This window comes from Brevundimonas sp. SS2672 (assembly GCF_059579685.1).
This window is the reverse complement of sequence record NZ_CM184201.1, coordinates 1,684,973-1,797,519: the sequence shown is the minus strand read 5'-3', so window position 1 is coordinate 1,797,519 and position 112,547 is coordinate 1,684,973. Positions and strand designations below refer to the sequence as shown.

Below are 112,547 nucleotides of genomic sequence, written 5' to 3'. Positions count from 1 at the left end.
CCTGTCGGACACCGCCCGCCTGCTGAAGCTGCGCGGTCAGGCCATGCAGCGCGCCGTGCCGGTGGGCAAGGGCGCGATGGCCTCGCTGATCGGCCCCAAGACCGATCTTGCGCTGGCTGAGGAAGCCGCCAAGGCCGGTTCGGCGGCTGGCGTCTGCGTCGTCGCCAACGACAACAACAAGGGCAACGTCGTCATCTCGGGCGACAAGGCCGCTGTGGACCTGGCCATCGAAAAGGCCAAGGAGCTGGGCGCGCGGGCCATTCCGCTGAACGTCTCGGCGCCGTTCCACTGCCCGCTGATGCAACCGGCCGCCGATGAGATGGCCGCTGCTCTGGCGGACGCCAAGATCGTCGCGCCCGTCGTGCCGGTGGTCGCCAACGTCACCGCCCGGCCGGAAACCGACGCCGAGGTCATCCGCCGCCTGCTGGTCGAGCAGGTGACGGGCCGCGTGCGCTGGCGCGAGAGCATGGAGTGGATGGCCTCTGAAGGCGGCGTGACCGGCTTCGTCGAGGTCGGCTCGGGCAAGGTGCTGACCGGCATGGCCAAGCGCATCGCCCCCGACGCCGAGGCCCTGGCGCTGAACACGGCTGAAGAGCTGGAAGCGTTCGCGAAAACCCTTTGATCCTTCTCCCCTTGCGGGAGAAGGTGGCTGGCGCAGCCAGACGGATGAGGGGTCTCACGGACGAGTCCGACAGAGCCTCTCAAAGTTGAAAACACGGCAGGGGTCGGCAAGACCCCTCATCCGGCCCTGACGGGCCACCTTCTCCCGCAAGGGGAGAAGGAAGAGGAGATTTCAATGTTCAATCTTTCGGGAAAGACCGCCCTCGTGACCGGCGCGACCGGCGGCATCGGCGGAGCCATCGCCCGCGCCCTGCACGCGCAAGGCGCGACTGTCGTCCTGTCCGGCACGCGCGAAGCCGTGCTGGCCGATCTGGCCAAGGAGTTGGGCGAGCGCGCCCACTTCGCCACGGCGAACCTTTCGGACCCGGAATCGGTCGATAATCTGGTGAACGCAGCCGAGACGGCGGCGGGCGCGCCGCTGGACATCCTGGTCGCCAACGCCGGCATCACCAAGGACGGCCTGCTGATGCGGATGAAGGACGAGGACTTCCAGTCCGTCATCCAGATCAACCTGGAGTCCTATTTCCGCCTGACCCGCGCGGTGGTGAAGGGGATGATGAAGCGCCGTTCGGGCCGCATCATCGGCATCACCTCGGTGGTCGGCGTCACCGGCAACCCCGGTCAGACCAACTATTCCGCCTCCAAGGCCGGGATGATCGGCTTCTCCAAGTCGCTGGCCCAGGAAGTCGGCTCGCGGGGGATCACGGTCAACTGCATCGCGCCGGGCTTCATCGCCTCGCCGATGACCGACGTGCTGAACGACCAGCAGCGCGAGGCCATCCTGTCGAAGATTCCGGCCGGACGTCTGGGCGCGGGCGACGAAATCGCCTCGGCCGCCGTCTATCTGTCGTCGGATGAAGCGGCCTACGTCACCGGCCAGACGCTGCACGTCAACGGCGGCATGGCGATGATTTGATCGCAGCGTGAAGTGTCATCACGACGCGCAACAGACTATTTCCACTTCCGCACCCTGTGCTAAAGGGCACGGACGTCTTTCGGGGGTGAGTCTCATTGAGGCTTGATCCCGGCAGGCAGCCGTGACACGGCGAAGCAACCCAAGACCCGCCATCACGGCGATTTCAAACAGGCAAGAGAGACACTCATGTCCGACACCCTCGAACGCGTCCGCAAGATCGTGATCGACCACCTGGACGCCGATCCGGACAAGGTCACCGAGAAGGCTTCCTTCATCGACGACCTGGGCGCCGACTCGCTCGACAACGTCGAACTGGTCATGGCCTTCGAAGAAGAATTCGACGTCGAAATCCCGGATGACGCCGCCGAGCACATCCAGACCGTCGGCGACGCGGTGAAGTTCATCGACGAGAAGCTGGCCGCCTGATCCGGCTGCGATCCGTCGCACTTAACCAAGCTGATGGCCGCCGTGACGGGACCCTAGCGGGACCGTCCGGCGGCCATTAGTGTTTCTGGCTACGATTCTGACCAAGAAGGAGCGCGAACCATGCGCCGCGTCGTCATCACGGGCCTGGGCCTGGTCACTCCGCTGGGCACGGGCGTCGAGCATGTCTGGAAGGGCATTCTGGACGGTCGCTCGGGCATCCGTCCGATCACCGCCTTCGACACCGAAGGCTATGGCTGCACCATCGCGGGCGAGGTGCCCAGCGTTGACGGACGCGGCGGCGGCGAAGCCGGTCAGCCCGGCGTCTTCGATCCCGATCAGGTGATGTCGGCCAAGGACCGCAAGCGCGTCGATGACTTCATCCTGTACGCCATCGCGGCGGCGGACGAGGCGCTGGCCGACGCTGACTGGAAGCCGGAATCGGAAGACGACAAATGCGCCACCGGCGTCATGGTCGGTTCGGGCATCGGCGGCCTCGGCCCCATCGCCGACACCGCCATCGTGCTGAAGGAACAGGGCGTCCGCCGGGTCAGCCCCTTCTTCATCCCCTCGGCCCTGATCAACCTGGCGTCGGGCCAGATTTCGATCCGCCACGGCCTGAAGGGTCCGAACCACTCGGTCGTCACGGCCTGCGCCACCGGCGCCCACGCCATCGGCGACGCGGCCCGGATGATCGCCCTGGGCGACGCCGAGGTCATGGTGGCGGGCGGCGCCGAAAGCTCGGTCGTGCCGATCGGCATCGCGGGCTTCCTGGCCTGCAAGGCCCTGTGCACCGCCTATAACGACACGCCGGAGAAGGCCTCGCGTCCCTATGACCGCGGCCATGCGGGCTTCGTCATGGGCGAGGGCGCGGGCGTCATGGTTCTGGAAGAGTACGAACACGCCAAGGCGCGTGGGGCCAAGATCTACGCCGAGGTCGTCGGTTACGGCATGAGCGGCGACGCCTATCACATCACCGCTCCCTCGGAAGACGGCGACGGCGGCCTGCGGGCGATGAAGGCGGCGCTGAAGCGCGCCGGGATGCAGCCGTCGGACCTCGACTACGTCAACACCCACGGCACCTCGACCATGGCCGACTGGATCGAACTGAAAGCGGTCGAACGTCTGGTCGGCGATCACGCCAAGGATCTGGCCGTGTCGTCCACCAAGTCGATGACGGGTCACCTGCTGGGCGCCGCCGGGGCGATCGAGAGCATCTTCTCGGTCCTGGCCATCCGCGATCAGATGGCGCCGCCGACCATCAACCTGGACGACCCGGAGATGGAGACGCCGATCGACCTGATCCCGCACAAGGGCAAGGCCAAGAAGATCGACGTGGCGATGTCCAACAGCTTCGGCTTCGGCGGCACCAATGCGGCCGTGATCTTCAAGAAGGTCGACTGACTTGGCCAAGGCTCCGTCCCGCCGCACTCCCAAGGTTCGCATTCCCAAGTCGCGCGTTCCGAAAAAGGGCGGCGGGGGCGGGGCGGGGCGTTCCGGCCTCGGCGTCGGCCTGATCACCGCCGCCGGGACGCTGGGACTGTTCCTCGTCGCGGCGCTGGTGGCGCTGTGGGCCATCTACTGGGGACCGGGACCGAGAGCGGCGGAAGGCGAGGCGACCATCGTCACCCTGCCGTCCGGGGCGGGCGTTCCGGCCATCGCGGCCAATCTGAAATCGGCGGGGGTGATCCGCTCCACCGACCTGTTCCGCGCGGCGATCAGCCTGACCGGCGCCGACCGCAAGATCCGCGCGGGCGAGTATGAGGTGCCGTCGGGCGCCTCTCTGGCGACCGTGGTGGGCCTGCTGGTCGACGGCAAGGCGGTGCGCCATTACGTGACCCTGCCCGAGGGCTGGTCCAGCGCCCAGGCGGTCGACATCCTGATGAAGCAGCCGGTCCTGACCGGCGAGGTCGAGGTTCCGCCCGAGGGCAGCCTGTGGCCGGAGACCTATGAGGTTACGCGCGGCGAGACCCGCGCCGCCGTCGTCGCCCGGATGCAGCGCGCCGCAAAGACCAAGCTGGAGACGCTGTGGGCCGCCCGCTCGCCCGCCACGGTGGTCACGACGCCGGAAGAGGCGGTCGTCCTGGCCTCCATCGTCGAGAAGGAGACGGGCATCGCCTCCGAACGGCCCGAGGTGGCGGCCGTCTTCACCAACCGCCTGCGTCTGGGGATGCGGCTGGAGAGCGACCCGACCATCGTCTACGGCGTGACCAAGGGGCGGCCGCTGGGGCGGGGCATCCTGCTGTCGGAGCTGCGTCGACCGACGCCGTGGAACACCTATCTGATCGACGGCCTGCCGCCGACGCCCATCGCCAATCCGGGCGAGGAGGCGCTGAAGGCCGTGCTGAACCCGCCGCGTTCGGAATATGTCTTCTTCGTCGCCGACGGCACGGGCGGCCACGTCTTCGCCCGCACCTATCAGGAGCATCTGCTGAACGTGGCGCGCTGGCGCGAGATCGAGCGCCGCAAGGCCGGTCTGGCGGCGGGGGAGAGCGCGCCGGAAACCTCGCCTGCGCCGATGACGGACGAGGCCGCGCCGCCCCTCGCCATCCCGCCGGGCGCCAAGGTCATTCGCGTGCCGACGGAGGCCGGACGATGAGCAACTTGATTTCAGGCATGACCGGCTTCGGCCGCGCCGACGGGACGCTGGACGGCTGGACCTGGACGGTCGAGGCGCGCTCGGTCAACGGGCGCTCGCTGGAGACGCGCTTTCGCGGCCCGCACGGCTTCGACAATCTGGAGCGGCTGGCCAAGGCGGCGGCTCAGGCGCGGCTGAACCGGGGGCAGGTGACGCTGGGCCTGCAAGCCAAGCGCGCCGAGGGAGCCGAGCCCGCGCCGCGCGTCAATGAGACGGTGCTGGCGACCTATCTGCGGCTGGCCAACCAGTTGGCGGAGGAGGGGGCGACCCCGCCCTCGGCCGACGGCCTGCTGGCCCTGCGCGGCGTCATCGAGGTCGCCGAGGAAGATGAGGACGCCGAGGCTCGCGCTGCGCTTGAGGCCGCCATGGCCGCCACGGTCGAACGGGCGCTGGATGCGCTGAAGGCCTCGCGCCTGCGCGAAGGCGAGCAACTGACGCCGGTCATCCACGACTTTGTCGGGACCATCGAGGCCCTGGTCGCGCGCGCCGAACTGGAGGCGTCGGCCCAGGTTGAGGCCATCCGCGAGCGCTTCACCCGCCGCATCAGCGAACTGGCCCCCGACGCGCCGGGTCTGGAAGAGCGCGTCTTCCTCGAGGCCGCCGCGCTGGCGACCAAGGCCGATGTGCGCGAGGAACTGGATCGGCTGACGGCCCACGTCGCCTCGGCCCGCGCACTGTTGCAGCAACCCCCCGCCGGTCGAAAACTCGACTTCCTGATGCAGGAATTCATGCGTGAGGCGAACACCCTCTGTTCGAAATCCGCTACGACCGCGCTCACCGGAATCGGCCTGGAGTTGAAGGCCGTCATCGAGCAGCTTCGAGAACAAGTTCAGAATGTCGAATAACCGCACCCCCCGCCGTGGCGTCCTGCTGATCGTGGCCAGTCCGTCGGGGGCCGGAAAGACCTCGCTGTGCCGCCGCCTGATGGCCGACCACAAGGGGCTGGAGCTGTCGGTCTCCATGACCACCCGCGACATCCGTCCGGGCGAGGTGGACGGGCGCGACTACAACTTCGTCAGCCAAGAAGAATTCCAGCGCCTGATCGACGCCGACGCCTTTCTGGAATGGGCCGATGTGCACGGCAACCGCTACGGCAGCCCGGCCGCCCCGGTCGAGCGGGCGCTGGCGGAAGGGCGCGACGTCCTGTTCGACATTGACTGGCAAGGCGCCCGCGACGTGGCCGCCAAATGCCCCGGCGACGCCGTACGGGTCTTCATCCTGCCGCCCAGCCTTGAGGAACTGCGCCGTCGCCTGGTGACGCGCTCTCAGGACGCAGAGGACGTGATCGAGCGCCGCGTCGCCAACGCCAAGGGCGAGATCGAGCACTGCGACGACTTCGACTATGTGCTGGTCAATGAGGACTTCGACCGGTCGTACGCCGAGCTGGCCCACATCTATCACGCCGAGCGCAGCTGCCGTCGTCGCAATCTGTGGGTCGAAGGTTACAAGCAGGCCCTGCTGAAGGAAGTGGTCTGACGCCGATGAACGAGGACGAACACCGCCGCTGGCTGGCCCAGGCCGTCGATCTGGCGCTGGAGAACGTCAAGGCGGGCGGTCGGCCGTTCGGCGCGGTGCTGGTCAAGGACGGGGCGCTGGTCGCCAGCGGCGTCAACCGGATGCTGGCGACGAACGATCCCAGCTCCCACGCGGAAATGGAGGCCCTGCGTCAGGCTGGGCCGGCGCTGGGCGGTGTCGACCTGTCGGGCGCGGTCCTCTACGCCAGCGGTCACCCGTGCCCCATGTGCCTGGCGGCGGCGGTGATGACGCGGGTCAGCGCCGTCTACTACGCCTTCAGCAATGCGGACGCCGAGCCCTACGGCTTCTCCAGCGCGGCGACGTATCAGGCGCTAGGCGTGACGCTGGACCCGCCGCCGCTGCCGCTGACGCAACTGGACGCGCCCGGTCGGACGGCGGCGGAGCTTTACGCCGCCTAGCGGAAGGTCACGCGCACGCCGGGCTTGACCTTGGAGGCCAGTTGTTCGGCGTCCCAGTTGGTCAGGCGCACGCAGCCGCTGGAAAAGGTCTTGCCGACCTTGGACGGGTCCGGCGTGCCGTGGATGCCGTAGGTGTCGCGCGACAGGTCGATCCATACCGAGCCGACCGGATTGTTCGGCCCCGGCGGCACGATGACCTTGCGGTCGCCCCGGTCATAGCTGACCCGATCCGGGTCGTAGGTGTAGTTGGGCTCGGGCGCGACGCCGACGACGCTCAGCTCGCCCGACGGCGCCGGGCGCGCCGAACTGCCGATGGTGGCGGGATAGAAGGCCAGCAGCCTGTCCGCCGCATCATAGACCCGCACCGAACGCTCGGCCTTGTCCACGACGATATGGGCCACGTCGCCCGCCAGATCGGTCTGGGCCACGGCGGCCACCACGAGGGGCTGGCCCGCCTTGCCGAAGTCGGCGCCGGGGTTGAGCGCCTGCAGCAGGCCCTCGGTCATGTGGAACTTCTCGGCCAGCATCTCCAGCGGCGTGGCGTAGCCGACGGTCTGGAGCCTGGCCATGTCGGTCAGATTGGCCGGAAGCTGGCCGATGAAGGGACCCGCCAGATCGGCGGCGGTGATCGTGTAGTCGGTCAGGACCCGGCCGTCGTCGCCGGCGGTCAGGCGGCGGAAGACCTCGGCGTCCAGCACCCCGTCCTGGGGCAAGCCGGCGGCCTTTTCGAAGGCGGCGATCGCCTGGCGCGTGTTGTCGCCGCCCAGACCATCGATCACGCCGGGCGAAAAATTGGCGCGGTCCAGCAGGATCTGAGCGCGCGCCGTCGCCGCGTCGGGCCGTGCGGGTTGACCCTCGACGGGGGCCGGGACGGATTCGAACACGGCGGCCTCGACCGCCTCGCGGGTCAGGGGCGAGGCGGTGGTTTCGGCGACCGGAGGCTGTTCGGGCCTCGGCGTCTCGGTCGGTGATCCGCAGGCCGTGAGGGCGGCCAGGACGAAGGGCAGGGTGGAGACGGCGAGGCGCGGTTTCGACATGAAAGCTCCGAAGGTTTCGGGGCTTGTCGAACGCTTCTAGGCGTTCCGCTGTTCCTGCGCGGCCTCGGTGCGGGCGGCGAAGAAGGGCTTCAGGCGGGCCAGGGCGTCCTCGATCTCGGGCGTCGAGACGGCGAAGCTGAAGCGGATGAAGCGGTTGCCGTTGACCGGGTCGAAGTCCAGGCCCGGCGCCGTCGCCACGCCCGTCTCGCGCACCAGGGTCTCGCAGAAGGCCATGCTGTCGTTGGTCAGGTGGCCGATGTCGGCATAGATGTAGAAGGCGCCGTCCGGCGGCGCGATCGAGCGCAGGCCCATGGCGGGCAGGGCCTTCAGCATCAGCTCGCGGTTGGCGCGATAGACGTCGATGTTGGCTTCCAGCTCTTCCTCGCAGTCCATGGCGGCCAGCCCGGCGAACTGGCTGAGCGTCGGCGGCGTCAGGAACATGTTGCCCATGCGCGCGCGGGCCTGCTGGACCTCTTCTTCCGGCAGGATCAGCCAGCCCAGCCGCCAGCCCGCCATGCTCCAGTATTTGGAGAAGCTGTTGACGATCATGGCCTTGTCGTCGAACTGCAGCATGCAGGGCGTGTCGTGGCCGTAGGTGATGCCGTGATAGATCTCGTCCGAGATGATGCTGATGTTCCGCTCGCGGCAGACCTCGACGATGGCCTTCAGCTCGTCCTCGGCGATGACGGTGCCGGTCGGGTTGGCCGGGCTGGCGACGATGACGCCCTGGGGCGCCGGGTCGAGGTCACGCAGGGCCTGAGCCGTCAGCTGGAAGCGCACGTCGGCGCCGCAGTCGATCTCTTGCGGCACGATGTGCAGGGCCTTCATCGTGTTGCGATAGGCGACATAGCCGGGCCGGGCGATGGCCACGCGGTCGCCGGGGGCGAAGCGCATGTTCAGCGCCACCACCAGGGCGGGCGAGGCGCCGGCGGTCATGATGACGCGCTCGGGGTCGATGACGACGCCGTAGCGGTCCTTGTACAGCTTGGCCACGCGGGCGCGCAACAGGGGGCTTTCCCAATAGCCGCCGGCCTCGGCGTCGATCACGCGGTGCGCCTCGGCGAGGGCGCGGCTGGGGGCGCCGGTCGAGGGCTGGCCGAACTCCATATGGATGACCGACTGGCCTTCGGCCTTCATCGCGTGAGCGATGCGGCTGATGGCGATGGCGCGGAAGGGTTCGATTTCTACTGTCATGTCAAAGCGTCGGCCAATCTGAGGAAGCCCGCCACGTCGATGGTCTCGGCGCGGGCGTCGGGTTCGATTCCAGCGGCCTCGCACAGGGCGGCGCCGCCAAGTTGTTTCAGGCTGGAGCGCAGCATCTTGCGACGCTGGCCGAATGCGGCCGCCGTGACCCGTTCCAGCCGCTTCAGGCGGTCGGGGGCGGGGCGCTCGCTCAACGGTATCAGATGAACCACGGCCGACGCCACCTTGGGTGGCGGGGTGAAGGCGGCGGCGGGCAGGTGCATGACGATGCGCGCCTCGGCCACGGCCTGGCTGATGACGGCCAGGCGGCCGTAGGCGTCCTCGCCCGGCTGGGCCACCACGCGCTCGGCGACCTCCTTCTGGAACATCAGGGTCAGGGCGCACGGCGTCCACGGCCCGGTTAGCCACTTGATCAACAGCGGCGTGCCGACGTTGTAGGGCAGGTTGGAGACCAGATGCGCGGGTCCCTCGACCAGTTCGGCTTCCCTCACCTTCAGGGCGTCGGCCTCGACAATGGTCAGGTGGCCCGAGCCGTCGTCCAGTTCGGACAGCAGGGGGATGAAGCGCGGGTCCTTCTCGACCAGCACCACCTTGCCCGCATCGCTTTCCAGCAGGGCGCGGGTCAGGCCGCCTGGGCCGGGACCGACCTCGATGACGGCGCGGCCGTCGAACGGCCCGGCATAGCGGACAATCTTCCGCGTGACGTTGAGGTCCAGCAGGAAGTGCTGGCCGAAGCTCTTCTTGGCCGACAGGCCGTGGGCGTCGAGCGTTTCACGCAGGGAGGGCAAGGTCACTTCTCCTTCTCCCCTCGGGGGAGAAGGTGGGCGGCGGAGCCGCTCGGATGAGGGGGCTGGGTCCGCCTCTGCGCCGCACGAAGGCGGATCGCGCCCAACAGGACGTTAGGGTCGGACAGGAAGGCCTCATTGCCCGATCTCAGCACCATAAATCCCGCCTGCTCCAGTCTGGCGTCACGTTCGGCATCCTGCGCCTCATGAAGCTTATGGACGCCGCCGTCCAGTTCTACGACGAGTCGAATTTCCGTGCAGGCGAAGTCGCAGATCACGCCGCAGACAGGCGTCTGTCGACGAAACTTGAGGTTATCGAAGCGGCGGTCGCGGACAATCCGCCAAAATATTTCCTCGGCGCGGGTGAGGGCTCGCCGTTGTCGGCGGGCGCGCTTCGTTCGGTCCGGCGTTTGCCACATGGCCGGCCGCCCCCTCATCCGAGCGGTTCCGTCGCCCACCTTCTCCCCCGAGGGGAGAAGGCTATCGGTTGGCGCGGGCGGACGCCATCTCGGAAGCCAGGCGGACGGCGGCGATGAAGCTGTCGGCGCGGGCGACGCCCTTGCCGGCGATGTCGAAGCCGGTGCCGTGGTCGGGCGAGGTGCGGACGATGGGCAGGCCAAGGGTGGCGTTCACCCCGCCCCAGAAGTCCAGCGTCTTCACCGGGATCAGCGCCTGATCGTGATAGAGGCAGACCACGGCGTCGTAGCGCGCCCGTGCTTCCTCGTGGAACAGGGTGTCGGCGGGCAGGGGATCGGTGATGTTCAGTCCCTCGGCGCGCAGGGCCTCGGCGGCGGGGCGCAGCACCGTCACCTCCTGCAGGCCGATGGCGCCGCCTTCGCCCGCGTGGGGGTTGAGGGCGGCCATGGCCAGGCGCGGCGCGGCGATGCCGAAGTCGCGCTTCATCGATTCGTGGACGACGCGAGCGACGCGGGCGACGCGCTCGCCCGTCACCAGTTCGGGCAACTGATCGATCGGCACATGGATGGTGACGAGGCAGGCGCGCAGGTCTTTCGCCGTCAGCATCATCACCGGGCCGCGCGTGCCGCTGAAGGGGACGTCGGCGGTCAGTTCGGCGATGAACTCGGTATGGCCCGGAAAGCGGAAGCCGGAGGCGTACATCGGCGCCTTGGCGATCGGCGCCGTCACCAAGCCGCAGCCTTCGCCCGACAGCACCAGATCGACGCCGCGCTCAATCCAGTCGGCCACGGCGACGGCGTTGGCGGGTTCAGGCTGGCCCGCCGTCACCGGCGCGGGCGCCGGATGGTGCAGGACGGGGACGGCGCGGCCGAAGACGCCGGCGGCGTCGGCAGGGCTGAGGACGGCTTCCACCGGCTGGCCCTGCGCCTTCAGCACCTCAGCGTCGCCGACGACGACGAAGGGCACGACCGGCGCCAGCGGGCCGGGCGCGGAGCCCAGCACCGACCAGGCGCGCCCGATGATTTCCGGCCCTACCCCGGCAGGGTCGCCCATCGTGACGATGAGCGGCCGGTTCATCGTCATTGCTTGATTTCGATGAGGGCGTCGGCCCGCAGGTCGCGCAGATAGCGGCGGCCCAGCATGGCGTAGTTCTGGTTCTGCAGACGGGCCTCGACCTGTTGCGCCGAGGGGGCGTCAGGGCCGCCCAGGCGACGGTCGCAGACGGCCAGCAGGTGGACGCCCAGCGGGGTGCGGACCGCCGTGCTGATCGAACCGACTTCGGCCGAGCGGGCGACCTGCTGGAACTGCGGCAACAAATCCGCGACGTCGCTCTCGCCCAGGTCGGCGCCCAGCAGGCCCGGCTCGGACCGCGCGCGGGTCAGGATGTTGTCGCACGTCAGCTGGCCGCGCAGGGCTTCGAGGCGCTGGGTTGCGGCGGCGACCTGAGCCTCGTCGGCGTTTTCCGGCAGTTCGACCATGACCTGCTTCATCTTGACCATGCTGGTCGAGGCGCCCGAGCGCTTGTCGCGCATGTAGAGGATGTAGACGCCGCCATCGACCGGGATCGGGTTCGACAACTGGCCCGGCTCCAGCGTTTCCATGACCGACTGCAGGGCGGGCTGGACCGTGCCCTGGACCACCCAGCCGGCGTCGCCGCCGCGGGCGGCCGAGGGGGCGGCCGAGAACTGACGCGCCACGGCCATGAAGGGGGCGCCTTGGATCATCTGCTGGACCAGTTGCTGGGCGCCGCTCATGGCTTCCTGCATCCCGCCGACGCGAGCGGCCTCCAGGTAGATTTCACCGATCAGATACTGAGGCTTGGTCGCCGACTCGGTCATCTGGCGCATAGTCTGATCGACCTGGCTCTTGCCGACGCGGGCGCGGTCGCGGAAGCGGCCGCCGACCAGTTCGCGCCAGCCGATCTCGGTGCGCATCTGCTCGCGGAAGGCGGGAATGCTGATGCCGCCCTGTTCCAGGAAGTTGACGTAGTTGGCCGGCGTCGTGCCCGCCTGACGCGCCATGTCGGCGATTTCCTGATCGACTTCGTCGTCGCCGATCTTCAACTGCTCGAACTTGGCGAGTTCGGCGGCCTGCAGGTGCTGGTCGATCAGATCGTTCAGCGCCTGCTGCTGGATGGCGCCGATGTTCTCTTCGGTCGGCTGGACCTGGGTCATGGCCATCAGCACCAGCATCCGCTGGCGCAGGTCGAAGCCGGTGATGATGCGGTCGTTGACCGTCGCGATGATGCCGTCGGACAGGCGGAACTGCGGCGCGGGGGCCGTGCGCTGAGGGGCTTCCTCGGCGGCGGGGTTCAGGGCGCCGGCGGCCGGCGTCTGGGGCGCGGCCTGCGCAGGAGCGGGAGACGCCGGAGTTTGAGCCGAGGAAGGCTCCACGGCCGCCACGACCATAAGGGCGGCCAGGGCGGCTCCCGTAGAGTAACGCATCAAACCCATCGTCAGTCCTGATTCCCTAAAGCGGTCCCGAGCCTGTCGGCGGCGCTGGCCGCGCCACAGCGCCAGGGCGCATGTTCCCCTACGCCGCAATGCGCGTCATGCCTACCGCATATCATTGCGATCATAGCCTGAAGCCCCAAAAGTGGCGAGGTTAAGACGGATGTAAACACCTTCGGCCGGGCCCGTCGGCCGCACGCGGGTATTGTCGCGGCGCCAACCCAGCTCGATGCGGAAGCAGTCGTCGTCGAACAGCAGGCCGACCTCCGACCGGGTGATGATGTCCCGCTCCAGGTCGGCGATCCCGGTCACCGCCACGCCCCAGTTGCCGTAGACGAACTGATGACCGGACAGCTGGACGAACTCGTAGTTGCGGTTCTCGGGTCCGCCCAGCGGGTTGGAGCGATCGACGATGTAGCTGACGCTGGCCAGGTTGCGACGCCCCCAGCGGCCGTCGACCGTGGCCTCGGCGCGGCGGATTTCGCCGTTGCCGTCGACCGTGGCGTGGAACCAGCCGCGCATTCGGTCCGAGGGATTGAACGTGCCTTGCACCACCCAGTCGGACGTCCGGCTGGCCAGGCCCGAGGGGTCGTAGAGGCGGGTCGGATCATCCGGGATCGGCGTCAGATATTCGTCCTGATCGTCGGCGCGCATGCTGCGGCCGATGAAGAGGCTGGCCGAGCGCACATCGTCCCAGCGCAGGGTGGCGCGGGCGCCCGCCGTGAAGCGCAGGCCGCCTTCCAGCAGGTCGTAGCCGGGGAAGCGGTCCATGCGGAACAGCGACAGGTGGTCCAGTTCGGTGATCTGGCTGTCCTCGTTCGGAATGAGCGGGTCGAGGTCGGCCTTGTTGGAGATCGACAGCTGGGCCATCGGCTCCAGGATCAGGTCGGACGAGGCGCTGAGGCGGCGATACAGGGGATAGCTGACGTCGACCCCGGCGCTGGTCCGCGCGCGGGCGTGGGTTTGGTCCTCGACGCCCAGGGAGGGCGGCAGGTCGTCCACCGAATAGAAGTCGGCGCGCAGGTCCACGAACGGCTCCCATCGCAGGCCGATCGGCGAGATCATCACCCGGCGCCATTCCGCCTGGCCGGTGACGCGACGGCTGTCGACGCCGGGCAGGCCGTCGGTCGGGCCGCCCGGAATCAGCTCCGGCGCCAGGGTCGGGAAGCCGACATAGGCGTCACGGGTCAGCGCCACGGCCGAGCCGCGCAGACGCAGGCGGCCGCCGAAGACGGGGCCTTCCGGCTCCCAGCGCGCCTCGATCAGGGGCGCCACCAGCGGCAGGGTGTTGTCGTCCTCGAACACCAGATAGCCGCTGGAATCGCGGAAGTCGGTGTCCGAATAGGACGGATCGAGCCGCAGGCTCTGCATGGCGAAGGCCGCGACCGACAGATAGGAGCGCTCGGTCTGGCGCTCGGCGTAGATCTGGCTGATCAGGCGGCGGCTGTCGCCGTAGTAGAGGCCGTTGTCCTGATAGGCGTCGCGCACGTCATAGCGGTCGAACAGGGTCTTGTCCGAGACGCGCTCGGCCGTGAAGCCCCAGCGCCACGGGCCGTCCGGATCGAATGCGCCGTGAGCCAGCAGATAGCTGCGCGTGGTCTTGTCGCCGAAGCGGACGTTGCTTTCCGCGCGGCCGTCGCCGTCCAGGTCGAAGTCGCCGAAGCTGCGGCCGTAGGTGGCCCCGCCGCGGGCCACGATGACGCCGTCGGTGAATCGCTTGCGCCATTGCAGGTTCAGCATGGGGGCGACCCGGGTGTTGAACTGCGGGCTGACCAGCACGTCTTCGGACGGCGAGATGACGTGCAGATAGGGAATCTCGAGCGAGACGCCCCGGCCGGACTGATAGTCGCCCCACGGCACCAGGAAGCCCGACGCCCGGTCCACCGTCGGGTCAGGATGCGAGAAGGCGGGCAGGTAGAAGATCGGCACCCCGCCCAGGCGGAACACCACGTCGCGATAGAGGATCGCGCGCAGCTCCTCGTTCTGCACCGCCTTGGAGGCCTGGATGGAGACGCTGGGCGTCTTGGCCGCGCCGTCCACGGTGCAGATGGGGCAGGGGGTGAAGATGACGTTGTTCAGCTCGCTGACCGTCTCGGAGCGCCGCACGGCGGTGGCGGCCATCAGGCTGGAGCCGTTCGACAGGCGCGTGGCCAGATCGACGGCCACGCCCGCCTTGAGATCGGAATCGAGCTCGATCCGCTCGGCGTGGACGACCGAGCCGTCCGGCGCGGTCAGCTCCGCGTCGCCCGAGGCCGTGGCGATGCGGTTCTGCAGGTCATAGGTGACGTCCTGGGCGCGCAGGCTGTGGTCCTGGAAGCGGGCCATGACCCGATCCTCGGGCGAGCCCTGGGCTGAGACGACGTCGCCCTGGCGCTGGGCGGAATCCGCATCGACGAAGACGGCGTCGGGCGTCAGGCCGTCTGCGCCCGGCGTCTGCGGCGTCGCGGCCGCCGGCTGCGCCGAGGCGGAGGCGGGGGCTTCCTGGGCCTGGGCGAACGCAGGCTGAGACAGGGGCGCGCCTATGACCAACGCCGCGCCGGTCAAAAGCCGAAGACGCAAGGCTCCCATAGGGGGAGACGGCGATTGGTCATGCGTTGTCCACTCATTGCCGGCCGGGCGGAAACGGCCCGATTAGCCGTCTTCGGTATAGATCAGCAAGGTAAAGGCGGCGAGAGCCGTCAATATCGGGGGCAACCAGGCGGCGATCACGGGCGGAACGACCTCGGCCGAACCCATGGCGGACGAGAACTGGTTCAGGAAGAAGAAGGCGAAGCCCAGCACCACGGCGGCCACGGTCATCCGCGCCAGATCGCCCAGCCGCATCAGCCGCAGCGAGAAGGCCGCCGCGAGGATGGACATGGCGCCGAAGATCAGGGGCGTGGCCAGAAGCTGCTGCAGCCGCAGCTGATAGGCGGTCGAGGCGAAGCCCGCGTCCTCGATGCGGCGAGATCTGGTTGGGCAGGGACCAGAAGGGCGTCGACTGCGGTCGGGCGAAGCGCTGGAAGGCTTCCTCGTCGGCCAGGTTGGACGGCAGGTCCAGGGTGGCGTAGCGCACCGCTCGCTGGCCCGTTTGAGCGCCCGCCGCATCGGTCAGCCGCCAGCGCCCGGCGTTGAGCGAGGCCGTCGCCGCGTCGATGCGCTCGGTGAAGACGCGCCGCCCCGAGGAGGTGGTGGTGTAGATGAAGAAGGTCGCGTCCAGCAGCCGCCCGCTGGCCTGTTCCTGCCGGGCGCCGCGAATGATCATCTGGCGGTTGGCGTCGCCCTCGCGCAGCCAGACCGCCTCGTTGGACGCGCCGCCGGGGACGGAGCCGGAGATGCGGGCGCGTTCGCGCTGCCACACCGCGTCGCCCGCCGCCGCCATCGGCCCCAGAACCGTGACCGTCAGGACGCCCAGGGCCACCGCCGCGCCCGCCGCCGGCAGGACGAAGCGCCAGGCCGAGACGCCCGCCGCCCGCATGGCGATCAGCTCGCTGCGCCGGTTCAGGCTGACGAAGGCCCCCAGGGTGCCGAACAGGAAGACGAAGGGCAGAAGCTGCACGATGACCGAGGGCGACTTGACCATCACCAGGCCCAGGATGCGCCCGCCTGACAGTTCGCCCGACGAGTTCAGCCCGCGCGAGACCTCGACGAAGTCGATCAGCATGACCAGGGCGGCGATGACGGCCAGGGCCACGCCCAGCGACTTCATCTGCTGGATCAGCACATAGCGTTCGATGCGGCCGAGACGGAGCTTCATGCGAACCTCGCCTTCAGGCGTTCCAGCGGCGCCCAGGCGCGGCGACGGCGCGGCTTGAGCGCGCGGAACAGGATGCGCAGGGCCAGGGCGGTCGCCGCCAGCGGCACGACGTATTGCAGGATGTTCAGCGCGCCGTTCCAGGCGCTCCCCGCCACCAGGCCGTAGCCGATGACGCGCAGGATCAGAAAGGCCCCGGCGGCCCTAGCGATGCGTCCGGCGTAGCCGCTGCGGCTGAAGGCCCCGCCCAGGATCGCCGCCAGCGCAAAGGCCATGGCCGCGAGAGCATAGAGGGGCGAGGCCAGTCGCGAATGGCCCTCGGCCGCCAGTTCGCCGCGTGTTCCGGCGCTCTCCAGCAGGGCGGGAGTCGGATCAAACAGGTCGGTCAGCCACAGGTCCGACGGCTTGAAGCGGATGCGCTCAGTGGTCTTGGCGTAGGGCGACAGGTCGAACACCTGCTGGTCGAACGACAGTTGGTTCAGCACCTCGCGCGAGGAATAGCGCTGCATCGACCCGTTCTGCATGGTCAGCACCGGCAGACCGTCGACGCGGCCGAAACGGGCGGTGTCGGCGTCCCAGGTCGTGACCGTCTTGCCGTTGTCCAGGTAGACGAAGAGGTTCTTCATCAGACCGTTCTGCTCGATCTGCTGGACGTAGACGGTCAGGCCGTCAGGGCCCTGGACGAAGCGGCCTTCCTCGACCAGCAGGGCGGCCAGGTCGGTGCGGATGGCGAAGGCCTGGCGGCGGCCCTCGCGTTGGGCCCAGGGCTGGACGAAGACGTTCACCAGCAGGGCGACGACCGTGATGATCAGGGCGATCTGCAGGGCGGGCCGGATCAGGGCCCACCGGCTGACCCCGGCGGCGTAGGCGGCGGTCAGCTCCTGTTCCCGCTGCAGCCGCGTCAGGGCGATCAGGGCGCCGACGAACAGGCCGATGGGCAGGATGACGGCGATCAGCTGCGGCAGGGCCAGCAGGGTCAGCTTGACCATGACCCAGACGCTCTGGCCGCGCTCGACGATGACCTCCAGCTGATCCAGGCTCTGGCTCAGCAGGCCGATGCCGGCCAGCGCCGCGACCGCCGCCACGATGGGCAGACCGATCTGGCGGAAAAGATACCTCTGAATCAGGGTCATGCGGCGGGTAAGGTCGTATAATCGGCTGCCAGCGTGTTGCAGCCCAGGGCGATGCGAGCCATGTAATACACATCCGGCCGCCCCGACGAAACCGTCGCCGCGACCATGGCAAATTCAAGCGTGGCCGGGGCAGATTTCCGGCCTGGAGTCAGTTTAATGAAAATCGAATTCGTCGCTTCGCCCGGCGCCGCCGAGATTCTTGCCGTGCTGGCGCATGAAGGACGAGCCCTCGCCGGCGCCGGTTCGGCGCTGGATCAGGTCGCCTCGGGCGCCCTGGCCAAGGCGATGAAGAACAGCCGCTTCACCGGCGCCGCCAACAGCAGCCTGAACGTCGCGGCCCCGGCCGGGATCGACGCGAACGCCGTCCTGCTGGTCGGCGCGGGCGCGGCGGACAAGCTGGACGATCTGGCGGTCGAAACCGCCGCCGCCGCCGCCTATCAGGCGACCAAGCTGTCGGGCGCCGAAGTCCTGACGATCGATGTCTCGCACCTGTCGCCGGAACTGGCCGCCCGCGCCGGTTTCGCCGTGCGCCTGGCCGCCTATCGCTTCGCCAAATACCTGACCAAGCAGAAGGCCGAGAAGATCCCGTCGGTGACGACCGTGCGCGTCGTGACCTCGGACGTGAAGGCCGCCGAGGCCGCCTTCGCCCCGCTGTCGGCCGTGGCTGACGCGGTGCTGTTCTCGCGCGATCTGGTGTCTGAGCCCGCCAACATCCTGTACCCGGCCGAGTTCGCGCGCCGCGTGAAGGAGCTGGAGGCCCTGGGCGCCAAGGTCGAGATCCTGGGCGAGGCCGAGATGGAGAAGCTGGGCATGGGCTCGCTGCTCGGCGTCGGCATGGGCTCGGTGCGTGAAAGCCAGCTGGCCGTCATCCAGTGGAACGGCGGCAAGGCGGGCGAGGCCCCCATCGCCTTCGTCGGCAAGGGCGTCTGCTTCGACACCGGCGGCATCAGCCTGAAGCCCGCCGACGGCATGGAAGAGATGAAGTGGGACATGGGCGGCGCCGCCGCCGTGGCGGGCCTGATGCACGCCCTGGCCGGTCGGAAGGCCAAGGTCAACGTGGTCGGCGTCCTGGGCCTGGTCGAGAACATGCCGGACGGCGCCGCCCAGCGCCCGGGCGACGTGGTCACCTCCATGTCGGGCCAGACCATCGAGGTGCTGAACACCGACGCCGAGGGCCGCCTCGTTCTGGCGGACGCGCTCTGGTACACGCAGGACCGCTTCAAGCCGAAGTTCATGATCGACCTGGCCACCCTGACGGGCGCCATCATCATCTCGCTGGGCCTGGAATATGCGGGCGTCTTCTCCAACAGCGACGAACTGGCCGCCAACATCGCCGACGCCGGTCCCAAGGTGGGCGAGAAGTCGTGGCGGATGCCGATCCCGGCCGAATACGACCGCCACATCGACAGCCCAATCGCCGATGTGAAGAACATGGGCAACGGCCGCGCCGGCGGCTCGATCACCGCCGCCCTGTTCCTGCAACGCTTCACCAACGGCGTGCCGTGGGCGCACATCGACATCGCCTCGACGGCCTGGGTCAAGGATTCCAAGAACCCGACCGTGCCGGACGGCGCCGTGGGTTATGGCGTGCGTCTGCTCGACCGCATGGTCGCCGACCACTACGAAGGCTGATCTCAGTTCAGGAAGGTAGGGCCGGGTGTCTGACGCCAAGCCGGAAATCTGGTTCTACCACTTGGAGCGGTCCACGCTGGAACAGGTGCTGCCGACCTTGCTGGAGCGCACGCTTCAGCGGGGCTGGCGCGCCCTGATCCGGGGTGCGACCTCGCACCGGCTCGACGATATCGACGAGCTGTTGTGGACCTATCGCGACGACAGTTTCCTGCCTCACGGACGGGCCGACGGCGACCACGCCGCGCGCCAGCCTGTGCTCCTGTCCGAATCGGGCGAGAATCTGAATGGCGCTCAGGCGCTGTTCATCGTCGATGATTCAGAGCTTGGGGCCATGCAGGAGTTCGCACGTTGCTTCATCATCTTCGACGGTCGGGACGAGCAGGCGCTGAACCATGCGCGCGGGCGCTGGCGGACGCTGAAGGCGGACGGCGCCGACCTGGCCTACTGGAAACAATCGGACGAGGGGCGCTGGGAAAAGGCGGCCTGATCCTGACGCTCGGCGCTCTGACCGTGGCGGCCTGCGCCTCGCCCCCGCCGCGCTATCCCACGCAGCCGACCGCGCCCGCTGCGACGGCGCCGCCGCCTGTGTCGCCGACCGAGCGGCCCTATCTCTCTGAACCGGGCGTGGCGACTTCAGCCCGTTCAGGTTCGGATCGTTCTGCTGCGGCTGGGGCGAAGATGTGCAACGCTGATGAGTTTCAGTGGCTGGTTGGGAAACCCCGCAGCGAAATCCCCGTTCCGGTGGATGTGGTGAACCGGCGCGTTGCCTGCACGACCTGCCCCATCACTGAAGATTATTCGCCTTACCGTTTGAATATTTTCTATAATAGGCAGACGGGCCTGATCGAACAGGTCCGCTGCGGCTGATCGAAAGGACGCCGCCATGAAATCCATTCTGACCCTGAGCGCCGCTGCGGGCTTCCTCGCTCTGGCCGCCTGCGCCCCGACCCAGGGCGGCGGCGCGACGCCGACGCCGGGCGGCGAGGCCACGCCCGTCGCCTGCAAGGCCAGCGATTATCAGGACTATGTCGGTCGCAACCGCTCGACCATTCCGACCGCGCCGGAAGGCCGCATCTTCCGCGTCCTGTGCAGCAGCTGCGCGGCGACCATGGATTATCGGGATAACCGCGTGACCTTCACCTACGACGACAAGACGGAAGTCGTGACGCGCGTCAGCTGCGGGTAAGGTCCCTGGAATATCCGCTCGTCCCGGCGGAACCTATCGCTCCAGGCCGTAGAGGGCGTCGGCGACGTCCTCTACCTTCTGGCGCACCACGGTTTCGGCATCGCGCAGGCCGCGGTTATAGAACAGGCGGCCGATGTCCCGGCCGATGAACTCGACCAGCATCTCCGCGGGGAGGCGGCCGACCTCGACCTCCATCTCGTCGCGCAGATAGGCCTGCAGGCGGGCGGCCGCCTCCTGCATCTCGTCCTTGGACAGCAGGGGTGGCGGGGCCTTGACCATCACGCCACCTCCGCCAGGGCTTCTTCGGCGGCGATCCAGTCGGCCTCGGCCTGATCCAGGTCGGTCTGGGCCTTGGCGCGGGCACGGGTCAGGCCTTCCAGCTTCTTGGGATCATTGACGGCGGCGTTGGCCAGGTCGTCGTCTAGGCGCGCCAGATCGGCGGTCAGCTGAGCCATTCGGTCCTCGGCCTTCTTCACCGCATGGCGCAGGGTCGAGGGCGAGGGGCCTTTCTTCTTCTCGGCCTTGGGCGCGGCGGCGGGCGCGGGGGCCTCGGCGGCGACCTCCTCATGCCTGACCTGGCTGGGCTTCATGCCCGCCTGTTTGGCGCGGTCGAGGACGAACTTCTGATAGTCGTCCATGTCGCCCTCGAACGGCTTCACCGACCCATCGGCGGCCAGCCACAGGCGGTCGGCCACCAGCTCCATCAGCGAGCGGTCGTGGGTGATCAGGATGACCGCGCCCGTATATTCATTCAGCGCGTCCAGCAGGGCGCGGCGGCTGTCGATATCCAGGTGGTTGGTCGGTTCGTCCAGGATCAGGATGTGCGGCGCGTCCATCGCCACCAGGTTCAGCAGCAGGCGCGCCCGCTCGCCGCCTGACAGGGCGCCGACGGTGGTTTCCTGCTTCTCGAACGGCAGGCCGAACTGGGCCAGGCGGCTGCGGCGGCTGGATTCCGAGGCGTCCGGCATGGCGCGGCGGATGATCTCCAGCGGCGTGTCGGTCGGGTCCATCGCCTCGATCTGGTGCTGGTGAAACCAGCCCACGCGCATCTTGCCGTCGCGATGGAACTCGCCCGTCTCGATGGTCAGCGCCTTGGCGATCAGCTTGGCGAAGGTCGACTTGCCCGCCCCGTTGACGCCCAGCAGGCCGATGCGGTCGTCCAGGTCCATCCGCAGATTCAGGTTCTTCAGGATCGGCTTGCCCGGTTCATAGCCGACGTTGGCCTTCTCCAGCCGGATCAGCGGCGGGGGCAGGGGGCGTTCGGGCGAGGGCAGGGTGAAGGGGGCGACGCGCTCTTCCGGCGGCAGTTCGATGCGCTGCATCTTCTCCAGCCGCTTGACGCGCGACTGGGCCTGCGTGGCCTTCGACGCCTTGGCCTTGAAGCGGTCGATGAACTTCTGCAGGTGGGCGCGCTCGGCGTCCTGCTTGGCCTGGGTCGACGCCATCAGGCGCAGTTTTTCGGCCCGCGTCTTTTCGAAGGTGTCGTAGTTGCCGGTGTAGAGGTCCAGCTTGCGGTTCGACAGCTGCAGGATGTGGGTGCAGACGCCGTTCAGCAGTTCGCGGTCGTGGCTGATGATCAGAGCCGTGTGCGGATAGCGCTTCAGCCGCTGCTCCAGCCACAGGGCGCCTTCCAGGTCGAGGTAGTTGGTCGGTTCGTCCAGCAGCAGCATGTCCGGCTCGGCGAACAGGGCGGCGGCCAGGGCGACGCGCATCCGCCAGCCGCCCGAGAACTCGGCCATCGGGCGCAGGATGTCGTCATGACTGAAGCCTAGACCCGCCAGGATTTCAGACGCGCGGGCGGGGGCGCTGTCGGCGTCGATCTCGATCAGACGACCCCAGATCTCGCCCATCTCTTCCGGTTCGGCGGTTTCCAGCCGGGTCAGCAGGTCGTGGCGCTCGACGTCGGCTTCGAGAATGGTGTCCAGAACGCTGACCGGCGTGGCGGGGTGTTCCTGATCGACCGAGCCGATGCGGGCGGTCTTGGGCAGGGAGATTTCGTCGCCATTGGCGGCTAGTTCGCCCAGGATCAGCTTGAACAGGGTCGACTTGCCGATGCCGTTGCGGCCGACCAGGCCGACCTTGGACCCCGGCGGCAGGCTGACGGAGGCGTCGTCCAGGAACTCGCGGCCCCAGGCGTTGTAGGTCAGGTTTTTGATCTGCAGCATGGGAACCGGAAAGAAAAAGGCTTACGCGCGGGGATATTGGAAAGATGTGCGGCGCTCGCTATAAGCCGCCGACCCTCAAACTCCCAAACAAGAAGTCACTCCCATGACCGAACGCACGTTCTCGATCATCAAGCCGGACGCCACCCGCCGCAACCTGACGGGCGCCATCAACGCCGTCATCGAAGGCGCCGGCCTGCGCATCGTCGGCCAACGCCGCGTCAAGCTGACCGAAGCCCAGGCCAAGAAGTTCTACGAAGTGCACGCCGAGCGTCCCTTCTACGGCGAACTGGTCTCGCAGATGATCGCCGAGCCGGTCGTCGTCCAGGTGCTGGAAGGCGACAACGCTGTCGCCAAGTACCGCGAAGTCATGGGCGCCACCAACCCGAACGACGCCGCCGAAGGCACCATCCGCAAGCTGTTCGCCCTGTCGATCGGCGAGAACTCGGTCCACGGTTCGGACTCACTGGACAACGCCAAGATCGAGATCGAGCAGTTCTTCACCGACGCTGACATCGTCGGCTGATCTTGAAGGGCCGCGCTCGTCGGCCCTTCGGGACCTCCCGACCCGACGCGGCCTGTTTTTCTGAGCCGCGGTCAAAAGGCTTCGCCTTTTCGACCCGACGCGGCTTGATCGTCTGTGGTCAAGCTGTGTGACAATTCGGCCCGCCCTCGGAACCGGGGGCGGGCCGTTTCGTTTTCATGGTCACGCTGTCTCTCGAAGAAGAACAAGGATGACCGCCATGAAGATGATGCTGAAGCTTGCCCCGGTGCTCGGTCTGACGGCCCTGCTGGCCGCCTGCGGCACGACCACGGAACAACGCGCCGCCACGGGCGCCCTGGGCGGCGCGGTCGCCGGTCAGGCGATCGGCGGCAACACTGGGGCGACCGTCGCCGGCGCGGCCATCGGCGCCGTCGCGGGCGCGGCCACTACGCCGAAGAAGCCGCACGAGTAAGGCTTTCGCCGCACGGTATAAAAAAGGGCGTCGGCCGCGAAGCCGACGCCCTTTCCTTTTGTCAGTCGCCGGACGCGCCGCTTACCAGATGCGGGCGCGCTTCTCAGGGGCGATATATTCCGCCTGATCCGGGGTGACGCCGAAGGCGGCGTACCAGGCGTCGATGTTGCGCGGCGGGGTGGCGGCGCGCGCCATGCCGGGCGAGTGCGGGTCAGTGGTCAGCTGCTCTTTCAGAGCTTCGTCACGCGACTTTTCGCGCCACACCTGGGCCCAGCCCAGGAAGACGCGTTGCTCGCCCGTCAGGCCGTCGATGACCGGGGCCGGCTGGCCGTTCAAGCTGCGCTTATAGGCGTCCAGCGCCATTAGCAGACCGCCCAGATCGGCGATGTTCTCGCCCATGGTCAGGTCGCCGTTGATGTGCATCCCCGGCACCGGCTCCTCGGCGGCGTAGATGGCGCCCAGGGTCTTGGCGCGCTCCTCGAAGCGGGCGGCGTCTTCGGGCGTCCACCAGTCGCGCAGTACGCCGTTGGCGTCGGTCTTGCGGCCCTGGTCGTCGAAGCCGTGGGTGATCTCGTGGCCGATCACGGCGCCGATGCCGCCGTAGTTGACCGCCGGATCGGCGTTCGGGTCGAAGAAGGGCGCCTGCAGGATGGCGGCCGGGAAGACGATCTCGTTGCGCGGCGGGTTGTAGTAGGCGTTCACCGTCTGAGGCGTCATCCCCCACTCCAGCGGATCGACCGGCTGGCCGATCTTGCCGCGGTTCCAGGCCCAGTCGAAGGCCGCAGCGCGCTCGACGTTGCCGTAGAGGTCGTCGGCCTTCAGCTCCAGCCCGTCATAGTCGCGCCACTTCTCGGGATAGCCGATCTTCACCCCGAACTTGGACATCTTCAGCAGGGCCTGCTCGCGCGTGGCCTCGCTCATCCAGTCCAGAGCCTTCAGGCGCTCGGTCATGGCGGCGCTGAGGTTGGCGACCAACTGCTCCATCTGCGTCTTGGACGAGGCGGGGAAGTGCAGGCGGACGTACTCCTGACCCAGCACCTCGCCCAGCTGGCCGTCGACCAGGACCACGCCGCGGTTCCAGCGCGGACGGTTCTCGGGCTGGCCGCGCAGGGTCTTGCCGCGGAACTCGAAGCGCGAGTCGACGAAGGCGTCGGACAGATAGGGGCTGGCCTGATCGACGGTCTGGAAGGCCTGCCAGGCTTTCAGGGTCTCGATCGGGGTGTCGGCGAACACCTGGGCGATGCCGGGGATGGCGGTGTTCTCCATCAGCACCAGCGTCGGCACGCTCTCGACCTTGGAGGCTTGCAGGAAGGCGGCCCAGTCGAAGCCCGGCGCAAAGGTCGACAGCTGCGCCGCCGGGGTCGGGTTGTAGATCTTGTCGATCTGGCGACGCTCGACCGTGGTCCAGTGCTTCTCAGCCACCTTGGTCTCGAAGGCTAGGATGTCGGCGGCGGCCTGGGTCGGGTTGCTCCACCCGGCGGCGGTCAGGGCGCGCGCGACATAGGCGACATAGGCTTCGCGCTGCGTGGCGAAGTCGGGCTTCAGATAATAGTCGCGGTCCGGCAGGCCCAGACCGCCCTGGCCCAGATAGGCCGAGTTGACGTTGGGATCCTGCAGGTCCTCGAACACCGCCAGGCCGAACAGGGAGCCGCCGAAGCCTTCATGGCTGGCGCCCATCAGGCGGGCCATGTCGCTGTGGTTCGCCACGGCGCGGATGGCGGCCAGGTCGGCGGCCAGGGGCTGGGCGCCCAACTGGTTGACGCGGGCCTCGTCCATGAAGCTGGCGTACAGGGCGCCGACCTTCTGGGCGTTGGCGTTGGTCGGGTTGGCGGCGCTGGCCTCGATGATGGCGCGCAACTGGGCCTGCGAATTCTCATACAGGACGTCGAACGGGCCGAAGCGGGCCTTGTCGGCCGGAATCTCGGTTTTCTTCAGATAGATGCCGTTGGCGTAGGCGTTGAAGTCGTCGCCCGGATTCACCGTCAGGTCGCGGCCGTCCAGATCAAAACCCCAGGGCTTGATCTCGGGCGTGGTCGAGGCGGCCGCCGAAGCGTGGGCGTGTTGCGCGAGGGTCGGTTGGGCCGAGAAGGCGAGGGCGACGGCCATGGCGGCGGCGCCCATCAGGCGAGTTTTCATCATCGGGTCTTTCCCAGTGGTGCAGACGTGCGCGATTGCGTCAGTGAGACGGCGCATTCGTGCTTGCCGGCAAACTGCGCCCGCCTGCGACGGCCTGTCGCATTAAAAATCGTTAAGGATTACGCGCGGCGGACGAAATCGGCCAGCGCCTGGGGATAAAGGCCGTGCTCCGCCGTCTTGACCCGTTCGGCCAGGATGTCCGGCGTGTCGCCGGGCTGGATCGGCACGCGCGCCTGGCCCAGGACAGGGCCTTCGTCGACGCCCTCGGTGACGATGTGGACGGTGCAGCCCGCCTCAAGGTCGCCGGCCTCGATGGCGCGGGCGTGGGTGTTCAGCCCCGGATAGAGCGGCAGCAGCGACGGGTGGATGTTCAGCATCCGGCCGGCCCATTTCCCAACCAGCCACGGGGTCAGCAGACGCATGTATCCGGCCAGGGCCACGACCTGGACGCCGCGTTCGGCCAGCAGGTCGTCGATGGCGCGCTCGTGCGCCTCGCGGTCCTTGCCGAAGGGCTTGTGTTCGACGGTCAGCGCCTCGACGCCCGCCGCCACGGCCTTCGCCAGACCGCCCGCGCCTGCGATATTGGAGATGACGGCCACGACCTCATACGGCGCGTCCGCGGTCTGGCCGGCCGCGATCAGGCTGGCCATGTTCGATCCGGTTCCCGAGATCAGGACGGCGACGCGGGTTTTGGCGACGGACATGGGCGGCTCACGCGTGAAAGAAGGCGCGACTGCCATGCGGCCCCGAAAGCGACTTAGCAAGGGGGAGGGCGTGGCGAAGGGGAGGGGCGCGTCGCCGCCGAACGATTGTCGCTGAACTGTCGCAAACTCCGTTGCTTCTTCGGAAACGGCGGCGTTAGCGTCGATGCGCCGGAGAGTCCGGCATCCAAGGGGAGTACCTGAATGCGTCGTCTGTTGACCGCCGCCTGCGCCGCGGCTGTGTTGGCCGCGCCGGCCGTTTCCATGGCTCAGGAGGCCGCGTCCAGCGGTTCGGGGCCGGTCCGCTCGGCCGCCGATCGCCTGCGTAACGCCAACGCCGAGCAGATCGAGAAGAACTGGGCCCGCGCTGTCGCCGATGAATCGGAAGTCACCACCAGCCACTCGATCAACGCCCATGGCCGCACCCTGCGCTACAAGGCGACGGCGGGCACCCTGACGGTCCGCAACGACGCGGGGATGCCGACGGCCAGCCTCTTCTATGTGGCCTATACGCTGGACGGCCAGCCGGTCGGTCGTCGCCCGATCACCTATATGTTCAACGGCGGGCCTGGTTCGCCGACGGTGTGGCTGCACATGGGCGCCTTCGGCCCGATGCGGGTCCAGACCGACGCCCCGGTGGTCGAGCGTCCGGGGCCGTTCAACCTGGCGCCCAACGACATGACCCTGCTGGACAAGACCGATCTGGTCTTCATCGACATGGTCGGCGCCGGCTATTCGCGCCCGCTGGGCGAGACGCCGGGCTCGGCCTTCTGGGGCGTGGACCAGGATGCGGACACCTTCGCCCGCGCCATCATGCGCTACACGACCAAGTTCGACCGCTGGTCCAGCCCGAAATACGTGCTGGGCGAAAGCTACGGCACCCTGCGCGCCGGCGCCCTGGTGCATCAGCTGGAAGATCGCGGCATGTCGCTGAACGGCGTGGTCCTGCTGTCCTCGATCATGAACTACGGCGTGCGCCAGCCGGGCTATCCGCAGAACTTCGTCACCCTGCTGCCGACCTATGCGGCGACGGCCTGGTATCACAACAAGATCCCGAACAAGCCCAGCCTGGAAGAGCACGTCCAGCGCGCCCGTGAATTCGCCATCGGCCCCTATGCGGCGGCCCTGTCGAAGGGGCACCTGATCTCGGACGCCGAGCGCGCCCAGATCGCCCAGCAGATGAGCGCCCTGATCGGCATCTCGCCTGAGGTTCTGGATCAGGCCAATCTGCGCCTTGAGCTCAGCCCGTTCCGCAAGGAGCTGCTGCGCGACCGTCGTCAGACGATCGGACGCCTGGACACCCGTTATCTGGGCATTGACGCCAACGCCGTGGGCGGTTCGCCCGAGGAAGATCCCTCGAGCAGCGCCATCACCGGCGCCTATTTCAGCATCTTCCGCGACTACATCGCCACGACGCTGAACTATCGGACGGAGATGGACTATCGCCAGTCGGCGCGGGGCCTGCCGGGCTTCAACTGGGACTGGAACCACCGCCCGCCGGTCGGCGGCCCGCAGACGACGCCGAACACGGCGGTCGACCTGGCCACCGCCATTCGTCGCAATCCGCACCTGAAGGTGCTGGCGCTGAACGGTTATTACGACGCCGCCACGCCCTTCTTCAGCACTGAATACGACCTGGCCCAGATGATGCTGGAGCCCCACCTGCGCGGGAATCTGGAGTTCACCTACTATGAAGGCGGACACATGATGTACACGGCCCGCCCGGCGCTGGAGCAATTGCACGTCGATCTGTCGAAGTTCTACAATGAGACGGAGAACGGCGGCCTGCGCTGATCCCGGCGACCGTCTGAACTGAAGAAGGCCCCGGTCACGCGACCGGGGCCTTTTTTCGTCGAAGCTATGTTTTTCGCCGTCATCCTCGGGCTTGACCCGAGGATCGGGTTGTCTGCCTGCGCGAGGTTGGCAGGGAGAGCGCGCCGCCGCCCTCGATCCTCGGGTCAAGCCCGAGGATGACGGAGGAGGGGAGGCGTGGAAGCTACGCCGCTTGCAGTTGTCCGCAGACGAAGGCCGTCTCGCCCGCGTTCAGCAGGGCGGCCAGCACCGGCTCGACGTTCTCGGGCGCGACGATCAGGATGAAGCCCACGCCGCAGTTGAAGGTGCGGCGCATCTCGTGGTCGGAAATCCCGCCCGTCTCGGCCAGCCACTGGAAGACGTCGGGCATGGGCCAGGCGTCCCAGTCGAAGCTGGCCTCAAGGCCCTCGGCGATGCAGCGCGGCGGGTTCTCGATCAGGCCGCCGCCCGTGATGTGGGCCGCGCCCTTGATCAGGTCGGCCTTCATCAGCGGCAGGACCGGCTTCACATAGATGCGGGTCGGCTCCATCAGAGCCTGGGCCAGGGTCTGGTCCTTGGCGAAGGGGGCGTCGTCGCCCCAGGCCAGGCCGGACTTCTCGACCACCTTGCGGATTAGGGAATAGCCGTTCGAGTGCGGACCCGACGAAGCCAGGCCGATGATGACGTCGCCCGGCTTCTGCTGGTCCAGATAAGGCAGGACCTTGCCGCGCTCGACCGCGCCGACCGAGAAGCCGGCCAGATCATAGTCGCCGCCCGAATACATGCCCGGCATTTCGGCCGTCTCGCCGCCGACCAGGGCGCTGCCCGACTGGCGGCAGCCCTCGGCGATGCCCGCGACGACGCGGCGCGCGGCGTCCACGTCCAGCTTGCCCGTGGCGTAGTAGTCCAGGAACATCAGCGGCTCGGCGCCCTGGGCCAGCAGGTCGTTGACGCACATGGCGACCAGATCGACGCCAACGCCGTCGTGACGGCCGGTCTCGATGGCGATCTTCAGCTTGGTGCCGACGCCGTCGGTGGTGGTGACGACCAGCGGATCTTCAAAACCGGCGGCCTTCAGGTCGAACAGGGCTCCGAAACCGCCCAGCGAAGCCTCGGCGCCGGGGCGGCGCGTGGACTTGGCCAGGGGCTTGATCGCGTCGACCAGCTGTTCTCCGGCGTCGATATCCACGCCTGCGTCGGCGTAGGTCAGGCCATTCTTCAGTCCGTCTTTTTGGGCCTCAGGGGTGTCGCTCATCGGTCACGGCTCGAAATCGGGGGCGAAAATTTGTCGCGGCGCTCTTGCCACGACGGCGTCGCGCGGGGCTATAGCATCGGAATGACGCCAATCACCACCAATGACGCGCTGATCGCCTTCTGCGAGCGTTTGGCCAAGGCCCCGTTCATCACCGTCGATACGGAATTCATGCGGGAAACCACCTACTGGCCCAGGCTGTGCCTGATTCAGGCGGCGGCCTCGCCTACGGACGCCGCCATCATCGACCCGATGGCCGAGGATCTGGATCTGGAGCCGTTCCTCGACATCCTGCGGGACGAATCGATTCTGAAGGTGTTCCACGCCGCCCGACAGGACGTGGAGATCTTCAACAAGCTGGGCGCCATGCCGCGCCCGCTGTTCGACACCCAGGTCGCCGCCATGGCCGCCGGTTTCGGCGATCAGGTCAGCTATGAGGCCCTGGTCCGTCAGATGCTGCGTCAGGAGCTGGACAAGGGCAGCCGCTTCACCGACTGGGCGCGTCGCCCGCTGTCGGAGGCGCAGTTGACCTATGCACTGGGCGACGTGACGCATCTGTCGGCGCTGTATCCCAAGCTGCGCGACCGGCTCCAGAAGGAAGGCCGTCTGGACTGGGTCATGTCGGAAATGGGCGCGGTCACAGATCCGGCGCTCTACGACACCTCGCCCGAGAACGCCTGGAAGCGGCTGAAGCCCAAGAAGTTCAACGCCAAATATCTGGCCGCCTTCGTCGCTGTCGCCGTCTGGCGCGAGCGCGCGGCCCAGGAACGCGACCAGCCGCGCGGCCGCATCCTGAAGGACGAGGCCATCGACGAGATCGCCGTCCAGGCGCCGACCGACCCGGACGCCTTCAACCGCCTGCGTTCGGTGCCGAAGGGCTTTGGCGGTTCGCGTCTGGGGCTGGAGCTGGCGGCCGAGCTGAAGCGCGTCCTGGCCGACCCGGAAGCCCATGCGCCCAAGCTGGAGCGGCCGTCGCACAACCAGCCGGCGCCGCCCTCGGTGGTCGAGCTGTTGAAGGTGCTGCTGAAGGCCAAGAGCGACAACGCGGGCGTGGCGGCCAAGCTGATCGCCACTGTCTCCGACCTGGAGAAGATCGCCCTGAACGACAACGCCGACGTTGAAGCCATGAAGGGCTGGCGCCGCCAGCTGTTCGGCGAGGACGCGCTGAAGCTCAAGAAGGGCGAGATCGCCCTGGTCCTGAACGGCGCCCGCGTCGAAGTGGTCGAGATCGAGGGATAACCAAACCCTCTCCCGGCGGGAGAGGGCTTGAGCGCACGAGAGCGCAGCGATCGTTCCTGCGCGAAAGGGTGAGGGGCTTGTCCTGTCCGTCGGCGTGAGCCGTCGCATCAATGGTCAGCTACGGCCTACGGCCGACTTCACCCGTGAACCCTCACCCTTTCGGCTGGCGGATCGCCTTCGGCTCTCCGAGCCTCAAGCCCTCTCCCGCCGGGAGAGGGTTTTAGATTTTCAGCGCCAGGTCCATCGCCTCGGCCAGCGCCTTGGCGCGGCGTTTGGTCTGTTCGCCGAGCAGCATGTCGGCGTAGCCGTTGGCGGCCGTGACGCGCAGCGCGCCCTTCTCGACCGTGGCCGTGGCGTTGGCCAGCAACTGCGGCGAGCGGCCTGACAGGTCACAGGCCAGCCGCATGGCCAGGCCAAGGGCGCGGGCGCGCTTCTGGCCCTTGTCCGAAAGCAGGCGGTTGACCGTATCCGGCGCGGGCGTGCGCGCCTCGCCGCCATAGCGGGCGTTCATCGCCACGGCCATGAAGGCGCGTTCGGCGTGGGTCTGGCCCGGAATGGGCGACCACAGCACCTGATCGAACACCAGGTTGATGCGGTGGTCCGGATGCAGCCGCGCCCCCAGGTCCGCCAGCCGGCAGACCGAGGATGTCAGCAGGGCGTCGCGTTCCTCGCCGAACACTTCCGGCAGGGCGGAGGCGACCGACTGCAGCCAGCCGTCCAGGGCGCGGGGCAGGGCCGGGTCCACCCCTTGTCGGCCGCCCCAGGCCGAACAGCCGGCCAGCAGGGGATCGACCGCCCGCATGGCGGGCTCCATGCCATGATACAGCAGCCCCTCGCGCACGCCCCAGGCCGAGAAGACGACTGAGCTCAGCTCCAGGCGATCGATCAGCCCCTCCAGCACCAGGGCGGCGTAGGGCAGAGTCTCGGCCCGGCGCTTGGATACGCCCGGCAGCTTCTCCAGGGAGACGCGTGACTGGCGCGCGATCAGACGGGCCATGTCGCGGGCGTCGGCGGCGCTCATGGCGTACTGATGGACGATGCGGATCGGATGATCGGCCATCGCCATGTGCATCTGGGCCAGGCTGCGCCAGGCGCCGCCGACGGCGTAGAGCGTCGAGGTCGCATAGGCGTCCTCGACCGGCCCCAGCCGCTTGGCGATGCGGGCGCGCAGGCGATCCGCGTCGAAGCCCTTGGCGTCCAGCAGGGCGAAGGGGCCGAGCGCCAGGGTCACGCCCTTGCCGCGGGGCCCGTCGCCGATCCGGGTCAGCTCCAGACTGGCGCCGCCCATGTCGGCGGCCACGCCGCGCGCGCCGGGATCGCCCGCCAGCACGCCCAGCGCCGAATATTTCGCCTCCTCCTCGCCGCTGAGCACGCGGATGCGCAGGCCCGTCTCGGCGGCCACGCGCTCGCAGAACAGGGGGCCGTCCTCGGCCTCGCGCACGGCGGCTGTGGCGGCGACCAGCACCTGGTCCGGCTGGACGCCCTCGATCACGGCGGCGAAGCGGCGCAGGGCTGTCATGGCCATGACTACGCCCGGTTCGGACAGGCGCCGGGTGGCGGCCAGGTCACGCCCCAGACCCGCCAGCACCTTTTCGTTGAACATGGTCCAGACCGCCCGGCCTTCGAGCCGATACAGCACCAGGCGCACCGAGTTGGAGCCGATATCGATGACGGCGATCTGTTTCGACTCGTATTCGCGCTCGGGGCTCATCAGCGGCGCTTCCGCGGCTTGAGGCCAGGGTAGGACAAGGCTCCGGGCAGGGTCTTCACCTTGCGGCCGCGCCCCGACAGGCTGGGGTTGGTCATGAAATACTTGTGCGCCGAGAAGGGCCGTTCGGAGCCGCTGGGCATCACACGGCGGTAGGAGCCGTCGGAGGCCAGGACCCAGCTCTGGGCGTCGTCCTTCAGATTGGCGACCATGATCTGGTCCAGCACCTGATCGTGGACGGTGGCGTTCAGGATCGGCGTCATCACCTCGACCCGGCGGTCCAGGTTGCGCGGCATCCAGTCGGCCGAGGAGATGTAGACCCGCGCCCGGTTGCTGGGCAGGTCGTGGCCGTTGGCGAAGGCGACGATGCGGCTGTGCTCCAGGAAGCGGCCGACGATCGACTTGACCCGGATGTTCTCCGACAGGCCCGGCACGCCGGGGCGCAGGCAGCAGATACCCCGGATGACCAGTTCGATGCGCACGCCCCATTGGCTGGCGCGATAGAGGGCGTCGATGATCTCCGGATCGACCAGGGCGTTCATCTTGGCCCAGATGGCGGCGGGCTTGCCCTTGGCGGCGGCCGACATCTCCTTGCCGATCATCTCGATCAGGCTGGTCTTCATGTTCAGCGGCGAGACGACCAAGGCCTCCAGTTCGTCGGGCGCCGCATAGCCGGTGATGTAGTTGAACACCCGGGTCGCATCCCGGCCCAGCGCCGGGTCGCAGGTGAACAGGCTCAGGTCCGTGTAGATCTTGGCCGTGACCGGATGATAGTTGCCGGTGCCGAAGTGGCAGTAGGTGCGAAGGCTGTCGCCCTCGCGCCGGACGACGACGCTCATCTTGGCGTGGGTCTTGTACTCGACGAAGCCGAAGACGACGTGGACGCCCGCCCGCTCCATCTGGCGCGCCCAGCGCAGGTTGGCCTCCTCGTCGAAGCGCGCCTTCAGCTCCACCAGGGCGGTGACGTTCTTGCCGTTCTCGGCCGCCTCGATCAGGGCGGCGACGATGGGGCTGTCCTTGGACGTGCGGTACAGGGTCTGCTTGATGGCGATGACGTTGGGGTCGCGCGCCGCCTGACGCAGGAACTGCACCACCACGTCGAAACTCTCGAACGGGTGGTGGATCAGCATGTCCTTTTCGCGCACGGCCGCGAATATGTCGCCGCCGTTGTCGCGCACCCGCTCGGGGTAGCGCGGTTCATAGCCCTTGAACTTCAGGTCGGGGTGGCCGCCGGGGATCAGTTCGGAAAGTTGCGCCAGCCCCAGCATCCCGTCGACCAGCACCACGTCCTGCGGCTGGGCGTGAAGCTGGGCGATGATGAAGTCGCGCAGGTCGTCGGGCATGTCCGCCTGGATCTTGATGCGCACGACCGAGCCCATGCGACGCTGCTTCAGCGCCTCCTCGAACTCCATGACCAGGTCTTCGGCCTCTTCCTCGATCTCGATGTCGGAATCGCGGATCAGGCGAAACAGACCCTTTTCCAGGATCTCGCAGCCCGGAAACATGTGGTCGATGAACAGCAGCAGCAGGTTTTCGAGCGAGACATAGCGCGTGCGCCCCGGCGTCGAACGTCCGTCCGTCGCCAGCGCCCAGAAGCGCCGCACCTGCGTCGGCACCGGCACCAGGGCGTAGAGGACGCGGTTGTCGCTGTTGCGCCGCAGCTTCAGCGCCAGCGAGAAGCCGAGGTTGGGCAGGAAGGGGAAGGGATGCGCCGGGTCGATGGCCATCGGCGTCAAGACGGCGAACAACTGGTTCAGGAACTCAGGCTCCAGCCGCTCGCGCTCGGTCTTGGTGATGCGGACGCGCTCGACGATCTCGATGCCGGCGGCGGCCATCTCCTTGCGCAGGACGCGCCACTGACGCTGCTGTTCGGCCATCAGGCCGCCCGCCGCCGCATTGACCTGTTCCAGTTGCTCGGCCGGGGTCAGGCCGTCGGGCGAGACGACGCGGACGCGCTCGCGCACCTGGCCCTTCAGGCCGGCCACGCGGGTCATGAAGAACTCGTCCAGGTTGTTGGCCGAGATGGACAGGAAACGCACCCGCTCCAGCAGGGGGTGGCCCTCGTTCGCCGCCTCTTCCAGCACGCGACCGTTGAAGGCCAGCCACGACAGCTCGCGGTTGATGAACCGCTCGGGCGAGGCCATCAGCGCCTCCGACAGCTCCAGCTGCGGGGCGCGAGAGGAGGGGACTTCCTCGCCGGTGGTGTCGACGGCGATGGGCGCGATATCGGTCATGATTCCGTTGTCGCGCGCGCCTGTGACGGCTGCAACCGCGATTGTGTCGCGGCAGGCGGGACTTAACTACTCCGCGGGGATGAGCGGGTGGTCAGGGTTCCCCGTCCAGCACTTGCCGCGCCAGCACGCGCGTCACGGGGCGGTGCAGGGCGTCCAGGCGGTCGACCACGGCCTCGGCGGCTTCGGCCGAGCGGTCGATGCGGCGGACCAGATAGTCGATCAGTTCGTCGGCCGGGGTGATGTTCCGGCTGGCGAAGGCGCGGCGCAGCATGGCGGCGAAGACCACGTCGTCGGGCGCCTCTATCCCCACGGTGCGGATGGCGTTCAGGCGCGAGCGCAGGTCCGGCAGGTCGGAGGCCCAAGAAGCCGGCGGATCGCGGGACACCAGCAGCAGGGCGCCGCCGCCCGACTGGGTCAGGTTGATCAGGTGGAACAGGCTCTCGTCGTCGGCGTCCTGGGCCCGGTCCAGCAGGACGGGGCGGCCCTCCAGCTCCAGCGGGTCGATCAGGGCCGCCTCGGCGCCGTGCAGGGCGATGGCGCCGGTGCGCTCGACCCAGGCGGCGGCCAGGTGGCTCTTGCCGCAACCGGCCGGGCCGAACAGGGCCAGGACGGCGCCGGGCGCTTCGGGCCAGGCGGCCAGGGCGGCCACCCCCGCGGCGTTGGCTTCCGAGATCGCCAGGTCCGAGGCGCGCTGCGGCGTCTCCTGCTGCAGCGGCAGGCGCAGTTGACGTATTTCGGCGGCCGAGGCGTTCATGATGACTGGACCCTAGCCGGGCGGGGACGCGGGCGTCTCTGTTGATAGGGCGGGATCACGGGGACAACCTGCGCGCCGCTGTGGATGGCGTATCGCGGGCGTTTCATCCGCGCGATCAGGCGTCAGCCTTGACTTTCGGGGGCGATGATGGGCCTTTCCCCGCTCCTAATTCACGCTGTTCGACAGCCGTTTTCAGACGAAATCCGATCATGCACGCCTATCGCACCCACACCTGCGGCGCCCTCCGTTCGACGGATGCCGGCGCGAATGTTCGTCTGTCGGGCTGGATTCACCGCAAGCGCGACCACGGCGGCCTGCTGTTCGTCGACCTGCGCGACCACTACGGCCTGACCCAGCTGGTCCTGCACCCCGAAACGCCGGGCTTCGACGTGGTCGAGCGTCTGCGCGCCGAGAGCGTCATCAAGATCGACGGCGAGGTGGTCCTGCGCGAAGGCTCGACCGTCAACGCCAACCTGCCGACCGGCGAGGTAGAGGTGCGCGTCCTGTCGGTGGAAGTCCTGTCGGAAGCCGCCGAACTGCCGATGCCCGTCTTCGGCGAGCAGGAGTACCCGGAAGAGATTCGCCTGAGCAACCGCTTCCTCGACCTGCGTCGTGAGCGTCTGCACAAGAATATCGTCCTGCGTTCGCGCGTGATCCAGTCGATCCGCACCCGCATGGTCGCCCAGGGCTTCCTTGAGTATCAGACGCCGATCCTGACGGCCTCGTCGCCGGAAGGCGCGCGCGACTTCCTGGTGCCGAGCCGGATGCATCCGGGCAAGTTCTACGCCCTGCCGCAGGCGCCGCAGCAGTTCAAGCAGCTGCTGATGGTCTCGGGCTTCGACCGCTATTTCCAGATCGCGCCCTGCTTCCGCGACGAAGACCTGCGCGCCGACCGTTCGCTGGAGTTCTACCAGCTCGACGTGGAAATGAGCTTCGTCACGCAGGAAGACGTCTTCCAGGCGATCGAGCCGCTGATGCACGGCCTGTTCACCGAGTTCGGCGAGGGCAAGCCGGTGTCGCCGATCGACGGGACGCACGTCTTCACCAACGACTTCGGTCAGACGATGGAGCACAAGGGCTTCGAGCGTCTGACGTTCGAGCAGTCGATGAAGTGGTACGGTTCGGACAAGCCGGACCTGCGCAACCCGATCAAGATGCAGGACGTGTCGGACCACTTCCGCGAGGGCGGTTTCGGCCTGTTCGCCAAGATTCTGGGCGCCGACGAGAAGAACGCCGTCTGGGCCATCCCGGCGCCGACGGGCGGCTCGCGCGCCTTCTGCGACCGCATGAACTCCTGGGCGCAGGGCGAGGGCCAGCCGGGCCTGGGCTACATCTTCTGGTCGGACGACCAGCAGTCGTGGGGCGGCCCGATCGCCAAGAACTTGGGTCAGGAGCCGACCGAGACTCTGATGGCTTCTCTGGATCTGGGCAAGGGCGACGCGGCCTTCTTCGTCGCCGGTCAGCCGGGCGTCTTCGCCAAGTTCGCGGGTCTGGCCCGCACCCGCGTCGGCACGGAGCTGAAGCTGGTTGACGAGGACCAGTTCAAGTTCTGCTGGATCGTCGACTTCCCCATGTTCGAATGGTCGGAAGAAGAGAAGAAGGTCGACTTCAGCCACAACCCCTTCTCGATGCCGCAGGGCGGCATGGAGGCGCTGGAGACGCAGGACCCGCTGACCATCCGCGCCTATCAGTACGACATCGTCTGCAACGGCTATGAGCTGTGCTCGGGCGCGATCCGGAACCACAGGGCCGAGATCATGCTGAAAGCTTTCGAGATCGCCGGCTATGACGCCTCGGTGGTCGAAGAGCAGTTCGGCGGCATGCTGAACGCCTTCCGTTACGGCGCGCCGCCGCACGGCGGTCTGGCGCCGGGCATCGACCGCATCGTCATGCTGCTGGCGGGCGAACAGGCCATCCGCGAGGTCATCGCCTTCCCGCTGAACCAGCAGGGCCAGGACCTGCTGATGAGCGCCCCGGCCGAGGTCGAGGAGCGTCAGCTGAAGGAGCTGTCGATCCGCACCCAGCTGCCGATCAAGGTCTGACCACGGCCACAGCGCCGAATTGAGAAAGGGAGGGGACGACCCCTCCCTTTCTTGTTTCTGAGCTTCAGTTGCGCGGGCGCGGCGGAACCGGGGGCGCAGGCGGCGCTGGGGGCGTGCGGATGACGCGGACGCCGCTGCGACAGTTGCGGGCCGTCAGCCCGCCGGGCAGGCGGGTTGCGGCGTCGCCGCAGGCCTCCTCGACCTGATCGGCGGTCAGGCCGCGCGCCCGCGACAGATCCAGACCGCGAATGTCGGTGCGGCGCATGGAGGCGTCGCGAAAATCCGCCCGGTTGAAGCTGCCGCCGGACAGGCGCGCGCCGTCCAGATCGGCGTCGCGGAACGTGGCCCCGTCGAAATTCCCGCCGGAGAGATTGGACGCCTTGATGTCGGCGCTGGTGAAGTCGGCGCCGCGGGCGTCGACGTTGGCCAGGGTGGCGCCGAAGATCTCGGCGTCGTTCAACCGCGCGCGGGTCAGGATGGCGCTGTTCATGTTCACGCCCTGAAGCTCGGCCCCGCTCAGATTGGCGCCGCTCAGGTCGACGCGGATCAGGACGGCGCCCGTTGCCTCGGCGCCCATCAGCTGGGCGCCGGTCATCTTGGCGTTGGTGAACATCGAGCCGACCATCTCGATGCCGCGCATGTCGGCGCGGCTGAAGTCCGCCCCCGTGAAGTTCGAGCCGACCAGTTCGGCGCCGCGCAGATTGGCGCCGACCAGGGTGGCGTAGGTGAAGTTGGCGCCGGTCAGGGTCGCGCCGGACAGATCACGGCCGGACAGTTCGCAGCGGGTGCAGCTGCCGCCCAGCGACACCATACGCGCGACGTCGCGGTCCTGGGTCCAGGTCATGTCCGTCACGCCGGCCAGAGCAGGGGCGGCCGTCGTCAGTCCCGCTAGGGCTGAGGCGGCGAGGGCCATACGGCGCAGGGGTGAAATCGAACGTTTCATCACCCCCTTTGAATGCGCCTTAGTCCGTAAAAACCCTACTTAAATCGCGGTAACGAAGGCGACGCTCAACAGGCGGGAATGCGCAGGCCTGAAGGCAGAACCGTGTTCTCGTCGCCGCAGGCCTGATTGAGCTGGGATTGGGTCAGTCCAGTGGCGCGCGACAGCTGCGCGCCCGACAGGTTCGTCCCGTTCAGCTTGGCTCCGGCGAAGGCGGCGCCTTCCAGATAGGTCCCGACGAAGCTGGCGTTGGTCATGTCCGCCCCGCTGAAGTTGGAGCTGGACAGGACGGCGCCGTAGGCCTCGACGTCGCGCAGGTCGGCGCGGCGGAAATTGGTGCGGTTCATCACCGACAGGCTGATGTCCGCCTGGCGGATGCGGGCGCCCGACAGGTTCAGCCCGCCGCGCTCCAGGCCCGAGAAGTCGCCCTGGAACAGATTGCAGCCGGGGCAGGAGGCGCCGCGACGCACCTGACTGATCTGCGAGGCGTTCTGCGCCGAGGCGGGCAGGGCCGTCAGCGTCAGGCCGACGGCGGCGAGAAGGGCGATTGCGGGACGGATCATGCGAATGGCTCCAGGCTTTGCGCCTGTCGCAGCAAGAAGCGGGCCGCCGTTTCGGGACAGGCTGTCCCGATTCAGCCCTGAACCTTGGGCGCCGCGCCGCAGGCGCCGCAGACGGGCGTCCCGTTCCTGTCCGTCAGCATCAGGTCGCCGCACTCGGGGCAGGGGCCGGCCTGCGCCTGGACCTGGGGCGTGGTGCGCGGCGAGGGCTCCTTCCGGCCGAAGGGGGCGACGATCAGATTGTCGGGCGCCGCGCCTCGAGCGAAGCCCTTGGAGATGAAACGGGCGGCGGGCACGGGCTGGGGCGCGTCGGCGGGAGCCCCGTCCATGCCGTCCAGATTGGCGGCCTCGGGCGTGACCTGGGCCAGCTCGCGTCGGTCCAGATAGGAGACGCCCAGTTCGCGGAACACATAGTCGAGGATGGAGGTCGCCGAGCGAATGGAGTCATTGCCCGTGACCCGCCCCGAAGGCTCGAACCGGGTGAAGACGAAGGCGTCGACGAACTCGTCCAGCGGCACGCCGTACTGCAGGCCTATGGAGATGGCGATGGCGAAGTTGTTCATCATCGAGCGGAAGGCGGCGCCTTCCTTGTGCATGTCGATGAAGATCTCGCCCAGTTCGCCGTCTTCGTATTCGCCGGTGTGGATATAGACCTTGTGGCCGCCGACCGACGCCTTCTGGATATAGCCCTTGCGGCGGTCGGGCAGGCGGCGGCGGGTACGGTCGCGCTCGATTACCTTCTCCACCACGCGCTCGACGGTGCGGGGCGCGGCCTCAAGGGCGGGCGCAGACTCAGCGCGGCGCGGCGCCTCGACCTCAGGCAGGCGCAGGCGAAAATCGCCAGGGGCCTCGGCCCGGCGCAGCACGGCGGCGCGGCGGCCGTCGAGAGCGGCGTCGGCCAGAGCGCGGGCCAGGTCCAGCCGATCGGCGCGCCAGTCCAGCGTAACGGGGGCCAGGTCGGGGGCGTCGCTGAAGGGTTCGACGGCGCGGCGCAGGTCAGCCTCCAGCGCCTCGCCGGATCGGGACAGCAGCGACCGAAGCGCCTCGGGCGCCGTGTCCCAGTCGGACAGGTCGGGACGGCCGAAAACATGGTCCGCCGCCGCCTGGATCGCCGCCTCGTCAAAGCCCAGGCGCGGCAGCAGGGCTTCGCCCGGCGCCAAGGTCAGGCCCAGTACGTCGCCGATGAAGCCCTCGTCCAGCACAGGCGGCGCGAAGGCGTCGGCGAAATCCTCGACCGAGGCCAGGGCGCGCTCGATCCCCTCAAGCTCGAGATCGGTGAAGCCCAGATCGCGCAGGCGGGCGTGGCTGACGCCGGGCGCCTCGGCCAGGGTGCGGCGCCCGAACAGATGGCGCTCGGCGGCTTCAACGTCGGCGCCCGCGCGGGTCAGGGCGACGGCCAACGCCGGACGCAGGCGACGCTCGACCTCGCCGTCCGCCGTCTGCCAGACGTCCGTCGCCGCGAAGGGCGAGACGCCGAGGCGCAGGGACAGTTCGGCGTCGTCGGCGAACAGGCTGATCATCGCGTGACGACGACCGTGGGCCCGCAGGGCCTCGACCGGCTCGGCGCGTTCGGTCAGGGCGGCCAGGGTTTCGTCCTTCACCGTCTCCCACTCGGCGCAGGGGCCGAGGCGCGCGGCCAGATCGGCGGAGGCGGCGTTGGCCCAGCGTGCGAGCTTGGCGGCCAGAACCGAGGCTGAGGCGGCGGGCGCGGCGGCGTCCTGCGCCACGGCCCAGTCGGCCAGACCGCCCAGACCCAGTGCGATGGGGCGTGCGGCGGCGCGCCGATCATCGCTCGAGATATCCAGCGTCAGGTCCAGCGCCGTCACCAGCAATGCGGTCAGGGCGGCCAGCGCCTCCTCGAAGTCGTCTCCGAAGGCGGCGGCCAGAGCGGGCAGGCTGAGCGTCGCGCGGGCGGCCAGCGTGGCATCGGCGGCCGCGTCCGCATCGGCGGGCGTGAAAACGGCGACGACGGGGCCTTCCAGCGCCGCCTCGGCGACGGCGAGGGCCAGCGGTCCGCCGACGGCGGCCGTATCGGGCTGGGCCAGTACGATCAGCGGCGCCTGTGCGGCATCGGCCGGCGGCGCAGCGCCTGCCGAAAGGCCCTCGCCCTTGATGGCGCGCAGGATGTCCGCATCGGTGGCGCCGCACTGTCGCGCGACATGGGCGGCGCGGGTCAGGGCGGGGTTGGAGGCGGGATCGGCGCAGGCGGCCGCATCGCCCTCGCACCGCGCCACGGCGTCGGCCACGTTCGCCAGCGCCTGGGCCAGGGCCTCGGCGGCCTGAGCGGACAGCCGTTCGCGGCGCCAGACGGCGGCCTGCTGCGCCAGTCGGCGCTCGGCCTCGGGCTCGGACAGGTCCAGACGCAGGGCGTCGGAGACGCGGGCGGCCGCATCGCTGAGGGCGGTCAGGCCCAGCAGGACCGCGCCGGTCAGCTCCGCCTCGAATCGGCGACCTTCGGCGGCGTTGGCGAAGACGCCGCCTTCGCGTCCGACATGGGCGAGACGCTCGGCCCAGTCATGGACGGCGCCGTTCAGCGGAAGGTCGGGACGGGAAGCGGAGGGTGCGTCAGTCCAGTCCAGCCAGGCTTCGACCTGGACATCGGACCAGGCGGAAGGGGCCAGGACGATCTCGACGGCGTCGGCGCGCTCGATCTCGCGCGGCTCGACGGCGACGTCGGCGGCCAGGGGAGCAAACAGGGGCTTGAAGCGCATCGGGCGTCTCCCACGCTGGGTCTGGAGCGTGTCCTGCGGACAGCCTAACGGGGTCGAGCGACGCCCTTCAATAGATGTTGCGGCCGCAAGGGGTGTTGCCCACAAGATGTTGAGGCGTTTCCGGCACGCTCCCTGCTGGACGCGGGGCGTCGCGGTTTCTATGATCGGCCTGCGCCGCCGGACCTCCCCGGGGCGGTGGATTCGAGTGAGTTCGACGACGTGCTGAGCAAGATCTTCACCTGGTGGAACGGCGCCACGATCGGCACCCTGTTCACCGTTGGCAAACGCGGCCAGCTGGTCGGCACGGACGAGTTCGGCAATCGCTATTACGAATCCCGCGACGCCGTCAGTTATGACGGCCGCAAGCGCCGCTGGGTCATCTATGACGGCTACGCCGAGGCGACCAAGGTGCCGCCGGAATGGCAGGGCTGGCTGCGCTACACCTATGACGAGAGCCCGGCCGAGCGCCCGCTGCCCCGTCAGGCGTGGGAGAAGGATCATCTGCCGAACCTGACCGGCACGCCGATGGCGCGTCGTCCGCAGGGTTCGCTGGCCGCCCTGGGCCAACGCCCCGCCGCCACCGGCGACTATCAGGCCTGGAGCCCGGAATGACCTTTCGCCATGTCCTGCTGGCCGGGGTGGTCGTCGCGGGACTGGCGATCTCGGGCGCGGGCGTGGCCAGCGTCCTGATGGACCTGCCGCAGGACGCGACGCCTGCGCCGGCCGATCCCATCGGCGACCTGCTGCGCGACACCAGTCGTACGCCGCTGCAACCGACCCAGCCGTCTCAGCCGCAGACGCCGCCCGCGAACGGCGGTCAGGCTCCGGCCGCCAATCCGACGGCGCCGGGCGCACCCGCGCAGCCGGGCGTCCCGACCGTGGCGATCCAGGGACAGGAAGTCGCCGTTCAGGAAGAAGTGCCAGAAGAACTGGTGGTCGAGGAGGAAGAGGTCGCGCCTGCGCCCGCGGCTCCCGCCACGCCGCCTGGCGTGCGCCAGCGTCGCCGCATCGCTGTCATCCAGGCGGTGGACAAGACCACGGCCGAGACCATGCGGTTCGAGGTCGAGGTGGGCGGCCGCCCGGTGCGTTTCGGCAAGACCCTGATCTTCAAGGCTCGGGCCTGCGAGGTCTCGGCTTCCGACGAAATGACCGAGGACGCCATCGCCTATATGGAGGTCGGGGTTCAGCCGCGCGGTCTGGCGGCGCCGACCGAGGCGCGGCAGGTTTTCAGGGGGTGGATGTTCGCTTCATCGCCGAGCGTCAGCGGGATGCAGCACCCCGTCTATGACGCCTGGGTGGTCGGCTGTAAGGCGTAAGCCACAGCCTCGGTTCCGCTCATTGGGGCTGTGAAGGCGTCCATGTCCGGCTCTGCCTGCAGAGCCCAGGGCAGCATCCGCAGATAGGCCTCCTGGGGCGTTTCGACCGCGCCGAACTGGCTGAGGTGGTCGGTCAGGAACTGGGCGTCCAGCAGTCGCCATCCTCCCGTCTTCAGTCGCGCGACCAGGTGGACCAGGGCGACCTTGGACGCATCCGTCGCCCGGCTGAACATGCTCTCGCCGAAGAAGGCGCCGCCCAAGGTGACGCCATAGAGGCCGCCGACCAGCGCCTCGTCCCGCCAGCACTCGACGCTGTGGGCGAAGCCGCGTTGATGCAGTTCGATGTAGAGGCGGCAGAATCGGGGCGTTGATCCAGGTGTCTTCGCGGCCCGGCGCGGAGGCGGCGCAGGCGTCCAGCACAGCCGCGAAGGCCGTGTTCACTTGCACTTGAAACGGATCGCTCCGAACGGTGCGGCGCAGGCGTGCCGGAATGTGGAAGCGATCCAGCGGTATGACGCCCCGCTGGTCCGGCTCGACCAGAAAGACGCGCGGATCGTCGTGCGCCTCGGCCATCGGGAAGACGCCCCGCGCGTAGCAGGCGAGCAGCGCCTCCGGTCCGAAGACGTCAGAGGGGCCGCTCGCGCTGAAGCCGGGCTCGTCGGGAGCCTTGGGCAAGGCGGGCCTTTAGGCCTTGGCTTTCTGCGCCGCCGCCCATTTCTCCAGCCAGTGGATGTCGTAGTCGCCCGACAGGATGTCCGGCTCCTGCAACAGCTTCTGGAACAGGGGGATGGTGGTGTCGACGCCGCTGATGACCGTCTCGCCTAGACTGCGCTTGAGACGCGCCAGCGCTTCCTCGCGGTCGCGGCCGTGGACGATAAGCTTGCCGATCAAGCTGTCGTAATAGGGGGATCGAATAGCCCGCGAAGATGGCGCTATCCAGACGCACGCCCAGACCGCCCGGCGCGTGGAACTCGGTGATCGTGCCCGGCGACGGGGTGAAGGTGTCCGGGTTCTCGGCGTTGATCCGCACCTCGATGGCGTGGCCCTCGAAGGTGATCTCTTCCTGCGTGAACGACAGTGGCAGGCCCGCGGCGATCCGGATCTGTTCGCGCACCAGATCGACGCCGGTGATCATTTCGGTGACCGGGTGTTCGACCTGCAGGCGGGTGTTCATCTCGATAAAGAAGAACTCGCCGTCCTCCCACAGGAACTCGATGGTCCCGGCGCCCAGATAGCCGATGGCGGCGATGGCCTTGTTGACCGTCTCGCCGATCTTGACCCGGCCTTCAGCGGAAAGCGCGGGAGAGGGGGCCTCTTCCAGCACCTTCTGGTGACGGCGCTGCAGCGAGCAGTCGCGTTCGCCCAGGTGGACGACGTTGCCGTGGCTGTCGGCGATGACCTGAATCTCGATGTGGCGCGGCTTCTGGAGATAGCGCTCCATATAGACGGCGCCGTTGCCGAAGGCGGCCAGCGCCTCGGCCTGAGCCGTCTGCACAGCCTCGACCAGATCATCGGCCGTCTGGGCCACCTTCATGCCGCGCCCGCCGCCGCCGGCGGCCGCCTTGACGATCAGGGGGAAGCCGATGGCCTTGGACGCCTCGATCGCCTGTTCGACCGTCTCGACCTCGCCGTCAGAGCCGGGGACGACGGGGATGCCCGCGTCCTTCACGGCCTGTTTGGCGGTGATCTTGTCGCCCATGATGCGGATGTGGTCCGGCTTGGGACCGATGAAGGTCATGCCGTGGGCTTCAATGATCTCGGCGAAGCGGGCGTTTTCGGCCAGGAAGCCGTAGCCGGGGTGGATCGCCTGGGCGCCGGTGATTTCCGCCGCCGCGATGATCGAGGGGATGTTCAGATAGGACTTGGCCGCCGGCGCCGGGCCGATGCAGACGCTCTCATCGGCCAGACGCACCCACATGGCGCCGCGGTCGGCCTCGGAGTGAACGGCGACGGTGGAGATTCCCATCTCCTTGCACGCCCGGTGGATGCGCAGCGCGATCTCGCCTCGGTTGGCGATCAGGACCTTGGTGAACATGGGGCTCAGGCTTCCAGAACGACCAGGGCTTCGCCGAACTCGACCGGCTGGGCGTCGCCCACCAGGATTTCGGCCACGACGCCGTCGCGCGGCGCCTGGATCGGGTTCATCGTCTTCATGGCCTCGACGATCAGCAGGGTCTGGCCCTTCTTGACCTTGTCGCCGGTCTTGATGAAGGGGTCCGAACCCGGCGCGGGCTGCAGATAGGCGGTGCCGACCATCGGCGACTTCACCTCTTCGCCCGAGCGGGCGACGATGGTCGCCGGGTCCGACGGCATGGAGACCGGGGCGGCCGCCGGAGCCGCATGGGCGACCGGGGCCGGGGCGGCGGCGTATTGGATCGGAGCAGCGGCGACGGTGACTTCGCGCTTCACCTTGATCTTCAGATCGCCGCGCTCGACTTCGATCTCGGTTAGGTCGGTGTCGTTCAGGATGTCGGCCAGGCTGCGGACCAGATCGGCGTCGATGTTCTTGTTCTTGTCGTCGGACATGAGGGTCTCTTCTACTTGATCTTCAGACGGCGCGCGGCGGTCAGCCCTTGGCCCCGGCGCGACGCGCCAGATCCAGAGCGGCCCGGACGGCCAATTCATAGCTGCGGGGACCGAAGCCGGCGATCACGCCGGTCGCGGCCAGGGACACATAGGAGTGATGCCGAAACGCCTCGCGCGCGGCGGGGTTCGACAGGTGGCACTCGACCACGGGGATGCTCAGCGTCTTCAGCGCGTCCAGCAGGGCCACCGAGGTGTGGGTGAAGGCGGCCGGATTGATGACCAGGGCGTCGGCCTCTGTTCTGGCTTCCTGAATCCAGTCGACCAACTGGCCTTCATGATCTCGACTGATGGAAGACGACGCGTGCGCCGTCGGCCGCCGCCTCGCACATGGCCTGAACGTCGGCCAGCGTCTCGCGGCCATAGATATCCGGCTCCCGCACCCCCAGCAGGTTCAGGTTCGGCCCGTTCAGGACATACAGGGTGAGAGTTTCGGGCATTCGCTCGCAAAACAGGCGCGCCGCCGCGCGGAATCGAGCGCGCGTTGTAGCCCAGGTGGCGCGCGGCGCAAAGCGGGCGGGAAAAAGGGTGACGTAGGGGGAGGATGGCGGCGGCGAGCGGGCCTTTGGAGAAGAATGCCAAGGGAGGAGAGCACGGGGCGTCATTGATAGTAATCGATTGTCGACACCATCTGAGCGCCCACTTATAGGTCATAAGTGGGGCGTGGGAGGCACATGACGCAACCTTCAGAGAAACCGCCATTTTACGACAAGACACTGCTTAACGCCGGTCGCCTGCTGTCTGATTCAAAGTTGCTTGCCGAGCATGGTCGTGCTCACTCTTCTATCATCCTTGGTGTGGTTGCGATTGAAGAGTTGGGTAAGGCGCTAATCACCCTTTGGGACGTTCGGAACAAGGCGAGTAAACGGGCATTCCCGACTCATGTTGAGAAACAAGCCGCAACATTTGCGCTCATGGCGGCGGCAGAAGCCTTAGCGGACCGCCAGCGCACGAGAGAGCAGCTCGATAACGGCAAACTGAACTTTCTTGAGCTTGGACCCCACTCACATCAGTTCGCCTGGGCTAGAGCAGGTTTCTACGATGATCTTCGGATGGCGGTCACTTACGCCGATGCTGAGCCCAAAATCCCGGATGACATGAGGGCGTTGCTCTGCGAGGGATTCGCTGGCGAGCTGCACGGTTTTTTTGAAGCAGCATTGGCGTGCGTTGATAACGCTGACGCTATGGAGCTCGCTGGCGCAATCTACGAGAACGGGCTCGGTCGACTTTGACAGGTTATGGCTCGTGGTTTCACTAGACCGTGGATTTGATGTTCTGCGCCCGAACCGCCATCATCTGATGTCTCCGAGAGGCCCTGCCTCTCCACCCTGCATCCTCTGGAGCGAACAGTTTGCGTATCGAAGTCAACGGCGAGGCGCGGGATACCGCCGCCACGACCATTCTGGGTCTGGTTCAGGAGTTGTCGCTGGACCCGAAGAAGGTGGCGGTCGAGCGCAATCTGGAGATCGTGCCGCGCTCGCTGCACGGCGAGACGGCGCTGGCCGACGGCGACAAGATCGAACTGGTGCAGTTTGTGGGCGGGGGCTGAGGCCGCCCCCGTCGTCGTTATTCTCTCGGCCCATCCGCCGTCATCCTCGGCCTTGTGCCGAGGATCCATAGACTCAAGCCTGGATGTTCGAGGCGCGGCGCCCACCTTTTGACTGGCGCGGTTCTAGATCCTCGGCACAAGGCCGAGGATGACGGGTGTGGGCGTGGGAGTCAAAGGGCGCGGGACCGATCAAATCCCGCAAGGGCGCTTCCCCCGGGCGGCGGGCGGCGCTACTTCCCAAGGCATGACAGACATCGCTCCCCGCACCGACAGCTGGACCGTCGCCGGCCGCACCTTCAACTCGCGCCTGATCGTGGGCACCGGCAAGTATCGCGACTACGCCCAGAACGCGGCGGCGGCCGAGGCTTCGGGCGCCGAGATGGTCACCGTGGCCGTGCGCCGGGTGAACCTGACCGATCCGAACCAGCCGGTGCTGACGGACTTCCTTGATCCCAAGAAATACACCTATCTGCCCAATACGGCGGGCTGCTTCACCGGTGAGGACGCGGTGCGGACTCTGCGCCTGGCGCGCGAGGCGGGCGGCTGGACCCTGGTCAAGCTGGAGGTCCTGTCGGACCCCAAGACTCTGTTCCCCGATATGGAAGAGACGCTGCGGTCGCTGAAACTGCTCACCGCCGAGGGCTTTGAGGTCATGGTCTATTGCACCGACGACCCGGTCTATGCGCGCAAGCTGGAGGACGCGGGCGCCGTGGCCATCATGCCGCTGGGCGCGCCGATCGGCTCGGGGCTGGGGGTGCAGAACCCGATCAACATCCGCCTGATCGTCGAGCAGTCCAAGGTGCCGGTGCTGGTCGATGCAGGCGTCGGCACGGCGTCGGACGCGGCCATCGCCATGGAACTGGGCTGCGACGGCGTGCTGATGAACACCGCCATCGCCGAGGCGCGCGATCCCCTGCTGATGGCCAGCGCCATGAAGCACGCCGTCATCGCAGGGCGCGAATCCTATCTGGCGGGGCGGATGAAGAAGCGGTTCTACGCCGATCCGTCCTCGCCGTTGGCCGGACTGATCTGAGAAGGCTTGGGGGCTGACCGGAAGGTCAGCCCTTTTTCTTGGCCGCTTCGATCAGGGCGCCGACCTCGCGCGGGTCGATGCCGGGGCTGGCGACGCCATTGATGAAGAAGGTCGGCGTGCCCTGCAGGCCCAGAGCCGCCGCCGAGGCGTGGATGTCGGTGACGTGACGCGTCATCTCGGGGGCCGAGATGGCGGCGTTGGCCTTGGCCATGTCGACGCCGTTGTCGGCCAGGATGCGGTCGATGGCGGCGCGATCCAGCGCCCGTTCGGCCATCAGGGCGTCATAGACGGCCAGATACTTGCCCTGCTGATGCGCGGCCAGGGCGGCGCGGGCGGCGTACTGCGAGGTCACATCGTCGCCGCGATCCAGAATCGGCCAGTCCTTGAAGACGAAACGCACCTCGGGGTGGGCGGCCATCAGGGCGCGATAATCATGAGCCACCGCCTTGCAGCCGGGGCAGCGGAAGTCGAAGAATTCGATCACCGTCACCTTGGCGTTCGCGGGACCAAAGGCCGGATCGCGCGGATCGGCGGCCAGCAGGGCCGGATTGCCGGCGGCGGCGGCGTTGATGGTCTGGACGCGCGACTGGGATTCCATCGTCTCGCGTGCGGCCAGGACTTCGTCCAGCACCTGAGGGTTGCTGATCAGATAGTCGCGCACCTTGCCGCCGAAACCCCCGCTCAGATAGGGCGCGGCCGACAGGGCCAGGGCCAGCGCCGACATGGCCACGGCGGCGCCGCCCAGCACCGTTCCTGACAGAGCGAACCGGCTCTTGGCGGCGGCAGGCGGCGTCACGGCAGGCTGATCGGTCGTCTGGCCGGGCTCCTGGCCAGATCGGGGGTGTCGTCGGTCATCAAGGTCTCGTCAGGCGAAAAAAGAAGGCGGGTTCGGCGTCAGGCGCCGGGCGGGATGACGCCGGAGCGGCTGCGCTGCTCGTTGCGGCGTTCGGCGTCGATGATGTCCTTTTCGGTGGCGCCCGAAGCCAGGACGATGTCGGTGGCGCGACGCCATTCGATGGAGCTGCGGTCCAGCATGTCGCGGGCGCGCATGGCGAATTGGGCGGCCTGATCCGGGCGGCGCAGGGCGAACCAGTATTCGGCCGAGGCCAGACGCGCCTCGCCCTCCTTGTTCTGGCTGGCGTAGGCCTGGGACAGCAGACGCCAGCCCATGGTGTTGTCCGGCTCCAGCGCCAGGGCGCGCTTCAGCTGGTTCTCGGCCTCGGCCAACTGGGTCGGGTCGCTGGTCTCGATCAGGGCGTGGGCCAGGTTGATGCGCAGAAGGGGGCGTCCGGCTTCAGCTCGACCGACTTCTCATGCGCGCCCAGGGCTTCGGCCGGGCGGCCTTCCTCGAACAGGATCTGGCCCTTCAGCTCCCAGAAATAGGGATTTTCAGGCTGTTCGGCCAACAGGACGTCGACCGCGTCCAACGCCTTCTGCGTCTGGCCGTCGCGATACCAGGCGATGGCGCGGGCGTAGCGGGCGGGCAGGGTGACGTCGCTGGACGGATAGTCGCGCAAGGTGGCGTTGGGCGCGTCCATGAAGGCGCGGATCTTGGCCACGACCAGGGCGTGCTGGGCCATCCGCTCGTCGCTGTCGCGCTTGTCGTAGTGGGAGGCGGCCTCGACGGGGCGGCGCAGGGCCTCGATCCGTTGCGACGACAGAGGGTGGCTGCGGAAATAGGGATAGCGGCGCTGATCCGAGAAGATTTCCTGCGCGCGGAAATTCTCGAAGAACTCGACCATGCCGCGCCCGGATCCCCCGCGCGCTCCAACGCGCGGGCGCCGGTGATGTCGGCCTCGCCTTCCTGGCTCTGCATGTAGCGCAGGGCGCCGAGCGTGCCGAAATACTGGCTGGAGGCCAAAAGAGCCGCGCCCGCGTCCGGCGCGCCCGCGATCGCGGCCAGGGCGCCCAGCGCCATGGTCATGATCATCGGCTGCATCCCGGCGTTCTGGGCGCCGTCGCGTAGGGTGTGGCGGTTCTTGATGTGGCCGGCCTCGTGGGCGATCACGCCCAGAAGCTGGTTGGGGCTCTTGGTCCGCAGGATCAGGCCGGTGTTCAACCCCATGATCCGCCCGCGCGTGGCGAAGGCGTTCAGGTCGTTGTCGTTGACCAGCAGGATCTCGACCTCGTTCGGGTCCAGCCCCATGGCGTCGAGCACGGGCTCGGACCACTCATGGATGATGCCTTCGATCTCGGTGTCCCGGATCAGGCTCTGGGCCTGGGCTGACGCAGCCGAGGCCAGCACCGCAAGGGCGCCGAGCCCGGCGGCCAGATGGCGCCGGATGCGGGTTGCGGCGGGGGGCGTCCTGGTCATGACGAACTCCAGAGCGATAGTCTCCCCCGCAGCTTCCAGCTTAATCGTGTCCGATCAACGGCGCCACCAGCCCCGCTTGGGCTTGGCGGGCGGGGCGACGATCTGGTTCGGATCGTCGGCGATGATCGCGGCGATGTCGACCTCGGGCGTCGGCGCCGCAGCCGGTTCGGCCAGGACGACGGCCTCTTCGACGACAGCGTCGACGACGACCGGGGCTTCGGCCGGAGGTGCTTCGCCCAAGGCCTCTTCGAGGGCTTCCTCGATGGCCTGTTCGACGCGGGCGGCCACGGCGGGCGGCACATCCAGTTCAGCAACGACCGGCAGTTCAGTCACCACCGGCTGTTCGGCGGCGATCGGCTCGGCTTCGACCTCGGCCGGGGCGGTTTCAGGCGTCTCTTCCACGGCGGCGGCGCTGACCTTGCGGCGCACGCGGCGACGCTTGGGCGCTTCGGCCTGTTCGACCGCCGGCGCGGCTTCGGCGGCGGGAGCCTCGGCCGTTTCGCCTTCGATCACCACGGCGATCGGCGTGTCGGGCGAGCCGACGGGCGGCAGCCCCTCGTTGACCGCGCGGTCCTCGACCTTGGTTTCGTGGGTCATTTCGCCCTGACCGCGACCCCGGCCGCGACCGCGACGACGGCGCGAGCGGCCGTTGCGGCCCTCTTCGGAAGCGGCGACCTGATCCAGGCTGATGTCCTGAGCCGTATCCTCGCCGGCGGCCTCGGAACGGCGCTCGTCCTTGCGTTCGGGGCGGGCCGTGGCCGGGTTGATCGGATCGAACCAGACGTAAGGGTCCTGCAGCGACGGCGTGCGGCCGCGCACCCAGGCGTAGACGTCGCGTTCGCCTTCCTCGCGCATCCGGCGACCGCCGCGACGGCCCCGGCGACGGCGGCCGCCCCGGCTGTCGTCGTCATCGTCGGAAGCGGCGGCTTCGGCTTCCTCGTCACGACGTCCGCCGCGACGGCGACGGCGGCGTCCGCCGCGGCTGTCGTCATCCTGTTCGGAGCGGGCGCGAGCCTCGTCGTCGTCCTCGTCCTCGCGGTCGAGATCGGCCTCGTCCTCGTCGTCGCCGAAGTCGTCTTCGTCCTCGGCGTCTTCGTCCTCGTCTTCATAGGCGCTGTCGTCGAAGCCGTCGTCCAGGTCGGCCAGGTCGATGTGGCTTTCCGGCGCGACGAAGTCTTCGTTCGTTTCAGTGCGCTCGATCGAGTGTTCGCCCTGGGCCAGGCTGTCGTCGATCTGGATGATGACGTTCAGGCCGCGCTGCTCCAGCAGGAACTGCAGATATTCGCGCTTGTGGTTCAGGATATACAGCGCCACGGCGGTCGAGACGCGCAGGTTCACCGACCCCGCGCCGTTCTTGCCGGCCTCGATGTCGACGGCGCGCAGGGTGGTCAGGGCCGCCGATTCGGCCGAGCGGACGCGCCCGGCGCCCTGGCAGCATTCGCAGACCTCGGTCGCGCCCTCGATCACGCCCAGGCGGCGGCGCTGACGGCTGATCTCCATCAGGCCGAAGCCGGAGATGCGGCCCATCTGGATGCGCGCGCGGTCCTTGGCCAGGGCGTCCTTGAGGGCCTTCTCGACCGCGCGGTTGTTCTTGCTCTCGTCCATGTCGATGAAGTCGATGACGATCAGACCGGCCAGGTCGCGCAGGCGCAGCTGGCGGGCGGCCTCGACGGCGGCTTCCATGTTGGTCTTGGTCGCCGTGGCCTCGACGTTGCGCTCCTTGGTGGCGCGACCCGAGTTCACGTCGATGGCCACCAGGGCCTCGGTCTGGTTGATGACCAGATAGCCGCCCGACTTCAGCGGCACGACCGGCTGGTGAATCTGGGTCAGCACCTCTTCGATGCCGTTCGAGGCGAACAGCGGACGCGAGCCCTGATAGAGGTGGATCTTCTTGGCCTGGGACGGCATCAGCACGCGCATGAAGTCGCGGGCCTGCTTGAAGCCCTCGACGCCCTCGACCTGAATGCCGTCGAAGTCCTTGTCGTACATGTCGCGCACGGCGCGGCGGACCAGGTTCTCTTCCTCGTGGATCATCGCCGGCGCGTTGGAACGCAGGGTCAGTTCGCGGATCGTCTCCCACAGGCGCAGCAGATATTCATAGTCGCGCTTGATCTCGGCGCGGGTGCGCTTGGCGCCCGCCGTGCGGATGATCAGGCCCATGCCCTGCGGCACCTTCAGCGCGGCGGCGGCGGACTTCAGCCGGCGACGGTCCGAGGTGTTGGTGATCTTGCGGCTGATGCCGCCGCCCTTGCCGGTGTTCGGCATCAGCACGCAGTAGCGGCCGGCCAGCGACAGCCAGGTGGTCAGGGCTGCGCCCTTGGCGCCGCGCTCGTCCTTGACGACCTGCACCAGCAGGATCTGGCGACGCTTGATGACGTCCTGGATCTTGTAGCGACGCATCAGGCGACGCTTCAGGCGTTCCTCGTCGGCCAGCTTGCCGTCGGAATCGGCGTCGTCGGATTCACGGCCCAGGTCGTCTTCGTCCGCGTCGTCGTGCGCCTCGGCCATGATGGCTTCGCGGTCGGCGACGGGGATCTGATAGTAATCCGGGTGGATTTCGTTGAAGGCCAGGAAGCCGTGGCGGTTGCCGCCGTATTCGACGAAGGCGGCCTGCAGGCTGGGCTCTACGCGGGTGACCTTGGCGAGATAGATGTTGCCGCGAAGCTGGCGCCGCGCGCGGGATTCGAAATCGAATTCCTCAACCTGGCGGCCGTCCACGATCGCGACGCGGGTTTCTTCCGCGTGCGCCGCGTCTATCAACATGGTTTTTGACATTGAAGGTCTCTCTCAGGCGCGCCAGGCCGTGCGCCGCGAACGCAGTCGCGGGAATAGGGGCGGCTCGCCGAATGGAAATGGGGGCCAGGGCGCGCGTCATCCCCTCGCTGAAAGCGAGAGCGGCATGATCTTGCCGTTCGGGAGCGCAGGCGGGTCGGCCCATTGGGTTGTCGGTCCTGGGTCCGAACGCGCCGATCAAGGCTGCATCCCGAACCCGTATCTCCGGATCGACGGCCAGGCCGCGCGATCCTCGGGATTGGTGAAAGTTTCAGCGCCGCGAGGAGGGCGCGCCTGATCCCGAACAGATGACGGGCGGCGCGATCGTTCGCATGCGGAACCGATAATAGGCATATGCTGCGGAAAATAAAAGAACCGAGGCGGTAAGAGGTCTTAACGAAATCCTTAAACCCTGGGGTCATGCTGGCCTCTAAACTGCAGGGCGATTTCCCTCTGATGTTGGGTCGGTGGCGTGACAATCTGAGCCGTTGGGGCGTGCGCGAATGGTCGATGACCGGCCTGGCGTTCGTCGTCATCTGCCTTGTCGTGTTCACGGCGACGCGGGGCCTGGCCTTCGGTCCGGACGGCGAGATCGTGCGTCTTCGCTTCGGCGGCGACGCCCAGCGGACCCGCGTGGTGCTGGATCTGGGACGCTCGACGCGCGGTCAGGTGATCGAGGACGGTTCGGCTGGACGGGTCATCCTGTCCCTGGCGGGCGTCAGTCCGGCGCGGGGGCTGGAGGGCAGCGGCGCGGGCCTGGTGCGCGGATATGAGGTCAGCGCGGCCTCAGGCGCGTCGCGCGTGCGGCTGGACCTGGCGCGCGGCGCCGAGATCGAGCGTCGCTTCCTGCTGCCGCCCGGCGACGGGGTGGACCACTATCGCTATGTCATCGACCTGAAGGCCACGGGCGCCGCTGCGGCGGTTCCGGTCGCCGCGCCGCGTCGCGAACAGGCCCGCGCCGAGAAGCCCCTGATCGTCATCGACGCCGGCCACGGCGGCCGCGATCCCGGCGCCCAGGGCCAGCATGTTCAGGAAAAGGCCGTCACCCTGGCCGCCGCTCGGGATCTCAAGGCGGCGCTGGAGCGCACCGGCCGCTATCGCGTGCGACTGACCCGCGACGGCGACGTCTATGTGATCCACGGCCGTCGGGTGCAGATCGCCCGCGACGCCGGAGCGGATCTGTTCATCTCCCTGCACGCCGACGCGGGGTCGGACCCGGCGCTGCGCGGCGCCAGCGTCTACACCCTGTCCGAACAGGGCGCGGGTCGCGCCGTGCGCGAGTTCACCAAGGGCGACGACTGGCAACGCGACCTGCGCCTGCCGGGTCGCGACGCCTCGGTCGACCGCATCCTGCTGGACATGACCCAGCGCGCCACCCAGAATCGCTCGGCCCAGTTCGCGCGGGTGCTGCTGACCCATATCGAGGGGGACAACCACCCCCTGCTGCGCCGCAGCCACCGCGATGCGGGCCTGGCCGTGCTGCTGGCGCCTGACGTTCCGGCCGTCCTGTTGGAGATGGGCTTCATCACCAACCCGGAAGACGAGCGCGTCCTGAGCGACGAACGCGCCCGCCGTCGCCTGATGCGCTCGGTCGCCGAGGGCATCGACCGCTACTTCCGTGAACCGGCCGCCCCGGTGATGGTCGCCGGAGACATCGCCGGGGGCTGAAGCCTCAGGCCTCCAGCGCGGCCTTTGCGCGCCTGAAGACATCCTCGAACATCTCGGCGGTCAGGCGGCCGGTGTTCGTGTTGAGCCGCGAGCAGTGATAGCTGTTGATCAGGGTGTAGGGACCGACCTTGCCCTCGACCCCGTGCCCGGCGGGAATGGCCGAGCCGGGATAGCCCAGGGTGCGCAGGATGCTGCGCCGGGACACGTCGCCCAGGGTCACGATCACCTTCAGCCGGGGCAGGGCGGCCAGCCGATCCACCAGGAAGGGGCGACACGTATTCTCCTCCGTCGCCGTCGGCTTGTTCTGAGGCGGGGCGCAGCGCACGGCGTTGGTGATCATGCAGTCGACCAGCGTCAGGTCGTCGTCGCCGTTCGGGTCATAGCGGCCCTGGGCGAAACCGGTCTTCTTCAGCGTGTCGTACAGCAGCCAGCCGGCGTGGTCCCCGGTGAAGGGACGGCCCGTCCGATTGGCGCCGGTGCGGCCCGGCGCCAATCCCGCGATCAGCAGCCGTGCGTTCGGATCGCCGAAGGAGGGCGCCGGGCCGTTCCACCAGTCAGGGTTCTGGCGCGCGTTCTCGGCCCGGTAGGCGACCAGACGCGGGCACAGGGGACAGTCGCGGGGCGGCTCGGGATTCAACTCGGCGCTCAGTCGGGGGCTCACGCGCGGTCGCTCCGGTCCAGGGTGCGGGCCACGCCTTGATTCATCGGAGCCTTGGGCTTGCCGACCTGGTTCATGATGTCGGCCAGATCGATGAAGGCGTCAGCCTGGCGGCGCAGGTCGTCGGAGATCTGGGGCGGCTGGCTCTTGACCGTCGAGACGACGGTGACGCGCACGCCCTTGGCCTGCATCGCCTGGACCAGACGACGGAAGTCGCCGTCGCCCGAGAACAGCACCGCCTGATCCAGACGCGGCGCCAACTCGAGCATGTCGACGGCGATCTCGATGTCCATATTGCCCTTGGTGCGGCTATGGCCCTGGGCGTCGGTGAAGCGCTTCACCGGCTTGGTCACGACGGTGAAGCCGTTGTAGTCGAGCCAGTCGACGAGGGGGCGGACAGGCGAGAATTCTTCGCCCTCGACCACGGCCGTGTAATAATAGGCGCGCACCAGCCGGCCTTCGCCGACGAACCAGGTGGAGAGCTTCTTGAAGTCGAGGTCGCAGTTCAGGGCGCGCGCCGCCGAATAGAGGTTGGCGCCGTCGATGAACAGGGCGATGCGGTCGTCGGGGTGGTCGGTCATGAACGAAAATGAGTCCGTCGATATGGTCGAGAAAATGAAGGTCCCGACCGACGCCGCCGGGGAATCTCGGCCCGACATCGATCTGGACGCGGCAGTCATCGTCGCACTGGGCTGCAATGACAAGGGCGATTGGTCGTCCTGCGCCGAGGCGCTGGAGGCGGCGCTGGCCCGGTTCCGCGCCGAGGGCGTGGATGTTCTGGCCCGTTCGTCCTGGTGGTCGTCGCAAGCCTGGCCCGATCCGACTGATCCGCCGTTCCTGAACGGCGTGGCCGTGGTCAGCACCGCCCATGACGCTCCGACCCTGATGCGGACGCTCGGCCGGATCGAGGATCTGTTCGGCCGGGTGCGGACGGCGCGCAATGCGCCGCGGACGCTGGATCTGGACCTGATCGCCTATGGGCGTCTCAGCGGGGATCTGAACGGGCTGATCCTGCCGCACCCGCGCGCGGCGGACCGATTGTTCGTCATGGGGCCGCTGGCGGAGGTCGCGCCGGAGTGGGTGCATCCCGTCTGCGGCGGCCTGGCGAAGGATCTGGCGGAGCGCGCCGGCGTGGGGCGCGACGCGCGGCCTTTGCCGCATTGATGTCGACGCGTCGCCGGGGCAGGGTGGGGCGATGACACCGGGAGACATGACATGAGCCTCGCCCTGTTGATGACGATGGCCGCCCTTCTGGCCGCCCAGGACGGGGCGACGCCCGCTTCGCCGCCTGCGGGCGTCGGACGGGTCGTACGGGAGGCGGATGTCCGCGTGATGCAGCCGCCGCCGCATAACGGGACAGGCATGAGCACGGCCTATCGCATCAGCGACGGCGTGCCGAACCGGGCGATGGAGTTCCGCAAGCGGGTCCTGCACCCGGGGGCCTCGATCGGCCTGCATCCCATCGCTCATGACGAGGTCTATTATGTCGTCAGCGGCGCCGGCGTGGTCAGCAGCGACGGGGAGGATGCCGTTGTCGGGCCCGGCGACGCAGCCTATCTTTACGACGGCAATGTCGTCGGCATTCGCCAGACGGGGGACGAGGATCTGGTTCTGATCATCTCCTATCCGCTGTCGAAGCGGCGGGATTGACCGGAAAACCGCCTCAATGCCGCCTTCGCGGCGTTGCACAATTGGCTTTCACCCTATATTTTGTGCGGTTCTCCCTGCCGCCAGAGGAAATTCATGGCCCGCGTCACTGTCGAAGATTGCATCGAAAAGGTGCCGAACCGCTTTGGTCTGGTTCTGCTGGCCGGCCACCGCGCCCGCAACATCGCCAACGGCGCCCCGCTGACGCTGGACCGCGACAACGACAAGAACCCGGTCGTCGCCCTGCGCGAACTGGCCGAGGACACTGTCACCCCGGACGAACTGCGCGAGAACATCATCACCACCCTGCAACGGGTCGATGAGCGCACCGAGGCCGAGGACGAAGCCGAGGTCGTGGCCCTGCTGGCCGAGCCGCAGCACATGAACATGGCTGAGGCCGAGCTGATCCGCGCGCTGCAAAGCGACCGCGACGGGGGCCAGGAGGAGCGCTACTGACGGCCGACCCGGTCACCAAGGTAGCAAGACGGGCGGCGCGACCTCAGACGGACACGCCGATGGACCCCGCCGCGAATCTGCAGGACAAGACATCGGCGTCGTCTCTTCCCGAGGCGGCGCCGAAGTCGTCTGAAGGCCCTGCATTGTCTGATACCAAGCGCGCACCGATCATGCGCCAGTTCGAACTGATCGAGGCGGTCAAGGCCTATGACCCGACCGCCGATGAGGCGCTGCTGAACCGCGCCTATGTCTATGCGATGAAGATGCACGGCTCGCAGTTGCGGGCCTCGGGCGATCCCTATTTCGCCCACCCGATCCAGGTCGCGGGCATTCTGACGGATTACCGCCTGGACACGGCGACCATCGTCACCGCCCTGCTGCACGACGTGGTCGAGGACACCTCCGCCACCCGCGACGACATCGCCGAGATGTTCGGCGAGGAGATCGCCGTCCTGGTCGAGGGCGTCACCAAGCTGTCGCGGCTGGAGCTGCAGGCCGAGCATACGCGTCAGGCCGAGAACCTGCGCAAATTCATCCTGGCCATCAGCCGGGACGTGCGGGTGCTGCTGGTCAAGCTGGCCGACCGGCTGCACAACATGCGCACCCTCCACTTCGTGAAGCCGGAGAAGCGCGAGCGCATCAGCCGCGAAACGCTGGAAGTCTATGCGCCGCTGGGTCGGTCGATCGGCATCCACTCCATCGCCGCCGAGTTGGAGGAACTGGCGTTCGAGCATCTGAACGCCACGGCGCGCGTCGCCATCCAGCGTCGTCTGGAGGCCCTGAAGCTCGAGAACGGCAGCGCCATCGAGGCCGTTTCGCCCGAGATCGAGCGCGTTCTGTCCGAGGCCGGCGTCCAGGCGCGGGTCAAGGGGCGGGAGAAGACGCCCTATTCCATCTGGCGCAAGCTGCAGCGCAAGACTGTGGGCTTCTCGTCCCTGTCGGACATCTACGGCTTCCGCGTCATCGTCGAGAGCGAGGACGACTGCTATCGCGCCCTGGGCGTCATTCACCGCGCGTGGCCGATGGTGCCGGAGCGGTTCAAGGACTTCATCTCGACGCCGAAGTCGAACAACTACCGGTCCCTGCACACCACGGTGGTCGGGCCGGGCGGCCTGCGTATCGAGATGCAGATCCGCACCGAGGCCATGGACCGCGTGGCCGAGGACGGGGTGGCGGCGCACTGGCGCTACAAGAACCAGTCCTATGGTTTCGACCGCGAGGCGATGGAGGCCGACGGCGGCCGCGACCCCCTTCTGAACCTGCGTCATCTGGTTCAGGTGATCGAGCACGGAGAGGGCGGCGAGGACTGGGTCGAGCACGCCAAGCTCGAAATGTATCTGGATCAGGTCTTCGTCTTCACGCCCAAGGGGACGCTGATCACCCTGCCGCGCGGGGGGATGCCGCTGGACTTCGCCTACGCCGTCCACACCGAGGTCGGCGACACGGCCGTGGGGGTCAAGATCAACGGCGAGCTGAAGCCCATGCGCACGGCGCTTCAGAACGGCGACGTGGTCGAGATCATCCGCGGGACCAAGCGCGAGGCGCCCACCGACTGGCGCAGCCTGACCGTCACGGGCCGGGCGCGCTCGGCCATCCGTCGATTCATCCGCTCGTCGGAGCGTGAAGAGTTCGTACGTCTGGGCAAGACGACGCTGGAGCAGACGCTGGAACGGGCGGGCAAGTCGTTGGCCGACGTCAAGCTGACGGAGGTGCTGAAGACCTTCGCCATGCCGTCTGAAGAAGACATGTTCGACGCTATCGGTCGCGGCCGCCTGACCGCGACGCGCGTGGCCGAGACCCTGTTCCCGGCGCTGAAGGGGCAACTGAAGGCCGGGCCGGAGCGCAAGCGCATCGGCGAGGAATCGCCGCGTCTGTTCGTGCGCGGCGGCGGTCTGACGCCCGGCGTCAGCATCCATTTCGGCCAGTGTTGTTCGCCCGTGCCGGGCGACCGCATCGTCGGCATTCTTGAGCCGGACAAGGGGCTGACGGTCCACACCATCGACTGCCAGACCCTGGCCGATTTCGCCGACGACGATTCCGTCTGGCAGGATCTGCAGTGGACGCCGCAGGCCGAGCGCAGCGCCGTCGGCTCGGTCAAGCTGCACGCCACCCTGACCAATGCGCGCGGCGTGCTGGGGCAGGTGGCCTCCATTATCGGCGAGGCGGGCGGCAACATCCTGAACCTGTCGATGGCCCACCGTCAGCACGACTTCTATGACGTCAACATCGACGTGGAGGTCGAGGACGCACGCCACGCCACCATGATCATTGCGGCGCTGAGGGCCAATCCCTACGTCGATACGGTCGATCGCGCGCGCGGCTGAGCCGACGCTGACGCCATCAGTTTTCTCAAAGGTCGTAATGTCTCCCGAACAACAAAAGCTCGCCAATGAGGCCCAGATGGCCTCGCCCTCCTATCGTCTGGCCGCCTTGGATCAGGATTTCCTGCTGGGCGAGTCGATGCGCGGCGTGCGCTTCCTGATGGAGTATGAAAAGGCCGAGCAGGCGTTGAAGGCGTGGGGCGTGCGCTCAACCATCGTCGTCTTCGGCAGCGCCCGCGTGGGCGTGAATGGGGACGGCCGCCACGCCTATTGGTATGAGCAGGCGCGCGAGTTCGGCCGTATCGCCTCCGAACGCGGCGGCGCCTTCCGCGGCGAGCCCGGCGAGGTGCGCGACAACGTCATCGCCACGGGCGGCGGTCCGGGCATCATGCAGGCCGCCAACCAGGGCGCGCACGAGGCCGGGGCGCCGTCCATCGGCTTCAACGTCACCCTGCCGCACGAGCAGTTCCCGAACCCGTGGTCGACGCCGGAACTGACCTTCCAGTTCCACTACTTCGCCATGCGCAAGATGCACCTCGCCATGCGGGCCAATGCGCTGGTGGTCTTCCCCGGCGGTTTCGGCACCCTGGACGAACTGTTCGAGATCCTGACCCTGCGCCAGACCGACAAGGCGCCGCCCATCCCCATCGTCCTGTTCGACGAGGCCTACTGGCGCTCGGTCATCAACTTCGACGCCCTGATCGAGCACGGCATGGTGAAGGCGTCGGACATGAACCTGTTCGCCTTCGCCGATGACGCCGAGACGGTGTGGACGCGGTTGCTGGAAGGCGGGTTGAAGCCCAACTGCGACATCAAATAGGGCGCGGGTTGAGGGCTGCCGTCACAGGGTCTAAGGACGGCTTTCATGAACACTGAAGACGTCCTCAACGAATTCCGCGACGCCGGCGCCCTGCGCGAAGGCCATTTCGTCCTCTCGTCCGGCCTGCACAGCCCGGTCTTCCTGCAGAAGAACCTGGTCTTCATGGACGGCGCCCGCTGCGAGCGTCTGTGCAAGGCGCTGGCGGAAAAGATCGTCGCCACGGTCGGCCCGGTCGATGCGGCGATCTCGCCCGCCGTGGGCGGCATCATCCCCGGCTATGAGACGGCCAAGCACCTGAACGTCCGCTCCATGTACGTCGAGCGCGAGGGCGGCGAGTTCAAGCTGCGTCGCGGCTTCTCGGTCGAGCCGGGCGAGAAGATCGTCATGGTCGAGGACATCGTCACCACGGGCCTGTCGTCGCGCGAATGCATCGCTGCGATCCAGAAGGCGGGCGGCGAAGTCGTCGCCGCCGCCTGCATCGTCGACCGTTCGGGCGGCAAGGTTGATGTGGGCGTGCCCCTGATCGCCCTGGCCTCGATGGAGGTGCCCGCCTATCCGGCTGACGCCCTGCCGCCGGAACTGGCCGCCCTGCCGGTCGAGGATCCGGGCAGCCGCCGCCTGTCGAAGTAGAGAAGAGAGAACGGGATGAAGCGTCAGCGGGTTCGTCTGGGCGTCAATATCGACCACGTCGCCACGGTTCGTAACGCGCGCGGCGGCGCTCATCCCGATCCGGCCCGCGCGGCCGAGGCGGCGCTGGCGGCCGGCGCCGACGGCATCACCGCTCACCTGCGCGAGGACCGCCGTCACATCACCGACGCCGACATCGACGTGCTGACGGCCCTGTGCCGCCGCGCGGACAAGCCGCTGAACTTCGAGATGGCGGTGACGGAGGAGATGCTGGCCATCGCCCTGCGCCACCGGCCTCACGCCGCCTGTCTGGTGCCGGAGCGCCGCGAAGAGGTGACGACCGAGGGCGGTCTGGCCGTCGCCGGTCATGAGGCCCGCATCGCCCCGGTGGTGAAGGCCCTGTCCGACGCCGGAATCCGCGTCAGCCTGTTCATCGAACCGTCCGAGAATCAGGTCGAGGCCGCCGCCGCCGTCGGCGCCCAGGTGGTCGAGTTCCACACCGGCCGTTACTGCCACCTGACCGACCCGGCCGAGCGCGCGGTCGAGTTCGACCGTCTGGCCGCCGCTGCCGCCCAGGCCGACATTCTGGGGCTGGAGGTCCATGCGGGGCACGGCCTCGACTTCGCGACGGCGGGCGAGGTTCTGGCCGTCCGCGAGATCGTCGAACTGAATATCGGCCACTTCCTGATCGGCGAGGCGGTCTTCGTCGGCCTCGACGCCGCCATCCGTCGGATGCGCGCGGCCATGGACGAGGCCGTGTCATGATCATCGGCGTCGGCGCCGACCTGTCGGACATCCGGCGCATCCAGGCGTCGCTGGACCGCTTCGGCGACCGTTTCAAGCAGCGCGTCTTCACCGAACTGGAGCGCACCCGTTCGGACCGCAAGGCCGATCCGGCCTGGAGCTACGCCAAGCGCTTCGCCGCCAAGGAGGCCTGCGCCAAGGCTCTGGGCACGGGGATGCGGTCCCACGTCTACTGGCGCGACATGGGGGTGGTGAACCTGCCGTCCGGCCAGCCGACCCTGGCCCTGACCGGCCACGCGGCCGAGCATCTGGCCCGCCTGACCCCGCCCGGGCATGAGGCGCGCATCCATCTGACCCTGAGCGACGAACATCCCTATGCGCTCGCCTTCGTGGTGATCGAGGCCCTGCCCAAGGTCTGACGCTGCCGCGAAGGTTGCGGTTCCTTCATCATCCAGAGTCTTGCTCGCAGCGGTTTCAGCGACTACGCCTCGACCTTCAAACCCCGCGTTCGGCGGGGGATTCGAGCAGACGATGAGCGACGACCCCAAGGCGAACGGCGGAGCGGCCAATCCAGCCCTCGATCCGGCTGACCAACGGCCGATCTGGAGCGACGACGGCGACGCGCCCTTCGACATGGGGGACGACCCCGAGGCGCTCGACAGCGAGACCCCGATCTATGCGCCCCGGCGCTCCAGGAAGGCCAAGCGAGTGAAGAAAGAAAAGTCCGCGAGCAACGAAACGGTCGAGATCATCAAGACCGTCGTTTTCGCCCTGCTGATCGCGCTGGTGCTGCGTGTGCTGCTGTTCCAGCCCTTCACCATCCCGTCGGCCTCGATGGAGCCGAACCTGTACGAAGGCGACTACATCGTCGTGTCGAAGTGGTCGTACGGCTATTCCAAACACTCGATCCCGTTCAGCCCGCCGGTGTTCAACGGCCGCATCCTGGGCAAGGCGCCCGCGCGCGGCGACATCGCCGTGTTCAAGCTGCCGCGCGACAACAAGACCGACTACATCAAGCGCGTGATCGGCCTGCCGGGCGACAAGGTGCAGATGATCGCCAACAAGCTCTACATCAACGGCGCGCCGGTGCAGGATGTTGTGGTCAGCCGCGCCCAGATGGCCGACATGTTCGGCCCGCGCTCGGTGACGCAGGTGCGCGAGACCCTGCCGGGCGGCAAGAGCTTCATGACGCAGGACTTCGGCCCCGGCGGCGATCTGGACGACACGCCGCTGTATGAGGTTCCGGCCGGCCACTACTTCATGATGGGCGACAACCGCGACAACTCGATCGACAGCCGTGTCGAGATGTCGGCGGGCGTGGGCATGGTTCCGGCCGAGAACCTGGTCGGCAAGGCCGAGATCATCATGTTCTCGTGGACGCCGGGCGCCTCGCTGTTCAATCCGGTCAGCTGGTTCGCCAACGTGCGCTTCAGCCGGTTCTTCAAGATCCTCGACTGATGGCCGGCGGACGCACGAACGTGCGCGCCGAGGCCGTGGCGGCCCTGCGTCGTCGTCTGGGACATGATTTCGCCGAGCCGGAGCTGCTGGAACGCGCCCTGACCCATTCCAGCGTGGGCGAAGGCGCAGGCCCGCAAGTTCCCGCCGACAACGAGCGGCTGGAGTTCCTGGGCGACCGGGTGCTGGGTCTGCTGGTCGCCGACCGCCTGGTGCGCGACTTTCCTGCGGCGGACGAGGGGCGGCTTTCGGCCCGTCTGCACGCCCTGGTGGACAAGACCGCCTGCGCCCGCGTGGGCGAGCGGCTAGGCGTCGGCGACGCCCTGCGCCTGTCTCCGGGCGAGACCAAGACCGGCGGCCGCAGAAAGGCCGGAGTCATCGCCGATGCTGTTGAGGCGATCCTGGCGGCCGTTTATCGCGACGGCGGCCTGATCGCGGCTCAGGCCGTGTTCGAGCGCGCCTGGGCCGAGGAACTGGCGGCGCCTCCCGCGCCGGCCATCACCAATCCCAAGTCCGCCCTGCAGGAATGGGCGCAGGGCCAGGGCCGCCCGCTGCCGACCTATGAGGTGGTCCAGCGCACCGGCTCGGACCACGCGCCGACCTTTACGGTAGAGACGACGGTGACCGGATATGAACCCGCCCGAGCCCAAGGGCGTTCGCGACAGGAGGCGGAAAAGGCCGCCGCCGTCGCTCTTTTGAAACGTGAAGGCGTGATTTGACCGAAACTCCCGAAACCACCGAGATCAGCAACCAGCACGCGGGCTTCGCCGCCATCATCGGCGCGCCCAATGCGGGCAAGTCGACGCTGGTGAACCGGTTGACGGGCTCCAAGGTCTCCATCGTCACCCAGAAGGTGCAGACGACGCGCTTTCCCGTGCGCGGGATCGCCATCGAGGGCGACGCCCAGATCGTGCTGGTGGACACGCCCGGCGTCTTCACCCCGCGCCGCCGTCTGGACCGCGCCATGGTCGCCTCGGCCTGGGCCGGGGCTCAGGACGCCGACGTGGTCGTCCATCTGGTCGACGCCCAGTCGCACATCGACGCGGAAGGCCGCGAAGGCACGCCCGCCGACCGCCGCTCGGCCGAGGACACCGAGACCATCATCGCCAATCTGAAGGCGACCGACACCAAGGTCATCCTGGCGTTGAACAAGATCGACGGGATGCGCCGCGACACCCTGCTGGCCCTGTCGCAGCGCCTGTTCGAGACGGGCGTCTATTCCGAGGTCTTCATGATCTCGGCGCTCAGCGGCGACGGCGTGGACGATCTGAAGGCCCGTCTGGCCAAGGCCATGCCCAAGGGGCCGTGGCTCTATCCCGAAGACCAGTCGGCGGACGTGCCGCTGCGCGTTCTGGCCGCCGAGATCACGCGAGAGAAGGTGTATCTGCGCGTCCACGAGGAACTGCCCTATTCGGCGGCGGTCGAGACGACCAGCTTCGAGGATCGCGCCGACGGCTCGGCGCGCATCGAACAGACCATCTATGTCGAGCGTGAAAGCCAGCGCCCGATCGTGCTGGGCAAGGGCGGCCAGACCCTGAAATGGATCGGCCAGAAGGCGCGCGAGGAGCTGATCGAGATACTGGATCGCCCCGTTCACCTGTTTTTGACCGTCAAAGTCGATCCGAAGTGGCAAGACTCAAAGGCATTGTACGCCCAGTTCGGCCTGGAGTTTGACGTCTAGTACCGTGTTCATCGTTCCCAAGACTGCGGGCGGCAGGCCCTGGTTCCTCGGCTCTCTCGTCGCCGCCGGCCTGATTTCGGCGGGGGCGGGGGCCTGGTTCCTGAACGCCGTCGCGCCGGAGACCCAGGCGGCTGTCGTCTATCAGTCGGACCTGCCCAAGCGACCGCCCGTCCAGGTGGTTGAGGCTCTGCCGCAGTTGAAGGAACGGTTGGATCATCTGGCCGCGACCAAGCAGTTCACCGGCGCGGTCCTGGTGTCGAAGGGCGGTCAGGTCCTGTTCCGTCAGGTCTATGGCAAGGCGAACTATGAGCAGGACACGCCCTTCGCCCTGGACACCCGTTTCCGCCTGGCGTCGGTGTCCAAGCAGTTCACCGCCGTCGCTGTCCTGAAGCTTCAGGACGAGGGCAAGCTGTCGGTCGACGATCCCGTCTGCAAATGGATCGAGCCGTGCCCGGACGCCTGGCGGCCGCTGCGCATCCATCATCTGCTGTCGCACACTTCGGGTATTCCGGACCTGATGGCCCAGGCCGAGTGGGGCCGTATTCGGGTCACCCATCGTACGCCGCAGGAGCTGACCGAGACCTCCGCCCGCTATGGCCTGCAGTTCGAACCGGGAACAAAGGTTCGCTACAACAACGCCGCCTTCAATCTGGCGGCCGAGATCGTGTCGAGGGCCAGCGGCCAGCCGTTCGAGACCTATCTGGAGCAGGCCATCCTCAAGCCCCAGGGCCTGAAGGACACCGGCTCCGACGTGAACGACGACGCCCAGGGCCTGGCCATGGGCTACGGCCTGTTCCCGGCGGGTCTGACGCCGCAGCCCATCGCCAACGTCAGCGTGGTGGCCGGCGCCGGCGCCTTGTATTCGACGCTGGACGACATGCTGGCCTGGAACCGCGCCCTGCATCAGGGTCATATCCTGAGCGACAAGGCCTATGCCGATCTGATCGCCGACCATGCGCCGGACGATATGCCGGAGCGGCGCGGCCCGCACCGGGCCTATGGCTACGGCCTGTATGTCAGCGCCTTGGGCGAGCGGACCTCTTCGCCGTTCAGCGACCGCCAGATTTACCACACCGGCAGCTGGGCGGGCTTCCGTAACCTGGTGTCCTATCAGCCGGATCAGGAGGTGACGGTGGTGGTGCTGTCCAACAACTACCACCTGCGCGATCTGGTGCTGCTGATCAATCAGCAGGCCATGGCCGAGGCTCTTGGCCGCCCATTCCCTGCCGCGCTCAGCCGCTGAGGCCTAGGCGCAGGAAGCTCATCAGGCGAGGGTCGTCGCAGTGGGTCACATTGACCCGCATGAAGCGGCTGGCCGTCTGTGAGGGGCTGAATACGTCGCCGGGCGCCAGGACGATGTCCTCTTTCAGCGCGGCGCGCGCCAATTCGGCGGAATCGATCTCGCCGGGCAGTCGACACCAAAGATTGAAGCCGCCGCGCGGCTCGATCCAGGGTTCGACGCCGAGGGATCTCAGGCGGGCGATCACCTCGCGGCGCTTTCGCGCCAGGCGTCGATGAACCTCGTCCAGATGCTTGCGATAGCCGCCCCCGGCCAAGACGTGGGCGATGGCCTCGGCCGCCACCGGACTGGCGCCGACAAAGCCCGTCGCCACCTGAAGATCGGCCAGGTCCGAAATCCGGTCGACGCGCGCTGCGATGTAGCCGCAGCGCAGGGAGGCCGACAGAGTCTTGGAGAAGCTGCCGATGCGGATGACCCGGTTCAGCCCGTCCAGCGCCGCCAGTCGGGTGGTGGGCTCGGGCTCCAGATCAGCGAAAAGATCGTCCTCGATGATGGTGAGGTCATGCGCCGCAGCCAGATTCAGCAGGCGGTGCGCCGTCTGGGGCGCGATGCCGGCGCCGGTCGGGTTCTGAAGCCCGGCGTTGGTCAGATAGAGCCGGGGCGAGGCCTGCTTCAGTACGGCCTCGAACCGTTCGACGTCAGGGCCTGTGGGCGTGTAGGGGACGCCGACGACCTGGACCTGATGCGCGCGCAGCAGGGCGCGGAAGTTGAAGTAGCAGGGATCGTCCACCACCACCGTATCGCCGGGCCGCAGCAGATAACGGCACGTCAGATCGACGGCATGGGTGCCGGAGCCGGTCAGCAGCACCTGATCCTGGCCGAGTTGCAGCCCCTCGGTCGCCAGACGACCCAGAAGGATGCGGCGCAGCGCCCTCGAGCCGAGCACGCCGCCATAGTCGGTCAGGAGGGCGTCGTCCGCCCGCGCTACGGCGCGCAGGGCCTTGCGCAGCGCCTCGGTCGGCATCCAGTCGGCAGGCAGCCAGCCGCAGCCGGGCTTGAGGGCCTCCGGCGGCGCCTCCAGCGACTGGCGCGACACCCAGAAGGGATCGACGGCGCGGTCGTGCAGGCCGGGATCGACCGCAAAACTGAGCGGAGGCAGGGCGGCGCCCGAAACGTAGAAGCCTGATCCCGGCCGGGCGCGGATCAGCCCCTCGGCCGCCAGCCGGTCATAGGCCTCGACGACGGTTGAAGGCGAAACCGCCATGGTCTCGGCGAAACGCCGGATCGACGGCAGGCGGTCGCCGGGGGCCAGGCTGCGCCCGGCGATACGGGTGCGAATGGCCTCCATGACCTCGGTGGTGCGTGTGCTGCGGGACAACCGTGCCGGCTCCATAACCCATACAGTTCGGCAGAAGCGTATCGATCTGTGGCTGCCTTCGCCAGCGCCGGGAGTCCAATCAGGCGGCGAAGAGGAAGACGGAATGGACACGGCGAAACAGAAACACATCGACGGCCTGATCTGCGGGCTTCTGGGGGTGGTGATCTTCAGCGGCTCGCTGCCCGCGACGCGGGTGGCGGTGGCGGACCTGTCGCCGCTGTTCCTGACGGGCGCGCGGGCGGTCATCGCGGCGGCGCTGGCGGGACTGGTGCTGTTGGCCACGCGGCAGGCGCGGCTGAACCGGCGCGATCTGATGTCGCTGGCGGTGATCGCGGTCGGGGTGGTGGTCGGTTTCCCCCTGCTGTCGGCCCTGGCGCTGCAGCATATGACCTCGGCCCGGTCGATCGTCTTCATCGGCCTGCTGCCGCTGTCCACAGCCATCTTCGGCGTAATGAGAGGCGGGGAGAGCCCGCGCCCGCTGTTCTGGCTGTTCTCCGGTCTGGGCAGCGCCACGGTGATCGGTTTCGCCTTCAGCAGCCACGGCGACGGATCATGGACCAGCGACCTGCTGATGCTGGCCTCCATCGTCATCTGCGGTCTGGGCTATGCCGAGGGCGGCATACTGGCGCGGCGTCTGGGCGGTTGGCAGGTCATCTGCTGGGCGCTGGTGCTGTCGGCGCCGATCATGCTGGTGGTGGCGGCGCTGGACCTGCCCGCCGACTGGAGCGCCGTCGGCGTCCCGGCGTGGACCGGACTGGCCTATGTCTCGGTCTTCTCGATGCTGATCGGCTTCATCTTCTGGTATCGCGGGCTGGCGATGGGCGGCATCGCCAGCGTGGGTCAGCTTCAACTGCTCCAGCCCTTCTTCGCCCTGGCGCTGGCGGGGCTGGTGCTGCACGAGGCCGTGCCGTGGACCATGGTCGCGGCGGCGGCCCTGACAGTGGCCAGCGTCGCCGTGGCTCGCCGCTATGCCTGAGCTGTCCGGCTCAGACCTTCATCGACCCCGTTTCGATATAGCGCTGGTGCCACGACAGCGCCTCGGTCAGCAGGTGCGGCGACTGCAGGCCGTATGAGCCTTCCAGCGCGCGATCGTAATAGTCCTTCAGCGCGTCGCGATAGTCGGGGTGGGCGCAGTTGGCGATGATGACCCGCGCGCGCTGCTTGGGCGACAGGCCGCGCAGGTCGGCCAGCCCCTGTTCCGTGACGATGACCTGCACGTCCTGGGTGATGTGGTCGACGTGGCTGGCCATGGGCACGATGGCCGAAATCTTGCCGCCCTTGGCCGTCGACGGCGTGACGAAGCAGGAGATGTAGGCGTTGCGCGCAAAGTCGCCCGAGCCGCCGATGCCGTTCTGGATGCGCGAGCCCATGACGTGGGTCGAGTTGACGTTGCCGTAGATGTCGGCCTCGATCAGGCCGTTCATGGCGATGCAGCCCAGACGGCGGATGATCTCCGGGTGGTTCGAGATTTCCTGCGGGCGCAGGATGATCTTGCCGCGGAACTGCTCCATCCGGCTGTTCAGATCGGCGGCGGCCTCGGGGCTGAGCGAGAAGGCGGTGGCCGAGGCGACGGTCAGCTTGCCCGAGTCCAGCAGGTCCAGCATCCCGTCCTGAAGCACTTCCGTATAGGCGGTCAGGTTCTCGAACGGACTGTCGGCCAGCCCCGCCAGCACGGCGTTGGCGACGTTGCCCACGCCCGATTGCAGCGGCAGCAGATGGGCGGGCAGTCGGCCCAGCTTCACCTCATGCTGCAGGAACTCGATCAGATGCCCGGCGATAGCCGTGGCGCTGGCGTCCGGCGCGGCGAAGGGCAGGTTGCGGTCGGGGCTGTCGGTCTCGACGATGGCGGCGATCTTCGACGGATCAATGCGGAACACCGTCTCGCCGATCAGATCGGTCGGCCTGGTCAGCGGGATCGGCACGCGCGCGGGCGGCAGGGCCGTGCCGTAATAGATGTCGTGCATCCCCTCCAGCGCCGCATTCTGCCAGCTGTTGACCTCAAGGATGATCTGGTCGGCGCGGTCCAGCCAGGTCTTGTTGTTGCCGATGGAGGACGAGGGGATCAGCGCCCCGTCCTCACGGATGCCCGACACCTCGACCACCGCCGTCTCCAGCGGACCGAGGAAGCCCTGCCAGGCCACCGGCGCCACCTGCGACAGGTGCATGTCCAGGTATTCCATCTCGCCCTTGTTGATCTTCTCACGCGCGACGGGATCGGAGTTGTAGGGCAGGCGGAACTCGATGCCGTCCGCCTTGGCTAGGGCGCCGTCCAACTCAGGCCCGGTCGAGGCGCCGGTCCAGACCTTCAGCCGGAACGGGTTGCCGGCTGCGTGCTCGGCCTCGATCCGCTCGGCCAGGGCCATGGGCACGACCTTGGGATAGCCCGAGCCGGTGAAGCCGCTCATGCCCACGGTCGAGTTGGCCGGGATCAGGGCGGCGGCGTCCTGGGCGGACATGATCTTCGACTTGAGGGCGGCGTTACGGACGCGGGACATCGCAAACCTGACGACTGGAGCCGGGGAGGGCTCAAGGAACGACGCGGACATAGGCGCCGCATCACCCTGATTCCAATACGGCTTTGGTCGTAACACGCCGTGATCACAAAGGCGTTAGCCGTAGGATTGTCTGGCGGACAGCGCCATGATCGCCGGATCCTCGCCTTGCGGTTCACTGAGAGCGCGAGGCTTGATGACTCACCGAGCACGAAAAAACGCCGGAGCTTTCGCCCCGGCGTTTCTGCATTTCGCGTTGTGCGACGGCTTAGCCGCGCTGGGCCAGCGGCACGTAGTCGCGCTCGGTCGGGCCCGTGTACAGCTGGCGCGGACGGCCGATCTTCTGCGACGGATCGGCCATCATTTCCTGCCACTGGGCGATCCAGCCCACGGTGCGGGCCAGGGCGAACAGCACGGTGAACATGGTGGTCGGGAAGCCCATGGCCGACAGGGTGATGCCCGAATAGAAGTCGACGTTCGGGAACAGCTTGCGCGAGGTGAAATATTCGTCCTGCAGGGCGACGGCTTCCAGTTCCTTGGCGACCTGGAACAGCGGGTCGTTCTCGCGGCCCGTGGCGGCCAGCACTTCATAGGCCGACTGCTGCATGACCTTGGCCCGCGGGTCGTAGTTCTTGTACACGCGGTGGCCGAAGCCCATCAGCTTGTACTTGCGCGCCTTCACACCCTCGATGAACTCGGGGATGCGGTCCGGGGTGCCGATTTCCTTCAGCATGTTCAGCGCCTCTTCGTTGGCGCCGCCGTGCGACGGGCCCCACAGACAGGCGATGCCGGCGGCGATACAGGCGAACGGATTGGCGCCCGACGAACCGGCCAGGCGGACGGTCGAGGTCGAGGCGTTCTGTTCGTGATCGGCGTGCAGGATGAAGATGCGGTCCATGGCGCGCACCAGGGCCGGGTCGACCTGATAGTCCTCGGCCGGGACGGCGAAGCACATGCGAAGGAAGTTCTCGGCGTACGATAGGTCGTTGCGCGGCGAGATGAAGGGCTGGCCGATGTGGTACTTGTAGGCGCGGGCCGCGATCGTCGGCATCTTGGCGATCAGACGGATGGCCGAGATGTTGCGCTGGACCGGGTCATGGATGTCCAGGCTGTCGTGATAGAAGGCCGACAGGGCGCCGACGGTGCCGACCATGATCGCCATCGGATGAGCGTCGCGACGGAAGCCCTCGAAGAAGCGGTCGAACTGGGCGTGCAGCATGGTGTGGCGCGTGACGCACTGCTCGAACTCTTCGAATTCGGCGGCGTTCGGCAGTTCGCCGTGCAGCAGCAGGTGGCAGACTTCCAGGAAGTTGGACTTGGAGGCCAGTTGGTCGATGGGGTAGCCGCGGTGCAGCAGCACGCCTTCATCGCCGTCGATGTAGGTCAGACCCGATTCGCAGGCCGCCGTGGAGGTGAAGCCGGGATCGAAGGTGAAGGCGCCGGTTCCGCCGTACAGCTTGCGAATGTCGATGACGTCCGGGCCGGTCGAGCCGGAAAGGACGGGGAGCTCAACAGTCTTGTCCTGGTAGGACAGGGTCGCCGAGCCGGCGGGTTTCGCTTGTTCAGTCATCTAGGCCCCTTGTTCTTCCTTGGACCGGCGCGCGGGGAGGCGGGCGGCCTGAGTTGGTTATGGGTGATCACTTAGTCTGTTGCAGCGCATCATCCAAGCGCCCGAGGCTTTCGTCGCGTCCGAGCGCGCAAAGCGTGCGGGCGATATCGGGCGACGCCGAGCCCGCCGTCAAGGCAGCGCGCATGGAAGGACCTATTTTTCCGAAGCCTACGCCTTCCTCCTCGGCGAAAGCCTTAAGTTCTGCCTCCAAGGCGAAGACGTCCCAGCTCTGGAAAAGTCCCAGTCGTTCACGCAGTCGTGAGATCTCGCAGCCCGGTTTCGCCCTGCAGCAAAGCCGCCGATTTCTCGTTCAACGGGAGTGGACGCGCCTGCAACACGAATGCCGTTTGGTCGGCGAGTTCCGGTATGGTTTTGGCGCGATCCTTGATGAAGGGCATGGCCCGCAGCAGCCGTTCCTCGTCATCCGGCTGCAGCGCGCGGCCGCGCGCCAGATGGGCGTCCAGCGTCAGCTTGGCCAGACGGTCGTCGTCGGCCAGGCGCAGCCAGTGGGCGTTGACGTGGGCCAGTTTGTCGAAGTCCAGGCGGGCGGGCGCCTTGTTGACGCCGGTCAGGTCGAACCAGGCCAGGGCCTGCTCGTCGCTGAACAGCTCGTCGTCGCCGTGGGCCCAGCCCAGTCGGGCCAGATAGTTGCGCATGGCCTCGGGCAGATAGCCCATGTCGGCGTACTCATGCACCGCCTGGGCGCCGTGGCGCTTGGACAGCTTGGCGCCGTCCGGGCCGTGGATCAGGGGGATGTGGGCGAAGGTGGGCCGCGTCCAGCCCAGGGCGTCGTAGATCAGGCTCTGGCGGGCGGCGTTGTTCAGATGGTCGTCGCCGCGGATGACGTGGGTCACGCCCATGTCGTGGTCGTCCACCACCACGGCCAGGTTGTAGGTCGGCGCCCCATCCGAGCGGAGGATGACCAGATCGTCCAGCGATGCGGACTCCCAGCGCACGGTTCCCTGCACTGCGTCCTCGACCACGACAGCCTGATCCAGCGGGCGGCGGAAGCGCACCGTGTGCGGCTTGGCCAGATCGTCGACGCCGGGCTCGCGGTCGCGCCAGGGCGAGACGAAGTCGCGGCCCTCGGCCTTGGCCTGGTCTCGCAGGGCCGTGGTCTCGTCGGCGGTCAGGAAGTCACGATAGGCGTGGCCGCTCGCCAGCAGTTCATTGATCACCTCGCGGTGACGGTCGGCGCGCGCGAACTGGAAGACCGGCTCTTCGTCGCCGAACAGCTCCAGCCAGGACAGGCCGTCGAAGATCGCCTTCACCGCCTCGTCCGTCGAACGCTCGCGATCGGTGTCCTCGATGCGGATCAGGAATTTGCCGCCGCGTCCCTTGGCGTACAGCCAATTGAATAACGCGGTTCGCGCTCCGCCGATATGCAGGTAGCCTGTGGGCGAGGGGGCGAAGCGGGTGACGACGGTCGAGGAAGGGGAGGTCATAGAGGCAGGGTCCATAGGGCAGGGTCTTATACGCCCGCCCGTGGGGAAGCGAACCCTTATGGCCCGGTTAATTGACAGCCTGGGCGACGGTGCGCGGTCCCAGGCGGATCGTTGGCCGCTGTGGTCATCGGTCTGTTTCGGAGCGGGATGCGGCTGCTACTTCATCCTGAAAGAGGAACCAGCGGCGTGGCCGCTGGCTGCGGCGGGCCTGGTGCTGTTGGGCCTCTGGCTTGTCGGTCGGGCGCGGGGGCTGCCGCGTGCTGCGACACTAAGCCTGCTGATGCTGGCCTGTTTCAGCGGCGGCCTGGCGGTGGCTAAGCTAAGGGCCGAGGCGGTGGCGGCGCCCATTGCACCAGCGGACATGGCGCCGACCCAGATCGAAGGGTGGGTGATGGACGTGGATTCGCCAGGCCAGAACGGGGCTCGCATCGTCGTGGCGCCGGTGCGGGTGCGCGGTCTGACGCCCGAGGCGACGCCCGAGCGGTTGCGCGTGACGGTGAAGGGCGCGCCGCCGCCGCCCGGCGCGGCCATCCGCGTCTTCGGCATCCTGAACCCGCCGCCGCCCCCCGCCAGCCCCGGCGCCTATGACTTCGGCCGCAACGCCTATTTCCAGGGCATGGGCGGGACGCTGTTCGCCCTGGGACCGACGCGCGCCGCCGATCTGGCGCCGCCGTCCTGGCGGGTGCGGATGGAGATGAGGATCAACGCCGTTAGATATGCCCTGGCCGAGCGCATCGTGGCGCGTCTGGGCGAGCGGACGGGCGGGGTGGCGGCGGCGATGACCACGGGGCATGAGACCTGGATCCAGAGCCCGGACCTGGACGCCATGCGGGATCTCGGGGCTGGCGCACATCCTGTCGATCTCGGGCCTGCACATGGCGGTCGTCGGGGGCTTCGTCTTCTTCACGGTGCGCCTGCTGGTCGCAGCCTGGCCGTGGCTGGCGCTGCGCGTGTCGGGCAAGAAGGTCGCGGCGATCGCCGGTCTGGTTGCGGTCGGGACCTATCTGATCATCTCCGGCGCGCCGCCGCCGGCCGAGCGGGCGGCGGTCACGGCCTCCATCGCCTTCCTGGCCGTGGTGGCGGACCGGCAGGCCGTGACGATGCGGGCGCTGGCGGCGGCGGCCTTCGTGGTCCTGCTCCTGCGGCCGGAAGCCGTGGTGACGCCGGGGTTCCAGATGTCGTTCGCGGCGACGGCGGCTCTGGTCGCCCTGGTCGAGGTCTGGCCGCGTCGCATCCGCGAGTTCGCCGCGCCCTGGCCTATCGTCATGGTGCAGAGGTTCGGCAGCTGGCTGCTGGCCGCCTGCGCCGCCAGTCTGGTGGCGGGCATGGCGACCGGGCCGTTCGCCATGCAGCATTTCAACCGTACGGCCGTCTATGGGCTGATCGCCAACCTGGCGACGGCGCCGCTGGCGGACTTCATCATGATGCCCGCCCTGGCGCTGGGGGCGGCGCTGGAGCCTTTGGGACTTGGCGCGCCCTTCCTGTGGCTGGCGGGGAAGTCTGTGGACGCCATGCTGGCCATCGGTCACTGGGCGGCGGGCCTGCCCGGCGCGGTTCAGGCGATCCCCAGCGCTCCGGCGGCGGCCCTGCCGGTCGCCTTCCTGGGCATACTGTTCATGTGCCTGTGGCGCGGACGATGGCGATGGGTGGGCCTGCCCTTCGCGGCGGCGGTGCTGATCTGGCCGCGCCCGGCGCCGCCGGACGTGTGGATCGGCGACGGCGGAGCGAACGCGGCGTATCGGCAGGGGGAGCAGGCGGCCGTGATGCGGCCTGCCGTGCGTCAGTTCGCCAGCGACCTGTGGTCGCGACGGCGGGGGCTGGAAGCGTTCGGGCGGCCGGGCGAAGGCTGGACCTGCAAGCGCTCCTTCTGCGCGCCGGAAGACCGGGAGGACGCGCTGGCCCTGTGGTGGGGCAAGGCGGCGCCGGACGCGGAGCAGATGGATCAGATGTGCCGCAGCGCCGAGGTGGTCAGCGTGCGGGCCGTGGTCGCGGCCCTGCCGCCGTCATGCGAGGGGCGGCTGGTGCTGGACGGCGCCGATCATGCGCGCGGCGGCTCGGTGGAGCTGTGGCGGGATGAGGCGGGCGGCTGGCGCGCCCTCTGGGCGGCGGAGGTGCGGGGACGGCGGCCGTGGAGCGGGGGCGGGACGGATTAGGCGTTGACCCTCAACCCCGCTCATCCCGGCAGACGCCGGGATGAGCGGAAGTGGGGCTCAGTGATACCGGCGCAGCAGACCGACCAGCTTGCCCTGGACCTCGACCTGGTCGGGGCCGAAGATGCGGGTCTCATAGGCGCTGTTGGCGGGTTCCAGGGCGATAGACTGGCCCTTCTTGCGCAGGCGCTTCAGCGTGGCTTCCTCGCCCTCGACCAGGGCCACGACGATTTCGCCCGAGGAGGCGTTCTCGACCCGCTTGATGATGACCGTGTCGCCGTCGAGGATGCCGGCCTCGATCATGGAGTCGCCTTCGATCTCGAGCAGGTAATGCTCGCCGGCGCCCAGCATGGATTCAGGGACGGGCAGGCGCTCGCGCTCATGCTGGATGGCGGCGATGGGGGTGCCGGCGGCGATCTTGCCCAGCAGGGGCAGGTCGCGCACGTCGTTGGCGGCCTCGGCGACGGCCGGGCGAGGGTTCAGGCCGCCGCCCTGGATCACGTCGGGCTTGAAGGGCGCGCGGCCCTTGGCCGGGGCGGCGGTCGTCGCCTGTTCCGGCAGCTTCACCACCTCCAGCGCGCGGGCGCGGTGGGCCAGACGACGGATGAAGCCGCGTTCCTCCAGCGCCGTGATCAGGCGGTGGATGCCGGACTTGGACGCCAGGTCCAGCGCCTCCTTCATCTCGTCGAAGGACGGCGAAACGCCCGTCTCCCGGATGCGCTCATGAATGAACATCAGGAGTTCGTGCTGTTTCTTTGTGAGCATGGCGGCGAATCCAGAACAAGGCGTGAACCGTTCGTGATGTTCTGTAAGTGTTCTGGTTAAAAGTCAACTAACGCCACGCTGGCGCCCGCGCCCGTCGCCGGACGGACGCGGGGACAGGCTCTTACTGCGCCGTCGTGGTCGGGGCGCCGTCCTTGTACCGCTCGAACCACTCGATGATGGCGTTCATGCGGGCCGCATTCTGGGACGGGCGGACGGCCAGGCTGTGGCCGACGCCGGGGATCTTCACCAGGGCCGTGGGCACGCCGCGCAGCTGCAGGGCGGTGTAGTACTGCTCCGACTCGCTGACCGGGGTGCGATAGTCCTCGTCGCCGACGACGACCATGGTCGGGGTCTTGACGTTGCCGACCAGCGACAGCGGCGACCGGCGCCAGTAGGCCTCCGGGTTCTCCCACGGAAATTCGCCGAACCAGTAGCGGGCGAAGAAGGCGGGGTTGTCGCCCGTCAGCACGAAGCTGGCCCAGTCGATGACGGGCTTCTGGACCACGGCGGCCTTGAAGCGGTCGGTCTTGCCGACGATCCAGCTGGTCAGCACTCCGCCGCCCGAGCCGCCGGTGACGAACAGGCAGTTCGGATCGGCGACGCCCTGGGCGATGACGGCGTCGACGCTGCTGATCAGGTCGTCATAGTCGTTCGACGGATAGTTGTGGTGGATCAGATTGGCGAACTCATCCCCATAGGACGTCGAGCCGCGCGGATTGACCGACAGAACGGCATAGCCCGCTGCGGCGAACAGCTGGTTGTCGGTGGCGAAGTGCGGGCCATAGGCGGCGAACGGGCCGCCGTGGATTTCCAGCACCAGGGGATAGCGCTGGCCCTCGACATAGTCGGCCGGCAGCGTCAGCCAGCTTTCGACCGCGCGCTGATCGTGGGAGGAGGCGACCTGGACGCGACGCACCTCGCCCAGGCGGCGAGCGCCCAGGAAATCGGCGTTCAGACGGGTCAGCTGGGTGCTGCGGCCGCCCTTCAGGACGTGGACGTCGGCCGGGCGGCTGGAATCGCCGCGCGTATAGGCGATGGCGCCGTCGTCGGCCACGGTGAAGCCGCCGCCGGTGTAGGGACGGCCGAAGTCGTCGCCGGTCAGATCTTCGATCAGGGTGGTGATCGCGCCGTCCAGCGACACGCGGGCGACCTTGGTGCGGCCCTGGTCGTCATAGGCGACATAGACCGAGCGGCCGTCGCGGCTCCACACCGGCGACTGGACCGAACGGTCGAGATCCCCGGTCAGGACGCGGCGGTTAGAGCCGTCGGCGTCCATCACGTGGAGGCGGGTGTTGTGATAGCCCATCCGCTTGTCGTCATAGCCGAGGTAGGCGATGCGACGACCGTCGGGCGATGCGACGGGCGAATTGTCCGGCCCCGCGCGGTCGGTAAGGGCCGTCAGACCTCCCGTCTGCACGTCCAGGGCGTAGACTTCACTGTCGGCGGACTCGCGCTGCCAGTCGGGACGGCGGTTGGCGCTGAGGTAGATGGTGCGGGAATCGGCCGACCAGGACAGGCCGCCGCCGTGATTGAAGTCGCCGTGGGTCAGCTGGCGCCCGCCGCCGCCCTGGGAGCCGACGACGAAGACGTGGCGGAAGCCGGGCTTCAGATAGCCCTGACCGTCGGCGCGATAGGTGACGGTGTCGATGATCTCCAGCGGCGGAGCCCACTGGGCGCCTTCCGGCTTGACCAGCGGCGAGCCGATCTTGGGCTTTTCGCCGGGAACCAGGACGGAATAGGCCAGATGCTCGCCGTTGGGCGACCAGCTGACGCTGGACGGGGTGTTCGGCAGGTTGGTGACGCGGACCGATTCTCCCGACGCCATCCAGCGCACGAACAACTGCGGCGCGCCGCCCTCGGCGCTGGAGATGTAGGACAGGCGCGTGCCGTCCGGCGACCAGCGCGGCTGACGGTGCGAGCCGGCCGAGGCGATCAGCGGCGCGTGGCGGCCGGTCTTCACGTCGATCAGCCAGATGGTCGGGCGCATCCGGTCGGTCATGATGTCGGCCGTCTGGCGAACATAGGCGATCTGCGCGCCGTCCGGACTGATCTGGGCGTCGGAGGCGACCTCCATGCCGAACAGGTCCTGGGCGGAGAAGAGACCGCGGTCGACGGCGGGCAGGGCGGGCGCGGCGATTGACGGCTCGGCGGTCTGGGCCATCGCCGGCGCATGGGCGCTCAGGATCAGGGCGCAGGCCGCCCAGGCGAACTTGTTCATATGAAACCCCCTCTGGTTCGGGGGGATCATAGAAAGGCGAGAGGGCTCGGCAAGATAGGGAAAGGGCCGCCGGAACGAATCCGGCGGCCCTTTTGTGTTCGTGTTCCGAAGAAAAATCAGAACTTGAAGCTGGCCCGCAGCAGCAGGGTGTAGCGGACGTAGTCTTCCAGCAGTTCGGCGTCGCCGGTGATCGACAGCAGCCCCAGGTCGTTGCCGACGTTCAGGCGGAAGCCCAGGATCGGACCGCCGCCCTCGATGCTGGCGGGGTCCAGGGTGAAGGCGTCGCCGCCCGAAGCCAGGCGGGCGATGGTGGTGCCGGCGTCGACCGAGAAGTTCTGACGCCAGCCCAGGCGAACCTCGGGGCGAATCCAGCCGTCTTTGCCGAAGCCGTAGCCGATGTTCACGGCCGCCACGCCCGAGAAGATGTGACCGTCGCGCTCATCGATATCGAGGTCGAAGCCGTCGCCGCCGCCCTGTTCGGTGCGGGCGTCCTCGCTCAGCGAGAAATATTCGACATAGGCCTCGGGGCGGATGTTCAGGCGCCCGAAGTGGCGCTCGTACGAAGCGCCGCCGGCGGCGGCCAGGGTGAAGCCGTGCCAGCTGGATTCGTTCTTCAGGTTGACGCCCTCGGCGACTAGCTTGCGCGTGGCGTTGAAGGAGGCGTAGCCGCCTGCGGCGCGCGCCCAGGTCGTCCAGTATTGGCCTTGGGCCCGCCAGTAGAGGCCTAGCTCCAGCAGGCTGGCCGACAGCACTTCCTCAGCCGCCGATTCCGGGTCTTCCAGATCCGACGAGGTGAAGGCCGCCGTCAGGCCGAAGGCCCCCATGTTGGTGCCGCGTTCGACGCCGCCGGCCAGGCCGAAGCCCTCGGAACGGAAGCCGTAGGTGTCGGTCTTGTCCTTGTCGGCGTAGAAGTTGATCTCCTGCACCCAGGCGCTGGTCTCGCCCGGCGCCGCGGCGGCGTTGCGGCCGGTCAGGGCGCGGGTCACGGCGTCGACGCCGCTGGCCAGCGACAGCAGCGGGCCGCCCGAGTGGTCGGGCAACAACTGCTGATAGATATGGAAGAAACCGTCGCGGTCCGTCTGGTTCAGCATGGCCGCGCGGATCAGCTCATTGTCGGCCAGGCCGGCGTAGAGCACGTCATAGGCGGCGGCCTCGGCCTTGATCATGCCGGCCTCTTCCGCCGTGCGGCGACGGGCGTCGACCGTCAGCTTGCCGGCAGCTTCGTCGACGTTGGCGTTGACCACGAAGGCGTAGGGCGAGTTGGACTGCAGCACGTCCTGGTCGATGGCGCCGACGTTCAGGTCGCCCGCCTCGATGATGGTGAAGGACGTCGGGTCCTGGATCAGGGAGTTGAAGCGGACGCCCAGGCCCGCCCCGTCGGCCAGGTCGGCGCTGCCGCTGACCTTGAAGCCGCCGTTGGCGTCGTTGGCCGGGTCCAGGGTCACGATCAGGTTGCCGTCGGCGCTGACGTTCAGGTCGCTGACCTGAAGCTGGCCCGTATGGCGCGCATCCAGCGTGCCCTTGGAGATGTCGATGTCCAGCTGGCCGTCGCCATTGGACAGCTTGCCGGTCACCACGGCGCCGCCGCTGATGGCCAGGCGGTCGGCGCCGGTTCCGAAGGAGATGTCTCCGTTCACCGTGCCGTTGCGGATGTCCAGCACATCGGCGCCCGAGCCCAGACGGATGTCGCCGCGGATCGCGGGTTCATTGGCGTCAGGCACCCCGTCGCCGTCGGCGTCCGGCAGCTTGTGATCGGGAACGACCACGCCGTCCTGGACCAGGGTGACGCCTGTGCTGTTGGCGCTGACGTCCACGGCGATGGCCGAGCCGGTCTGGGCCACATCCTTTTCGGGGCTGATGGCGGCCACGATCTTGCCGGTGTTGTTGATCGTGGTCAGCGTGCCGGATTCATCGCGCAGGGCGACGGCGTCGCCCTTGGAGCCGTTGACCCCTGCCGTCACCGAGCCGGAGTTGACGAAGGAGGCGACGTTGGCGCCCTGGTTGATCAGCACGCCGGCGGCGACGTTGGCTTCCGAGCCGGCGGAGACGCTTTGAATCGCCCCCGAGTTGACGATGCTCGGCGCAGTGGCGCCCGCGCCGATCAGGACCCCCGTGCTGTCGCCCGTGTTCGCCGAAGAGGTGATCGTGCCCTGGTTGCGCAGCCCGCCGGCCAGGGTGACCGACTGGCCCGTGCCGCCGATCTGGACAGCGGTGGCGTCGACCTCCTTGTAGACGCCGGCCGCCTCGATAGTGCCCCGGTTGATCAGGCCATAGGCGTCGTCTCCGGTTCCCACCGGGCCCAGGTTGATGGCCTTGTCGGCTGAGCCGACCAGCACCGCCGGCGCGCCGCCGAACGAACGGATGGCGGCGGTCGTCTCCTGGGCGTCGGGAATACCGTCCTTGTCGCGGTCGGTGTCTTTCTTCTCTTCCTCGGTCGCGTCGTCAGGCAGGGGCGGGGGAGGGCCGTCGAAGACCACGCCGCCGGTGACGTCGCCCGCGATGCGGACGGCCGGGCCGCCCTGCAGCAGATCGTCGTCGTCGAGATTTTCGAGATAGGTCGCGCCCTCGCGCGGCTCGCCCGTCGTCGGCTTGCTGGGCGGCGGGGTGGTGTAGCGATAGCCGGTCGTATTGACCGCGCCCTGAATCTTGACCGCGCCGTCGACCGCGCCGTCGATAGCGACCCCGGTCGCGTTCTCGCCGATGGCGCTGACGCTGCCCAGAATAGTGACGTCGCCGGTGATGTCGCCGGTCGTGTGGATGCCGTAGGTGTCGTTGCCGACGACGCTGACCTGACCCTGGCTGAAGAGGTCGCCGGTCAACGGGGCCTCGACCGTCAGGCCCGAGGAATTATTGCCCTCGACCTTGATCGAACCGGACGATTCGATGCGGATGTCGCCGACCAGCGGAGCCGAGCCCGTGACGCGGACGCCGTGACGGTTCGTCCCGTCGGCGAACGGACCGTCCAGGTCGCCGTCCTTGTCCTCGTCCTTATATTCCTCGATCGAGTCGGTGATGTTGATCGCGCCGCCGATGGTGACGTCGCCGGTGTTGCCGCCGTTGACCAGGATGCCCGTGGCGCCGTCGGCGGCCTTGAGCATGTCGATCTTGGACCCGGAATCCAGTTTCACGTCATTGCTGGAATCCAGCGTCACGGCGGCGCCTGACGTCACGGCGATCGAACCGCCGCTGGCCAGCCGCACGTCGTCCCGCGCGCCGTTGTTGGCGGTCGAGGTGCTGACAGGCGTCGTCCGCGCGTTCGAAATGACCTGTTCGGCCTGAGCGCCGGACGCGACCAGCAGGGGGGCGATCGCAACGGCGCTCGCGAGCAGAATACGCATTCGTAAGAAACCCCTCGTGGTCGCACGCGCAAGGATTGAAGGCGCCCCTCCTAACAGGGTCCACGCCCGCACGCCCCAAGTTTCTCGAATTTGAGGCGAATGCAAGGCCCGGCCTATGCAGATGAAGCTGAACGGCGGATGAAAAGCAGCGGCGTGCGACCGGATTGCGACGCCCTCTTGAGCGTAGCGGTTCCAGGCGCTAGGGGCCGAAAGTCGCGGTGAAGATCAGCCGTGTCCGTCGCATCCAAAGCCGGAGCTTTAGCGTTAGCGTGAAGAACGACAGGCACAGGATCCATCGCATGAGCGCGAACCATATCGACGTCCAGGAAAGCGAACTGAGGCTGTTTCCCGGCCTGGACGAAGAGGTGGCCGACACTTTGCGAGCCACGAAGACCGCAGCCGCTGATTCCCGGCCGCGCCTTGTCGACACCACCATGTTGTTCGCGCCGCGCTCCGGCGGGGTGAAACGCTATCTCCTGTCGAAGAAGGCGTGGCTGGAGGGGCATCGGCCCGAGGTGGCGCACAACCTGGTCGTGCCGGGGGCGGGATACAGGATGGAGCCCGACGGCGTGGTCCGTCTTCATGCGCCCAAGCTGCCGTTCGGCGACGGCTATCGCTGGCCCAGTTCGGTGCGGCGCTGGGGCGCCTGGGTGTCGTCGCTCAATCCCGCGCTGATCGAGGCGGGCGATCCCTATACGCCTGGCCAAGGCGCGCTGGAGGCCGGCCAGAGGGTCGGCTGCCCGGTCGTCGGCTTCTGCCACTCGGACCCGGCGGCCCTGGCGGCCCTGCATTTCGGGGAATGGGCCAAGAAGCCGGTCGAAAAGCGGTGGGCCAGGCTGTTCTCCCAATTCGACCGCGTGGTCTCGCCCAGCCGTTTTATCGCGCAGCGCCTGGAAGAGGCGGGCGTGGGCGGCATTGTGATTCGTCCGCTGGGCGTCGAGGTGGACACCTTCCATCCCGACCGCCGCGATCGCGACTGGCTGTTGAAGAAGCTGGGCCTGGGCGCCGACGCCCGTTTGCTGTGTTTCGCCGGGCGGCCGGCCAAGGAGAAGAACGTCGGCGTCCTGATCGACGCGGTGCAGCGTCTGGGCGCGCCTTATCATCTGGTGCTGGTCGGCGCGGGGGCGGGGATGCCGCCTGAGGACCGGGTCATCTCCCTGCCTTACGAGAAGGATCCGCGCGCGGTGGCCCGCATCATCGCCAGCTGCGACGCCTTCGTGCACGCCAACGACAAGGAGCCGTTCGGCCTGATCGTGCTGGAGGCCATGGCCTGCGGCCGGGCCGTGGTGGGCGTCAACTCGGGCGGCGTGGCCGAGACGGTGGACGAGAGCGTCGGTCAGTTGGCTGTTTCCGCCGACCCGGTCGACTACGCGGCGGCCATTGAGGCCCTGTTCGCGCGCGACGTGGAGGCCCTGGGGGCGGCGGCGCGGGTCAAGGCGGTCGAGCAGTTCGCCTGGAACCGCGTGTTCGAGGATCTGACCATGCTTTATGGCGAACTGACCGGGAAGGCCGAGTTCGTCACGCCGCGAGAGATGTTGCCGATCAACTAGGCGCCCGCCGCTGTCGCCCTCGGGCTTGTCCCGGGGCCTGCGACAGGTCATGGCCAAGCAGGCGCGCGAAAGCTGCGCCTGGGTCGATCTCGATTGTCAGAAGAAAAGGGAAGGGCGGTGCGCCACTCCCTCAGATCCCTGAGAGGAGTGGCGCGAGTGACGGGGCTCGAACCCGCGACCTCCGGCGTGACAGGCCGGCACTCTAACCAACTGAGCTACACCCGCGTTCCCATCCGAAGCGACTGTGCGCCCCGGCGAGGGGCGTCGTTTAGGCGGGGCCGCGTCGCACGTCAAGCGACGCGGCTGTGGATAAATCAAATCATCTGGCCGAGGGCGCTGCGGCGGCCTGTGGCGGGGCTGCGGGACCGGCGATTCCGCCGTCCGCAGGCAGTTGCGACGTCGTGGCGGGCGGCGGCGGTTCGTAGTGGACGCCCACGCCCGGTCCCAGCGGCAGGTCCAGCGCCACCCAGGACGCCACCATGATCAGCCCCGCGATCAGGAAGGCCCCGGCGTAGGGCAGCATGGTCGCCATCAGCGAGCCCAGGCCGAACTTCGGATCCCAGCGCTGGGCGAAGGTCAGGATCAGCGGGAAGTAGCTCATCAGCGGCGTGGCGATATTGGTGACGGAATCGCCCATGCGATAGGCGGCGGTCGTCATCTCGGGGCTGATGCCCAGCAGCATGAACATGGGCACGACGATGGGGGCGAGCGCCGACCACTTGGCCGAGGCCGAGCCGATGAACAGGTCGAAGACGCAGGACACCAGCACCACCATGATCAGCAGCAGGGGCGTGGGCAGGGCCAGTTCGCGTAAGGAGGCGGCGGCGTTGACCGCCAGGATCGGCCCCAGGCCCGACCAGTTGAACATGGCGACGAAGTGGGCGGCGAAGAAGGCCAGGACGATGTAGGGGGCCAGCTGGCTGATGCCCTCGCGCATCATCCGCACCAGGTCGTGATGGGTCTTGATCGAGCCGGCCCCCGCGCCGAAGGCCGCCCCCGCCATGAAGAAGGTCAGGGCGAAGAAAGCCACCAGCGAGCGATACAGGGGATTGAAGCGCTGTTCCGGCTCAGCGTCGGCGTCGACAAAGGGCGAGCCAGGCAGGAAGGTCACGATTGTCCAGACGGCGATCATGGCCAGGATGGTCAGGCCCGCCCAGGCCAGGCCGCGCTTTTCGGCCGCGGTGAGGGGCGTCTTCTCTTCGGCGGCGACCGGTGCGGCGTCGTGCGGCGCCCAGGCGCCGAGACGCGGCTCGATCACCCGGTCGGTCAGGAACCAGACGATGGGCGTGAAGACGATCACCACCCCGACGATGAAGAACCAGTTGCCGGCGATGCTGACGGCGTAGGACGGGTCGATCAGATGGGCGGCGGGCTCGGTGATGCCCAGGATCAGGGCGTCGCTGGCGCCGGGGAACAGATTGCCGGCATAGCCGCCCGACACGGCGGCGAATCCGGCGGCCAGGCCGGCCAGCGGATGACGGCCCGCTGCGGCGAAGATGACGGCCGCCAGCGGAATCACCACGACATAGGAGGCGTCGGAGGCGTGGTGAGACACCATGCCGGTGATTACCACGATCGGCGTCAGGATGAATCGTGGCGCATTCAGCAGAGCGCCGCGAATGGCGGTGGAGAACAGGCCCGTCCGTTCGGCCACCGAGGCGCCGTAGATGATGGTGATGACGATCCCCAGCGGCGGGAAATCGGCCAGGGTGCGCGGCATGCCGATGAACAGCCGCTCCAGATTGGCGGGCGACAGAAGGCTTTGCGCCTGCAGCACCTCGCCGGTCACTGGATTGATCGCGGACCAGCCCATACCTGCGCCGACCAGGCTCAGAACAACCAGGCCCAGGATCAGCCAAAGGAATAGGAAGACAGGATCTGGCAGCCGATTGCCGATGCGTTCGATGGAGTTCAGCAGGCGGGCGGCCAGGTTCATGCGCAAGCTCTAGGCTGTGTCGAAGGCGACGGCGCATTTCGCGGATCAGCGGCATAGGAGGCAATCGCGCGGCCTGCGGCAAATCGCGCAAAAAACTGCGAACCATTCGCAACAAAAAACCTTTGCCGACATGGGTTTGAACCCTGGCGAGGTTGGGTCTAAGAAGCCCCGAATCCGCCCCCTACCTCCCGGCGGGCGAGGCAGCTCGAATGAACGAATTTCTTCTAGAATATCTTCCGATCGTCGTTTTCCTGGGCATCGCCATCGTGCTCGGCGCCGGCTTCATGCTGGCGGCCTGGGTGCTGGCCCCCAAGAACCCCGACACCGAGAAGCTCTCGGCTTATGAGTGCGGCTTCAACGCCTTTGACGACGCGCGCATGAAGTTCGACGTGCGCTTCTATCTGGTGTCGATCCTCTTCATCATCTTCGACTTGGAAATCGCCTTCCTGTTCCCGTGGGCTGTGTCGATGTTCGACCTGTCGCACGGCGGCATGGTGTTCGCCTTCTGGTCGATGATGGTCTTCCTGGGCGTCCTGACGGTCGGCTTCATCTACGAATGGAAGAAGGGAGCCCTGGAATGGCAGTGATCGCCCCCTCTAGCCCCCTGGTCCCCGCCGGTTCCGCCGCGCGCTCGACCGTCGAGGGTTATGATCCCAAGATCCACGACAAGTTCTTCGAGTCCGTCAATACGGAGCTGGGCGAGCGCGGCTTCCTGACGACCTCGCTGGACGACGTCATCACCTGGGCCCGCACCGGTTCGCTGATGTGGATGTCGTTCGGCCTGGCCTGCTGCGCCGTCGAGATGATCCACCTGTCGATGCCGCGCTTCGACCTGGAGCGCTTCGGCACCGCGCCGCGCGGTTCGCCGCGCCAGTCGGATCTGATGATCGTCGCCGGCACCCTGACCAACAAGATGGCTCCGGCCCTGCGCAAGGTCTACGACCAGATGCCGGACCCGCGCTACGTCATCTCGATGGGTTCGTGCGCTAACGGCGGCGGCTATTACCACTACAGCTACAGCGTCGTGCGCGGCTGTGATCGCGTGGTGCCGGTGGACGTTTACGTTCCGGGCTGCCCGCCGACCGCCGAGGCCCTGCTGTACGGCATCCTGCAGTTGCAGAAGAAGATCCGCCGCACGGGGACCATCGAGCGATGAGCGAACTTGTGCGCGTTGCGGAGCGCGAATCCGCCCTGACGCCTCTGGGCACGGAAATGGTCGCGGCGCTCGGCGTCGAGGCGGTGGTCGCCTATGGCGAACTGACCCTGATCGCCCCGCGCGAGAAGATCGTCGAGGTCATGACGGCCCTGCGCGATCAGTTCGGCTTCCAGCAGTGCATGGACGTCTGCGGCGCCGACTATCCCGACCGCGCCGAGCGGTTCGAGGTCGTCTATCACCTGCTGTCGCTGACCCGCGCCGCGCGCGTCCGCGTCAAGGTCTCGACCGACGAGGTGAAGCCGGTCCCCAGCGTGTCGTCGGTCTATCCGTCGGCCGGCTGGTTCGAGCGTGAAGCCTTCGACATGTACGGCATGATCTTCTCGGATCACCCGGACATGCGCCGCATCCTGACCGACTACGGCTTCCAGGGGCACCCGCTGCGCAAGGACTTCCCGATGACGGGCTACGTCGAGGTCCGCTACGACGAAGAGCAGAAGCGCGTGGTCTATGAGCCGGTGAAGCTGACCCAGGAATTCCGCAACTTCGACTTCCTGTCTCCGTGGGAAGGCGCCGATTATCCGACCGTCCTGCCGGGCGACGAGAAGGCGGGAGCGCAGTAATGGCCGACGGTAACAACACTCCGGCTCCGACCGGTTCGGCGATCGACCCGTTCGAGGACTATGAAGACGGCCTGACCCCGCACGCGCGGGCGATGGACGACCGCAAGTTCACCATCAACTTCGGACCGCAACACCCGGCCGCGCACGGCGTGCTGCGTCTGGTGCTGGAGCTGGACGGCGAACTGGTCACGCGCGTGGATCCGCACATCGGCCTGCTGCACCGCGGCACCGAGAAGCTGATGGAGGCGCGCACCTACCTCCAGAACATCCCCTACCTGGACCGGTTGGACTACGTCTCGCCGATGAACCAGGAGCACGCCTTCTGCCTGGCGATCGAGCGGCTGCTGGAGATCGACGTGCCGTATCGCGGCCAACTGATCCGGGTGCTCTATTCGGAAATCGGCCGCATCCTGAACCACCTTCTAAACACGACCATGCAGGCCATGGACGTGGGCGCCCTGACCCCGCCGCTGTGGGGCCATGAAGAGCGCGAGAAGCTGATGGTCTTCTACGAGCGGGCCTGCGGCGCGCGTCTGCACGCCAACTACTTCCGTCCGGGCGGCGTCCACCAGGACCTGACGCCCGAGCTGATCGACGACATCGGCCGCTGGTGCGCCGAGTTCCCGGCCAAGCTGGACGACATCGAAAGCCTGGTCACCGAGAACCGCATCTTCAAGCAGCGCAACGTCGACATCGGCGTGGTGTCCAAGGAGAACGCGCTCGCGTGGGGCTTCTCGGGCGTCATGCTGCGCGGCTCGGACATCGCCTGGGACCTGCGCAAGGCCCAGCCGTACGACTGCTACGCGGACCTCGAGTTCGACATCGCCGTCGGCAAGAACGGCGACTGCTGGGATCGCTACCTGTGCCGCGTCGAGGAGATGCGCCAGTCGATCCGCATCATGGAGCAGTGCATCCACAAGCTGCGCAACTGCCCCGGCGAGCCGGTCCTGACCGAAGACAACAAGATCGCCCCGCCGCGTCGCGGTGAGATGAAGCGCTCGATGGAGGCGCTGATCCACCACTTCAAGCTCTACACCGAAGGCTTCCGCACCCCGGAAGGCGAGGTCTACGCGGCCGTCGAGGCGCCCAAGGGCGAGTTCGGCGTCTACCTGGTGTCGGACGGCACCAATAAACCCTACCGCGTCAAGTTGTCAGCGCCCGGCTTCCGTCACCTGCAGGCGATGGACTGGATGAACCGCGGCCACATGCTGGCGGACGTGTCCGCCATCCTCGGCTCGCTCGACATGGTGTTCGGAGAAGTGGACCGATGAGCGTTCGTCGTCTCGCCAAGGAGCAACCGGCCTCTTTCGAGTTTTCGAAGGAGACGATGGAAAAGGCTCAGTGGTGGATCAGGAAATATCCGGAATCGCGCCGCCAGTCGGCCGTGATCCCGGTCCTGTGGCTGGTCCAGAAGCAGGAAGGCTGGGTGTCCGAGCCGTCCCTGCGCGCCGTCGGCGACCTGCTGGGCATGGCCTATATCCGGGTGCTGGAGGTCGCGACCTTCTACACCATGTTCCAGCTGACGCCGGTCGGAACGGCCGCCCTGATCCAGGTGTGCGGCACCACGCAGTGCATGCTGCGCGGCTCCAACGAGCTGATGCGCGTGTGCCGCGAGAAGATCGGGCCCAAGGATGAGCTGTCGGCTGACGGCCGCTTCACCTGGCAGGAAGTTGAATGCATCGGCGCCTGCTCGAACGCGCCGGTGGCCCAGATCAACGACCTCTATTACGAAGACCTGACGCCTGAGAACATGGCCCAGATCATCGACGATTTCGCGGCGGGCAAGACGCCGAAGGCGGGCAGCTACGTCGGTCGCCACACGTCGGAGCCTCAGGGCGGCGCGCGCGTTTTGACGGACCCGGCGCTGTATGACGGCTCGGCCGCCCAGAAGATTACGAAGCTGCCGAACTCGGAGCCTGTCGCTGAAAAGGCGCCGGCCTGATGGCGCGGCCGGACCTCGAAACAGAAGCGGGCAGGGCGGCCTATCGGGCCGAACTGCGTCGCGTGGGCTGGCGTCAGCGTTGGGCTGGCCTGGCTTGCATCGTGGTCGCGGCCGCATTGGTTATGTTCGCGCGCGACGGCCGTTTCGGCCTGACTGACAACGCGGTGATGGCGGCCTATGGCCTGTTGGCCATTGGATGGGTGCTGGTGATCTACGCCGTCTTCCAGCGCACCCGCCACCATAAACGCCGTATGGCGGAAGGACTTTAAGGGATCATGGTCGGCATCCTCCAAGACAAGGATCGGATCTTCACCAACCTCTATGGCTTCCACGATTGGGGCCTTGAGGGAGCGAAGACGCGCGGCGCGTGGAACGCCACCAAGGACATGCTGGACCTTGGCGGCGAATGGATCATCAACAACGTCAAAAACTCGGGCCTGCGCGGACGCGGCGGCGCGGGCTTCTCGACCGGCCTGAAGTGGTCCTTCATGCCCAAGGAAGTGAAGGATCGCCCTCACTACCTGGTCATCAACGCCGATGAGTCCGAGCCCGCGACCTGTAAGGACCGCGAGATCATGCGTCATGATCCGCACCTGCTGATCGAAGGCGCGCTGATCGCCTCCTTCGCGATGAAGGCCCACGCCTGCTACATCTACCTGCGCGGCGAATACATCCTCGAGCGCGAGCGCATGGAAGCCGCCGTGAAGCAGGCCTACGAGGCCAGGCTGATCGGTGACGACAACGTCCACGGCTGGGACTTCCACGTCTATATCCACCACGGCGCGGGCGCCTATATCTGCGGCGAAGAAACGGCTCTGCTGGAGTCGCTGGAAGGCAAGAAGGGCCAGCCGCGCCTGAAGCCGCCGTTCCCGGCCGGCGCCGGCCTCTATGGCTGCCCGACGACCGTGAACAACGTCGAGTCGATCGCCGTGGTCGGCACCATCCTGCGTCGCGGCGCGGACTGGTTCGCCAGCTTCGGGCGTCCGAACAACACCGGCACCAAGCTGATGTCCCTGTCGGGCCACGTGAACACGCCCTGCGTGGTCGAAGAGGCCATGTCGATCCCGCTGCGCCAGTTGATCGAGGATCACGGCGGCGGCGTGCGCGGCGGCTGGGAAAACCTGAAGGCCATCATTCCGGGCGGCGCGTCCTGCCCGGTCATCACGCGCGAACAGGCCGAAGTCGCCCTGATGGACTTCGACTCCATGCGCGAGATGCGCTCGTCGCTGGGCACCGCTGGCGTGACGGTCATGGACCAGTCCACCGACATCGTGAAGGCGATCGCCCGCATCAGCTACTTCTTCAAGCACGAGAGCTGCGGCCAGTGCACGCCGTGCCGTGAAGGCACCGGCTGGATGTGGCGCGTGCTGGAACGCATGGCGATCGGCGACGCCGACCCGTCCGAGATCGACCTGCTGCTCGACGTGGCCGGTCAGGTCGAAGGCCACACCATCTGCGCTCTCGGCGACGCCGCCGCCTGGCCCGTTCAGGGCCTGATCCGGCACTTCCGTCACGAGATCGAAGAGCGCATCCACACCTACCGCAGCCGCCGCGCGAACTTCGCCGGCCACGCGATCGCGGCGGAGTAATCGTAATGCCTATCGCCAAGGTCAACGGCGTTGAAGTCGAGTTCGAACCGGGCATGACCGTGCTGCAGGTCGCCGAGCGCGCCGGGCAGGAAATCCCGCGCTTCTGCTACCACGAGCGCCTGTCCATCGCCGGCAACTGCCGCATGTGCCTGGTCGAGGTGAAGCCTGGACCGCCGAAGCCGCAGGCTTCGTGCGCGCTGCCGGCCGCCGACGGCCAGGAAATCTTCACCGACACGCCGATGGTGAAGAAGGCCCGCGAAGGGGTGATGGAGTTCCTGCTCATCAACCACCCGCTGGACTGCCCGATCTGCGATCAGGGCGGCGAATGCGACCTGCAGGATCAGGCCGTGGGCTACGGCCGCGACGGTTCGCGCTACGGCGAGAACAAGCGTGCGGTCGAAGAAAAGAACATGGGTCCGACGGTCAAGACGTTCATGACGCGCTGCATCCAGTGCACGCGTTGCGTTCGCTTCATCACCGAGGTGGCTGGCGTTCCCGACATCGGCATGATCTCGCGCGGCGAAAGCGCTGAGATCACGACCTATCTGGAAAAGAACATCGACAGCGAGCTGTCGGGCAACGTCAACGACCTGTGCCCCGTTGGGGCCCTGACGCACCGCCCCTGGCAGTACCACTACCGCCCGTGGGAGCTGAAGAAGACCGAGACCATCGACGTGATGGACGCGCTCGGCTCCAACATCCGCGCCGACTCGCGCGGCGCCGAAGTCATGCGCGTGCTGCCGCGCGTGAACGAGGGCATCAACGAAGAGTGGCTGTCGGACAAGAGCCGCTACGCCGTCGACGGCCTGCAGGCGCGTCGTCTGGACCGCCCGTGGGTGCGTGAGAACGGCAAACTGCGTCCGGCGTCGTGGGATGAAGCCCTGTCGGTCGTGGCTGACAAGCTGAAGGCTGCTTCGGCTGATCGCATCGGCGTCATCGCCGGCGATCTGCAGGACGCCGAGTCGATGAAGGCGACGCTGGATCTGTTCCGCGCCCTGGGCTCGGCTAACACCGACTGCCGTCAGGACGGCGCCGCGCTGGGCGGCGAGGCTCGCGAGGGCTGGCTTTTCAACTCTGGCCTGCAAGGCATTGAAAACGCTGACGCCATCCTGATCGTCGGCGCCAATCCGCGCACGGAAGCGCCGCTGCTGAACGCGCGCATCCGCAAGACCTGGCTTAAGGGCGGCGTCGAAGTCGGGGTCATCGGCCCGCAGGCCGACCTGACCTACGACTACGCCTGGCTGGGCGCCGGTTCGAAGACCCTGGGCAAGCTGCCCAAGGCCGCGACCGACTTCCTGACCAAGGCCGAGCGTCCGGCGATCATCGTCGGCGCGGGGGCCCTGACCGGCGAGACCGGCCCGGCCGTGTTGAACGCCCTGGGCGCGCTGGCCAAGAAGGTCGGCGTGGTCAAGGACGGCTGGAACGGCTTCAACGTCCTGCACACCGCCGCGAGCCGCGTCGCCGGTCTGGACATGGGCTTCCTGCCGGGCGAGGGCGGTCTGGACGTGGCCGGCATGCTGAAGCCGGGCGCGCTGGACGTGCTGTTCCTGCTGGGCGCCGATGAGGTGAACGCTGACGCATCGGGCGCTTTCCGCGTCTATCTGGGCTCGCACGGCGATCGCGGCGCGCACGGCGCGGACGTGATCCTGCCTGGCGCGGCCTACACCGAGAAGTCGGGCCTGTACGTCAACACCGAGGGCCGGGTGCAGATGGCCGAACGCGTGGTCTTCCCGAAGGGCGAAGCCAAGGACGACTGGGCCATCATCCGCGCCCTGTCCGAACGCGTCGGCTGCAAGCTGCCGTTCGACACCCTCGACCAGCTGCGCACGAAGCTGATGGGCGACCATCCGACCTTCGGCCGCATCGACTATCTGGCTCCGGCCGCGACGTTCGACGTCGCCAAACTGGGCGCCAAGGGAGACCTGGGCGACGTCGCCTTCGTCTCCGTCATCGCCGATCCCTACCTGACCAACCCGATCGCGCGCGCCAGTGAAACCATGGCCCAACTGTCCGCTGAGCGGACGGCGCCGGTCGCCCTGGCGGCGGAGTAAGACATGGACGCTGCGACTTCCTTCTGGGCCACCCCCGTCGGCTGGACCCTCGCCACTCTGGGCGGGATCCTGCTGGTCGTGGTCGGCATCCTGATCTCCCTGGCCTTCCTGCTGCTGGCCGACCGCAAGATCTGGGCGGGCGTTCAGCTGCGCAAGGGTCCGAACGTGGTCGGCCCCTTCGGCCTGCTGCAGTCCTTCGCCGACTTCTTCAAGTTCGTGCTGAAGGAAATCGTCATCCCGGCCGGGTCGGACAAGGTGGTCTTCATCCTCGCCCCGCTGATCAGCTTCGTGCTGGCCTTCATCGCCTGGGCGGTGATCCCGTTCGCGCCGGGCTGGGTGGTGTCGGACCTGAACGTCGGCATCCTGTACATCCTCGCGATCAGCTCGCTGGGCGTGTACGGCATCATCATGGGCGGCTGGGCTTCGAACTCGAAGTATCCGTTCCTGGGCTCGCTGCGTTCTGCGGCGCAGATGGTGTCCTATGAGGTCTCGATGGGCCTCATCATCATCAACGTCATCCTGCTGGCCGGGACGATGAACCTGACCGAGATCGTGACCCAGCAACAGGGTTGGATCTGGAACTGGAACGCCTTCGGCGGCGGGCTCGAGACCCTGCCGACCATCATCGTCATGCTGCCGATGACCATCGTCTTCTTCATCTCGGCCCTGGCCGAGACGAACCGTCCGCCGTTCGACCTGCCCGAAGCGGAGTCGGAGCTGGTGGCCGGTTATCAGGTCGAATATTCCTCGACCCCCTACCTGCTGTTCATGATCGGCGAGTACGCCAACATCGTCTTCATGTGCGCCATGATCACCCTGCTGTTCTGCGGCGGGTGGAATCCGGGCTTCCCGACCGACTTCCTGAACAGCGTCCCGGCCTTCGTGGCCAACCTGTTCTACTTGGCGGTCTTCGCCGTGAAGGTGGTCTTCTGGTTCTTCATGATCGCCCTGGTGAAGGCCTTCGTGCCTCGCTACCGCTATGACCAGCTGATGCGTCTGGGCTGGAAGATCTTCCTGCCGGCTTCGCTGATCGCCGTGGTCTTCGTGTCGGCGTGGCGCGTGTTCGCGGTGGGGGCGTGATGGGCGTCCGCGCCACAGTCCTGATCGCGCTGGCGCTCGCCGCCGGCCTGTCGGCCTGCACCTTCAAGCCGATGGATCCGGCTGCGCCCGAGACCGCGTCCGCGCGTCTCGAACGCCTGGACCGGGAGCGGGGAGAGGAGGCGGACAAGCGCGCCTATTGCCAACGTCTGTCGCGGGACGACCCGCGTTTCGACAGGGACGGCTGCGAACGCCGGATCGGCGGATGAAGATGAAAGCCGCAGCCCTGATGATCGCCCTGGCCGCGCCCATGCTGGCGTCGGCCTGCGCGCCCTATGAGGCCGAGCCCGTCTCGGTCTATCAGTGGGAGCGCAAGGTGCAGGAAGTTGAACGGCGCGAGGCGGAACGCCAGCGCCTTTGCCAGACCCTCGACAAGGAAAGCGCCCGCTACGAACGCGAGTGCGCCGGAGTGAAATCGTAATGCTGACCCGTATCGTTCAGGCGGCCAAGGGCGCGATGCTGACCGACGTGTTCGGCGCCGTCGGCCTGTCGATGAAGTACATGATGAAGCCGAAGGCGACGGTGAACTATCCGTTCGAGCGCAACCCGCAGTCGCCGCGCTTCCGTGGCGAACACGCGCTGCGCCGCTATCCGAACGGTGAAGAACGCTGCATCGCCTGCAAGCTGTGCGAGGCCATCTGCCCCGCCCAGGCCATCACCATCGAGGCCGAACCGCGCGCCGACGGCAGCCGCCGCACGACGCGCTACGACATCGACATGGTCAAATGCATCTACTGCGGCCTGTGCCAGGAGGCCTGCCCGGTGGACGCCATCGTCGAGGGACCGAACAGCGAGTTCGCCACCGAGACACGCGAAGAACTGCTCTATGACAAGGCGCGCCTGCTGGACAACGGCGACCGCTGGGAGCGTCTGATCGCGAAGAATCTGGAACTCGACGCTCCGTATCGCTAAACGGAGCGGCGATTCCGCCGCGCTGACCCTGACCTTCGGGCCGGGGCTGATTTCTGGAAGGGTCCGGGATTTCCGTCCGGGCCATTGGTTTTGAAGAGGGGCGTCGTCCCGCACATGTTGCAAGGCCTGGCCTTCTATCTTCTGGCGACGGTCGCCGTGGTTTCCGCCCTTCTGGTCGTGACCGCGCGCAATCCCGTGCACTCCGTTCTCTGGCTGATCCTGACCTTCTTCTCGGCGGCCGGACTGTTCGTGCTGCTGAGCGCCGAGTTCCTGGCGATGCTTCTGGTCGTCGTCTACGTCGGCGCCGTGGCGGTGCTGTTCCTGTTCGTGGTCATGATGCTGGACGTCGACTTCGTGAAGCTGCGCGAGGGTTACGCGCGCTACCTGCCGCTGGCGGGCGTCGTGGCGGGCGTGCTGCTGGCCGAGATGATCATGGTGTCGATCAGCGTCGTTCAGGGCGGAGCCGCCCGCGACGCCGCCTCGCCGGTGCCGGCCGGACCGGACGTCACCAACATCGAGACGATCGGCCGCGTGCTCTACACGGACTACGTCTACTTCTTCCAGGCGGCGGGCGTGGTTCTGCTGATCGCCATGATCGGCGCCATCGTCCTGACCCTTCGTCACCGTCCGGGCGTGCATCGTCAGGATCTGGCGGCGCAAGCCAACCGCGAACGCGCCAAGGCTGTCGAGATCAAGTCCGTGACCACGGGCCAGGGCGTCACCCCCGAGGAGCTTCTGTGATGGATATCTCGCTCCACCACTATCTGGCGGTCGCCGCCATGCTGTTCACCATCGGCGTGTTCGGCATCTTCGTGAACCGCAAGAACGTCATCATCATCCTGATGTCGGTCGAGATGATCCTGCTCGCGGTGAACATCAACTTCGTGGCCTTCTCCACGCACCTGAACGACGTGTCGGGTCAGCTGATGGCCATGTTTGTCCTGACGGTCGCCGCGGCCGAGGCCGCTGTCGGCCTGGCCATTCTCGTGACCTTCTTCCGTAACCGCGGCGACATCGCGGTCGACGACGCCTCCGTGATGAAGGGCTGATCGGAACCGTGACTATCCAGACTCTCGTCACTCTCGGCGTCTTCGCCCCCCTGCTGGGGGCCATGATCGCCGGCTTCTTCGGTCGCCGGATCGGGGACATTCCGTCCCAGGCCGTCACAACCGGCCTGCTGTTCTTCTCGTGCGCGGTCTCGTGGATCGTGTTCAGCCAGTGGACCTGGGGCGGGCTGGAAGCCTTCACCGTCCACATCGCGCCGTTCATCCATGTCGGCGACTTCCAGTCGAACTGGTCGATCCGCGTCGACGCCATGTCGGCGGTCATGCTGATCGTCGTGACCAGCGTGTCGTCGCTGGTCCACCTCTATTCCTGGGGCTACATGAAGGACGACGACAGCCGTCCTCGCTTCTTCGCCTATCTGTCGCTGTTCACCTTCATGATGCTGGCGCTGGTGACGGCCGCCGACTTCGTGCAGATGTTCTTCGGCTGGGAAGGCGTGGGCCTGGCGTCCTATCTGCTGATCGGCTTCTGGTACAAGAAGGCCTCGGCGTCTTCGGCGGCGATCAAGGCCTTCGTGGTCAACCGCGTCGGCGACTTCGGCTTCCTGCTCGGCATGATGACCGTCTTCTGGATGTTCGGCACGATCGAGTTCGCCAAGCTGTTCCCGATGATCGCCGGCAAGGTCGGCACGGGCTGGGAGTTCCTGGGCTACACCTGGTCGGCGCTGGACCTGGCCGGTCTGCTGCTGTTCGTCGGCGCCATGGGTAAGTCGGCGCAGTTCTTCCTGCACACCTGGCTGCCGGACGCGATGGAAGGCCCGACGCCTGTGTCGGCCCTGATCCACGCGGCCACCATGGTCACGGCCGGCGTCTTTATGGTCTGCCTGCTGTCGCCGCTGTATGAGCACGCGCCCGTCGCGTCGCAGTTCATCGCCATCATCGGCGGGATCACGGCCATCTTCGCCGCGACCGTCGGCATGATGCAGAACGACATCAAGCGGGTGATCGCCTATTCGACCTGTTCGCAGTTGGGCTACATGTTCTTCGCGGCGGGCGTCGGCGCCTATCAGCCCGCCATGTTCCACCTGTTCACGCACGCCTTCTTCAAGGCCCTGCTGTTCCTGGGCGCCGGTTCGGTGATCCACGGCATGCACCACGAGCAGGACATGCGGAAGATGGGCGGCCTGTGGAAGCTGCTGCCCGTCACCTATGCGACCATGATGATCGGCACCATCGCCATCACCGGCCTGGGGATGCCCGGCGTCGGCGGCTTCGCCGGCTTCTACTCCAAGGACTCCATCCTCGAGAGCGCCTATGCGGCGGCGACGACCGGCCATTCGGCTGCAGGCATGTTCGCCTTCTTCATCGGCATCTCGGCGGCTCTGCTGACGGCCTATTATTCCTGGCGTCTGGTGTTCATGACCTTCCACAACAAGCCGGTTTGGAAGGAAGAGGAGGGCGCGCACGCCCATCACGCGGACGATCACGCTTCGCACGCGCAGATCGAAACCCATTCAGAGCCGCTGGACGGCGACGATCACGCGCATGACGACCATCACCATGGTCCGCTGAAGCCGCATGAAAGCCCGTGGGTCATGGTGCTGCCGCTGCTGGCGCTGTCGGTCGGCGCGGTGTTTGCGGGCATGATCTTCGCCCCGCACTTCATCGGCCATCATGAGGCCGAGTTCTGGCGCGGCGCCATCTTCGTCGGGGCTGAGAACCACGTCCTGCACGAAAGCCACAACGTCCCGACCTGGGTGAAGTGGGCGCCGCTGATCGTGACGCTGCTGGGCACGGCCATCGCCTACTGGCTGTATGTCGTGAAGGAAGGCGCGGCCAAGCAGATGGCCGACCGCAAGGGCCCGCTGTGGACCTTCCTCTACAACAAGTGGTTCTTCGATGAGCTGTATGACGCCGTCTTCGTGAAGGGCGCCAAGGCGATCGGCGACTTCTTCTGGAAGATCGGCGACGTGAAGATCATCGACGGCCTCGGCCCGAACGGCGCGGCCTGGGCTTCGCTGAAGTCGGGCGGCTGGCTGTCCCGGTTCCAGTCCGGTTTCGTCTACTTCTATGCATTCGTGATGCTGATCGGCGTGGCTGCGTTCCTTGCCTTCGCCATCTTCACGTGGGGAGCCTGAGCCTCGTGCCTCACATTCTGAGCATCGTCACCTTCCTGCCGCTTCTCGGCGCGGCCGCGATCCTGGTCGCGCGCCTGCTGAACAAGGGCGGTCAGGACGCCGCGGCCCCGGCCGCCCGCTGGATCGCCCTGGTCACCACCCTGGTGGTGCTGGCGGTGTCCGTCCTGCTGGTCGCGCAGTTCGATCCGTCGAACCCGGCCTATCAGTTCGTCGAGAACTACGCCTGGTTTGCGGGGGCCAGCTATCACCTGGGCGTGGACGGGATCTCCATCCTGTTCGTCCTGCTGACGGCCTTCCTGCTGCCGATCTGCGTGGTGGCCAGCTGGAAGGCGATCGAGACGCGCGTCGTCGAATATATGATCGCCTTCCTGATCCTGGAGACGCTGGTCATCGGGGTGTTCACCTCGCTGGACCTGTTCCTCTTCTACATCTTCTTCGAAGGCACCCTGGTGCCGATGTATCTGATCATCGGCATCTGGGGCGGCGCCAACCGCATCTACGCGGCCTACAAGTTCTTCCTCTACACCCTGCTGGGCTCCGTCCTGATGCTGCTGGCCATGCTGTGGATGGCGCACACGACGGGCACCACCAGCATTCCGGAGCTGAAGCAGTACGCCTTCGACGCCTCGGTGCAGCCGATCCTGTGGCTGGCCTTCTTCGCCTCCTTCGCGGTGAAGATGCCGATGTGGCCGGTGCACACCTGGCTGCCCGACGCCCACGTTCAGGCGCCGACGGCGGGTTCGGTCATTCTGGCCGGCATCCTGCTGAAGCTCGGCGGCTACGGCTTCATCCTGTTCAACATTCCGATGTTCCCGCTGGCGTCGCAGATGTTCACGCCGCTGGTGTTCGCCCTGTCGGTGATCGCCGTGGTCTACACCTCGCTGGTCGCCTTCCGTCAGACGGACATGAAGAAGCTGATCGCCTATTCGTCGGTCGCTCACATGGGCTTCGTGACCATGGGCATCTTCGCCGGCAACGACACCGGGGTTCAGGGCGCCGTCTTCCAGATGCTGAGCCACGGCCTGATCTCGGGCGCGCTCTTCCTCTGCGTCGGCGTGGTCTACGACCGGATGCACACCCGTGAGATCGCCCTCTACGGCGGCCTGACGGCGCGGATGCCCTGGTATGCGGCCATCTTCCTGATGTTCACCATGGCCAACGTTGGCCTTCCGGGCACCTCGGGCTTCATCGGCGAAGTGCTGACGATGACGGGCGCCTATCAGGTCTCGACCTGGACGGCCCTGATCGCGGCCTCGGGCGTGATCTTCTCGGCGGTCTATGCGCTGACGCTGTTCCGCAACGTCATGTACGGCCCGATCACCAATCCGGCGCTGGAAAGCATCACCGACATCGACAAGCGCGAGCTGCTGATCTTCGTGCCCCTGATCGTCGGCACCATCTGGCTGGGCCTCTATCCCAACGCCGTTCTGGATTACACCGGGCCAAGCGTTGAGGCCCTGACGACCGCCTATCGCGCAGCCATCGGCGGGTGAGAGCATAATGACTGATCTGTCTTCCGCCCTTCATCTCTCGGCCCCGGAACTGACCCTTGCGGTCGGCGGCCTGGTGCTGCTCATGCTCGGCGCCTTCGCCGGGGAGAAGTCGACGCGCCTGGTTTCGGGCCTGTCGGTGCTGCTGCTGCTGGCGGCGACGGCTCTAGCCGCCGTCGGCCCGCTGGGCGCGGCCTTCAACGGGGCCTATGTGGCCGATCCGCTGGCCGTATACGGCAAGGCGGTGATCTTCCTGTCCGCCGCTGTGGCCGTGGTGCTGGGCGACGGCTGGATGCATCGCAACAACATCGCCAAGTTCGAATATCCGATCCTGATCGTGCTGGCCTCGGTCGGCATGGGGATGATGGCGTCGTCGGGCGACCTGATCTCGCTCTACATCGGCATCGAGATGCACTCCCTGGCCCTCTACGTCCTGGCCGCCTATCGCCGCGACGACCTGAAGGCCTCGGAAGCCGGTCTGAAGTATTTCGTCCTGGGCGCCCTGTCGTCGGGCCTGCTGCTGTACGGCGCCAGCCTGATCTATGGTTTCGCCGGTTCGATGCGGTTCGAGGACATCGCCGCCTTCGCCAGCGCCAACCCCGGTCCGGGTCTGATCTTCGGCGTGGTGTTCCTGATCTGCGGCCTGGCGTTCAAGGTTTCGGCCGCGCCGTTCCACATGTGGACGCCGGACGTCTATGAAGGCGCCCCGACGCCGGTCGTGGCCCTGTTCTCGACCGCGCCCAAGGTGGCGGCCATGGTGCTGATCATCCGCGTGCTGGTCGAAGGCTTCGGCCTGGCCCATGCCCAGTGGGCCCAGGTGGTGATCCTGATCTCGCTGATCAGCTTCGCCGTCGGCGCCTTCGGCGGCCTGATGCAGAAGGACATCCAGCGCCTGCTGGCCTATTCGTCCATCATCAACATCGGCTACGCCCTGCTCGGTGTCGCGGCGGGCACGCAGGTCGGCGTTCAGGCGACCCTGATGTTCATGACCCTGTATGTCGTGGACCAGATCGGCTTCTTCGCCATCCTGCTGTCGCTGAGCCGCAATGGTCGTCCGATCCGCAAGATCGCCGATCTGGCCGGTCTGAAGAAGGACCGCCCGCTGACGGCCGTCGCCCTGACGATCCTGTCGCTGTCGGCCATCGGCATTCCGCCGATGTCGGGCTTCTGGGGCAAGGTTTATGTCTTCGGCGCGGCCGCCGACGCCGGGTACTGGATGGCGGGCGCGGCGGGGCTGGTGGCCTCGGTCGTGGCGGGCTTCTACTACCTGCGCATCATCAAGGTGATGTGGTTCGACACGCCGGACTTCGACGTGACGACCGACAAGGCGCCGGCCGGCGCCCAGTGGATCGGCTGGGCGGCTGCGGCCTTCAGCTTCCCCGTGGTGCTTCTGGCTCTCGTCTGGCTGGAGCCGCTGACGCGCGCGGCGGCGGCAGGCGTCGGGATCGGATAAGGGGCCTTGGCGGCTCCGGTCCTGATCCTCGAAGAGACCGACTCCACCAACGCCGAGGCGCGCCGTCGCGCCGAGGCGGGCGAGGCCGGGCCGCTGTGGATCGCGGCTTGGCGTCAGACCGCCGGGCGGGGCCGTCGCGGCCGCGCCTGGGACAGCCGGGACGGCAATCTGGCCGCGACCCTGCTGCTGACGCTGAACCGCTCTCCGGCCGAGGCGGCGCAGCTGACCTTCGCCGCCGCCCTGGCGGTGGCCGATCTGCTGGACCGCTATGTCCCGCCCGCGCTGGTCAGCATCAAATGGCCCAATGACGTCCTGCTGGACGGGCGCAAGTCGTCCGGCATCCTGATCGAATCCGGTCCTGCGCCGTCCGGCGGCCTGTGGCTGGCGGTCGGCATCGGCGTGAACCTGTCCCATGCGCCCGAAGGGACCGAGCGTCCCACTACCTGCATCGCCGAGCATCTGCGTCACGACGTGCCTGCCGCTCCGTCGATGGAGGGGGCGAAGGCGCTGGCCGAAACCTTCGACGTCTGGCTGGAACGCTGGACGCGTCTGGGCTTTCAGCCGGTGCTGGACGCCTGGGTCGCGCGGACGCCGGGACTGTTCGGGCCGTGCACGGCGCGGCTGAGCCATGAAACCCTGAGCGGGATCGCCGACGGCCTCGAGGCCGACGGCGCCCTGCGTCTGAAACTGCCGGACGGAGGCCTGCGGGTCATCTCCGCCGGCGACGTCTTCTTCGGAGAGACCGCCTGATGCTGCTGGCGATCGAGCAAGGCAATACGAACACGCTTTTCGCCGTCCACGACGGCCAGGAGTGGATCTTCCAGTGGCGCACCGCCACCGATCCCATGCGCACGGCCGATGAATACGCCGTCTGGCTGCACCAGCTGTTCGAGATGCGCGGCCACGGCCTCACCATGGCCGACATGGACGGCTGCATCATCTCCAGCGTGGTGCCGCAGTCGATCTTCAACCTGCGCAACCTGGCGCGACGCTATCTGACCGTCGAACCCCTGGTGATCGGCGAGAATGTCGAACTGGGCATTGAGGTGCGCATCCACAAACCCAGCGAAGCCGGGGCCGACCGCCTGGTCAACGCCATCGGCGCGCTTCAGGCCTATGAGGGCGACCTGCTGCTGATCGACAGCGGCACGGCGACCACTTTTGACGTCGTCTCGGGCGCCAACGGCAAGGGCGAGGGCGCCTTTGAGGGCGGCCTCATCGCGCCGGGCATCAATCTGTCGCTGCAGGCCCTGCACGAGGCTGCGGCCAAGCTGCCGCGCATCGCCATTCAGCGCCCCGAGACCGTCATCGGGCGCGACACCGTCACCTCCATGCAATCTGGCGTCTTCTGGGGCTATATCGCTCTGATCGAAGGGCTGGTGGACCGTATCAAGGCCGAGTGGGGCAAGCCCATGACGGTCATCGGCACCGGCGGCGTCGCCTCCCTGTTCGAGGGCGCTACCGACTCTATCGACCGGTTTGATCCGGACCTGACCATCCGCGGCCTACTCGAAATCTGGCGGCGGAACTCCCATCTGTAAGGCCGTATGACTAAGAACAATCAAAACGACGAACTCGTCTTCCTGCCGCTGGGCGGCTCGAACGAGGTCGGTATGAACCTGAACGCCTATGGCTTCGGCCCGGCGCACGATCGCAAATGGATCATCGTCGACGTGGGCGTGACCTTCGGCGACCAGTCCACGCCGGGCGTGGACGTGATCGTGCCCGATCCGACCTTCCTGGAAGGTGAGAACATCCTGGGCATCGTGCTGACGCACGCGCACGAGGACCACATCGGCGCCCTGGGCTGGCTGTGGCCGCGCATTCAGGCGCCGCTGTACGCCACGCCCTTCACCGCCTTCCTGATCCGCGAGAAGCTGCGCGACGCCGGCATCTATGAAGATGTCGAACTGATCGAGGCGCCGCTGGGTTCGACGGTGGATCTGGGCCCGTTCGAGGTGACCTACGTCACCATCACCCACTCGATCGCCGAGCCGAACGGCCTGGCCATCAAGACGCCTCTGGGCACGGTGCTGCACACCGGCGACTGGAAGATCGACAACGATCCGGTCGTGGGCGAGCGCACCGACGTCGACTTCATCCAGAAGCTGGGCGACGAGGGCGTCCTGGCCATGGTGTGCGACTCCACCAACGTCTTCGTCGACGGGGTCGCCGGGTCCGAGGGCGAGGTGAAGGTCAAGCTGGCCGAGCTGATCCAGGGCCTCAAGGGCCGGGTCGCCGTCGGCTGCTTCGCCTCCAACGTCGCGCGCATGGACAGCGTGATCCGCGCCGCCGAGGCCGCCGGTCGCCGCGTAGCGCTGGCCGGTCGCTCGATGCACCGCATCACCGCCGCCGCCAAGTCGGTCGGCATGTTGAACGACATCAAGCCCTTCCTGTCCGAACAGGAGGCCAAGATCTGGCCGGCGGACGAGATCCTGTATCTGTGCACCGGCAGCCAGGGCGAGGCGCGAGCGGCTCTGTCGCGCGTGGCCGAAGGGACGCATCCCTTCGTCAAGCTGGGGCAGGGGGATCACTGCATCTTCTCGTCGCGCGTCATCCCGGGCAACGAACTGTCCATCGGCCGCCTGCAGGACAAGATGGCTGAGCGCGGAATCCGTATCTACACTGAGAAGGATCACCCCGGCATCCACGTCTCGGGCCACCCGTGCCGTGACGAACTGCGTCAGATGTATCAGTGGGCCCGGCCGCAGATCGCCGTGCCGACCCATGGCATGCGCCGTCACCTGATCGAGCACGGCAATCTGGCCAAGGACATGCAGGTGCCGGAGACGGTGACGCCGCGCAACGGCGACATGGTGCGTCTGGCCCCTGGACCCGCCGCCATCATCGACGAAGTGCCCTCGGGCCGTCTGTTCGTCGACGGCGGCATGTTGGTCGAGGAAGGCGGGGAGGCTCTGCGTGAGCGCAAGCACGCCGCCAGCAACGGCATCCTGATCGTCAGCTTCGCCCTGGACAAGCGCGGGCGGATCGCCAGCGACATCGACGTGCGGGGCATCGGCCTGCCCGGCGACGTGGACCGTCCGCTGGGCGATGTGCTGGACGACATGGCCGAGCGCGTCGAGAACACGGTGCGCGGCCTGAAGGGCGAGGCGCTGGAAGACGAGATGGTCATCGAACAGGCCGTCAGCCGGACCCTGAAGAAGGCCAGCCAGCAGATCTGGGACCGTCGTCCGATCGTCGAAACCGTGGTGCTGAGGCTCTGATGGCGGATCGTCTGTATCTATTGAACCCAGACTGGTTCGACGATCAGGGCGGGCCGTGGTTCTGTCCGCCGGGCGCGCGGATCGAAGGCGTGCTGGGCCTGTATCCGCGCCTGCGCGAGCACCTGACCGTGACCTATCTGGATCACCCGCGTCCGCGCCCGGCCGTGATCGCCGAGGTGGGGGAGGCGAACCAGAGCTGCCCCCTTCTGGTCCTGGACGGCGAGTTCGACTGGCCCGACGCCCAGGTCAGCGAGGAAACGGGCGCGCGCTTTCTGCAGGATGACGACATCCTGCCCTACTGGGCCGCGCGTTACGGCATCGGGCGGCCGCATCCGTAAGGATCAGTCGCGCGGTTCGAATCTGAGGACGCCGGCGAGCCGGGAAACGCCCGTGTCGCTGGGGTGGGCCTGACCGTCCATCACGGGAACTTCGGCGAAATCGAAGGGGCTTACGCCGTCGAGACAGGCGGCGTTGATCCCATATTGCTGCGGGTTCGAGCGACGCTGGTGATGGGTGTAAATCCCGCAATGGCGACAGAACCAGTGCGAGGCTGCGCCGGTGTTGAAGCGATAGAGCGACAACGCCTCTTCCCCTTGGGTTATCGACAGACCGTCCAGCGCGCTCGAGACCGCCACCGCGCCCCGCATACGGCAATAGGAGCAGGTGCAGCGACGAGCGGTGTTCAAGCCGTCGCTGAGCGTGACGCGAAACCGCACAGCACCGCAGTGGCAGCCGCCTTCTCTGGTTTCCGACGTCGACATCTCAGCCTCCCAGCGTGGTCTTGCGATAGTTGTCGCGGTCCAGGTTTCCGATCTCGACCGAGATCTGGCGTGGGCCTTCATAAGGCGCGACTCCGGCCAGCAGCGCGGCCTGGACGGCTTCGCCCAGGGCGGTCTTCTGTTCCTGGGTGCGGCCGCTGAGGATGCGCAGATCGCAGTGGACCATGGCCTGGGCCGGATCGCCGTCGGCGATGATCAGGTTTTCGCAGCGCACGATGCGCGTCTTGCAGGCCTGGGTCGTCGCGCCGACCGTGTCGACACAGAGGCGATGAATCTCCAGCGCCAGGGCGCGCCAGTCGGTCGCGTCGAAATGGGTGGAGTGTTCCAGCGTAATCTGTGGCATTCAGGGCGTCCTTGTTGCGGAGCCTCTCTTATCGCGCCGTGACGATGATTGCGATGAACGGACTTTAGAGACGATGCCCCTTGGCCCCTTCACCCTGGTCGCCACCTTTCTGACGGTGTGGTGGATCGTGTTGTTCGCGATTCTGCCGCTGGGGATGTCTGATCAGATCAAGGATCCGCCGACGGACGGGACCCAGTGGGGCGCGCCGAAGAATCCGAACCTCAAGAAGAAATTCATCACCACGACCTGGGTGTCGATCATCGTCTGGCTCGTCATCGTCGCCGTCGTCTGGATCGGCTGGACCCCGGTGCCCGACATCACCCACGCCAACGCGCTCTAGCTTTCGCCCCCTTCGCCCGGTTAAACCTCGGGCCTGACTGAATTTGCCGAGAATCTTCCCATGCGCCTGTCGCGCTACTTCCTGCCGATCCTGAAAGAAGCCCCCTCCGACGCCCAGATCGTGTCGCATCAGCTGATGCTGCGCGCGGGCATGATCAAGCAGGAGGCCGCCGGCATCTACGCCTGGCTGCCGCTGGGCCTGCGGGTGCTGCGCAAGATCGAGAACATCGTCCGCGAGGAGCAGACGAAGGCCGGCGCCGTCGAACTGCTGATGCCGACGTTGCAGCTGGCGGACCTGTGGCGGGAGTCCGGGCGCTATGACGCCTATGGCCCGGAGATGCTGCGCATCACCGACCGCCACGAGCGCGAACTGCTTTACGGACCGACCAATGAGGAGATGATCACCGACATCTTCCGCGGCTTCGTGAAGTCGTACAAATCCCTGCCGCTGAACCTCTTCCACATTCAGTGGAAGTTCCGCGACGAGCGCCGTCCGCGCTTCGGCGTCATGCGCGGCCGCGAGTTCCTGATGAAGGACGCCTATTCCTTCGATCTGGACGAGGCCTCGGCCCGCATCGCCTACAAGCGGATGTTCGCCGCCTATCTGAACACCTTCGCCCGGCTGGGCCTGAAGGCGGTGCCGATGCGCGCCGACACCGGCCCCATCGGCGGCGACTTGAGCCACGAGTTCATCGTCCTGGCCGAAACGGGTGAGAGCGAGGTGTTCTGCGACCGCAAGCTGGTCGAGATGGCCGCGCCGGGCCACAACCTCAGCGTCGAGCAACTGGAGGGCGTGTTCAACGAACGCACGGCTCTCTACGCCGCGACCGAGGAAATGCACGATGCGGCCCAGTTCGAGGCTCAGACGGCCGAAGGCGACCGTCTGTCGGCGCGCGGCATCGAGGTCGGCCACATCTTCTACTTCGGCACCAAATACTCGGTTCCGATGAAGGCCAAGGTGGCCGGGCCGGACGGCCAGGACACTGAAGTCCACATGGGCAGCTACGGCGTCGGCGTGTCGCGCCTGCTGGGCGCCATTATCGAGGCCAGCCATGACGCAGGCGGCATCATCTGGCCGGACTCGGTCGCCCCGTTCGACGTAGTGGTGATCAATCTGCGCGCCAGCGACGAGGCCGTCTCGGCCGCCTGTGAAGACGCCGTGGCCCGCCTGGAAGCCCTGGGCAAGGACGTCCTCTACGACGACACCGACGAACGTCCGGGCGGCAAGTTCGCCACCGCCGACCTGATCGGCGTGCCGTGGCAACTGACTATCGGACCCAAGGGCCTGGCCGACGGCGTGGTCGAACTGAAGCGCCGCGCCACCGGCGAGAAGCAGAGCCTGTCGCTGGACGCCGCCCTGGAGCTGCTCACGAAATGACCGACGCCGCGACGGCTTCCGCTCCGCCGCCTGCCTCGAAGGCCTCCGGCCCGTTCTCCAGCTGGGAGATCGGGCTGGCGCTCCGCTACCTGCGCGCCAAGCGCAAGCAGGGCGGGGTGGCGCTGATCGCGATGATCAGCTTCATCGGCATCATGTTGGCCGTCGCCGTGCTGATCAGCGTGATGAGCATCATGGCGGGCTTTCGCGGCACGCTGATGGACCGGATCCTGTCGTTCAACGGCCATATGTATGTTCAGGGACCGGTGCTCTATGCGCCTGATCGCGACGCGGCGCTGAAGCGGATCGCCGATGTGCCGGGCGTGGTGGCGGTGACGCCTCTGATCGAGAACCCCGCCATGTTCCGCGCGGGTGGGGCGGCCACCGGCGGCATCGTGCGCGGCGTGCGTCCGCAGGACCTGATCTCAACCAAGTTCGTCTATGACAGCCTCAGCTCCGAGGCGCGCGAAAGCTTCGGCAAGGGCGAATACGGCGGCGACCAGGTCCTGGTCGGCAAGAGCCTGGCCGAGCAGATGGGACTGCGCGAGGGCGATCCCATCTCCATCTACTCCCCGACCGGAGCCGACAGCGCTTTCGGCAATCTGGGCGGGTTGGAGAAGACCTATATCGTCGGCGGAATCTACACCTCGGGGGCGGCGGACTATGATCGCGCCTTCATCTTCATGCCGCTGGAGCAGGCGCAACTGTTCTTCGGCAAGGACGGCGTCTGGGACGTCATCGAGATGAAGGTGGCGGAACCCGACCTGGTCGAGAACCTGCTGACGCCGGTTCAGCGCGCGGCCGGGCCGGGCAGCGTCGTCACCGACTGGCGCAACCGTCAGGCCGCCATCTGGGGCGCGCTGAAGGTCGAGCGCGTGGCCATGAGCATCATCCTCGGCATGGTGGTCGCCATCGCCGCCATGAACATCATCAGCGGCATCGTCATGCTGGTGAAGAACAAGACGCGCGATATCGCCATCCTGCGCACCGTCGGCGCCAGCCAGTCGTCCATCCTGCGCATCTTCTTCATGTCGGGCGCGGCCATCGGCATCGGCGGCACGATCGCGGGCCTGGTGCTGGGGCTGCTGTTCTGCTGGAATATCGGCGCGATCCAGCATTTCCTCGAAGGCCTGCTGGGCGTCCAGCTGTTCAACGCCGACGTCTATATGCTGGACTCCGTTCCGGCCAAGGTCGATCCGTGGGACGTGACCTGGGTCGCCGTCTTCTCCTTCTTCATGAGTTGCCTGGCCAGCCTGCCGCCGTCGTGGAACGCGTCGCGCATCGATCCGGTGGAGGCCCTGCGTTTTGAATAGGCTGCTGAAGAAGAAGCCCGCCGTCGCCGCCGAGACGAACGGCGCCATCCTGTCGCTGCGCGGGGTGACGCGGACCTATCCGACGGCCCAGGGCGGGCTGACTGTGTTGAAGGGCGTCGATCTGGACGTCATGCCCGGCGAGGTCGTCGGCCTGATCGGACCGTCCGGCTCGGGCAAGTCCAGTCTGCTGCACGCGGCGGGCCTGTTGGAGCGCCCGACCAGCGGCCAGGTGCTGATCGACGGCGAGGATGTCGGCGGGCTCGATGAGCGGGCGCGGACGCGTCTGCGTCTGCATCGCATCGGCTTCGTCTATCAATTCCATCACTTGCTGCCGGAGTTTGATGCTCTGGATAACGTGGCTCTGCCGATGCGGATCGCGGGCGTGCGGGAAGGGGAGGCGCGTCGTCGCGCCACCGCGCAGCTGACGGCGCTCGGCCTGGGGCAGCGCGTGACACACCAGCCCGCGCAATTGTCAGGCGGCGAGCAGCAGCGCGTCGCCATCGCCCGCGCCCTGGCCAACAGCCCCCGCCTGCTGCTGGCCGATGAGCCGACCGGCAATCTGGACCCCGCCACCAGTCAGGCGGTGTTCGAGGCCTTGCGTGAACTGGCCAAGACCACGGGCGTCGCCGCCCTGATCGCCACGCACAACATGGAGCTGGCGGGCCACATGGACCGCGTCTTCGCCCTGAAGGACGGGCACCTGGAGCAGCGCGCGGCCGAAAGCCACGCCTACTAGGAAGCGATGAGCCGCGTCGTCGCCTGCAACGGCGTGCGATAGGCCAGCATCGACCAGCGCAGAGCGGCGGCCGCCAGCAAGGCCGGTATCTCGCCATAGGCCGGGTTGTCGGCGTCAAGCGCCCGACGCAGGGCTGCGGCTTCCTCGCACGTCAGGGGCGGGTGCGAGAGCGCCAGGACGCGATGGAAGCGAAAGCGAACCTCCTGGCGCCACGCCTGGATCGGCTCCGTCTCGCACGGGCTGACGCCCAGCAGTTGCAGGAAGCCGTCCACGGAGTCGGCCGAGCCCTCCACGGCGTAGATGATCACGTCATCGACAGCGGCCGCAGCCCCCGCCAGGCTCAGCGAACGCGCCTGGTCGCGTCTCATGTCGATCAACGCCGGCCATCGCGTGCTGCCGATGAATCCTGATGGGGGGCGAGTCAGGAAAACGGCGCTTTGCAGCATGGCGGGCCTTCCTGGTTGATATCGGCGTATCGGGGGTATGGATCGCCCATGAGTCTTGGGCGATCAATTGCGTGGGACTACGAGGTTTTGCTGCGGCTGAGCCTTGCGTACTTTCGGCGACATGATGCGTGATGGCGTGGACGGCGGTCGAAATGAACAGGCTTCAGAAAGGGGTGGGGGCGCTATTTCTGACATCGCCATCATCGACGATGACCGCGCTCTATTGGAGGTGACCCTGCTCGCCGTGCGCGAGGCGGGCTTCTCCGCGGTCGGCTTCCATGAACCGCTTGACGCCCTCATGTGGGCTTCAGACGCCGATCCGACCTGCATCGTCGCCGATCTGAAGATGCCGGGCGTCGAAGGGTTGGATTTGGTCGCCGCCTTCTGTGCGCTGAACCGTCACGCGGTGATCATCGTCAGCGCCTTCGTGGACGTGCGGACGACGGTCGACGCCATGCGTCTGGGCGTGGACGATGTCCTGCCCAAGCCGGCGACGGTCGATGACCTGGTCCGCGCCCTGCGTCGCGGGGCCGAGGCCTTGAAGACTGCGCCGGCGCGCGAGGAACTGACCTTCACTCGCCGCGAGCGTCAGGTCGCCGAAATGCTGGTCGAAGGCCTGACCACAAAGCAGATCGCCCAGAACCTGGCGCTGAGCCCGCGCACGGTGGAGTTCTTCCGGGCCAGCCTGCTGCGCAAGACCCAGTCCCCCAACTCGGCCGCCCTGGCCTCGGCCCTGACGCGCCTCGGCTTCCTCGCGAATTGAGGTTGACGAGAACAAAGAGGCAACATAGAACAAATGGGCAACATTTGATCTGGGGATAAAATCAATGACGCGTTGGGTGAGGGATCTGCTGTCGCTTGCGTCCTGCGGCGGCTTCGTCTGGATGGTCTGGCAGGCGGCGTTCCTGGTGACGTGACCGCGCCCCAGCGGGCGACTCCCTGCATGATGATCACGCGCCGGTATGATCTGGCGCTGCGATGCGGAGTTTTCGATTGGCGGATGCGGTGAACAGTCAGGGCTTTGTCCATCTGCGGGTCCGCAGCGCCTATTCGCTTCTGGAAGGGGCGATCAAGGCCGGCAAGATCGGCAAGATGGCCGCCGATGCTGGGATGCCGGCGGTGGGCGTGGCCGACCGCGCCAACCTGTTCGGAGCTCTGGAGTTCAGCCAGGCGACCAAGGATGCGGGCGTCCAACCCATTGTCGCCTGCGCCCTTCCGGTGCTCGACATCGGCGGACAGGTCGCCCAGCGCTGGGCCAAGACCCCGACGGTCGTGCTGATCGCCCAGAACGAACAGGGCTGGCTGAATCTGTGCGCCCTGTCGTCGTCGGCCTACCTCGACGCGGGCGAGATGGCCGAACCGGGCGTGCCCTGGGGGCAGATTGTGGATAAGTCCGAGGGACTGATCCTGCTGTCCGGCGGACCGGACGGTCCTATCGATCCCCTGTTCGTGCAGAAGAAGCCGGCCGAAGCCGCCATCGCCCTGGCGGAGATGAAGCGGGTCTTCGGCGACCGCTTCTATGTCGAACTGCAACGCCATGGCCTGTCCAGCGAGACTGTGGCCGAGGGCGGTCTGGTCGAATGGGCCTACGCCAACGACGCGCCTTTGGTTGCGACCAACGATGTCTATTACGCCAAGGCCGCCCAGGCGAAGTCGCATGACGCCTTGCTCTGTATCTCCGACGGCGCCTTCACCGGCCAGGAGGACCGCCGCCGCGTCACCGGCGAGCACTGGTTCAAGTCGGCCGGGGCGATGCGCGAACTGTTCGCCGACCTGCCCGAGGCCTGCGACAATACCATTCAGATCGCCCGCCGCTGCGCCTTCCTGGTCAAGACGCACAAGCCGATCCTGCCGCGTTTCGATACCGGCGCGGGCCGTTCCGAGGCTGATGAACTGGCGCATCAGGCGCGCGAGGGGCTGAAGGCGCGCCTTGAGAAGAACAAGGCCTATGCGCCCGAGGAGGACTACTGGAACCGCCTCGAGTGGGAGGTCGGGATCATTCAGCAGATGGGGTTCCCCGGCTACTTTCTGATCGTGTCGGACTTCATCAAATGGGCCAAGCTGCATGACATCCCGGTGGGACCGGGACGGGGCTCGGGCGCGGGCTCCCTGGTCGCCTGGTCGCTGACCATCACCGATCTGGACCCCTTGCGGTTCGGCCTGCTGTTCGAGCGCTTCCTGAACCCGGAACGCGTATCGATGCCCGACTTCGATATCGACTTCTGTCAGGAGCGGCGCGAAGAGGTCATCGACTACGTTCAGGACCACTACGGCAAGGACCGGGTGGCCCAGATCATCACCTTCGGCACCTTGCAGGCGCGCGCCGTGCTGCGCGACGTCGGTCGGGTGCTGCAGATGCCGTTGGGCCAGGTGGATCGTCTGGCCAAGATGGTGCCCGCCAACCCCGCCAACCCGGTGACCCTGGCCCAGGCCATCGACCTGGAGCCGCGTCTGCGCGAGGCGCGCGACGCCGAGGCTTCGGTCAAGGCGCTGCTGGAGACGGCGTTGGAGCTTGAGGGCCTCTACCGCAACGCCTCGACCCACGCGGCGGGCATCGTCATCGGCGATCGGCCGCTGACGGAGCTGGTGCCCCTGTATCAGGACCCGCGCTCCACCATCCCGGCCAGTCAGTTCAACATGAAGTGGGTCGAGCCGGCGGGCCTAGTGAAGTTCGACTTCCTGGGCCTGAAGACGCTGACGGTGCTGGACCGGGCCAAGGGCTATCTGGAACGGCGCGGGGCGGCCCCGGAATGGAACCTGCTGCCGCTGGACGATCCCAAGACCTATGAGTTGATGGCCTCGGGCCAGACGGTCGGGGTGTTCCAGCTGGAATCGCAGGGGATGCGCGACACCCTGCGCAAGATGCGCTGCGGCTCGATCGAGGAGATCACCGCCCTGATCTCCCTCTACCGGCCAGGGCCGATGGAGATGATCGACACCTACATCGACCGGAAGTTCGGCCGGGCCGAGGTCGATTATCTGCACCCCAGCCTGAAGGAGGTGCTGACCGAGACCTACGGCGTCATCATTTACCAGGAACAGGTGATGAAGATCGCCCAGATCCTGGCGGGCTACAGCCTGGGCGAGGCCGACCTGCTGCGTCGGGCCATGGGCAAGAAGAAGAAGGAGGAGATGGACTTCCAGCGGGCGCGCTTCGTCAAGGGCGCATCCGAGAAGTCCGTGCCGGAGAGCCAGTCCGGCTCCATCTTCGACCTGGTGGCCAAGTTCGCGGGCTACGGCTTCAACAAGTCGCACGCGGCGGCCTATGCGCTGATCTCCTTCCAGACGGGCTGGCTGAAGGCCAATCATCCGGTCGAGTTCTTCGCCGCCTCGATGAGCCTCGATCTGTCGAATACGGACAAGCTGGCGGTCTTCTATCAGGACTGCCGCCGATTCGAGGTTCCGGTGCTGGCGCCGGACATCAACCGTTCGTCCGCTGACTTCGACGTGTCGTGGAAGGACGGGCAGGGCAGCGTGCTC

General features: G+C 67.4%; 102 protein-coding genes, 1 tRNA gene and 7 pseudogenes (2 of these 110 running past the window's edge). 66 read left to right on the top strand and 44 right to left on the bottom strand.

The window, feature by feature from the left end; genetic code table 11:
* The 8 genes from fabD to AC52GN_RS09100 form a co-directional block, all read left to right on the top strand.
* Positions 1–622: the 3' portion of an ACP S-malonyltransferase gene (fabD, locus tag AC52GN_RS09135; protein WP_496526832.1), read on the top strand. Its footprint begins 323 nt before the window's first position; the window shows 622 of its 945 coding nt (coding positions 324–945); its start codon lies off the left edge, out of view; it ends in the stop codon at positions 620–622.
* Between the two features lie 174 nt (positions 623–796).
* A complete protein-coding gene (gene fabG, locus AC52GN_RS09130) occupies positions 797–1,537 on the top strand; it encodes a 3-oxoacyl-[acyl-carrier-protein] reductase (RefSeq protein WP_343829516.1) in 741 nt (246 codons plus the stop codon).
* A 186-nt stretch (positions 1,538–1,723) separates the two neighbouring features.
* On the top strand, positions 1,724–1,963 hold the full coding sequence (locus AC52GN_RS09125) for an acyl carrier protein (protein WP_003165440.1): 240 nt from the start codon (positions 1,724–1,726) through the stop codon (positions 1,961–1,963).
* Positions 1,964–2,083: 120 nt separating this feature from the next.
* Positions 2,084–3,364: a beta-ketoacyl-ACP synthase II gene (gene fabF / locus AC52GN_RS09120; RefSeq protein ID WP_496526831.1), complete on the top strand. Its 1,281-nt coding sequence runs from the start codon at positions 2,084–2,086 to the stop codon at positions 3,362–3,364.
* Position 3,365: 1 nt separating this feature from the next.
* Complete coding sequence (gene mltG / locus AC52GN_RS09115; RefSeq protein ID WP_496526830.1) at positions 3,366–4,559, top strand: endolytic transglycosylase MltG; 1,194 nt, start codon at positions 3,366–3,368, stop codon at positions 4,557–4,559.
* Positions 4,556–5,443, top strand: coding sequence for a YicC/YloC family endoribonuclease (locus tag AC52GN_RS09110; protein WP_496526829.1), 888 nt, complete (start codon positions 4,556–4,558; stop codon positions 5,441–5,443). Before mltG ends, AC52GN_RS09110 begins: the two co-directional genes overlap by 4 nt.
* Complete coding sequence (gene gmk / locus AC52GN_RS09105; protein ID WP_291774272.1) at positions 5,433–6,074, top strand: guanylate kinase; 642 nt, start codon at positions 5,433–5,435, stop codon at positions 6,072–6,074. The genes AC52GN_RS09110 and gmk overlap by 11 nt, the downstream gene beginning before the upstream one ends.
* Before the next feature lie 5 nt (positions 6,075–6,079).
* Entirely contained in the window at positions 6,080–6,532 is a 453-nt protein-coding gene (locus AC52GN_RS09100) for a nucleoside deaminase (protein ID WP_291774275.1), read from the top strand.
* On the opposite strand, the gene AC52GN_RS09095 is transcribed toward AC52GN_RS09100, so the two are convergent.
* From AC52GN_RS09095 to AC52GN_RS09050, 10 genes and pseudogenes are all read right to left on the bottom strand, one after another.
* Positions 6,529–7,569 carry a L,D-transpeptidase family protein gene (locus AC52GN_RS09095; protein ID WP_496526828.1) on the bottom strand — a complete coding sequence of 347 codons (1,041 nt, stop codon included), beginning with the start codon at positions 7,567–7,569 and terminating at the stop codon, positions 6,529–6,531. The genes AC52GN_RS09100 and AC52GN_RS09095 overlap by 4 nt on opposite strands.
* Before the next feature lie 36 nt (positions 7,570–7,605).
* A complete protein-coding gene (locus AC52GN_RS09090) occupies positions 7,606–8,763 on the bottom strand; it encodes a pyridoxal phosphate-dependent aminotransferase (protein WP_496526827.1) in 1,158 nt (385 codons plus the stop codon).
* Complete coding sequence (gene rsmA, locus AC52GN_RS09085; protein ID WP_312218431.1) at positions 8,760–9,566, bottom strand: 16S rRNA (adenine(1518)-N(6)/adenine(1519)-N(6))-dimethyltransferase RsmA; 807 nt, start codon at positions 9,564–9,566, stop codon at positions 8,760–8,762. Before rsmA ends, AC52GN_RS09090 begins: the two co-directional genes overlap by 4 nt.
* The gene (locus tag AC52GN_RS09080; protein ID WP_496526826.1) at positions 9,563–9,976 is read right to left on the bottom strand and encodes a DUF559 domain-containing protein; all 414 of its coding nucleotides are present in this window, start codon (positions 9,974–9,976) and stop codon (positions 9,563–9,565) included. Before AC52GN_RS09080 ends, rsmA begins: the two co-directional genes overlap by 4 nt.
* Positions 9,977–10,037: 61 nt before the next feature.
* A complete protein-coding gene (gene pdxA, locus AC52GN_RS09075; protein ID WP_496526825.1) occupies positions 10,038–11,057 on the bottom strand; it encodes a 4-hydroxythreonine-4-phosphate dehydrogenase PdxA in 1,020 nt (339 codons plus the stop codon).
* The gene (locus AC52GN_RS09070; protein WP_291774290.1) at positions 11,054–12,418 is read right to left on the bottom strand and encodes a peptidylprolyl isomerase; all 1,365 of its coding nucleotides are present in this window, start codon (positions 12,416–12,418) and stop codon (positions 11,054–11,056) included. Before AC52GN_RS09070 ends, pdxA begins: the two co-directional genes overlap by 4 nt.
* A gap of 111 nt (positions 12,419–12,529) precedes the next feature.
* Positions 12,530–14,992, bottom strand: coding sequence for an LPS-assembly protein LptD (locus AC52GN_RS09065; RefSeq protein WP_496526824.1), 2,463 nt, complete (start codon positions 14,990–14,992; stop codon positions 12,530–12,532).
* Positions 14,993–15,055: 63 nt separating this feature from the next.
* Entirely contained in the window at positions 15,056–15,511 is a 456-nt protein-coding gene (locus AC52GN_RS09060) for an LptF/LptG family permease (protein ID WP_496528795.1), read from the bottom strand.
* A pseudogene (locus tag AC52GN_RS09055) lies at positions 15,435–16,112 on the bottom strand (LptF/LptG family permease); the annotation flags it as partial. The gene AC52GN_RS09060 and the pseudogene AC52GN_RS09055, both read right to left, overlap by 77 nt.
* Before the next feature lie 44 nt (positions 16,113–16,156).
* Positions 16,157–17,290, bottom strand: coding sequence for an LptF/LptG family permease (locus AC52GN_RS09050; protein WP_496526823.1), 1,134 nt, complete (start codon positions 17,288–17,290; stop codon positions 16,157–16,159).
* Between the two features lie 156 nt (positions 17,291–17,446).
* Here AC52GN_RS09050 and AC52GN_RS09045 point away from each other — a divergent pair, with 156 nt between their 5' ends.
* The 4 genes from AC52GN_RS09045 to AC52GN_RS09030 all read left to right on the top strand — a co-directional run bounded on the left by AC52GN_RS09045 (position 17,447) and on the right by AC52GN_RS09030 (position 20,108).
* Positions 17,447–18,922, top strand: coding sequence for a leucyl aminopeptidase (locus AC52GN_RS09045; RefSeq protein ID WP_496526822.1), 1,476 nt, complete (start codon positions 17,447–17,449; stop codon positions 18,920–18,922).
* A 25-nt stretch (positions 18,923–18,947) separates the two neighbouring features.
* Complete coding sequence (locus tag AC52GN_RS09040; protein ID WP_291774301.1) at positions 18,948–19,409, top strand: DNA polymerase III subunit chi; 462 nt, start codon at positions 18,948–18,950, stop codon at positions 19,407–19,409.
* 98 nt (positions 19,410–19,507) lie between these two features.
* Positions 19,508–19,789, top strand: coding sequence for a hypothetical protein (locus tag AC52GN_RS09035; RefSeq protein ID WP_312218424.1), 282 nt, complete (start codon positions 19,508–19,510; stop codon positions 19,787–19,789).
* A gap of 16 nt (positions 19,790–19,805) precedes the next feature.
* Positions 19,806–20,108, top strand: a complete 303-nt coding sequence (locus AC52GN_RS09030; RefSeq protein WP_346486556.1) for a hemolysin — start codon at positions 19,806–19,808, stop codon at positions 20,106–20,108.
* A gap of 33 nt (positions 20,109–20,141) precedes the next feature.
* Here AC52GN_RS09030 and AC52GN_RS09025 read toward each other — a convergent pair whose 3' ends face one another.
* Both AC52GN_RS09025 and AC52GN_RS09020 read right to left on the bottom strand, forming a co-directional pair.
* Positions 20,142–20,387, bottom strand: a complete 246-nt coding sequence (locus AC52GN_RS09025; protein WP_496528794.1) for a DUF2164 family protein — start codon at positions 20,385–20,387, stop codon at positions 20,142–20,144.
* Positions 20,387–22,273 (bottom strand): ABC-F family ATP-binding cassette domain-containing protein, encoded by a 1,887-nt coding sequence (locus AC52GN_RS09020; protein WP_496526821.1) that lies wholly within the window; start codon positions 22,271–22,273, stop codon positions 20,387–20,389. The genes AC52GN_RS09025 and AC52GN_RS09020 overlap by 1 nt, the downstream gene beginning before the upstream one ends.
* 103 nt (positions 22,274–22,376) lie before the next feature.
* Here AC52GN_RS09020 and ndk point away from each other — a divergent pair, with 103 nt between their 5' ends.
* Together ndk and AC52GN_RS09010 are read left to right on the top strand one after the other, a co-directional pair.
* Positions 22,377–22,796: a nucleoside-diphosphate kinase gene (ndk, locus tag AC52GN_RS09015; RefSeq protein WP_024353012.1), complete on the top strand. Its 420-nt coding sequence runs from the start codon at positions 22,377–22,379 to the stop codon at positions 22,794–22,796.
* Positions 22,797–23,004: 208 nt separating this feature from the next.
* Positions 23,005–23,226 (top strand): YMGG-like glycine zipper-containing protein, encoded by a 222-nt coding sequence (locus AC52GN_RS09010; RefSeq protein WP_496526820.1) that lies wholly within the window; start codon positions 23,005–23,007, stop codon positions 23,224–23,226.
* Positions 23,227–23,307: 81 nt separating this feature from the next.
* Here AC52GN_RS09010 and AC52GN_RS09005 read toward each other — a convergent pair whose 3' ends face one another.
* Entirely contained in the window at positions 23,308–25,365 is a 2,058-nt protein-coding gene (locus AC52GN_RS09005) for a M13 family metallopeptidase (protein ID WP_496526819.1), read from the bottom strand.
* 116 nt (positions 25,366–25,481) lie between these two features.
* Entirely contained in the window at positions 25,482–26,066 is a 585-nt protein-coding gene (gene purN, locus AC52GN_RS09000) for a phosphoribosylglycinamide formyltransferase (protein ID WP_496526818.1), read from the bottom strand.
* A gap of 201 nt (positions 26,067–26,267) precedes the next feature.
* Between purN and AC52GN_RS08995 the strand changes: the two genes are divergently transcribed.
* Positions 26,268–27,857 carry a S10 family peptidase gene (locus AC52GN_RS08995; protein WP_496526817.1) on the top strand — a complete coding sequence of 530 codons (1,590 nt, stop codon included), beginning with the start codon at positions 26,268–26,270 and terminating at the stop codon, positions 27,855–27,857.
* 202 nt (positions 27,858–28,059) lie between these two features.
* On the opposite strand, the gene purM is transcribed toward AC52GN_RS08995, so the two are convergent.
* Entirely contained in the window at positions 28,060–29,109 is a 1,050-nt protein-coding gene (purM, locus tag AC52GN_RS08990; protein ID WP_496526816.1) for a phosphoribosylformylglycinamidine cyclo-ligase, read from the bottom strand.
* 81 nt (positions 29,110–29,190) lie between these two features.
* Here purM and rnd point away from each other — a divergent pair, with 81 nt between their 5' ends.
* Positions 29,191–30,345, top strand: a complete 1,155-nt coding sequence (gene rnd, locus AC52GN_RS08985) for a ribonuclease D (protein WP_496526815.1) — start codon at positions 29,191–29,193, stop codon at positions 30,343–30,345.
* A gap of 220 nt (positions 30,346–30,565) precedes the next feature.
* On the opposite strand, the gene AC52GN_RS08980 is transcribed toward rnd, so the two are convergent.
* The 3 genes from AC52GN_RS08980 to AC52GN_RS08970 form a co-directional block, all read right to left on the bottom strand.
* Entirely contained in the window at positions 30,566–32,056 is a 1,491-nt protein-coding gene (locus AC52GN_RS08980; RefSeq protein WP_291774328.1) for a Ppx/GppA phosphatase family protein, read from the bottom strand.
* On the bottom strand, positions 32,056–34,287 hold the full coding sequence (locus AC52GN_RS08975) for an RNA degradosome polyphosphate kinase (protein WP_312220054.1): 2,232 nt from the start codon (positions 34,285–34,287) through the stop codon (positions 32,056–32,058). Before AC52GN_RS08975 ends, AC52GN_RS08980 begins: the two co-directional genes overlap by 1 nt.
* Positions 34,288–34,378: 91 nt before the next feature.
* Positions 34,379–35,041, bottom strand: a complete 663-nt coding sequence (locus AC52GN_RS08970) for a P-loop NTPase family protein (protein WP_343829538.1) — start codon at positions 35,039–35,041, stop codon at positions 34,379–34,381.
* A 209-nt stretch (positions 35,042–35,250) separates the two neighbouring features.
* Here AC52GN_RS08970 and aspS point away from each other — a divergent pair, with 209 nt between their 5' ends.
* Positions 35,251–37,083, top strand: coding sequence for an aspartate--tRNA ligase (gene aspS, locus AC52GN_RS08965; protein ID WP_496526814.1), 1,833 nt, complete (start codon positions 35,251–35,253; stop codon positions 37,081–37,083).
* A gap of 64 nt (positions 37,084–37,147) precedes the next feature.
* Here aspS and AC52GN_RS08960 read toward each other — a convergent pair whose 3' ends face one another.
* The 3 genes from AC52GN_RS08960 to AC52GN_RS08950 form a co-directional block, all read right to left on the bottom strand.
* Positions 37,148–38,026 carry a pentapeptide repeat-containing protein gene (locus tag AC52GN_RS08960; RefSeq protein ID WP_496526813.1) on the bottom strand — a complete coding sequence of 293 codons (879 nt, stop codon included), beginning with the start codon at positions 38,024–38,026 and terminating at the stop codon, positions 37,148–37,150.
* Between the two features lie 65 nt (positions 38,027–38,091).
* Complete coding sequence (locus tag AC52GN_RS08955) at positions 38,092–38,586, bottom strand: pentapeptide repeat-containing protein (RefSeq protein ID WP_291774343.1); 495 nt, start codon at positions 38,584–38,586, stop codon at positions 38,092–38,094.
* Between the two features lie 71 nt (positions 38,587–38,657).
* A complete protein-coding gene (locus AC52GN_RS08950; protein WP_496526812.1) occupies positions 38,658–41,294 on the bottom strand; it encodes a TSCPD domain-containing protein in 2,637 nt (878 codons plus the stop codon).
* Positions 41,295–41,513: 219 nt separating this feature from the next.
* Between AC52GN_RS08950 and AC52GN_RS08945 the strand changes: the two genes are divergently transcribed.
* Entirely contained in the window at positions 41,514–41,906 is a 393-nt protein-coding gene (locus tag AC52GN_RS08945) for an NADH:ubiquinone oxidoreductase subunit NDUFA12 (RefSeq protein ID WP_291776067.1), read from the top strand.
* On the top strand, positions 41,903–42,610 hold the full coding sequence (locus AC52GN_RS08940; RefSeq protein WP_291774348.1) for a DUF2155 domain-containing protein: 708 nt from the start codon (positions 41,903–41,905) through the stop codon (positions 42,608–42,610). Before AC52GN_RS08945 ends, AC52GN_RS08940 begins: the two co-directional genes overlap by 4 nt.
* Here the strand turns inward: AC52GN_RS08940 and aat are convergent.
* From aat to aroQ, 4 genes and pseudogenes are all read right to left on the bottom strand, one after another.
* Positions 42,577–43,285, bottom strand: a pseudogene (gene aat / locus AC52GN_RS08935) (leucyl/phenylalanyl-tRNA--protein transferase). The gene AC52GN_RS08940 and the pseudogene aat sit on opposite strands and share 34 nt — an antisense overlap.
* A gap of 9 nt (positions 43,286–43,294) precedes the next feature.
* A pseudogene (accC, locus tag AC52GN_RS08930) lies at positions 43,295–44,645 on the bottom strand (acetyl-CoA carboxylase biotin carboxylase subunit).
* Positions 44,646–44,650: 5 nt separating this feature from the next.
* Positions 44,651–45,136 carry an acetyl-CoA carboxylase biotin carboxyl carrier protein gene (gene accB / locus AC52GN_RS08925; RefSeq protein WP_343829543.1) on the bottom strand — a complete coding sequence of 162 codons (486 nt, stop codon included), beginning with the start codon at positions 45,134–45,136 and terminating at the stop codon, positions 44,651–44,653.
* Positions 45,137–45,176: 40 nt separating this feature from the next.
* Positions 45,177–45,633 (bottom strand): annotated as a pseudogene (gene aroQ / locus AC52GN_RS08920) (type II 3-dehydroquinate dehydratase).
* A 234-nt stretch (positions 45,634–45,867) separates the two neighbouring features.
* Between aroQ and AC52GN_RS08915 the strand changes: the two are divergent.
* The 3 genes from AC52GN_RS08915 (at position 45,868) to AC52GN_RS08905 (ending at position 47,775) form a co-directional block, all read left to right on the top strand.
* Positions 45,868–46,425 carry an AbiV family abortive infection protein gene (locus AC52GN_RS08915; RefSeq protein WP_496526811.1) on the top strand — a complete coding sequence of 186 codons (558 nt, stop codon included), beginning with the start codon at positions 45,868–45,870 and terminating at the stop codon, positions 46,423–46,425.
* A gap of 119 nt (positions 46,426–46,544) precedes the next feature.
* Positions 46,545–46,742: a sulfur carrier protein ThiS gene (gene thiS / locus AC52GN_RS08910; RefSeq protein WP_496526810.1), complete on the top strand. Its 198-nt coding sequence runs from the start codon at positions 46,545–46,547 to the stop codon at positions 46,740–46,742.
* Positions 46,743–46,986: 244 nt separating this feature from the next.
* Positions 46,987–47,775: a thiazole synthase gene (locus AC52GN_RS08905; protein WP_496526809.1), complete on the top strand. Its 789-nt coding sequence runs from the start codon at positions 46,987–46,989 to the stop codon at positions 47,773–47,775.
* A 25-nt stretch (positions 47,776–47,800) separates the two neighbouring features.
* Here the strand turns inward: AC52GN_RS08905 and AC52GN_RS08900 are convergent, their stop codons facing one another.
* From AC52GN_RS08900 to AC52GN_RS08880, 5 genes and pseudogenes are all read right to left on the bottom strand, one after another.
* Positions 47,801–48,571, bottom strand: a complete 771-nt coding sequence (locus AC52GN_RS08900; RefSeq protein ID WP_496526808.1) for a thioredoxin domain-containing protein — start codon at positions 48,569–48,571, stop codon at positions 47,801–47,803.
* A 98-nt stretch (positions 48,572–48,669) separates the two neighbouring features.
* Complete coding sequence (locus AC52GN_RS08895; RefSeq protein WP_496526807.1) at positions 48,670–49,002, bottom strand: hypothetical protein; 333 nt, start codon at positions 49,000–49,002, stop codon at positions 48,670–48,672.
* Positions 49,003–49,025: 23 nt separating this feature from the next.
* On the bottom strand, positions 49,026–49,517 hold the full coding sequence (locus AC52GN_RS08890) for a tetratricopeptide repeat protein (protein ID WP_496528842.1): 492 nt from the start codon (positions 49,515–49,517) through the stop codon (positions 49,026–49,028).
* 74 nt (positions 49,518–49,591) lie between these two features.
* Positions 49,592–49,921: pseudogene (locus AC52GN_RS08885) on the bottom strand (M48 family metalloprotease); the annotation flags it as partial.
* 222 nt (positions 49,922–50,143) lie between these two features.
* Complete coding sequence (locus AC52GN_RS08880) at positions 50,144–52,864, bottom strand: Rne/Rng family ribonuclease (protein WP_496526806.1); 2,721 nt, start codon at positions 52,862–52,864, stop codon at positions 50,144–50,146.
* A gap of 453 nt (positions 52,865–53,317) precedes the next feature.
* Between AC52GN_RS08880 and AC52GN_RS08875 the strand changes: the two genes are divergently transcribed.
* Entirely contained in the window at positions 53,318–54,529 is a 1,212-nt protein-coding gene (locus tag AC52GN_RS08875; RefSeq protein WP_430819531.1) for an N-acetylmuramoyl-L-alanine amidase family protein, read from the top strand.
* A 4-nt stretch (positions 54,530–54,533) separates the two neighbouring features.
* On the opposite strand, the gene AC52GN_RS08870 is transcribed toward AC52GN_RS08875, so the two are convergent.
* Positions 54,534–55,190 carry a uracil-DNA glycosylase gene (locus tag AC52GN_RS08870; protein ID WP_409450054.1) on the bottom strand — a complete coding sequence of 219 codons (657 nt, stop codon included), beginning with the start codon at positions 55,188–55,190 and terminating at the stop codon, positions 54,534–54,536.
* Positions 55,187–55,768: a LabA-like NYN domain-containing protein gene (locus tag AC52GN_RS08865; protein ID WP_291774399.1), complete on the bottom strand. Its 582-nt coding sequence runs from the start codon at positions 55,766–55,768 to the stop codon at positions 55,187–55,189. The genes AC52GN_RS08870 and AC52GN_RS08865 overlap by 4 nt, the downstream gene beginning before the upstream one ends.
* Positions 55,769–55,790: 22 nt before the next feature.
* Between AC52GN_RS08865 and folK the strand changes: the two genes are divergently transcribed.
* The 12 genes from folK to AC52GN_RS08805 all read left to right on the top strand — a co-directional run bounded on the left by folK (position 55,791) and on the right by AC52GN_RS08805 (position 66,181).
* Positions 55,791–56,351, top strand: a complete 561-nt coding sequence (gene folK / locus AC52GN_RS08860) for a 2-amino-4-hydroxy-6-hydroxymethyldihydropteridine diphosphokinase (RefSeq protein WP_496526805.1) — start codon at positions 55,791–55,793, stop codon at positions 56,349–56,351.
* Between the two features lie 51 nt (positions 56,352–56,402).
* Entirely contained in the window at positions 56,403–56,837 is a 435-nt protein-coding gene (locus tag AC52GN_RS08855; protein ID WP_496526804.1) for a cupin domain-containing protein, read from the top strand.
* Between the two features lie 93 nt (positions 56,838–56,930).
* The gene (gene rpoZ, locus AC52GN_RS08850; RefSeq protein WP_003165386.1) at positions 56,931–57,290 is read left to right on the top strand and encodes a DNA-directed RNA polymerase subunit omega; all 360 of its coding nucleotides are present in this window, start codon (positions 56,931–56,933) and stop codon (positions 57,288–57,290) included.
* 170 nt (positions 57,291–57,460) lie between these two features.
* Positions 57,461–59,614, top strand: a complete 2,154-nt coding sequence (locus AC52GN_RS08845) for a RelA/SpoT family protein (protein ID WP_496528793.1) — start codon at positions 57,461–57,463, stop codon at positions 59,612–59,614.
* Between the two features lie 37 nt (positions 59,615–59,651).
* A complete protein-coding gene (locus tag AC52GN_RS08840; protein ID WP_496526803.1) occupies positions 59,652–60,431 on the top strand; it encodes an LOG family protein in 780 nt (259 codons plus the stop codon).
* A 45-nt stretch (positions 60,432–60,476) separates the two neighbouring features.
* Entirely contained in the window at positions 60,477–61,061 is a 585-nt protein-coding gene (gene pyrE, locus AC52GN_RS08835; RefSeq protein WP_046654221.1) for an orotate phosphoribosyltransferase, read from the top strand.
* A gap of 15 nt (positions 61,062–61,076) precedes the next feature.
* Positions 61,077–61,823, top strand: a complete 747-nt coding sequence (locus tag AC52GN_RS08830) for a pyridoxine 5'-phosphate synthase (RefSeq protein ID WP_496526802.1) — start codon at positions 61,077–61,079, stop codon at positions 61,821–61,823.
* The gene (gene acpS / locus AC52GN_RS08825) at positions 61,820–62,221 is read left to right on the top strand and encodes a holo-ACP synthase (RefSeq protein WP_496526801.1); all 402 of its coding nucleotides are present in this window, start codon (positions 61,820–61,822) and stop codon (positions 62,219–62,221) included. The genes AC52GN_RS08830 and acpS overlap by 4 nt, the downstream gene beginning before the upstream one ends.
* A 112-nt stretch (positions 62,222–62,333) precedes the next feature.
* A complete protein-coding gene (gene lepB, locus AC52GN_RS08820; RefSeq protein WP_291774434.1) occupies positions 62,334–63,260 on the top strand; it encodes a signal peptidase I in 927 nt (308 codons plus the stop codon).
* Positions 63,260–63,976, top strand: coding sequence for a ribonuclease III (gene rnc / locus AC52GN_RS08815; protein ID WP_496526800.1), 717 nt, complete (start codon positions 63,260–63,262; stop codon positions 63,974–63,976). Before lepB ends, rnc begins: the two co-directional genes overlap by 1 nt.
* On the top strand, positions 63,973–64,938 hold the full coding sequence (era, locus tag AC52GN_RS08810; protein WP_291774440.1) for a GTPase Era: 966 nt from the start codon (positions 63,973–63,975) through the stop codon (positions 64,936–64,938). Before rnc ends, era begins: the two co-directional genes overlap by 4 nt.
* Positions 64,939–64,942: 4 nt before the next feature.
* Positions 64,943–66,181 (top strand): serine hydrolase domain-containing protein, encoded by a 1,239-nt coding sequence (locus tag AC52GN_RS08805; RefSeq protein ID WP_452111735.1) that lies wholly within the window; start codon positions 64,943–64,945, stop codon positions 66,179–66,181.
* On the opposite strand, the gene AC52GN_RS08800 is transcribed toward AC52GN_RS08805, so the two are convergent.
* Positions 66,171–67,556: an aminotransferase-like domain-containing protein gene (locus AC52GN_RS08800; RefSeq protein ID WP_496526799.1), complete on the bottom strand. Its 1,386-nt coding sequence runs from the start codon at positions 67,554–67,556 to the stop codon at positions 66,171–66,173. The two genes, AC52GN_RS08805 and AC52GN_RS08800, sit on opposite strands and share 11 nt — an antisense overlap.
* Before the next feature lie 103 nt (positions 67,557–67,659).
* On the opposite strand from AC52GN_RS08800, the gene AC52GN_RS08795 reads away from it, so the two are divergent.
* Positions 67,660–68,532 (top strand): DMT family transporter, encoded by an 873-nt coding sequence (locus AC52GN_RS08795; protein ID WP_496526798.1) that lies wholly within the window; start codon positions 67,660–67,662, stop codon positions 68,530–68,532.
* Positions 68,533–68,542: 10 nt separating this feature from the next.
* Here AC52GN_RS08795 and scpC read toward each other — a convergent pair whose 3' ends face one another.
* The 3 genes and pseudogenes from scpC to gltX form a co-directional block, all read right to left on the bottom strand.
* A complete protein-coding gene (gene scpC, locus AC52GN_RS08790) occupies positions 68,543–70,051 on the bottom strand; it encodes a succinyl-CoA:acetate CoA-transferase ScpC (protein WP_496526797.1) in 1,509 nt (502 codons plus the stop codon).
* A gap of 265 nt (positions 70,052–70,316) precedes the next feature.
* Entirely contained in the window at positions 70,317–71,618 is a 1,302-nt protein-coding gene (gene gltA / locus AC52GN_RS08785; protein ID WP_291774456.1) for a citrate synthase, read from the bottom strand.
* A gap of 67 nt (positions 71,619–71,685) precedes the next feature.
* Positions 71,686–73,102, bottom strand: a pseudogene (gene gltX, locus AC52GN_RS08780) (glutamate--tRNA ligase).
* A 58-nt stretch (positions 73,103–73,160) separates the two neighbouring features.
* Here gltX and AC52GN_RS08775 point away from each other — a divergent pair.
* A pseudogene (locus tag AC52GN_RS08775) lies at positions 73,161–73,688 on the top strand (DUF4131 domain-containing protein); the annotation flags it as partial.
* A gap of 205 nt (positions 73,689–73,893) precedes the next feature.
* Complete coding sequence (locus tag AC52GN_RS08770) at positions 73,894–75,255, top strand: ComEC/Rec2 family competence protein (protein ID WP_496526796.1); 1,362 nt, start codon at positions 73,894–73,896, stop codon at positions 75,253–75,255.
* A 57-nt stretch (positions 75,256–75,312) separates the two neighbouring features.
* Here AC52GN_RS08770 and lexA read toward each other — a convergent pair whose 3' ends face one another.
* The 3 genes from lexA to AC52GN_RS08755 form a co-directional block, all read right to left on the bottom strand.
* A complete protein-coding gene (gene lexA, locus AC52GN_RS08765) occupies positions 75,313–76,017 on the bottom strand; it encodes a transcriptional repressor LexA (RefSeq protein ID WP_496526795.1) in 705 nt (234 codons plus the stop codon).
* 121 nt (positions 76,018–76,138) lie between these two features.
* Positions 76,139–78,235 carry a S9 family peptidase gene (locus tag AC52GN_RS08760; RefSeq protein WP_496526794.1) on the bottom strand — a complete coding sequence of 699 codons (2,097 nt, stop codon included), beginning with the start codon at positions 78,233–78,235 and terminating at the stop codon, positions 76,139–76,141.
* A gap of 116 nt (positions 78,236–78,351) precedes the next feature.
* A complete protein-coding gene (locus AC52GN_RS08755; RefSeq protein ID WP_496526793.1) occupies positions 78,352–81,573 on the bottom strand; it encodes an autotransporter outer membrane beta-barrel domain-containing protein in 3,222 nt (1,073 codons plus the stop codon).
* A gap of 299 nt (positions 81,574–81,872) precedes the next feature.
* Here AC52GN_RS08755 and AC52GN_RS08750 point away from each other — a divergent pair, with 299 nt between their 5' ends.
* Positions 81,873–83,123: a glycosyltransferase gene (locus tag AC52GN_RS08750; RefSeq protein WP_452111744.1), complete on the top strand. Its 1,251-nt coding sequence runs from the start codon at positions 81,873–81,875 to the stop codon at positions 83,121–83,123.
* 148 nt (positions 83,124–83,271) lie between these two features.
* Here AC52GN_RS08750 and AC52GN_RS08745 read toward each other — a convergent pair.
* Together AC52GN_RS08745 and AC52GN_RS08740 are read right to left on the bottom strand one after the other, a co-directional pair.
* A tRNA-Asp gene (locus AC52GN_RS08745) sits at positions 83,272–83,348 on the bottom strand.
* A gap of 94 nt (positions 83,349–83,442) precedes the next feature.
* Positions 83,443–85,059, bottom strand: a complete 1,617-nt coding sequence (locus AC52GN_RS08740) for an AbgT family transporter (RefSeq protein WP_496526792.1) — start codon at positions 85,057–85,059, stop codon at positions 83,443–83,445.
* A 209-nt stretch (positions 85,060–85,268) separates the two neighbouring features.
* On the opposite strand from AC52GN_RS08740, the gene AC52GN_RS08735 reads away from it, so the two are divergent.
* From AC52GN_RS08735 to AC52GN_RS08635, 21 genes are all read left to right on the top strand, one after another.
* Positions 85,269–85,646 (top strand): NADH-quinone oxidoreductase subunit A, encoded by a 378-nt coding sequence (locus AC52GN_RS08735; protein WP_003164585.1) that lies wholly within the window; start codon positions 85,269–85,271, stop codon positions 85,644–85,646.
* Positions 85,616–86,215 (top strand): NuoB/complex I 20 kDa subunit family protein, encoded by a 600-nt coding sequence (locus tag AC52GN_RS08730; RefSeq protein ID WP_087141646.1) that lies wholly within the window; start codon positions 85,616–85,618, stop codon positions 86,213–86,215. The genes AC52GN_RS08735 and AC52GN_RS08730 overlap by 31 nt, the downstream gene beginning before the upstream one ends.
* Complete coding sequence (locus tag AC52GN_RS08725; RefSeq protein ID WP_291774501.1) at positions 86,212–86,835, top strand: NADH-quinone oxidoreductase subunit C; 624 nt, start codon at positions 86,212–86,214, stop codon at positions 86,833–86,835. Before AC52GN_RS08730 ends, AC52GN_RS08725 begins: the two co-directional genes overlap by 4 nt.
* 92 nt (positions 86,836–86,927) lie before the next feature.
* Positions 86,928–88,106, top strand: a complete 1,179-nt coding sequence (locus AC52GN_RS08720) for an NADH-quinone oxidoreductase subunit D (protein ID WP_291776096.1) — start codon at positions 86,928–86,930, stop codon at positions 88,104–88,106.
* Positions 88,103–88,777, top strand: a complete 675-nt coding sequence (nuoE, locus tag AC52GN_RS08715; RefSeq protein WP_496526791.1) for an NADH-quinone oxidoreductase subunit NuoE — start codon at positions 88,103–88,105, stop codon at positions 88,775–88,777. The genes AC52GN_RS08720 and nuoE overlap by 4 nt, the downstream gene beginning before the upstream one ends.
* A complete protein-coding gene (locus AC52GN_RS08710; RefSeq protein ID WP_119412174.1) occupies positions 88,777–89,046 on the top strand; it encodes a hypothetical protein in 270 nt (89 codons plus the stop codon). The genes nuoE and AC52GN_RS08710 overlap by 1 nt, the downstream gene beginning before the upstream one ends.
* A 6-nt stretch (positions 89,047–89,052) precedes the next feature.
* A complete protein-coding gene (nuoF, locus tag AC52GN_RS08705; RefSeq protein WP_496526790.1) occupies positions 89,053–90,366 on the top strand; it encodes an NADH-quinone oxidoreductase subunit NuoF in 1,314 nt (437 codons plus the stop codon).
* Positions 90,367–90,371: 5 nt separating this feature from the next.
* Positions 90,372–92,417 (top strand): NADH-quinone oxidoreductase subunit NuoG, encoded by a 2,046-nt coding sequence (nuoG, locus tag AC52GN_RS08700; protein WP_496526789.1) that lies wholly within the window; start codon positions 90,372–90,374, stop codon positions 92,415–92,417.
* A 3-nt stretch (positions 92,418–92,420) separates the two neighbouring features.
* Entirely contained in the window at positions 92,421–93,497 is a 1,077-nt protein-coding gene (gene nuoH, locus AC52GN_RS08695) for an NADH-quinone oxidoreductase subunit NuoH (RefSeq protein ID WP_291774511.1), read from the top strand.
* Positions 93,497–93,724 carry a hypothetical protein gene (locus AC52GN_RS08690; RefSeq protein WP_312218491.1) on the top strand — a complete coding sequence of 76 codons (228 nt, stop codon included), beginning with the start codon at positions 93,497–93,499 and terminating at the stop codon, positions 93,722–93,724. The genes nuoH and AC52GN_RS08690 overlap by 1 nt, the downstream gene beginning before the upstream one ends.
* On the top strand, positions 93,721–93,936 hold the full coding sequence (locus tag AC52GN_RS08685; protein ID WP_346486616.1) for a hypothetical protein: 216 nt from the start codon (positions 93,721–93,723) through the stop codon (positions 93,934–93,936). The genes AC52GN_RS08690 and AC52GN_RS08685 overlap by 4 nt, the downstream gene beginning before the upstream one ends.
* Positions 93,936–94,427 (top strand): NADH-quinone oxidoreductase subunit NuoI, encoded by a 492-nt coding sequence (nuoI, locus tag AC52GN_RS08680; RefSeq protein WP_040345161.1) that lies wholly within the window; start codon positions 93,936–93,938, stop codon positions 94,425–94,427. The genes AC52GN_RS08685 and nuoI overlap by 1 nt, the downstream gene beginning before the upstream one ends.
* Positions 94,428–94,541: 114 nt before the next feature.
* Positions 94,542–95,168 carry an NADH-quinone oxidoreductase subunit J gene (locus tag AC52GN_RS08675; RefSeq protein WP_291774529.1) on the top strand — a complete coding sequence of 209 codons (627 nt, stop codon included), beginning with the start codon at positions 94,542–94,544 and terminating at the stop codon, positions 95,166–95,168.
* Positions 95,168–95,476, top strand: coding sequence for an NADH-quinone oxidoreductase subunit NuoK (gene nuoK / locus AC52GN_RS08670; protein WP_291774531.1), 309 nt, complete (start codon positions 95,168–95,170; stop codon positions 95,474–95,476). Before AC52GN_RS08675 ends, nuoK begins: the two co-directional genes overlap by 1 nt.
* A 14-nt stretch (positions 95,477–95,490) precedes the next feature.
* Complete coding sequence (gene nuoL, locus AC52GN_RS08665; RefSeq protein WP_496528792.1) at positions 95,491–97,569, top strand: NADH-quinone oxidoreductase subunit L; 2,079 nt, start codon at positions 95,491–95,493, stop codon at positions 97,567–97,569.
* A gap of 5 nt (positions 97,570–97,574) precedes the next feature.
* Positions 97,575–99,062 (top strand): NADH-quinone oxidoreductase subunit M, encoded by a 1,488-nt coding sequence (locus AC52GN_RS08660; protein ID WP_291774534.1) that lies wholly within the window; start codon positions 97,575–97,577, stop codon positions 99,060–99,062.
* 7 nt (positions 99,063–99,069) lie between these two features.
* Positions 99,070–100,512, top strand: coding sequence for an NADH-quinone oxidoreductase subunit NuoN (gene nuoN / locus AC52GN_RS08655; protein ID WP_496526788.1), 1,443 nt, complete (start codon positions 99,070–99,072; stop codon positions 100,510–100,512).
* Positions 100,513–100,518: 6 nt separating this feature from the next.
* Positions 100,519–101,262 carry a biotin--[acetyl-CoA-carboxylase] ligase gene (locus AC52GN_RS08650; protein WP_496526787.1) on the top strand — a complete coding sequence of 248 codons (744 nt, stop codon included), beginning with the start codon at positions 100,519–100,521 and terminating at the stop codon, positions 101,260–101,262.
* On the top strand, positions 101,259–102,053 hold the full coding sequence (locus AC52GN_RS08645) for a type III pantothenate kinase (RefSeq protein ID WP_312218667.1): 795 nt from the start codon (positions 101,259–101,261) through the stop codon (positions 102,051–102,053). The genes AC52GN_RS08650 and AC52GN_RS08645 overlap by 4 nt, the downstream gene beginning before the upstream one ends.
* Before the next feature lie 6 nt (positions 102,054–102,059).
* On the top strand, positions 102,060–103,736 hold the full coding sequence (locus AC52GN_RS08640; RefSeq protein WP_496526786.1) for a ribonuclease J: 1,677 nt from the start codon (positions 102,060–102,062) through the stop codon (positions 103,734–103,736).
* The gene (locus tag AC52GN_RS08635) at positions 103,736–104,074 is read left to right on the top strand and encodes a DUF3088 family protein (protein WP_025977378.1); all 339 of its coding nucleotides are present in this window, start codon (positions 103,736–103,738) and stop codon (positions 104,072–104,074) included. The genes AC52GN_RS08640 and AC52GN_RS08635 overlap by 1 nt, the downstream gene beginning before the upstream one ends.
* 3 nt (positions 104,075–104,077) lie before the next feature.
* Here AC52GN_RS08635 and AC52GN_RS08630 read toward each other — a convergent pair whose 3' ends face one another.
* Positions 104,078–104,497 (bottom strand): GFA family protein, encoded by a 420-nt coding sequence (locus tag AC52GN_RS08630; RefSeq protein ID WP_346521685.1) that lies wholly within the window; start codon positions 104,495–104,497, stop codon positions 104,078–104,080.
* A gap of 1 nt (position 104,498) precedes the next feature.
* Positions 104,499–104,858 carry a 5-carboxymethyl-2-hydroxymuconate Delta-isomerase gene (locus AC52GN_RS08625; RefSeq protein ID WP_343829580.1) on the bottom strand — a complete coding sequence of 120 codons (360 nt, stop codon included), beginning with the start codon at positions 104,856–104,858 and terminating at the stop codon, positions 104,499–104,501.
* 73 nt (positions 104,859–104,931) lie between these two features.
* On the opposite strand from AC52GN_RS08625, the gene AC52GN_RS08620 reads away from it, so the two are divergent.
* The 4 genes from AC52GN_RS08620 to AC52GN_RS08605 are packed head-to-tail and all read left to right on the top strand — an operon-like array spanning position 104,932 to position 108,621.
* Positions 104,932–105,198 carry a DUF1467 family protein gene (locus AC52GN_RS08620; RefSeq protein ID WP_291774553.1) on the top strand — a complete coding sequence of 89 codons (267 nt, stop codon included), beginning with the start codon at positions 104,932–104,934 and terminating at the stop codon, positions 105,196–105,198.
* Between the two features lie 60 nt (positions 105,199–105,258).
* Positions 105,259–106,575, top strand: coding sequence for a proline--tRNA ligase (proS, locus tag AC52GN_RS08615; RefSeq protein WP_291774555.1), 1,317 nt, complete (start codon positions 105,259–105,261; stop codon positions 106,573–106,575).
* On the top strand, positions 106,572–107,885 hold the full coding sequence (locus AC52GN_RS08610; protein WP_346521680.1) for a lipoprotein-releasing ABC transporter permease subunit: 1,314 nt from the start codon (positions 106,572–106,574) through the stop codon (positions 107,883–107,885). The genes proS and AC52GN_RS08610 overlap by 4 nt, the downstream gene beginning before the upstream one ends.
* Positions 107,878–108,621 carry an ABC transporter ATP-binding protein gene (locus AC52GN_RS08605; RefSeq protein ID WP_343829582.1) on the top strand — a complete coding sequence of 248 codons (744 nt, stop codon included), beginning with the start codon at positions 107,878–107,880 and terminating at the stop codon, positions 108,619–108,621. The genes AC52GN_RS08610 and AC52GN_RS08605 overlap by 8 nt, the downstream gene beginning before the upstream one ends.
* Here AC52GN_RS08605 and AC52GN_RS08600 read toward each other — a convergent pair.
* A complete protein-coding gene (locus AC52GN_RS08600; RefSeq protein ID WP_291774565.1) occupies positions 108,618–108,989 on the bottom strand; it encodes a hypothetical protein in 372 nt (123 codons plus the stop codon). The genes AC52GN_RS08605 and AC52GN_RS08600 overlap by 4 nt on opposite strands.
* 199 nt (positions 108,990–109,188) lie before the next feature.
* Here AC52GN_RS08600 and AC52GN_RS08595 point away from each other — a divergent pair, with 199 nt between their 5' ends.
* Positions 109,189–109,830: a response regulator transcription factor gene (locus AC52GN_RS08595; protein ID WP_496528791.1), complete on the top strand. Its 642-nt coding sequence runs from the start codon at positions 109,189–109,191 to the stop codon at positions 109,828–109,830.
* Positions 109,831–110,060: 230 nt separating this feature from the next.
* A protein-coding gene (gene dnaE / locus AC52GN_RS08590) for a DNA polymerase III subunit alpha (RefSeq protein WP_496526785.1) crosses the window boundary here: on the top strand, positions 110,061–112,547 show its 5' portion. Its footprint extends 969 nt past the window's final position; 2,487 of the gene's 3,456 nt are visible here — the first part of the coding sequence; it begins with the start codon at positions 110,061–110,063; its stop codon lies off the right edge, out of view.

What these genes read in the sequence shown, in the direction of transcription:
- AC52GN_RS09100 (WP_291774275.1), top strand. Translation starts at nt 6,080, where the DNA reads ATGAACGAGGACGAACACCGCCGCTGGCTGGCCCAGGCCGTCGATCTG.
- AC52GN_RS08640 (WP_496526786.1), top strand. Translation starts at nt 102,060, where the DNA reads ATGACTAAGAACAATCAAAACGACGAACTCGTCTTCCTGCCGCTGGGC.
- AC52GN_RS08980 (WP_291774328.1), bottom strand. Translation starts at nt 32,056, where the DNA reads ATGAGCCCCGAGCGCGAATACGAGTCGAAACAGATCGCCGTCATCGAT.
- lepB (WP_291774434.1), top strand. Translation starts at nt 62,334, where the DNA reads ATGAGCGACGACCCCAAGGCGAACGGCGGAGCGGCCAATCCAGCCCTC.
- fabF (WP_496526831.1), top strand. Translation starts at nt 2,084, where the DNA reads ATGCGCCGCGTCGTCATCACGGGCCTGGGCCTGGTCACTCCGCTGGGC.
- AC52GN_RS08955 (WP_291774343.1), bottom strand. Translation starts at nt 38,586, where the DNA reads ATGATCCGTCCCGCAATCGCCCTTCTCGCCGCCGTCGGCCTGACGCTG.
- AC52GN_RS08795 (WP_496526798.1), top strand. Translation starts at nt 67,660, where the DNA reads ATGGACACGGCGAAACAGAAACACATCGACGGCCTGATCTGCGGGCTT.
- pyrE (WP_046654221.1), top strand. Translation starts at nt 60,477, where the DNA reads ATGAACACTGAAGACGTCCTCAACGAATTCCGCGACGCCGGCGCCCTG.
- AC52GN_RS09095 (WP_496526828.1), bottom strand. Translation starts at nt 7,569, where the DNA reads ATGTCGAAACCGCGCCTCGCCGTCTCCACCCTGCCCTTCGTCCTGGCC.
- AC52GN_RS08730 (WP_087141646.1), top strand. Translation starts at nt 85,616, where the DNA reads ATGGAAGAAGGGAGCCCTGGAATGGCAGTGATCGCCCCCTCTAGCCCC.
- AC52GN_RS08630 (WP_346521685.1), bottom strand. Translation starts at nt 104,497, where the DNA reads ATGTCGACGTCGGAAACCAGAGAAGGCGGCTGCCACTGCGGTGCTGTG.
- AC52GN_RS08905 (WP_496526809.1), top strand. Translation starts at nt 46,987, where the DNA reads ATGACAGACATCGCTCCCCGCACCGACAGCTGGACCGTCGCCGGCCGC.
- AC52GN_RS08725 (WP_291774501.1), top strand. Translation starts at nt 86,212, where the DNA reads ATGAGCGAACTTGTGCGCGTTGCGGAGCGCGAATCCGCCCTGACGCCT.
- AC52GN_RS09125 (WP_003165440.1), top strand. Translation starts at nt 1,724, where the DNA reads ATGTCCGACACCCTCGAACGCGTCCGCAAGATCGTGATCGACCACCTG.
- nuoG (WP_496526789.1), top strand. Translation starts at nt 90,372, where the DNA reads ATGCCTATCGCCAAGGTCAACGGCGTTGAAGTCGAGTTCGAACCGGGC.
- AC52GN_RS08950 (WP_496526812.1), bottom strand. Translation starts at nt 41,294, where the DNA reads ATGCGCTTCAAGCCCCTGTTTGCTCCCCTGGCCGCCGACGTCGCCGTC.
- AC52GN_RS09070 (WP_291774290.1), bottom strand. Translation starts at nt 12,418, where the DNA reads ATGCGTTACTCTACGGGAGCCGCCCTGGCCGCCCTTATGGTCGTGGCG.
- AC52GN_RS08845 (WP_496528793.1), top strand. Translation starts at nt 57,461, where the DNA reads ATGCGCCAGTTCGAACTGATCGAGGCGGTCAAGGCCTATGACCCGACC.
- AC52GN_RS08915 (WP_496526811.1), top strand. Translation starts at nt 45,868, where the DNA reads ATGACGCAACCTTCAGAGAAACCGCCATTTTACGACAAGACACTGCTT.
- AC52GN_RS08875 (WP_430819531.1), top strand. Translation starts at nt 53,318, where the DNA reads ATGTTGGGTCGGTGGCGTGACAATCTGAGCCGTTGGGGCGTGCGCGAA.
- AC52GN_RS08890 (WP_496528842.1), bottom strand. Translation starts at nt 49,517, where the DNA reads ATGGTCGAGTTCTTCGAGAATTTCCGCGCGCAGGAAATCTTCTCGGAT.
- AC52GN_RS09050 (WP_496526823.1), bottom strand. Translation starts at nt 17,290, where the DNA reads ATGACCCTGATTCAGAGGTATCTTTTCCGCCAGATCGGTCTGCCCATC.
- accB (WP_343829543.1), bottom strand. Translation starts at nt 45,136, where the DNA reads ATGTCCGACGACAAGAACAAGAACATCGACGCCGATCTGGTCCGCAGC.
- nuoN (WP_496526788.1), top strand. Translation starts at nt 99,070, where the DNA reads ATGACTGATCTGTCTTCCGCCCTTCATCTCTCGGCCCCGGAACTGACC.
- pdxA (WP_496526825.1), bottom strand. Translation starts at nt 11,057, where the DNA reads ATGACGATGAACCGGCCGCTCATCGTCACGATGGGCGACCCTGCCGGG.
- AC52GN_RS08675 (WP_291774529.1), top strand. Translation starts at nt 94,542, where the DNA reads ATGTTGCAAGGCCTGGCCTTCTATCTTCTGGCGACGGTCGCCGTGGTT.
- rnd (WP_496526815.1), top strand. Translation starts at nt 29,191, where the DNA reads ATGACGCCAATCACCACCAATGACGCGCTGATCGCCTTCTGCGAGCGT.
- AC52GN_RS08720 (WP_291776096.1), top strand. Translation starts at nt 86,928, where the DNA reads ATGGACGACCGCAAGTTCACCATCAACTTCGGACCGCAACACCCGGCC.
- AC52GN_RS09010 (WP_496526820.1), top strand. Translation starts at nt 23,005, where the DNA reads ATGACCGCCATGAAGATGATGCTGAAGCTTGCCCCGGTGCTCGGTCTG.
- rnc (WP_496526800.1), top strand. Translation starts at nt 63,260, where the DNA reads ATGGCCGGCGGACGCACGAACGTGCGCGCCGAGGCCGTGGCGGCCCTG.
- AC52GN_RS09020 (WP_496526821.1), bottom strand. Translation starts at nt 22,273, where the DNA reads ATGCTGCAGATCAAAAACCTGACCTACAACGCCTGGGGCCGCGAGTTC.
- fabG (WP_343829516.1), top strand. Translation starts at nt 797, where the DNA reads ATGTTCAATCTTTCGGGAAAGACCGCCCTCGTGACCGGCGCGACCGGC.
- AC52GN_RS09065 (WP_496526824.1), bottom strand. Translation starts at nt 14,992, where the DNA reads ATGGGAGCCTTGCGTCTTCGGCTTTTGACCGGCGCGGCGTTGGTCATA.
- acpS (WP_496526801.1), top strand. Translation starts at nt 61,820, where the DNA reads ATGATCATCGGCGTCGGCGCCGACCTGTCGGACATCCGGCGCATCCAG.
- AC52GN_RS08960 (WP_496526813.1), bottom strand. Translation starts at nt 38,026, where the DNA reads ATGAAACGTTCGATTTCACCCCTGCGCCGTATGGCCCTCGCCGCCTCA.
- AC52GN_RS08610 (WP_346521680.1), top strand. Translation starts at nt 106,572, where the DNA reads ATGACCGACGCCGCGACGGCTTCCGCTCCGCCGCCTGCCTCGAAGGCC.
- lexA (WP_496526795.1), bottom strand. Translation starts at nt 76,017, where the DNA reads ATGCTCACAAAGAAACAGCACGAACTCCTGATGTTCATTCATGAGCGC.
- AC52GN_RS08975 (WP_312220054.1), bottom strand. Translation starts at nt 34,287, where the DNA reads ATGACCGATATCGCGCCCATCGCCGTCGACACCACCGGCGAGGAAGTC.
- AC52GN_RS09005 (WP_496526819.1), bottom strand. Translation starts at nt 25,365, where the DNA reads ATGATGAAAACTCGCCTGATGGGCGCCGCCGCCATGGCCGTCGCCCTC.
- AC52GN_RS08940 (WP_291774348.1), top strand. Translation starts at nt 41,903, where the DNA reads ATGACCTTTCGCCATGTCCTGCTGGCCGGGGTGGTCGTCGCGGGACTG.
- gmk (WP_291774272.1), top strand. Translation starts at nt 5,433, where the DNA reads ATGTCGAATAACCGCACCCCCCGCCGTGGCGTCCTGCTGATCGTGGCC.
- AC52GN_RS08840 (WP_496526803.1), top strand. Translation starts at nt 59,652, where the DNA reads ATGTCTCCCGAACAACAAAAGCTCGCCAATGAGGCCCAGATGGCCTCG.
- scpC (WP_496526797.1), bottom strand. Translation starts at nt 70,051, where the DNA reads ATGTCCCGCGTCCGTAACGCCGCCCTCAAGTCGAAGATCATGTCCGCC.
- rpoZ (WP_003165386.1), top strand. Translation starts at nt 56,931, where the DNA reads ATGGCCCGCGTCACTGTCGAAGATTGCATCGAAAAGGTGCCGAACCGC.
- AC52GN_RS08735 (WP_003164585.1), top strand. Translation starts at nt 85,269, where the DNA reads ATGAACGAATTTCTTCTAGAATATCTTCCGATCGTCGTTTTCCTGGGC.
- AC52GN_RS09080 (WP_496526826.1), bottom strand. Translation starts at nt 9,976, where the DNA reads ATGTGGCAAACGCCGGACCGAACGAAGCGCGCCCGCCGACAACGGCGA.
- AC52GN_RS08620 (WP_291774553.1), top strand. Translation starts at nt 104,932, where the DNA reads ATGCCCCTTGGCCCCTTCACCCTGGTCGCCACCTTTCTGACGGTGTGG.
- AC52GN_RS08770 (WP_496526796.1), top strand. Translation starts at nt 73,894, where the DNA reads ATGAGACCTGGATCCAGAGCCCGGACCTGGACGCCATGCGGGATCTCG.
- AC52GN_RS08760 (WP_496526794.1), bottom strand. Translation starts at nt 78,235, where the DNA reads ATGAACAAGTTCGCCTGGGCGGCCTGCGCCCTGATCCTGAGCGCCCAT.
- AC52GN_RS08855 (WP_496526804.1), top strand. Translation starts at nt 56,403, where the DNA reads ATGAGCCTCGCCCTGTTGATGACGATGGCCGCCCTTCTGGCCGCCCAG.
- AC52GN_RS08880 (WP_496526806.1), bottom strand. Translation starts at nt 52,864, where the DNA reads ATGTCAAAAACCATGTTGATAGACGCGGCGCACGCGGAAGAAACCCGC.
- AC52GN_RS09030 (WP_346486556.1), top strand. Translation starts at nt 19,806, where the DNA reads ATGAAATCCATTCTGACCCTGAGCGCCGCTGCGGGCTTCCTCGCTCTG.
- purM (WP_496526816.1), bottom strand. Translation starts at nt 29,109, where the DNA reads ATGAGCGACACCCCTGAGGCCCAAAAAGACGGACTGAAGAATGGCCTG.
- aspS (WP_496526814.1), top strand. Translation starts at nt 35,251, where the DNA reads ATGCACGCCTATCGCACCCACACCTGCGGCGCCCTCCGTTCGACGGAT.
- AC52GN_RS08755 (WP_496526793.1), bottom strand. Translation starts at nt 81,573, where the DNA reads ATGCGTATTCTGCTCGCGAGCGCCGTTGCGATCGCCCCCCTGCTGGTC.
- folK (WP_496526805.1), top strand. Translation starts at nt 55,791, where the DNA reads ATGGTCGAGAAAATGAAGGTCCCGACCGACGCCGCCGGGGAATCTCGG.
- AC52GN_RS08710 (WP_119412174.1), top strand. Translation starts at nt 88,777, where the DNA reads ATGGCGCGGCCGGACCTCGAAACAGAAGCGGGCAGGGCGGCCTATCGG.
- AC52GN_RS08970 (WP_343829538.1), bottom strand. Translation starts at nt 35,041, where the DNA reads ATGAACGCCTCGGCCGCCGAAATACGTCAACTGCGCCTGCCGCTGCAG.
- gltA (WP_291774456.1), bottom strand. Translation starts at nt 71,618, where the DNA reads ATGACTGAACAAGCGAAACCCGCCGGCTCGGCGACCCTGTCCTACCAG.
- AC52GN_RS08750 (WP_452111744.1), top strand. Translation starts at nt 81,873, where the DNA reads ATGAGCGCGAACCATATCGACGTCCAGGAAAGCGAACTGAGGCTGTTT.
- AC52GN_RS08865 (WP_291774399.1), bottom strand. Translation starts at nt 55,768, where the DNA reads ATGACCGACCACCCCGACGACCGCATCGCCCTGTTCATCGACGGCGCC.
- nuoE (WP_496526791.1), top strand. Translation starts at nt 88,103, where the DNA reads ATGAGCGTTCGTCGTCTCGCCAAGGAGCAACCGGCCTCTTTCGAGTTT.
- AC52GN_RS08625 (WP_343829580.1), bottom strand. Translation starts at nt 104,858, where the DNA reads ATGCCACAGATTACGCTGGAACACTCCACCCATTTCGACGCGACCGAC.
- nuoH (WP_291774511.1), top strand. Translation starts at nt 92,421, where the DNA reads ATGGACGCTGCGACTTCCTTCTGGGCCACCCCCGTCGGCTGGACCCTC.
- nuoF (WP_496526790.1), top strand. Translation starts at nt 89,053, where the DNA reads ATGGTCGGCATCCTCCAAGACAAGGATCGGATCTTCACCAACCTCTAT.
- AC52GN_RS08740 (WP_496526792.1), bottom strand. Translation starts at nt 85,059, where the DNA reads ATGAACCTGGCCGCCCGCCTGCTGAACTCCATCGAACGCATCGGCAAT.
- AC52GN_RS09090 (WP_496526827.1), bottom strand. Translation starts at nt 8,763, where the DNA reads ATGACAGTAGAAATCGAACCCTTCCGCGCCATCGCCATCAGCCGCATC.
- proS (WP_291774555.1), top strand. Translation starts at nt 105,259, where the DNA reads ATGCGCCTGTCGCGCTACTTCCTGCCGATCCTGAAAGAAGCCCCCTCC.
- nuoK (WP_291774531.1), top strand. Translation starts at nt 95,168, where the DNA reads ATGGATATCTCGCTCCACCACTATCTGGCGGTCGCCGCCATGCTGTTC.
- AC52GN_RS08635 (WP_025977378.1), top strand. Translation starts at nt 103,736, where the DNA reads ATGGCGGATCGTCTGTATCTATTGAACCCAGACTGGTTCGACGATCAG.
- AC52GN_RS09060 (WP_496528795.1), bottom strand. Translation starts at nt 15,511, where the DNA reads ATGCGGCGGGCGCTCAAACGGGCCAGCGAGCGGTGCGCTACGCCACCC.
- AC52GN_RS08690 (WP_312218491.1), top strand. Translation starts at nt 93,497, where the DNA reads ATGGGCGTCCGCGCCACAGTCCTGATCGCGCTGGCGCTCGCCGCCGGC.
- ndk (WP_024353012.1), top strand. Translation starts at nt 22,377, where the DNA reads ATGACCGAACGCACGTTCTCGATCATCAAGCCGGACGCCACCCGCCGC.
- AC52GN_RS09045 (WP_496526822.1), top strand. Translation starts at nt 17,447, where the DNA reads ATGAAAATCGAATTCGTCGCTTCGCCCGGCGCCGCCGAGATTCTTGCC.
- purN (WP_496526818.1), bottom strand. Translation starts at nt 26,066, where the DNA reads ATGTCCGTCGCCAAAACCCGCGTCGCCGTCCTGATCTCGGGAACCGGA.
- AC52GN_RS08595 (WP_496528791.1), top strand. Translation starts at nt 109,189, where the DNA reads ATGATGCGTGATGGCGTGGACGGCGGTCGAAATGAACAGGCTTCAGAA.
- AC52GN_RS09025 (WP_496528794.1), bottom strand. Translation starts at nt 20,387, where the DNA reads ATGGTCAAGGCCCCGCCACCCCTGCTGTCCAAGGACGAGATGCAGGAG.
- AC52GN_RS09110 (WP_496526829.1), top strand. Translation starts at nt 4,556, where the DNA reads ATGAGCAACTTGATTTCAGGCATGACCGGCTTCGGCCGCGCCGACGGG.
- AC52GN_RS08995 (WP_496526817.1), top strand. Translation starts at nt 26,268, where the DNA reads ATGCGTCGTCTGTTGACCGCCGCCTGCGCCGCGGCTGTGTTGGCCGCG.
- nuoI (WP_040345161.1), top strand. Translation starts at nt 93,936, where the DNA reads ATGCTGACCCGTATCGTTCAGGCGGCCAAGGGCGCGATGCTGACCGAC.
- AC52GN_RS08830 (WP_496526802.1), top strand. Translation starts at nt 61,077, where the DNA reads ATGAAGCGTCAGCGGGTTCGTCTGGGCGTCAATATCGACCACGTCGCC.
- AC52GN_RS08685 (WP_346486616.1), top strand. Translation starts at nt 93,721, where the DNA reads ATGAAGATGAAAGCCGCAGCCCTGATGATCGCCCTGGCCGCGCCCATG.
- AC52GN_RS08600 (WP_291774565.1), bottom strand. Translation starts at nt 108,989, where the DNA reads ATGAGACGCGACCAGGCGCGTTCGCTGAGCCTGGCGGGGGCTGCGGCC.